This is a genomic window from Rhodothermus bifroesti, assembly GCF_017908595.1.
Taxonomy (GTDB): Bacteria; Bacteroidota; Rhodothermia; order Rhodothermales; family Rhodothermaceae; genus Rhodothermus; species Rhodothermus bifroesti.
Genome location: NZ_JAGKTL010000001.1, coordinates 777567 through 868945 on the forward strand (window position 1 = coordinate 777567; position 91379 = coordinate 868945).

The following is a 91379-nucleotide window of genomic DNA, read 5'->3' on the forward strand; positions in this document are numbered from 1 at the left end:
TTGCAAAAAAGAAGGCGTCCGAAGCCCAGACGCCTTCAACCAAAAGAAGCAAAAACCATCAAGTCACTCTTCTGGCATAGCTGGTCGAATGTCCCACATCAACATTTGCTCGATGGTAGCATAGTCTTCTTCCCCATCTGGGCTGATAAAAACATAATCGCCCAGTTCTTGCTGGGATGGAGGCAGGCGACGCCAACGCGTGCCTTCCTGATCGACGAATTCGTCGGGATAAGGGTTTTCGACCCGGTAAGAAGGATGGTAAGAGCGATAGGTGAGCGCTGCCCGGTATAAGGCAACGCGGCGCGCCCCCGCTTTGGTGCGGCTTTCCCCCTCCACTTTGAAAGGGGTGATTTCTATGGTTGCCCGGTAGTAGCCATCTTCGAGCTCCGTGTATTCCGGACGCATGACCTTAAACTCGTCCGGGTGGGGGTAGGCGCTGCTATCGGTGTCGTACATCATGGCATTCGCTTTTGTTTGCAGCGTGTTGAAAGACATATCACGTGTACTCTGCAAGGAGCATAGGGGTTCAGGAAGGCAACAAAAAAGCCCGCGGCATTTTAGAGGGAACTTTTGTGGAATTCGAAGTTGCGTTTTTAGCTCGTGGCAGCCTCAATCTATGAAAATGGATGTTTCAAGACGCAGCCGCCGTCGTGTCTGGGCCGGTTTGACCTTAGTGCTGCTGCTGCCTTGGCTTGCAATGCAGTTCACAGATGCGGTATCCTGGAGCTTAATCGATTTTGGCGCAGCTGCCTTTTTATTGGCAGGACTTGGGCTTACCTATGAGGTAGCAGTCCGATTTGGAAGATCATTGGCTTATCGCATAGCTGTTGGTCTTGCAGGGGCAGCTGCAGTGCTGCTTGTTTGGCTAAGCCTTGGCGTTGGCATTATTGGAAAGGACGGCGATCCGGCTAATCTGATGTACTTTGGGGTGCTCGCGATTGGCGCAATTGGGATTGTGAAGGCACGTTTTCGGTCGCGAGGGATGGCCTGGGCGCTATGGGCTATGGCGCTTGCTCAAGGCCTGGTGACCGCAATTGCATGCATCGCGCGCCTAGGCTATCCATGGAGCGGACCAGCAGAATTGCTGATGCTGAACGGCTTTTTTGTTGGACTTTTTGCCCTTTCTGCATGGCTGTTTCAGCAGGAGGCGCAACATGAGCTTAATTGAAATAAAACACCCGCCACCCTCTGGTGACGGGTGTTTTATGCATGACCAGGCGTGCCCGGGACTGGACTCGAACCAGCACGCCCTTACGGGCACCGCCCCCTCAAGACGGCGCGTCTACCAATTCCGCCACCCGGGCTTGTGCAGTGACCCCGGCAGGACTCGAACCTGCGACCCTCTGATTAAAAGTCAGATGCTCTACCACCTGAGCTACGGGGTCAGGTGGGTAGAGGCGTGTAAAAATACACTAACCCCTACCCTAAGGCAAGAGCGCTAAACGCCCAAGGCTACCTAAAGGATTCGATCCCCTCAAGGCGGAGGAGCAATTAGGCAAAAATGCAAACAGCGTGCGCTTAGGGCTTATCCGGAGTAGCTTGGGCCAGCAATCGGCGTAGGAGCCGAACGTACGCCTGGCGATCTGGCGGTGTTGCGGGTGGGCGTATGCGATACAGCACCAGTCCTGCAAGCCCTAAAATCCGGGCTTTGGTTTGGTCGCGTGCTTGGCGCTCAGGAGCCGCGTGTAGTGGACTGTCCAGTTCAAAACAAAAACAGGGTCGGTAGTCTTGGTCTGGATCGAACACAACACAGTCGACCTGGGCTCGAAAGACATAGCTGCGTTCGGCCTCGGTCAGCGCATCGGCAAGCTGTTCATAGTCCAGCAAACAGCTCAAGGCTACGTTTGGATAAACCAGATAGGTTAGAAACACCTCGCGCACGGCCTGAAAAAACACAGCCTCCTGACGCGAGCGAAACAGTGAAGGCGGCGTAAGGCAGCGTGTCGGTACGTAGCGTTTCACAGCAAAACCGTCCCACGCTTCCCAAACGGGTTCCGTGTGCATTGGGGTCATGTAAGGAGCGCACAGCGGATGTTCGGGAAGCCAACGGGCATAAGCTTGGGCAACTTCGGGGCGGTCTGCGTGGCGCTCGACCAGGGCCACGACCACGTCGGCAAAGAAATCTTCCGGAAGCCTAAAAAGCTGCCCGGTATGCAGCAGAAACAACTTTTCGAGCACTTCCTTGGGCACACTGTTGACGTACGCGCGAAGCGCGTTAAGCAGCACTTGCGTTGCTTGTTGCAGGAGGGGGTCAATAGCCAGCGACATCCGGTTCTGATACAGCACCTCAAGCGCAGGCTCCCAGGCCTGCGCCTGCAGATAGCGGTAGAGCGCTTCAACGTCTGCAGGCGGTGGCATTGGCTTTTCCTTTTACAGGTTGTCAATTATTTTGGCCCCAACCTGTTTGGCATTCAGCCTGCTGTAACCATGAAACGCTTGATTGCTGTAGGGATCCTGCTTGGGGTTTGCGTGGCCCAAAGCTTGGGGCAGCCACGCCTTAGGATCGAGCAAATTATGCAAGACCCCAAGACGTGGATTGGGGCTTGGCCCTCCGACCCCTTTTGGTCAGAAGATGGGCAGTTTCTTTATTTTTGGTGGAATCCCAAAGGACAGTTTCCTTCAGATTCGCTTTTTAAGGTTGCGCGTAGTGGAGGTGTACCGGAAAAAGTCTCGCCAGAGGAGCGGCGCCATCTGCCACCCGCTTTCGACGGTTGGCATCACGGCATGTGGGTGTACGATGCGGACTTTCGGCGGAAAGTCTTTGTCCGTGAGGGCGATCTGTACCTGTACGATCGGCAAACACGTCGGCTTACGCGCTTGACGCGCACCGTTGAGGTTGAAAGTACCCCGCGCTTTACGCCCGATGGCCAAGCCGTTGTGTTTGTCAAAAACAACAACCTATTTCAATTGGACTTGCGCACGGGTGGGCTTGTGCAGCTTACCGACCTGCGACGTGGCAGCGAACCCCGTGAACGCAAACCAGACGGTCAAGATGCCTTTCTCCAAGCGCAGCAGCGGGCGCTCTTTGAGGTGATTCGTAAGCACGCGGAAGCACGCGAAGCTCGGGAAAAAGCCCAAGAGCAGGATCGGAAGGCTGAAAATCTCCCTCCTACGTTTTACTACGGCGAAAAAGAAGTTACCCAGCTCCAGCTTGATCCTACGGGACGTTTCGTCACGTTTGCACTGACAACCAACCCACCCCAGGAAAAGTCTACGGCCGTTATGGACTACGTAACGGAGTCGGGTTATGCGCAGTCCAGGCAAGCTCGGCCTAAGGTAGGGGTGCCGCCTGGAAGCTTTGAGCTCTACGTGCAGGATCTGCTGCGCGACACGACCTACCTGGTCAACCTGCATCAGGTGCCCGGTGCTTACGATGTTCCGGAATATCTTCAACAGCAGGGCATCAAACCCGACACGCAAAAAACCAAGCGCTTTCTCTATGCTTATGGTCCTTATTGGAGCGGGGATGGGCACTACGCGGTGCTAGAGATTCGCGCGCGAGACAACAAAGATCGCTGGATTGCTCGACTGGACCCCCAAACAGGCCAGCTGACTGTACTCGACCGCCAGCATGACGAAGCGTGGATTGCTGGACCAGGCATTTCTTGGTTTGGCGGGCGCAGCACCATGGGCTGGCTTCCCGACAATCGGCACTTCTACTTCCAAAGCGAACGTACCGGCTACAGCCATCTGTACGTGGTCGATGTCGAAACGGGCCAGGTCCGACAGCTGACTGATGGTCCTTTTGAAGTATTCGACCCTTTTATCTCTCGCGACGGCCGCTACTGGTACTTTACAAGTAGCGAAGGCTCGCCTTTTGAACGCCACTTTTACCGCATGCCTATCGACGGTGGGCCGCGAGAGCGCCTAACGACGCTGCCCGGCCGCAACGATGTGGTGCTCAGCCCTGACGAACAGACGATGGGTATACTTTATTCTTACAGTAACCGACCCCCAGAGATTTACCTGCAGCCACTACGGCGCGGGCGGCCTGCTGAGCCGCAGCGGCTTACGCATTCGCCTACTGAGGAATGGCTGGCCTATCCCTGGCGTGATCCGGAAATCCGTTTGATCGAAGCTTCCGACGGGGCACGCGTACCGGCCCGCGTCTATGAACCCGACGTGCTCAACGGGGCGGCTGTCTTTTTTGTGCATGGTGCCGGATACCTGCAAAATGTACATCGCTGGTGGAGCAGCTACTTCCGCGAATACATGTTCCACAATCTACTGGCTGACCTGGGCTACTTAGTACTCGACCTCGACTATCGGGGCTCGGCCGGCTATGGGCGCAACTGGCGGACAGCTATCTACCGGCACATGGGCGGTCGTGATTTGCAAGACTATGTGGATGCTTCGCGCTATGTCCAAGAGCATTATGGCATCCCGCCCGAGCGCGTGTTCATCTACGGCGGCTCTTACGGAGGTTTTTTGACGCTCATGGCGCTGTTTACAGCAAGCGAACATTTTGGTGGTGGGGCTGCACTGCGGGCGGTAACCGACTGGGCCCACTACAATCACCCCTATACGTCAAATATTTTGAATACACCGGAAACCGATTCGCTCGCATATGTGCGTTCCTCACCTATTTACCACGCTGAGGGGTTGCAAGACCCCTTGCTGATGTGCCATGGACTGGTAGACACCAATGTGCAGCCGCAGGATATCTTTCGGCTGGTGCAGCGCCTCATTGAGCTAGGCAAAGAAAACTGGGAGCTCGCTGTCTATCCGGTCGAGGGCCACGGTTTTGAAGAGCCTTCGAGCTGGACGGACCAGTACAAACGCATTTTGAAGCTCATCGAAGTTTCTGTGGGACCCAATCGGCAAAAGCCCTAAAATAAAAAGGCCCTGCCTCTGTGCAGGCAGGGCCTTCGAAGCTGCAGCGAGGGCTATTAAAACACGTAACGCACGCCAAGCTGAAGCTGCCAACGCGAAGCCAGGTTGTCGGTGACGAGTAGGTCGTCCCGGTCACTGATCGGCCTAAAGCGCACAATGGCGCGGCCCTGGGCATCATAGCCCTGGAAGTCGAGCAGCGGAACGGTTTCAAACGAGGCGTAGCGGACGTTGCCCCAGTCGCTGTTGAGAAGGTTCAGCACGTTCAGTAGCGTGGCCGTGATTTCCAGGCGCTGGTTGCGGAGGGTTTGGATTTCCTGCACCACGTTCAGGTCCAGCAGGTTGCGCCAAGGTGTGCGGGCCGAATTGCGCGGCACAATCTGACCGCGATATTTCCGAAGGCTGGGTTCGCTTTCGATGAAGGCATTGAGTTCGTTCCAGCCTCCAGGCGAGTCGGCTGTAAAGACGATCTCGTTGGCGTTGGCGGGTACGTAGATTGGATCGTTGTCGCGGCGCGTGTCGGCGTTTGCGTTGCCGTTATAGATCCAGGTGAAGGGGCTGCCCGAGCGCCCTTCATAGACTAGCATAACCGTTGTGGCAAAGCGGCGCTGGTAGCGCACACGGTAAGACAGGTGGGCTAAAATGCGATGGCGCACTTCAAAGTCGGCTGTGGCCAGCTCAGGGTTATTCACGTCGCGGGCTTCGTTAAACTGCCAGTTCGAAATAGCCCGGCTTGAAGTGGCATTGTTAACATTTTCAGCACGGTTCCAGGTGTAGAAAAGTGCACCTCCTAGCCCCTCGGATTGGGTTTCGCGCTGCACCCCAAGGGTTAGGCTTGTGCTGTAGCCTTTGTCGGTGTTTTTAAGCAGGATGGCGTTTGTAAAGCGCGGGTCTTTGCGCTCGGTTCGGCCGTTGAAGCTCGGCTGTCCGTAGAGCACCCGGCCCCCCTGCGCTGTGCCTGTCCGCACGATGTTCAGGTTCTCAAAGACAACGTCGTTCAAGGTTTTCGAATAGAGGAACTCTACGGTGCCGATTAGTCCATAGGGCAATCGCTGATCGAGGGCCAAATCGGTACGCCAGACCTGTGGAAACTTGAAGTCTGCTTCGATCAGGTTAACCTCGGTGGTGGTGATGGGTGCCAGGCCGCAGGTAGTACCCAAGGCCGTTCCAGGACGCGGCTGAGCGCTTGGATCCGGTGTAGGCACAAAGCATCCCGCAGGCAGATTGCGGGCATCAACGCGTCCAAAATCTACCCCGGTATTGCTGTACTGGTTGGAGATCCACACAAACGGGGTGCGGCCAGAGAAAATGCCTGTGCCCCCACGGAGCTGTGTGGTGCGGTCGCCTTTGGAAAGATCCCAGTTGAAGCCCAGGCGCGGCGACCAGAGCAGGTTACCACTGGCCGTGGTAGAGGTTCGGTAGCCAGGGAAAGCTTCAGGCACAGCGGGGTTGTCCAGTGGTTTATCCGGATACAGGGGTACGTCCACGCGCAGGCCTAAGGTTACACTAAGGTATGGTGTGGCCTGATACTGGTCTTGCACGTAGAAACCGAGCTGGTAGGCGGTAAACTCAGCTCGTGGTTGAGGATTGTTCAGGAGCGAATAGCTAAAGTAGTAGCGCGACGGCCGTCCTGCCTCAAAGTCGGCAATGCTGTTAAATTCATACGCGCCGTAGTAATCCTGGATAAACAGGTTGCTGAAACGGTAGATTTGATTGCTGGTCCCGAGGGTGAAGGTGTGTTTCCCCCGGAAGTAGGTCAGGTTGTTGGTCAACTCCCATAGGTCTTGGTCTAAGGCGTTGGCTTGGGAGAAGCGGTCGATGCCCAGATTGACTGTATAGCGGCCGTTGACCAGGATGCTGACCTGAGGAAACGGCTCGGCTTGGACGGTTCGTTTATCGCGAATGCGCGTGTAGACCAGCCGGGCTTCGTTGAACAAGTTGGTACCAAAGGTGCTTTTGAGCTCCAGCACACTCGAGTGCTGCACGCTCTCAAAAATCCAGCGCCGGTTGGACAGGTCGAAGCTAAAGGCGCCGCGGTTAATGCCTTCGTCTTTATTGGCGTTGACGTAATTATGGCGCAGCGTTAGCCGATGGCCAGCGGCCAGATTCCAGTCGATTTTGGCCAGTAGCTTTAAGTTATCCGTACCGTTCGAAAGCGGATCATAGCTGCCTGGATCATAGCCGTAGCGCGTGCGGGCAAGGTTAATGATGCGGTTTAGAGAATCGGCTGTCACGTTAAAGATGGTTGCGGCCCGGCTGCCCACAATGCCCACGTCGAGGGGTGTTTTTCGGCGCTGATATTCCGCATTGACGAAGAAGAACGCACGGTTGGGTTGGATAGGGCCACCGATGTTGCCGACCAGCGTATACTCCGAGAAGTCGCCGAAGGGGACGGTTTCGCCAGCAGGCGTTTTAAGATCACCCACAAAGTTCTGGTTTCGACCCAGGTAACGTACCGATCCACTTAGGCGGTTGGAGCCGCTTTTGGTGATCGCATTAATCGCGCCGCCAGTAAAGCCGTTGTAGCGGACGTCAAAGGGTGCAATGTCGATATTGAATTCTTGGATTGCATCCAGCGAGATGGGTTGCGCGTCGGCCTGTCCGCCAGGCATACCCGTTCCGGAGAGGCCAAAGACGTCGTTTAACGTAGCCCCATCGATCTGGATGTTGTTGTAGCGATTGTTACGGCCCGCCAGTGAAAAGCCTCCGCTCGCTTGAGGCGTTAGGCGCGTGAAGTCGGCCAGGCTGCGTGTAATGGTAGGTAAGCGCTCGATAGTTTGGGCGTCGATGTTCGTGCTAGCACCGGTGCGGTCGGAATTGAGAACCGAGCTACGAACGCCCACTACCTCGAGGGCCTCGAGCTGGACCGTAGCCTCGGCCAAGGCAAAGTCCAACACGCGCGCTTGACCCAAAGGCAGCATCAGGTCGGTTTCTCGACGCGTTTGGTACCCCACAAAGGACACAGTTACCGTGTAAGGCCCGCCTGGCCTGAGGTTTAAAAGGGCATAACGCCCGTCTGCTTGCGTAATGGTGCCGTACGTGCTACCGGTAGGTTCATGAATAGCCACCACGTTGGCTCCAGGTAGCGGATCGCCCCGCTCGTCGGTAACCGTTCCGGTTAAGGCAGCAGTGGTGACACCTTGGCCGTAGGCCACTACGGAAAGTCCTGCCCAAAGGAGCCAAAAGCTCAGTAAGCGTCGCATAGGAAAACTTTAGGTTAGGTTCACAAGTGGGTTGCGTGGAAAGCACACGGGCTAAAACTACAGTGCCTGTCCCATTAAAGGTGTGAAGTATCGCGGCATTACGGTTTGTTAAAATGCTTTTTGGCGAATGATGCTGTCTGCGGACTTGTATCCTTCGCGGAATCCGTGTAGCTTTTAGCAGTGTTCTTCGCGGCAGTTTTGCAGCTTCAAGCTATGGGTTTGCCGTGTTGTCCTAGGTCTACTTTTTGGAAGCGCTTTTTAATTGGCGTTTTCTGTATAGGCTGTGTAGAAGTGGGGTGGGCCCAGGGATTTGAGGAAGCAGTGGTGAACATTGGCAACGTAGGGCTGACCATTACCAACGCCGGCTTTGTGGGCCGGGCTAACGTCCGCAATAACCCTGCAGGACCACCTTCGTTTGAATACCCCCTGGATTCCGGTGTAGAGCACTTGTTTGAAGCTGGCCTGTGGATTGGGGCAGTGCGTCGCGACGGTCTCATTACGGTGCGTACGGGAGCCATCACCTCTTCGGGCGGCTATCGCCCAGGGGCAGAAGGGTACGAGCTAGCTCCCTTGGAGCCCATCGTTGAGCGCTCTACGCTGCCTACCTCGCCGGTTTTTACCCGCATCGCTACGAGTCATCAGGATTTTCTGACGGCTTATACCGACACTGCACGTTTTCTTCCGGGCACCCGTATTCCGATGCCAGATCCTGCTGGGCAGCTAGGGGTTAAGATCCTGCAAACCAGCTATGCCTGGAATTTCGCTTTTACCGAAAGCTTTGTCATCCTCAACTTTGACCTCATCAACCTTAGCAATCAGCCTTGGGATAGCGTCTACGTAGGCCTCTTCCACGACTTGGTCGTGCGCAATGTTAACACGACCCAAGATCAAGGCAGCGCCTTTTTCAACAAGAATGGTGTAGGATTTATTGACACGCTGCATGCTACCTATGCCTTTAATGCGGGAGGGACAGAAGAATCCATTAATACCTATGGAGCCATTGCCTTTTTAGGGGCGGAGTGGCGTGATCCGCGCAGTGGGCAGTACCGCTTCTTTCACCCGAACGTCGCTGAAGAATACGTGCGCGATGGCTACACGCCACCCGTGGTTAATCCGCGCTGGTGGCTGTTCAGTGGGGGCACCGACGAGCGTTCGCGACCTACCGACGACCGCACACGTTACCAGCGCATGGGCACGCCCTATCCTAACCCGGCAGACTATGGAGGATGTCGAGGGGTGCATGATTTGGCTTGCCAGGATCCAGCCTATCTTGAAGCGCTTAGGGTCTGGCGTGAAGAGCTGCGTACCGCCGGCCAACGGGCCCAAGGTAACTGGATTGGCCTGACCTCGGTTGGCCCCTTTGGGCAGGTACTGCCAGGAGATACGCTCCGGGTGACCTTTGCCTTTGTTGGAGCGCTTAAGCCGGAAGCCTATCAAGGGCTTGCAGCACGTCCTATCGACAACGACGAAAGCCGCCGCTTGCTTTACACCAACCTGTTCTGGGCTCGGCGTACCTATGCGGGAGAAGACCAGAACTATAACGGTCGCTTGGATCCTGGCGAAGACGTAAACGGCAACGGTCGCCTAGATCGGTATTTGATTCCCGAGCCACCACCGGCGCCACGCGTGCGGGCAGAATTTACCACAGAACCTGATCCCCAGACTGGCCAATTGCACACCGGCGTAGTGCTCTACTGGGATCGCAGTGCTGAGGCAGCGATCGATCCGGTCACGGGACGCCGCGACTTTGAAGGCTACCGCATCTATCGCTCCAACCCGGGCGACGACCTGCGTGGCAACTTGCTCGACCGTGCTGTCTTGATTGCGCAATATGACAAACCGGGCAATCGCATAGGCTTTAACACCGGCTTTGAAGCAATCCGGCTGCCGGAGCCCATCACCTTCCCAGGGGATACCACCCAATATTGGTATCGCTTTGAAATGCCCAACCTGCGGGCGGGCTGGCAGTATCTGTTTATTGTAACTGCTTTCGACGAAGGCGACCCAGAAGCTGGCTTAGCCCCACTGGAGTCTTCTCGCGTCGCTAGCGCTTTGCGCCTCTTCCCAGGGACTACCCCCACCCCACGCGGTTCCGTAGGTGTTTATCCTAACCCTTATCGCGCTGGAGCAGCCTGGGACGGCGGGACCAGCCGCACCCGCAAGCTCTATTTCTACAACTTGCCCGCGCGTTGCGAAATCCGCATTTACACACTGGCTGGGGAAATTGTCAAAACCCTCTATCACGATGCGGCCACCTACCAGGGTGATATCCGCTGGTTTAATGACTTCAGTGCTCCCGGCCGGCAGCTTAGTGGGGGCGAGCACGCTTGGGATTTGCTTTCGGAAAACGGCCTTGAACTGGCTGCCGGACTTTATCTCTTCACCGTGAAGGACCTTGAAACCGGCGAGGTCCAACGCGGAAAGTTCGTGATTCTCAAATAACCAAACCTACTACTGCCATGCGACGCATTGCTACCATACTGTGGGTACTGAGCCTCTTGCTGGCTATGCCTACAAAGGCTCAGATTAAAGAGGTGACGGTGCGCGAAATTAACCAGCTTCATCCAGATAGCCTAGCACTGCTCAAACAGCTGGGCACGTCGCTGACCGCCGCCCGCATTAACCAGCTCATCCGATCCCCCTTAACCGGCGATACCGTACGGTTTACAGCAGTTGTGATGAGTGACCCATTAAACTCCGGACTCGCTGGGCTCACTTCAGATGGGGTTCCTGCGCGTCTGCACGTCTTTGTGCGCGACACCGCAGCGGTTTCCCAAGGCCCAGAGGGCATGACCATTCAAGTTGTCGACGGCGCTTACGAGACAACCGGACTAAAAAATCTGGCAAAAGGGGATGTAGCCACGTTTACAGCTGTGGTCACCTATTTCGATAATACAATTCAGATTGTTCCATTAAATATCGAATTTTTGGGATCTTATGCTAATCTAGGTCTGCCTGATTCGCTGCTTGATCCCGTGGTGGTTACGACAGCCGATCTCAACATGAACGTGGCTGAGGGAAAGGTACAAGTGAACTGGGACAATTTCGCCCGGCTCAATAACCAGTACGTCCGGATTGAACAGGCCACAATGCTGCGCAGTACGCTGGCGGATCAGGGACGGCCAAACTGGCTTTTTTCTTCGGATGGAGGACAGACGTTTGTGCAGGCCGACGACATTTCGCTGCGTTTCCGAAACGATCGCGCCAATTATCCTGCTGAATACAACAAACGTCCAACGAACAGTCCCTTCCAGCCCCCGCCCCCTGGTGCGCTCATCAATGTGCAAGGATTTGTTGTTTTCCGGGGGTACTTTGAGGCCTTTGACTTAGGGGCACTGCCCCCGGGCGCCATGTTGCGGCTGGCACCTTTTGAGGATAGTGATCTGGAATTGGTGGAATCACCCCCAGTGATTTCCAGTGTGGGACGGCCTACCTCTGTCCCGGGTAACGAACCAGTAACGGTTACCATTGAAGTGGCTCCCGATCCCAACCGACAGCTTGCGCGCGTAGAGGTGCACTACTACACCAGCTCGAATCCCGATACCCAAGTGGTGCAGGCTACGGCTGCGGGGGGTAAGGCCATGGGCCCAGGTGTGCAGGCCGTCTACCAAGCGCAAATTCCTGCAGCGCCCGATGGTGACTTTGTAATCTACTGGGTCGAAGCCGAAGACAACACCGGTGCGCGCACGCGCTCGCCTAATCAGAACTACCGTGTGCTTTATGGCGGTATTACACAGGTAGCTCATATTCAAGAGACCGCCACAGGTGGACCGGGTGGCAGTCCTTTTGCTGGGATCACGACCAACATGGATTTGCACGTCGTCGTCCAAAGCCAGCCGTCGGTTTCAGGTTTGGTTGCTGTACAGGACGATCCTAACCTGGGACCGTGGTCAGGCATCTTACTCAACCTGCCAAGCGGCGTGCGCGACACGCTCCAACGGGGCGACCGCTTGCATATCACGCGGGCAGAGATCCGCGAAAACTTTGATGTAACCGAACTGCGCAATGTGACCCTTACCCGTGAGGGCAGAGGCGACTTCTACGGCTATAAAACGGTCACCACCAACGCCATGCGGGACTTAGCCATTGCCGAAGCCCATGAAGGCATGCTCGTGCGCTTTGAGAATGTGACAATCATCAGTCCTGATGAAGGCTTTGGAGAATGGTCTTTCTCATCAGATGGCACGGCTGCAAACAAAGTCAAAGCCGATGATCGATCGAATGCGGTGGCTTCAGACTTTGCTGTAAACACGTTCCGCGCAGGTGACCAGGTGAGCTTTATTCAGGGCATCTGGTGGTATTCGTTCGGCGAGTACAAGCTGGTGCCTGAAGATCCAGCTACCGACATCGGCACCATTACCGATGTAGAGCTACGGGAACATCTGCCAGCCACGTTTGGGCTCTTGCCAAACTACCCGAACCCATTTGCTGAGTTGACTACGCTGCGCTATGCGCTGCCCCAAACAGGGCCAGTACGACTTGAGGTGTTTGACCTGCTAGGGCGCCGAGTCGCTGTGCTCGTTGAAGGCGTGCAGCCAGCCGGTATCCATGAAATGAAGCTGGATGGCCGGAATCTCTCCAATGGGCTTTATGTCGTGCGCTTAACTACCGAATCCGGAACAGCCACGCGCACCATTGTGCGCATGAAGTAATCGGCCTATGTTGCGTGGGCGGCAGCCTTCTAGGCTTGCCGCCCACGCAAATGCAAAACCGCATCCCATGCGCACGCTGCTAAAAATAGGCTTCCTAAGCGGATTGATGCTGGGCGGCTGCGATACCGGTTTTATGGGGACGCCCCTACCGAACCAGCCTCCCGAGACGTACCTGAGCGTACGCGACAGCTCGCTGGTCGACAAGCTTCCCGAGCGCCTCGTCAGCACAGTGTATGTAGCTTGGACAGGCGACGACCCGGATGGCTATGTCGTGGCTTATGAGCTGCGTTATTACGCGCTGGGCTTAAGTCCCCCTGGCTGGATTCGGACTACGCGAAACGACACGCTAATCGTACTGCCTATAGAAGCAGGGAGTCAGACCGCCGACGTGGTTTTCGAAGTGCGCGCGATTGACAATGAAGCTCTGGCCGATCCCACACCGGCGCGCACGGTCTTCCCCATTCGCAACTCACCTCCTGAAATCCGTTTGGTGGGTTTTGAGCTGCCTCCAGATACCACGTTCCCGGTCTTTTCTTTTAGCTGGCAGGTTTCCGATCCCGACGGCGCTATAAACCTAGCCCGCATTGAGGTGAGCTTCAACGACTCGAGCCAGTTTGTTGCGTTGCCGCCCGAAGTTGACTTTGTGACGTTTGTGGGCAACGTTGACCGGGACGACCCCCTGCAGCTTGAGACCAGCGCTCGGGTATACACGGGGCGTGCATTCCGCTCTACAACCATCGAAGTGCCTGGGTTGCGTCTTGATGCGGAGAACACGTTGTATGTGCGGGCAGTGGATCAGGCCGAGGCCCGCAGTCGTCTTGTCCACTACACCTGGCATGTTAAAAAGCCTAAAAGCCGGGTGTTGCTTGTAAACGACTATCGCAAGGCCACCGGTGGGGTGGTTATGGCCTATCATCGGGCGATTTTGCGCGACTATCTGCCTGCGGGAATGCCTATCGATGAATGGGACCTCTCCCAACCCTATGTGACTGGTTCGGCAGGCAATACGCCGCGCTCTGATGCACTGCCTCCAGTAGCCGACCCAACATTGCGGCAAACCCTAGCGCTTTGGGACTATATCTACTGGGTTTCAACTGCAACCGTCAACAGCATTGTGGGCAACAACTTGCCCTATGCTGCTGGGGTTATGGATCTGTTCTTCGAGCAAGGCGGGCGCATCTTGGTGCATAGTCCGGTTACCCAGCCGCGTGACCCAGAGGCCAACTTAGGCAATCCTGCTATTTTGATGCTTCCGCTAAGTGATTTGCTTGTGCTGCCCGATTCGGTGCGGCGGCTCGAGTTGGCTAGTGGTGCAGCCATTACACCTGTAAATGTGCTGCCCCGCACCGGAGAGTCGCTGCCACCGCTTAAAGCCCATCGGTTCTTTATTAACGAGCTGCCGTACTTTGCCGAGGGCGGAGCAGTTGTGCCTTTGTACGAAGCAGACTATCAGTATTTAAACCGAGCTGGGCAGCGACGTCCATGGCCGCGTCCACGTACCATAGCTTCGATAAGCGCAGATGCGCGTGTAGCGCTCTTTGGGTTGCCATTGGTGAATGAGCTCACCGGCGGACCTGAGCTGGTTGGTGCTGATGGCGATCCAGAAGCCGGCCGCCAGGCTGTCATGCGGTTGCTGCAAAGTCTTGGATTCCCCCAACGATGAGTGCCCCTATTGCTACATACAGACTACAAAAACTAGGACTGCTGGTTTTCTTGTTGTTGTGGACCTTGCCGGCGCAAGCCCAGGGGAGCTTGGCAGGCAGGGTACGCGACGAACGCGGGGAGCCGTTACCTGGTGTGAACGTGATCGTTGTAGGCACAGCCTACGGTGCAGCAACCGATCTGGAGGGACGTTTTCGCATTGATGGATTGCGCCCGGGGGAGTATTCGGTGCGCGTGTCATTTGTAGGGTTTGAAACGGTGCTTTTTACAGGGGTGCGCGTGCGCGAGGGTGAAGTAACTGCGCTGGAGGTCACGCTACGCGAGCAGGTTGTGGTGGGGGAAGAAGTGGTGGTAGTCGGTGCGCGCCCGCTGATCGATGTAGAACAGTCCTCTAGTGCCTATGTGGTTTCCCGTGAGCAGATCGAAGCGGCACCGTTGCGCTCGGTGCAGGAAGTCGTTGGTCAGCAGGCAGGGGTGCTGCGTGACCCGACGGGCCTGTACATTCGGGGTGGGCGTGCCTATGAAACTGGCTACTATGTCGACGGCGTTTCAGCCCGCGACCCACTGGCAGGTACAGGCTTTGGACTCGATTTAGGCACCAACGCTTTTCAGGAAGTCGAAGTCATCACAGGCGGCCTTGATGCCCGCTATGGCGACGTCACCTCAGGTGTGGTGAGCATCCAAACCCGCGAAGGCGGCGAGCGCTTTTCGGGCACCTTTACGCACAAGCGGGATAACTTCGGCAGCCTGAACGAAAGCTGGGGCAGCAACTTTCACGAAGACCTCTACGAGCTAACCTTTGGTGGGCCGCTCGGCACCCAGAAGCTTCGCTTCTTTGCCGCTGGTCAGGTCCAGCTCTCTGATGGATTTACACGGCACGTCTCCGATCCCGACTCGGTGCGCTCCTCCCTGGTGCGCTGGAATTTTCTGCTGCCACGGGCCAACAATCGCTGGAATGGCTTTTTAAAGCTTACCTATGCCCCCTGGCCTGGGTTAAAGCTGCAAGGCGCTTATCAGCGCTCCTTGACTGTCAACCAAAACACCCGCATGTTGCAGGTAACGGGCAACGAGGCGGTGGTTGCACCGGGCTTCCAGTACGCTTTCATCCTTCAACCTGAAAATGCCAATACTTTTGCGCACGACAACGTGCTGGCTTATTTGAAAGCTTCGCATGTGATCAATGAGCGCTCATTTTATGAAGTGCAGCTTAGCCGCCTATTCACCCGGCTGCGTGCCGATGCCAACGGGCGGCGCTGGCGGCCCCGGGCTGTGACCAGCGAGCTGGACCCAAGTAGCATCGTCACCTATCCTGCAGCCCTTTTCGTGGATGAAAATGGCCAACCCTTCGATCCAAACGCGCTTTTTGTGCTTCCTGGGCCTGGACTATTCAACAACGGAGGTATTGCTACACGCTTTCACGATCACTTCGCCGAAGAATGGACGTTGCTGGGCAGCTATACGCTCTTCTCGGTAGACCGAAACCATCGCTTGAATGCAGGCCTGGAGGTCAAGTTGAACGACTACCAATGGATCGATGTGATTCGACCCTGGGTAGGCGCACCGATTGGTTCAGAAACCGCTGAAGCTACCGGTCGATTGGGTGAAAGTGCGGACATTTGGCGTGTTAAGCCGCGCCGAGGGGCGTTGTTCGCAACCGGACAAGTACGCTACCGGGGGCTCATTCTCAATACCGGGCTCCGACTAGAATGGTGGTCGCCCGGACGCTACGTCGATCGACTGGTAGAGGACCCCAGGGCGCCTATTCTGGAAACGGTCCGCCAAGCCTATAAAGACGGCACCGTGCCTTTTTTAGGGCTGCGTACCAAGTTCTTCCTACTACCCCGGCTGCGCGTGTCGTTTCCTATTCGGGAAAATCAGGTGCTCTTTTTCAATTACGGCCGCTCCACGCGCCTGCCCCACCCAACGTTCGTCTATGCAGGACTCGACCCGTTTTACCAAGACCGATCGTTTTTTGCCGACTTGGGTAATCCTAACCTAAACCCGGAAGTGGACATCTCCTACGAGCTGGGCCTGCGCTACCAGCTTAGCAGCAACGATGTGCTCAGCCTAACGGCTTTCTGGCGAGATAAGTATGATTTTATCACCGTTGAAAACGTCGTTATTCGTGATCCCACCGGCCGCGAGACCGTCCGTGCCTTCCGCATTAATGGGGACTTTGCGCGCGTGCGCGGGCTAGAAGCCAGTTACCTCAAACGCATTGGCGACTGGTTTCTTGGGCAAATAGCCGGTACCTTCTCTCGGGCTACCGGACTAAGCTCAACCAACAATGACGCTTTGGTGCAATTTTTGGCCCGAGGCGACATTGAAAACACATTCGAGACACCACTGGCTTGGGACCGGCCGCTCGACGCAAAGGCCAGCGTGACATTTACGTATGATCGACCCCAGCCTTTACTGGGGCTCCCTGGCTTGAACCGATTGCAAGTGTTCCTGTCCTCAACGTTTCGAAGTGGACAGCGCTATACCCCGGCCGAGTTCAAGGGCTATCAAACGAATCCCTTTACGGGCGAACCTAACTGGAGGCCGATTTATGAGCTTGTCTCTGCGCCAACAGCGCGCTATAGCCGTCTAGGTGAGCCCTGGTGGTGGTTCGACCTGGCGCTACGCCGACGCATTCGTTTGGGACGAACCGATTTGGAGCTTTCCTTGGAAGTCACCAACCTGTTCAACCAGAAAAACAGTGTGATCATCAACCCGGTCACAGGTAAAGCCTATCCAGACGTAGACCCACAGAAAACGAATTTCGCTGCCTTGCGCGGTAACCGTAACTTTGATGTGCCTATCGATGTGCGTGACCCGCGCTATGAAGACCCGCGTACGGCCGGACTGCCCCCACTTAACCCTGCGCGCTTTCTGCCTCCGCGTCATGTGTTGTTGGGTATTTCCTATGCGTTTTAAGCTGCTAAAACGGGTGCTTGTATGCCTTTTACTGGGCGTGGTAGCGCTCGGCCGGACAGCCTATGCGCAACTTTTGCCTTCTTATGGGCGAGACCGGGCGGGTACATCAGGGTTTCAGTTCTTGAAGATTCCGCTTGATGCGCGTTCGGCTGCTTTAGGCGAAACGGTAGTTGCCCATGCCTTCGATGCTTCGGCGCTGTTTTGGAATCCCGCCTTAGCAGCGCAGGTCGAGAAGTTTCAGATTGGCCTAGGTCATACGGCTTATTTTGTCGATGTGCGGCTCGATTATTGGGCGCTGCTTGTACCGCTTTCTCGAAGTGGCGTCCGCTTAGGGCTGAGCCTGCAAATGCTGGACTCGGGCGAAATGCCGGTTACTACCGAGTTTCAGCCTTATGGCACCGGAGAAATGTTTCAGTTCCGAGATGTAGCTTTAGGGGTTTCGTTTGCTCAGCCGTTGACCGATCTGTTTAGCTATGGCCTCACGGCACGCTACGTGCGGGAAAGCGTGGCTGGATTGGTTGCGCAGACAGTGCTCTTAGACCTGGGCATTTTCTATCGTGTAGGGGATACTGGCGTGCAAATGGGCATGGCTATCCGACATTTTGGGTTTGACGGCCGTCCCAAAGGCCGTTTAGAACGTCCCATGATTGGCGGAGAAGGCCGCGTGCAGGAGACCCATTTTGATGTTATCACACCCCCAACTACGTTTTTGCTCGGCTTTAGTTATGCCCTTTGGCAGCATCACCCGCAGCATCGGCTCGCGTTGTTAGGACAACTCACCAAGCCTAACGATAATGCGGAAAGCTTTAACATAGGCACGGAGTACACTTGGAATCGAACCTTATTCGTGCGCATAGGCTATCGCTTGGGTGTGGAAGAAATGCGCATGCCAACGCTGGGTGTGGGTTTGCAGCTTCCAGAAGTGTTCTCGGGCTTAGGCGCTCGTTTTGATTACGGCTTCCAAAACCTGGAACGGCTAGGTACGGTGCATCGCGTCGGGCTTAATCTGGAATGGTAACCATGAGAACCAGTAAGGGCAACCAGAAACGATCTTTCGGCCCGATGCTACTGGCTATGGCGTTGGGCTTGCTGCTAGCTGGATGCGATGCGCTGCTGGGCAGTAAGCAAGACCCCACCACGGAAGAAATTTTCCGCGTAGGACGTAGCGAGCCAGGTCTGTTTCGCGAAGTAGAGTATGTTCCCCTTTTTCCTTTTTACACGCTAGGAGGTGATGGCGCTCCGCTCCAAGCGCCCCAAGATGTATACGTAGGCTTCGATACGTTTATCTATGTGGTGGATGCTCGCGGGCTGCACGTGCTGGATCAAGCTGGACGGCCCGCCCTTTTTATTCCCATACCTGGAGGAGCAACTTCGGTTATTCAAGATCGGCGGCTGCATGTGTACGTAACAGCACGTCGGGATACCCTGATCGGCAACCGCACGTGGAACTTGCCGGTTGTGCTGCGCTACGCAGGGATTCCTACCGGCAACCCACAATTGGTAGACATCATCTGGCATCCGTTTGACGATCGCTCACGCCGACTTAACCGGCCTGATCCTATCCCAACGGATGAGGAGGTTGCCTTTACAGGTGTAGCTGTGCTGGCCAACAACGCGATCTACGTCGCTCGGCGAGGCCCGGTCAATGACCCGACTTCTGCGATTTTGCCTCATAACACCATCTTGGAGTTTACGCCTGAAGGCCTCAATACCCAAGCGCTGGTAACGCTTGATCCGAGGCAACCCACGCTACGCAGCGCGGTCAATCCAGCCGATGTGTTGACGTTTGTGCATCCGCCGCAGCGTACTACGTTCCCGTTTTCACGTGACTTCTACATTGCCCAAACGCCTCCTGAGGGCGAACGGCTGCGCTATGCCGTACTGTCGATCCGGGCTGTGGAGACGCCCGATGGCATTGAGTACCGCCCAGATGCCGAAAAAATCCAAATCGTAGGGGATACCACGCGAGGTGAAGGGTTCCTGTACGAAGAGTTTAAGTTTGCCTGCCCCTCGGACTTGGCCTTTGCGGCCGATGGCACCAACTATCTGTTTGTGCTGGACGCCTGCAAAGACAGTTTGTTTGTCTTTACCGCAGCAGGTGTCGAGGGTGTGGCCCCGCCGCCTGGCTCATCCAGCACCCGACCCGTCGTGGTGTCCTTTGGCGGTCGTGGTGATGGCGCGCGCCAGTTTAACCGTCCCCAAGGCGTCGCTTATGGGCGTCGCATTGTCTACGTGGCCGATACAGGCAACCATCGCATTTCACGTTTTCGGCTCAACACCGATTTCGAATGAAGGCGCGGTTGATTGGCGTTTTTTGGTGGGTTGCTGTTTCGGCCTGGGCACAGATTCCTCAGGTAGGAACCCCGATTACCCTAGAAGTAGCCACGTGGAACGTAACGTGGTTTGGCGATCCTTCCTACGGACCTTCGGATGAAGCGCGGCAGCAGGCAAACGTGCGCCAGGTCCTCGAACAAAGCGCCATAGATCTTTGGGCGTTGCAAGAAGTCGCTAATCCGGCAGCCTTTTGGGCATTGCTCGATAGTCTGGGTAGCGACTACGAAGGGATCCTTGGCCAGAACGCTTCGCCTGCCGTAACGCAGCGATTGGCTTTTGTCTACCGACGCAGCGTGGTGCAGCGCCGTCGCACCGAGCAGCTCCTAAGTGAATTTGCTGAAGCGTTCGCCTACCGGCCCCCCTTGCTGCTGGAAGCAACCATCCGACTGCCCGATACAACGCTAACCGTGATCTTTATCACCTTGCACCTTAAGTCGGGCAGTAACCTAGACGACTACAGACGTCGCCAAGAAGCTGCGCAACGCCTCAAAAATCGATTGGATCTACTCTATCCCAATCGACCCGTAGTCGTGCTCGGAGACTGGAACGACGAGCTGCACGGCTCCATCATCTCTGGGCTACCCTCTCCTTTTGAAGACTTTCGTACCGACACCGCGCACTACCGCTTTCTTACCGAAACGCTCGACGCTGCCAACCTGCCAACCTGGTGTGGTAGCAGCAGCACTTGTCGGACCGGATCAACGCTGGATCATATGCTCATCACCGACGAATTGTTTGGCGCCTATGAGGAAAGCTCAACCGATCGCTTTACGGCACTGCTTGAGGCCATCCCAGGTTACGTGTTTTCTACCTCCGATCATCTGCCTGTCTACGCCCGCTTTCAATTTAGCCGCACTGCTGCTGTGGGCGAAGCGCTGACCCGTGAGCCCTGGACCCTACACCTTTATCCTAATCCGGCGCGCACGCAGGTTACGCTGCGTTGGGAGCGCCGCGGGCATGCGGCGCAGGTGCGGCTTTGGGACATGCTGGGTCGGGAGGTGGCCCGTCATCTGCTGCCGGTTCAGGCAGGTATGCAAGCCCTTACGCTTTCCCTAGAAGGATTTCCTGCAGGAGTCTACTTGGTTGAAGTATGCGAAGGGGGGAGGCGGCTCACTCAGCCGCTGGTACGCCTTCCCTAGCGCGCAATGCGGCAGCTGCATGTTCGACCTGGGACAGCACGCGAAGTAAATTGCCACCGAGAAGTTTTTGAATGTCAGTTGCGCTATAGCCTCGCTGGTAAAGGCCATAGGTGATCCAAGGCAGGCGCGTTACGTCTTCGAGCCCCGAGGGCAATGCAAAGAGCCCGTCAAAATCTGAGCCTAATCCCACGTGGTCAATGCCCGCGACCTGCACGGCATGGTCGATGTGGTTGAGCACGTCTTCCAAGGTGGCACCAGGCAGACGCCGCTCCCGGGCAATGGCATAAACGGCATCCCAGAGCTGGCGCAGGTTGCCGCCTGTGCGCTGTTCGGCTTCGGTATAAACCTCGGCTGTAAAGTTGGGATTGACCAGCGCATCAAAAAAGTTGATCAGTACAACACCTCCATTTTGGGCCAAGGCACGAAGCATTTCGTCGCTTGCGTTGCGCACGGTAGGTACCAGTGCGCGCATGGATGAGTGTGAAAGGATAACCGGGGCTTGGGTAACGGCCAGCACGTCAAAAAACGTAGCATCGGAAGCATGAGACAGGTCGATCAGCATGCCTAGCCGGTTCATTTCGCGGATGAGCGCGCGACCTTTTTCGTTTAAACCGTTCCAGCGCGGCCGATCCTGAGAAGCATCGGCCCAGCTATGGGAACTCACGTGCGTCAGCGTAACGTAGCGGATGCCGGCTTCGTAGAGTGCCCGAAGCGTGTCAGGCGAGCCGGCAAGGGCATGACCCCCTTCAAGCCCAAGCAAGATCGCTTTGCGCCCGCTGCGCGTAATGCGTAGCACATCGGCTGCTGAATAGGCCAGTGCAACGCTGTCGGCATGGGCAGCTACCTGACGTTGCACTTCCGCTATCATGCGGCGGGCGTAGCGGACGGCTGCTGCGCTTTCTCCATAGGCAGCAGGTACGTAAATCGCGAAAAACGCGGCATCTAAGCCCCCTTCAAACATGCGCGGCAGGTCTACATGTCCATTGGCGCGCGCGTGACGCCGGCCAAAGTCGAAGCTTTGGAGCATACGGGAAGGCGTGTCGAGGTGGCCGTCGAAGACCAGCGTCCGATAGTGCAGCGCAAGCACTGTTGCCCAGCTTGTGTCTTGCTGCAAGAGCGCATAACGTCGCGCAGCCGGTAGCGCAATCTGGCCACCATCTTCGGCGTGCAACTTATCGGCCTTGGGGCTAAAGGTGGGCGTCTGTGCTCTGCAGGCCCAAACCAGCAGGAGCACAATAGAGCAGAGCAGCCGCTGCATAGGACGCTCCCCAAAAATTACAATTTGGGCTAATGCGCCTGTTCCGGACAGGCAACGGCCCAGTACGGCGCCAAACGTGGTCTTATAACATAACGCCGTACGGTGCTGAGCCTAGGTGCGTTTTGGTTAGGCCCAGAATGCTGTCTGCATTTTTAGGCCCATGTCGATCCTGCCGTAGAAGGCTCAGGCCATTTTAGCAGGCATGTCGAAATTACGCTGGACAAACATGTCCTGGGTAGCGATGAGCACCCCGTTGGTCCAGAAAGACCAAAAATCAGCGCTGCACGCCGCTATATGGGGTGACTTAGGCTAGCGTATTCGCGCCAATCCATTACTTCCGCCTTTGTTCATGCCTGCTGCTGGGCCATTGGGGGCTCAGCTTCAATGATCCAGGTGTCGCCACTGCGCAGTAGGGCCTCCAGATCGCCTTTGCCTTTCCGGGCTGTGACTTCCGCAATCTGCTGATGCAGCAAGTCTTCGTAGGTAGGGCGCGTTTCGCGATAAAAGACCCCAAAGGGCTGCGGCAAATCGGGCCGGAAGAACATCCGAGCTATCAGGTGCGCCAGTTCCCGGTTGGTTTCGTCATACACCAGGCAGTCATGGACAGACCAAGAGCTGTTGGTCAGATCGATAGCTTCCAGGCGAAAGCCGTCGAGCCGGATACCTTTGCGTCCTTCGTCGTACAGGAGCGGCTTGCCGTGCTCGAGAAACAGGGTCCGGAGCGGCTTGGTGTCGCGCTCGGTAAACTGGAAAAAGGCCCCGTCGTTGAAAATATTGCAGTTTTGGTAAATTTCCACAAAGGCAGCGCCTTTATGCTCATGCGCTCGGCGAAGGATATCTTGTAAATGTTTAGGATCGCGATCCATGGAGCGGGCGACGAACGAAGCGTCGGCGCCCAGGGCCAGTGCTACGGGATTAAAGGGATGGTCAATGGTGCCATAGGGTGAGCTTTTGGTGATCTTCCCTTCCTCAGAGGTAGGGCTATACTGGCCCTTGGTGAGGCCGTAAATCTGATTGTTGAAAAGCAAGATCTGGACGTTCAGGTTGCGGCGCAAAATGTGTATCAGGTGGTTTCCGCCAATCGAGAGGGCATCCCCATCGCCCGTGATGATCCACACGTCGAGTTCAGGGCGACTGGCTTTTAAGCCGGTGGCGATAGCTGGAGCGCGACCATGGATGGTATGCATGCCGTAGGTGTTCATGTAGTAGGGGAAACGGCTGGAGCATCCGATGCCGCTGATGAACACCAGGTTTTCGCGAGGGATGCCTAGCTCTGGCAATAGGCGCTGCACGGCTGCCAGGATAGCATAGTCGCCGCAGCCTGGGCACCAGCGCACGTCCTGGTCTGAGGCAAAGTCTTTGCGCGACAGGCGGGCTTTGCCGTCGCCGTCGGGCTGGGCTGCTGGAGGTGCCGTTGGCTTAGCAGGGCGTGCCACAGGCGGCGTAGCCGTTGGAGGCAAGGCCGGGCGTACGGCCCGGGGGGTAGATTCGTCAAGGCGTTTGGGGTCCGACATCGCAACAACAACCGGTTGGCTTTTTAGACCTGAAGCAACGATACGACAAACGCTTCAATTTCACGGGCCTGGAAGGGCAAGCCCTGGATTTTATTTAGCGGCACAAAAGGCCGCAGGTACGCATCGCGCAGCACGCGCACCAGCTGTCCGTTATTCAGCTCAGGCACGATAAGATGCTGGTAGCGATCAAACAGCAAGGGCAAATCGGGTGGCAATGGATTCAAGTAGCGCAGGTGCACGCTACCAACGCGTAGCCCGCGGGCTTGGAGGCGCTCAACGGCAGCTTCGATAGCACCGCGCGTTGAGCCCCAGCCGATAAGCAGCACATCGCCTTCTGGGTCGCCAAACACTTGGCTGGGCGGAATCTCGCGGGCAATGCGGGCGACTTTCTCTGCCCGTAGTTTGACCATGCGCTGGTGGTTAGCCGGATCGTAGGATACGTTACCGGTTTCGTCTTCCTTTTCCAGGCCTCCGATCCGGTGTTCCAAGCCAGGTGTTCCTGGGCGTGCCCAAGGCCGGGCCAAAGTTTCGGGGTCGCGCCGATAGGGCAAAAATGCGGCTTCGCCGTTTTTGTGGAAATTGGGCTCCGTGGCAAAGCGTACCTCAAAGGAGGGTAGGTCCTCTAGGTCGGGCACGCGCCAGGGTTCAGCCCCATTGCCTAGGTAACCATCTGCCAGCAGAATCACTGGCGTCATGTAGCGTACGGCAATGCGGCAGGCTTCGTAGGCAGCCTCAAAGCAGTCGCCAGGAGAGCTGGCCGCCAGCACGGGTACGGGCGCCTCGCCATGGCGACCGTAGAGGGCAAAAAGCAAGTCGCTCTGTTCGGTTTTGGTAGGTAAGCCCGTAGAGGGACCGCCGCGTTGCAGGTCGATGATCACCAGCGGCAGTTCGGTCATAACGGCCAATCCAATCGTTTCTGCTTTGAGCGTCATGCCCGGACCGCTGGTAGCCGTTACGCCCAAGGCGCCCCCAAAGCTGGCTCCAAGCGCAGCACCGATAGCCGCAATTTCGTCTTCGGCTTGAAAAGTCATCACACCGAAGTTTTTATGGCGGCTCAGCTCGTGGAGCAGTTCCGAAGCCGGGGTAATCGGATAGGATCCGTAAAACAGCGGCAAGCCGCTTTTGACGCTGGCAGCGATCAGTCCCAGGGCCAGTGCCTCGATGCCTTGAATAGCCCGGTAAAGGCCGGGTTTGAGTTGAGCAGGTCGTACCTCGTAGCGAACGGCAAAAAGTTCGGTCGTCTCGCCGTAGTGATACCCCTTATGCAAGGCTTGTAGGTTGGCGTCTCGAATGGCCGGTTTATGCGCGAACTTTTGCCGCAGCCAGGTTTCAACGGGTTCTAGGGGACGCGAGTAGAGCCACAGCACTAGCCCTAGGGCAAACATGTTCTTGCAGCGGTCGATCTCCTTCTTATCGAGACCACTGTCGGCTAGTGCTTCGTGCGTCAGACGCGTAAGTTCAACCGGAATAACTTGGTAGCCCGCTAGCGAGCCGTCTTCAAGCGGATTGGTGGCGTAGCGGGCGAGCTCTAGGCCGCGACGATCGAAGGCGTTGATGTTGAGCAGCAACGTGCCGCCTCGGCGCACGCGGGGCAAGTGCACTTTGAGCGCTGCTGGGTTCATCGCCACCAGCATATCGACCGCATCGCCAGGCGTGCGCACGGGAACTGAGCCAAAATGCAGTTGGTAGCCGCTGACGCCATAGGTGGTACCAGCCGGGGCCCGAATTTCGGCAGGATAGTCAGGAAGTGTAGCCAAATCGTTCCGGGCTAAGGCCGTTGCTCGTGCAAACTGCAGGCCCGTAAGCTGCATGCCATCACCCGAGTCTCCCGCAAAAAGCACCGTCGCCTCAGGGAGAACCTCTACGGGTTTTTCTAGAAAGTCCATAATGCAAGAATCTTCTAACAACAAAAGCGCTTTAACTGCTTAGAGTGCAACGCAAAAAAATAAGGCGAGTTCAACGCTGGTGGCGCATGCAGCGCTTTCCTATTTTTGAAACTTCCAATAAGCGAATTTCATGGTTCCTTATGCAGCCACAACACGCGGCGTGACGGTCACCGTACGTCCGATATATCTCGATGATCCATCGGATTTTTTTGAGCGCCGGTTTGTCTTTGCGTATTTCATTAGCATCGAAAATCATACCGAAGAGCCGTTGCAACTGCTTCGTCGCTACTGGCGCATTGAAGAGGCTGATGGCTCCGTGCGCGAAGTGGAAGGTCTTGGTGTGGTGGGGCAACAACCCCTGATCGAGCCAGGTCATGCCCATCTTTATAGCAGCTACTGCATTTTGGCTTCTTTGAGTGGGACGATGGAAGGGTACTACCTTATGCAGCGTCCTGATGGGCGACGCTTTCGGGTGAAAATCCCTCGCTTCGATCTTCGGGTGGCCGCTAATTAAGGGCTTAAAACATCTCCACCTCAATCGTAAGCTCAGGTGTCAGCAGTTCGATCGTGCGGTTTTCGTTCGTCAGGCGGTAGTCGAGAATCTCGGCAGGCAAAAGCTCTCGGGGTGTATGCATTCGGAAGAGTGTGTCGGCCACCACGAACCAATCTTCTTGCGTTAGATGCACCTGGGCTCGGCCGTTTTCGGCCACCAGGGGAGCATAGGCCAGCACGCGCTGAAGGTGGTTGATGCCTTGCTTTTGATGCAGCGTCGGATCCATAGGCTTTTCGGCTGCCAAAGTTGTTTTGTAGATTCCAGTTGTCTTCCAAACCGAAGACACAACCCCTGCGTTCCGGAACATGCAGCAATACCACGATTTCCTCCGCCACATTCTCGAATGCGGGACGCGCCGCGTAGACCGCACAGGCGTTGGCACCCTCAGTGTATTTGGCTACCAGATGCGGTTTGACTTGCAAGCAGGATTCCCGCTTTTAACCACCAAGAAGATCCACGTCAAAAGCGTTGTGGCCGAACTGCTCTGGTTTTTGCGGGGAGATACGAACCTAAAGTATTTGCACGATCGCGGAGTGACCATCTGGGACGAGTGGGCCACCGAAACAGGAGAGCTAGGGCCTATCTACGGCAAGCAGTGGCGGCGATGGCTTGCACCAGACGGGCGCGAAATTGATCAAATCGCAGCGGTGGTGCGCTCGATCCGAGAGCGACCTTGGTCGCGGCGGCATGTGGTGAGTGCTTGGAATGTCGCAGACCTGCCCGATGAGCAATGCTCTCCACAGGAAAACGTCCGCCAAGGACGCATGGCGCTGGCACCCTGCCATGTGCTGTTTCAGTTTTATGTGGCTGACGGTCGCCTTTCTTGCCAGCTTTACCAACGTTCAGCTGATGCCTTTTTAGGCGTGCCTTTCAACATTGCTTCCTACAGCCTCCTTACCCATATGGTAGCGCAGCAGACAGACCTCGACGTAGGTACGTTTATCTGGACCGGCGGTGACTGCCATATTTATCTCAACCATCTTGAACAGGTAAAAGAGCTGCTTTCCCGAGAGCCTTACCCACCACCTCGGCTGGTGATTAAGCGCAAACCGCCCTCGATTTTTGCCTATGAGCTAGAAGATTTTGAATTTGTCGACTACCAATATCACCCGCCCATCAAAGCGCCTATTGCGGTGTAATGGCAGCTGCAGCGCGTCCCGAAATCGTTTTAATTGCCGCACTGGCCCAAAAAAACCGGGTCATTGGGCGTGAAGGCCGTCTGCCCTGGCATTTGCCCGAAGACCTGCGGCGGTTCAAACGGCTGACTATGGGGCACCCGCTGCTCATGGGACGCAAGACGTTTGTCTCGCTGCTGGAACAATTCGGCGGTCCCTTACCTGGACGACGTCACCTGGTACTTTCGCGCACGTGGGGCAATCTGGAAATGGCGGGTGTAGAAGTGTATCCGGATGTCGAAGCAGCCTTGGCTGCGGTACAGGACGTGCCCGTGCTCTTCATTGCTGGGGGTGCCGATATTTATGCGCAGTTTTTGCCGCACGCTGACCGGCTAGAACTGACACTGGTAGAGGGCGACTACGAAGGCGATGCGTTTTTTCCCCCTTACGAACATCTCATCGGACCGGTTTTCGAAGCGGTGGCGGTCGAAACGCACCCCGGCTTTCGCTTCATCACCTATCGCCGCCGCGCTGGAGCTTAAAGCAACCCGCACAAGCCAAATCTATTGGGCCCTTAAAGCGTTGTATGTTTTAAACTTTATAACAATGAGGAGTAGGGAATCATGAAAGTAACGCTTGGGCCAGAACTGGCGCCGCATTTTCACGAACCGGTTTCTTGGCAAATTTGGGATGCCAAGTATCGCTATCGTGAAGGTACGCAACTGCGCGATCAGACCATTGAGGATACCTGGCGCCGGGTTGCCCAAGCAGTGGCAGCTGCCGAACCGGAAACAGAACGGGCGCGCTGGGCTGAACGCTTCTACCAAGTGCTCTACGGCTTTAAATTTTTGCCCGGCGGTCGCATTTTAGCTGGGGCCGGGACGCGCCACCGCGTGACGCTTTTCAACTGCTTTGTGATGGGCATCATCGAAGATTCGCTGGAAGGCATTCTCGACAGCCTCAAGGAAGGCGCTCTGACCATGCAGCAGGGGGGAGGGGTAGGGTACGATTTTTCTACGTTGCGACCTGCTGGCACGCGAGCACGCACTACAGGCACGATCGCTTCAGGGCCGGTCTCGTTTATGCACATCTGGGATGCTACTTGCGCTACACTGCTTTCGACGGGCGTCCGGCGCGGCGCGATGATGGCCACGCTACGCTGCGACCACCCCGACATCGAAGCATTCATTACGGCCAAGCACCAAGCCGGCGTACTCACCCATTTCAACCTATCGGTACAGGTCTTCGATGCGTTTATGGAAGCCGTACGCCGCGACCTCGATTGGCCGCTGGTTTTCCCAGCCGCTTCCTTAGAAAGCGAGCCCCTGGGCGATAGGCCCATCGTATATCGACGCTGGACAGGCACCGATCGCCCGGTCCCCTGCCGCATACTCCGCGTGGTCAAGGCTCGAGCGCTTTGGGATGCGATCCTGCGCTCGACCTACGACTACGCTGAACCTGGCGTGCTCTTCATAGACACGATCAATCGCGTCAATAACCTCGCCTATCGGGAGTATATCACTGCTACAAACCCCTGCGGCGAGCAACCGCTGCCCCCTTACGGCGCCTGCAACCTGGGATCGCTCAACCTGACGCGCTTTGTGCGCCATCCTTTTACACCGGAAGCCGCGCTGGACTGGGAAGGACTCCGCGAAACCGTGGCAGTAGCCGTACGCTTACTCGACAATGTGATCGATGTATCGGGTTTTCCGTTGCCAGCCCAAGCCGAACAAGCCCGTGCTACACGGCGCATTGGGTTAGGCATTACTGGACTGGCTGATGCGCTCATTATGCTGGGGCTGCACTATGCCTCGGAAGAAGCGCGCCGGCTGGCTGCACAACTGATGCGAACCATCTGCTACACGGCTTACCGGACTTCGATCGCTCTTGCCCGAGAAAAAGGCCCTTTCCCCTTTTTTGAACGTGAGCGCTACCTCGAAAGTCCCTTTATTCAGGCATTGCCTGAAGATATTCGGCAAGGTATTGCTACCTACGGGATCCGGAATAGCCACCTGCTCTCCATTGCTCCTACAGGCACCACCAGTCTTCTGGCCAATAATATTTCCAGTGGCATTGAACCTGTCTTTGCCTACCGTTATACCCGACATGTGCTAAACGCTAACGGCGAGCGGCAAAGCTATACGCTTACGGACTACGCCCTGCGTTTGTGGCACCAGCTTCATGGGGAAACAGCCGCGCTGCCTGAAGCCTTTGTAGATGCGCAGCACCTAGACCCCTTTGAACATCTGAAAATGCAAGCAGCCCTGCAGCCGTATGTGGACGGGGCGATTTCCAAAACGATCAACGTGCCTCCCGACACGCCGTTTAGCACGTTTCGGCAGCTGTACGACTGGGCCTACGATCACGGCCTTAAGGGATGCACAACCTACCGGCCCAGTGCTGTGCGGGGTGCCGTACTAGAAGTGGTGAGCGGTAGCATGGGTGAAAGCACCCACTGCTGCAGCATCGAACGCGAAGCCGACTAAAACGAAAAGCCCCTACCTTAGGGACTAAGGCAGGGGCTTCGGGCCGCCGGTAGCGGAGTCTCAGGTTACCGGCTCAGCCTCGACCTGGGCGATCTTCTCAAAGACCAACCCAGAACCATCGGGTGCCACATCGATCCGGATCAGATCGCCTTCGGTAAACAGACCAGAGAGAATCTCTTCAGCCAGTTTGTTGGTGATTTCCCGCTGAATTACCCGCTTGAGCGGCCGTGCACCAAAGACCGGATCAAAACCGTGCTGGGCCAACCAATCTTTGGCTGCATCGCTCAGTTCTAGTTTAAGCTTATGGCTCCGCGCTGCCAGTTGCTGGATCCGCGCAAACTGGATCTCGACGATTTGACGGATCTCTTCGTGGCCCAGAGGCCGGAAGACAATGATTTCATCGATCCGGTTCAAAAACTCAGGCCGCAGCCGCTGCCGCAAAAGCTGGAGGATTTCCTCGCGCATCCGCTCGTAGGCCTGCGGAGGTACCTTTCCGTCAAAGGCATCGATGCGCTCGCGGATCAGCTCCGAGCCCAGGTTACTGGTCATGATGATGAGGGTATTTCGGAAGTCGGCTGTGCGGCCTTTATTATCCGTTAGCCGACCATCGTCGAGTACTTGAAGCAAAATGTTAAAGACTTCTGGATGTGCCTTTTCGATCTCATCGAGCAAAATGACCGCATAAGGACGGCGCCGCACAGCTTCGGTAAGCTGGCCACCTTCTTCGTAGCCAACGTACCCCGGCGGCGCACCGATCAAACGGCTGACCGAGTGGCGCTCCTGATATTCGCTCATATCGATGCGGATCATCGCATTCTCATCGTTGAAAAGCGCCTCGGCCAGCGCTTTGGCAAGCTCAGTTTTGCCGACTCCCGTTGAGCCTAGAAAGATAAACGATCCAATAGGCCGGTTCGGCTCCTGGAGCCCGGCGCGGCCGCGCCGCACGGCGTTCGCCACGGCCGAGATGGCCTCGGGCTGTCCGACCACCCGCTTGGACAGCTCCTCTTCGAGCCGCAGCAGCTTTTCGCGCTCGCTTTCGAGCAGCCTGGCCACCGGAATGCCTGTCCAGCGCGCCACGATCTCAGCAACGTCTTCTGCGGTCACCTCTTCTTTTAGTAAAGCGCCATTTTTTTGAACTGCTGCTAGCTCTTCTTGGGCTTGCTTAAGCTGTTTTTCTAGCTCAGGAATGCGGCCGTAGCGGATCTCGGCCACGCGGCCGTACTCACCCTGCCGCTCCAGTTGCTCCGATTCGATCCGGAGCTGTTCGATTTCTTCCTTGATGCTCCGAATGCGCTGGATCAGCTCTTTTTCCTGCTGCCAGCGCGCCCGGAGCGCCCGCCGCTGCTCTTCGAGGTTGGCGAGCTGCTCGTTGATCGCCTTGAGCTTCTCCTGATCGTTGTCGCGCTTGACGGCCTCCCGTTCGATTTCGAGCTGGCGGATCTGCCGCTCGAGCTGGTCCAGCTCTTCGGGCATCGAGTCGATCTCGATCCGCAGCCGGGCGGCCGCCTCGTCGATCAGGTCGATGGCCTTGTCCGGCAGATGCCGGTCGGTGATGTAGCGGTGCGAGAGTTCGGCGGCGGCGATCAGCGCGCCGTCGGTGATGCGCACGCCGTGGTGCACCTCGTAGCGATCCTTGATGCCGCGCAGGATCGAGATCGTGTCTTCCACCGACGGTTCCTCGACGAGCACGGGCTGGAAGCGCCGCTCCAGCGCCTTGTCCTTTTCGATGTATTTCCGGTACTCGTCGAGCGTCGTGGCGCCGATCACGCGGATCTCACCCCGCGCCAGCGCCGGCTTCAGGATGTTGGCGGCATCGACGGCCCCCTCGGCGGCACCGGCACCCACCACCGTGTGCAGCTCGTCGATGAACAGGATCACCTGGCCTTCGGAGGCCGCCGCCTCGCGGACGACCGCCTTCAGCCGCTCCTCGAATTCACCCCGATACTTGGCACCGGCCAGCAGGGCACCCATGTCGAGCGCCACGATGCGCCGGTCCTTGAGGCTTTCGGGCACGTCGCCCTGCACGATGCGCAGCGCCAGCCCTTCGACGATGGCCGTCTTACCGACGCCGGCCTCACCGACCAGCACTGGGTTGTTCTTCATCCGGCGCGAGAGGATCTGGAGCACGCGCCGGATCTCTTCGTCGCGACCGATGACGGGATCCAGTTTGCCCTTGCGGGCCAGCTCCGTCAGGTCGCGACCGTAGCGCTTGAGTGCCTCGTAGCGCTCCTCGGCATGGGGATCCGTTACGCGCTGGCTACCCCGAACGTCTTTCAGCACGTTCAGAATTTTTTCCTTCGTGACCCCTTGGTCCCGAAGGGCCTGCCCAACCTCTGTAGGACTTTCAGCCAGGGCAATGAGCAAATGCTCGGTCGAAACGTACTCGTCCTTAAGCAAATCAGCTTCGGCTAGGGCCCGGTCGAACACTTTTTTGAGATCACTACCCAGGTACTGACCCGAGACCGAAGCCCCATGCACGACAGGCAACTTGGCCAGCGCCTGATCTGCCTTGGTGTTTAAATACGCTAAGCTGGCTCCAAGGCGCTGCAAGATGGAAACGACCGTGCCTTGAGGATCGCTCAGCAACGCCTTGAGCAGGTGCGGGGGCTCCAACGCTTGATGGTTTTTTTGAGCAGCAAGCTCTAAGGCCTGCTGCACGGCTTCTTGAGCCTTTACGGTAAACTTTTGCAGGTTCATCGGTTAAATCCCAAGGTTTTGCGCTACCTGACACGTTGTCTGGCTTGTGCATGGCCGATGGTTTCACGAAAAATGTACCGATTGACAGGATGGCAGAATCGCTCAGCTGGTGTGCAAGCGAGCGCGTAGCAACCGGGCGGAATTGCCCAGAATGCCCAGATCTGGCAGCGACTGGGCGGCCGCCGCCAGCACGGGTGGCAGATAGCCCAGCGCGGCGAGCGTGACTCCGACCAGGTTGTAGAGTGCCGTAAAACCGAGGTTGACGGCAATGGTGCGGCGTGTGCGTCGGGCCAGCCGGAACAGGGCGGGCAGCTGGCGCCAGTCGTCGCGGAGCAGCACGAGGGCGGCCGTGTCGAGCGCCACGTCGGTGCCCGAGCCCATGGCGATGCCCACGTCGGCCTGCATGAGGGCCGGGGCGTCGTTGACGCCGTCGCCGATCATCACGACCGTGTGGCCCCGGGCCTGGTATTCCCGGACGATGCGGATCTTGTCGTCGGGCAGCAGGCCGGCCCGGCAGCGCAGGCCCAGCCGGCGGGCCAGCGGTTCGGCCGCGCGGGGATGATCGCCGGTGAGCAGTTCCAGATGGTGCACGCCCAGCGCTCGGAGTGCCTCCAGCGCCTCGCGGAGGCCCGGCCGCTCGGTGTCGGCAGCGGCCAGCAGCGCAGCCGGTCGGCCGTCCACTTCCATGAGAATGAGCGTTTTGCCCTCGGCCGCCAGCCGGGCAGCTTCCGGGAAGGCGTCGGGTTCGGACAGCCGCCGCAGGCGCACCCGGTGGCCGTCGATGCGGGCTTCGATGCCGATGCCCGGCAACGGACGGGCTTCGTCGGGGCGACGTAACGGCAGGCCGCGTGTGCGCGCCGCTTCGCGAATGGCTTCGGCCAGCGGATGCTCCGAGGCGTACTCGGCCGTGGCGGCCAGCGCCAGCAGCGCGTCCGGCGCCTGACCGTCGAGCGGCACCAGGTCGGTGAGCCGGGGACGGCCAAGCGTGAGCGTGCCGGTTTTGTCGATCAGGACCACGTCGGCGCGGGCCAGCGCTTCCAGGTAACGGCCGCCTTTGATCACAACCCCCTGGCGGGCGGCCGCCCCAATAGCAGCCAGCACAGCCACAGGCGTAGCCAGGGCAAACGCACAGCTGCAGGCCACGACGAGGACCGCTACGGTGGCCATCACATCGCCGCGCAGCAGGTAGGTACCCAGTGCCAAGGCCGCCACCACCGGCAGATAGTAGGCCGAAAAGCGATCGGCCAGGCGCTCGGTGGCGCTTCGGTTTGCCTCGGCGGTTTCGACCAGGTGCAGGATGCGGCCGAACGTGGTAGCAGCGCCCGTGCGGGTGGCCTTCAGGCGCAGGTAGCCCTGGCGAACGAGCGAGGCGGCCAGCACGGCATCGCCCGGACCCACCTCGGCGGGCATCGACTCGCCTGTGAGCGCCGCGGTGTCGAGCGTGGCCGTTCCTTCCAGCACTTCGCCGTCGACCGGCACGCGCTCGCCCGGACGCACCAGCACCACGTCGCCCGGCTGCACGGCTTCGGCGGGCACTTCGAGCAGCTCGCCGTCGCGCTCCACGCGGGCCGTACGCGGCATCAGTCGGTTCAGCCCCCGCAATGCGCTTCGGGCCTGCTCCGTCGTGAAGCGCTCTACGTAGTCGCCGACCCGCATGAAGAAGACTACGACGGCAGCTGTGGGCCATTCGCCAATAAGTAGCGCAGCCAGTGCCCCTACGCTCATGAGCGTGTAGGCCAGAATGCGCCCCTGAAGCAACGCCTGCACCACCTGACGGAACACCGGATAGCCCATCAAGACAACCAGCGCAATCCCGACAGGCAAGGGTACGCGGGCGGTGAGCTCCTCAAAGAGTCCCAGCCATTCGCCCAGCACCACGACCGTCAGCACGGCGCCAAACAGAAAGGCCAGCAGGCCGGCCACGCGACGCGCCGGGGGCGCAGTCGGTGCAGGCGTTTCGGTGCGGGGTACCCGATAGCCGGCGGCCTCGACGGCCCGGCGGAGGGCGTCCGGCTCCGGCGGGTGGGCCGGATCCAGCTCCAGCACCGCCTTTTGCGCCGCCAGCAGCACCTCGACGCGGCAGACGCCCGGCACCTGCTCGAGCGCCCGGGCCACGTGGCGCGCGCATTCGGCGCAGTCCATGCCTTCGACGGGTAGCTCGATCGTCTTCATGGCACGTTGTAGTTTCATGGCACGTTGTAGTTTCATGGCACGTTGTAGCGTGTGCAGTGATAAACGCCTCGGGCTACGTCGGCCAGCACCTGTTCGGCCAGCTGCAGCAGCTCGGCGATGCGCTCGTCGCTGAGCCGGTAGACCACGAAGCGCCCCCGACGGCTGCGCCGCACCAGCCCGCAGTCGAGCAGGCAGCGCAGGTGGTTAGAAACATTAGGTTGCGTGAGTCCCGTGGCCTCTACCAAGGCCGTGACCGTTTGCGGCCCCTGGCGTAGCACCTCGAGAAGAACCAGCCGCGACGGATCGGCAAAACCCCGGAAAAGTTTGGCTTTGAGGGCAACAGCCGTTGATGCTTTTTCTAAAAGCATTGCAGGATTTTTAAATTTACATATCAAAATTTAATGATATAAAAATAATAACGCAAGTAGTAAATGCAGGCTTAATGACAATGCATGTTACCCTTCTGGGAAAGTCCAACCGTTGTGGTAGGTGGGGCGCACGTAAGCTTGGGCTTCAGGGTCGTCGAGGATCTGTTTTCGTGCAGCGTCCCAGCGCAGCATGCGTCCGGTGCGATACGCAATGTTGCCCAAATGCGCGTTCACGGCAGCAACGGCGCCGGCGTGCACGTCGCAGGCTAAGCGAGTGGGGTCGTTGGCCTTGATCGCTTCGATAAAGTTTTGCACATGAAAAGCCAGGTAGTCCCCCTGGCGGGTTTGGCGTGGCATGGCTTCCATGCGGTAGACACGCCGACCATCTTTCAGGTCAGTTTCTGGGAGGAGTTCCCAGCCATCGCGGTTGACGACGAGCGTTCCGTTGTTGCCGATGAAAGCGATGCCTTCGCTACGGCCGTAGTTGCCGCCGTCGATACCGGTAGCGTGTTCCCACAGGAGCGTAAACGTGTCGTAGGCAAAGAGGGCCTGTAGTGTGTCGGGGGTTTCGGAGGCGTCGTCGGGGTAGCCGAGCTTGCCACCGCTGGCCTGAACGGTTCGAGGCGCCTCGGCGTGCATAGCCCATAGGGCAATGTCCAGCTCGTGCACCCCCCAGTCTGTCATCAGACCTCCAGCATAGTCCCAGAACCAGCGGAAGTTGAAGTGAAAGCGGTTGGGGTTAAAGGGGCGAAGGGGGGCAGGTCCTAGCCACAGGCGATAGTCTACGCCAGGAGGAGGGTCTCCGTCGGGTTGCACGGGGATGGGTTTCATCCAGCCTTGATAGGCCCAGGCTTTGACCAGGCGGATGCGCCCTAAGGCACCGGACCGAACCAGCGCGACGGCTTGTGCATAATGCGGTCCGCTGCGTTGCCACTGGCCCACCTGAACAATGCGTCCGGTCCGGCGAACGGCAGCTTCCATCGCCTGACATTCTGCAATCGAGTTGGCCAGGGGTTTTTCGACGTAGACATGCTTACCGGCCTCGACGGCATCGACGAGCATGCGGCAGTGCCAGTGATCGGGCGTAGCAATGATTACCAGATCGAGGTCTGGATCTTCAAGCAGGCGGCGGTAGTCGGAAAATACGCGCGGGGCGCGTCCGCGAAGTTGTTCCAGTTCGTTTGCGCGGCGTTGAAGCACGCGGGCATCTACGTCACACAAGGCTAAAGCTTCAACTTCCGGCACGCCCAGGTGGGCGCGGAGGTTGGTCCAGCCCATGCCGTTACACCCAATAACGCCTACATTCAGGCGCTCGCTCGGCGGTGCCCAGGGTTTGCGGGCGAGGGCTTCTAAAGAAGGCCAACCCAATAGGCCAGAGCCGACCAGCAGTGTTTGCTGCAAGAACGTGCGGCGGGAGGTAGACATAAGGCGTCTGCGTTTGGTTTACCAAAACATACAACGTAAGCCCACTGCTTACAAGTCGGGATCCTTAGCCAGATAATCGCTGTAAGCCCCAAAAGGCGAAGCTAGGGGTGCCCGGCTTTAAAGCAAGCTGGGCTGAGAGCATACCCTTTGAACCTGATCCGGGTCATACCGGCGTAGGGAAGGCTTCGGTTTGCGGCCAGGCTTTTCCTGCATTCGCCTCTCCTTTCCTAAACTCTCTAAGGTGCTATGGCAAAGACAGAAACTATCGAACGAGTTTTCACCGTGCCTCCCTTTGCACAGGCATGTTTGGAAGCTGCTGCCGAGGCTTGGGGTGCTTCATTTCGGCATCCGTTCGTACGGGCTCTGGCCGAGGGTACGCTTGACGCAGAGCGATTTCGCTTCTATCAGATGCAAGATGCGCGCTACTTAGAGGCTTTCGCCGACGCCTGTAGCCTGATCGCCACGCGGTGCGTGCGTCCGGAAGACAAGCTTTGGTTCATTGAAGCGGCCCGGTTGGCATTGGTCGTTGAACGCGAATTGCATGCAGGCTATGGACAAAAGCTAGGGTACACGCTCGAAGAGGTAGCCCGTATCGAGCTTACGCCCAATAACCGGGCTTATCAAGATCACATGATCGCCACGGCCATGCGTGGCACGCTGGTTGAAGCGGTGGCGGCTGTTACACCTTGCCCGTGGTTGTATATTGAATTAGGGCAGCATTTGGCGCGTGAACTGGGCACGATTCCTGATACGCATCCCTATGCCGACTGGCTGCGGATGTACAGCAACCCAGCGTTTAACACGTACATGGAAAATCTACTCGAACGGCTTGAACGCTTTGCCCGTGCAGCCGACGAAGCAGCGCGGGAACGTGCGAAAACAGCCTTTCTCGTGAGTGTACGCTACGAGTGGATGTTTTGGCAGCAAGCCTGGGAATGCCAACATTGGCCCATTTAATATGGCAGATCGTGTAACGACCGATGCCGCAACGCTTCGCTTAGGGTTGCGGGCCAACTGGCTGCAGTTTAGCCTGCTGGTGGTAGTGAATGCCTTCGTGGGTGCCATGGTGGGGATGGAGCGGGCTATTTTGCCTCTATTAGCCGAGCAGGAATTTGGCATTGCTTCCCGGACGGCAACGCTCTCGTTTGTGGCCAGTTTTGGCTTGGTGAAGGCGCTAGCGAACCTATTGGCCGGACGACTTGGCGACCAAATTGGTCGAAGACGTGTGCTGATGGTGGGTTGGCTGGCAGGATTGCCTGTTCCTTGGATCCTGATGTGGGCGCCTTCTTGGGGTTGGGTCGTAGCAGCAAACGTGCTCCTAGGACTCAATCAAGGTCTGGCTTGGTCGATGACGGTGATCATGAAGATCGACCTGGTGGGTCCGCGGCAGCGCGGACTGGCCATGGGGCTCAACGAAGCCGCCGGCTATCTGGCGGTATCGCTAGCAGCGTTGGCCACCGGCTATGTCGCGGCCGCTTATGCCCTGCGGCCCCACCCGTTTTACCTAGGTGTGGGATTGACCCTAGCCGGTTTGCTGCTTTCGGTGCTGTTTGTACGCGAGACGCAGCACCACGCTGCCTTAGAAGCGCAAGAGCGCTTTGCAGCCTGGGAGGCCTTACCTTCATTCAAGGAAGTATGGATACGCACTTCGTGGCGTGACCGGCGACTGTTTGCCGTGTGTCAAGCCGGATTGGTAAACAACCTAAATGATGGGATGGCCTGGGGGTTGTTCCCGTTGTTTTTTATGGCCTTGGGCTACAGCTTGACCCAAATCGGATGGCTAGCGGCGCTCTATCCAGCTGTTTGGGGACTAGGCCAGCTTGTAACCGGTGCCCTCTCCGACCGCATTGGTCGGCGGCCGCTCATCACAGGTGGGATGCTATTGCAAGGGCTAAGCATTGGGGCCATGCTGCTCTCTAGCAGCTTCGTGTGGCAGGCAATGGCTATGGTGGGCCTAGGGATCGGAACAGCCATGGTGTATCCAACCCTGCTGGCCGTGATTGGCGACGTAGCCCACCCCGCTTGGCGTTCGACAGCAGTCGGTGTCTATCGGCTTTGGCGCGATAGTGGCTATGTATTTGGGGCCTTGCTGGCTGGAATGCTTGCCGATGCCTTCAGCATTCCTTGGGCTATTGCCGCTGTTGCTGCGCTTACGGTGCTTTCGGGCCTGGTGGCTGTGGCGACGTTAGATGAAACGCGCCCCCTAGCTTCTTCGCTTAACGCTTAACCACCAGGGTGCCCTTCGTCATCCCCATGCCACAAGTAAACTGAAACGCTCCAGCTTTGGGTACGGTGACCTCGATGACTACGGGTTGGTTTAAAGGAAGCGTTACTGGGCCAATCCCTAGATCCGGAATTTGCACCTGTTCTAGGCAGACGCTGTCGATTGTGCGGGTGAAGACGAGTCGGACGGCCCTTCCAGCTGGAATCTCGATTGTCGAGGGACGAAAGCCCACCATGCCAGCCTCAATTTGAATCTCGGTTGGCATCGTGGCCGTGCCTACATTGCAAGCTATGCCGGCTAAGAGAAGTAGGCTGAGGGTGATGCAGTAAAATCCGTGTGGCATCAAAGGCTCGGCTTTGCAGCAGGCCAAGTCAGTTGCAAGCGAAAAAATCCCCCGTCGAATCGGGCGGGCTTGTCGCGCCATTGGCTAGGAATGCCCCAGCCGCTGTAGAGATCCCCATCGTGATCGTAGGACACGCCTACGACGAGTTCCAGCGTAGGACGTCGATATCCCAAAAGCAGCGTAATGCGTCGGTTAAAGGGGACCACTTGGTCTGGGAAGTTCCGCCGGAAAGGCAAGTTAATGGTGCCGCTCTGTCGTGGACCGCGCACCTTGCGGTCTTCCACGTTGAGCTCTACTGCGCTCCAAAATCCGGTGGGCGTAAGGTAGCTGATGCGTGCTTTACCGGTCAGACGGCGTTCGCGAAAGTCGTGTGGATTGCGATACGCTGCAGGCAAAGCAGCGCCTTCGATTTGGTCTTTGTTGATAGCGCGGATCCATTCGGTGCGCAGTTCCAGTCGCCACCACTGCAAGGCCCCATGCAGGCCTAGGGCACTGGTGTATTCGCGGGTGCGGAAGTCGTAGGGATAGGGAACCTGGCAGCGGTCTAGGCCCCTGGCCGCGTTCCAACAGCCCGTGCTGTCGGCGCTCGGGGTGCGTACCAGGCGGCCATAGCGTCCACGATAGGTAGCGCCCAGGGTGAAAAACGGCCCCGGATATTCCACCAGCGCACCTATGTAGCGAATGGCCTCCGTGTTGTAGAACGTGGCCAGGTGTTCCGTTAGAAAGCCGCCATAGCCAGGAATGCGGGCTACGGTTGCGTCAACGCGGGCCCTTGAGCGACGCTGCGTGCCAGCGGTTAGCTCCGCACGTAGCGGCCAGCTCAAAGGCGTAGTGGCTTCTAGAGCAACGAAAAACGGCTGTTCAAGGTAGCGTTGACGCGTGTCAAAACCACGGTTGCTATTTGCAATGAGGTGATAAACGAAGTTGCTGGTCCAGTCGAGCAAACCCAATTCAACGTGCACTCCCCCTTGCGCTAGAGAGCGCCACGTGTAATGAAGCGACAGGTCCAGGTCTTCTTTGTCCATGCCCAATGTATGCTGCAGGCCTAGGTGGTGTTGGGGTGCCAACCCATAGGAATAGCCTACCTCGACAAAAAAACGGCGAGCACGCAGGTTTTCTTCCTGAAGGCCAAAAACGCGAAACGTGCTGCGTTGGCCTAGGGTTACTGTATGACGAAGCTGGCTTTCGGTAACAAATTCGCCGTAGTCAATGCTGCCGGTGTAGACCCGGTAGCCACCACTGGCTCGCGTCCATAAGAGATCCTCAAACAGGCTGAACCGATAGGTGAGCAGGTCCAGCTCATACTCGTGATCCATGGCCCGCGTGAACGTGCGGAAAAGCTCGCCTTCGTAGTAGCGGCCGCCGTAGCCGTGTGTGCGGTCCAGGACCAGGCGGCGCATTTCAGCGCTCCATTCTAGCAGGGTGGCCCGAGGAGGCGTCGACTGGGCCTGCGCAAGGTGCACGGCCATGCACAGGCCCAGCCACAGCGTAAGGCGTCTGTGCATTTCCAATGGCCGAAACAGTTTGAGATCAGGCTGGGGGAAATTAGCATACAGACGCCCTACAAAAAACACGCCTATCGTTAGTTGTCTGTGGAAGTAGCCAGCAGCATTTCAGAGGGCTCTTGAGTCCTGCGCTGCCACCGATAGCGCTCCACGAGCAAATACAAGGCTGGTAGTACGACCAAGGTTAAAGCGGCCGCAGTGAATAGTCCACCAACCATTGGCGCTGCGATGCGCTTCATTACTTCGGCGCCGGTTTCAGTGCCGAACATGATGGGCAGCAGGCCAATGAGCGTGGTCGATACGGTCATCAGCAGAGGCCGCAAGCGCAGCAATGCGCCTTCTTCGATCGCTGCGCGAAGTTGTTCAATGGTGCTAAGCTGTCCTGCCTGACGATAGCGACGTACGGCTTCGTCCAGAAACGTGAGCATCACCACGCCGGTCTCCACGGCCAAGCCTACCACACCGATGTATCCTACCGCCACCGCGACGCTCATGTCGAAGGCCAGCGCCACCATCAGCCATACCGCACCAATGGCTGCCAAGGGCAGCGTAGAAAGCAACATCAGGGGTTCCCGGAGGTTACGAAAGTGTAGCATCAAAATTAGAAAGACTAAACCAAGGGTCAATGGCCCTAAGATTTGCAGGCGGCGATTGGCCCGCTCCATGTACTCAAATTGGCCGCTCCAAACCAAAGCATAGCCTGGAGGGAGCGAAAGTTCACGTGCCAGGAGCTGTTGGGCCTGTTGCACGTAGGTGCCAATGTCTACGCCTGGGGCCAGGTCGATATACACCCATACGGTTGGGCGGGCATTTTCGCTGCGGATCATCGATGGGCCTTCGGTGAGCTCAAAGTGCGCGAGCTGGCCCAAGGGTACCTGAGCCCCGGAAGGGGTTGGCACCAGCACCTGGCGTAAAGCCGGTAAGTTGTCGCGCAGGTCTTGGGGATAGCGCACGAGCACGGGATAGCGTTCCAGCCCTTCAATGGTGGTGGTTACGTGGAGCCCACCAATAGCAGCTTGGGCAACATCGAGCACCTCACCTATGGTCAGCCCATAGCGAGCAGCTTCGGCGCGGTTGACTACAATGTCCAAATAACTGCCGCCAGTAGCACGCTCGGCATAGACCGATCGCGTGCCGGGCATGTTGCGCAGCAGGCTTTCCAGCGTAGTGCCTAATCGATCTAGCGTAGCTAGCTCGGGCCCCATCAGCTTGATCCCCAGGGGTGTGCGCATGCCGGTAGCCAGCATGTCGGTGCGGTTCTTGATCGGCATGGTCCAGGCGTTCGTAACGCCAGGAATCTGCAGTGCTCGGTTCATTTCTTCGATCAAGCGGTCAAGCGTCATGCCTGGCCGCCATTCCCGAGGATCCTTAAGCTGAATAATGGTCTCAAACATCGAGAGGGGTGCCGGATCGGTGGCGGTTTCGGCGCGGCCCGCTTTGCCTGTTACAGAAGCTACCTCAGGAAAGCTTTTGATAATACGGTTGCTCAACTGCAGCAGTTCTTTGGCTTTTTGGGGCGAAAGGCCTGGGAGCGTAGTGGGCATGTAAAGCAGGTCACCTTCGTTGAGCGGAGGCATGAATTCCGACCCAATCTGAGGAAACGGAATCGCTACCCGGCCCCAAAGCAAGCGTTGAACTGGCAGTAGTGTTAGCCCAAGCAGTAGCAGGCTACCTACGATAACCTGCCAGGGATGGCGAAGTGCGTAGCGGATGACCGGTTGGTACATTTGCATCAGCAGGCGAGCTAGGGGATTTTGCGCTGCAGGGCGGATTTTCCCTCGCACAAAAACCACCATCAGGGCAGGCACCAGGGTCACTGCGAGCAGCGAGGCTGCTGCCATGGCAAACGTTTTGGTTAGGGCCAAGGGTCGGAACAGGCGACCTTCGATATTTTGCAAGGCAAAAACGGGCAAGAAGCTCAGGGTCACCACCAGCAGTGAAAAAAACAAGCTGGGGCCAGCTTCTCGGGCGGCCTCTAGCACAGCCTGCATATGCTCGCTGTGACGCAGCGGGCGATTGTGCTGCGCGCGCAATCGCTCCAGGTGGCGGTGCGCATTTTCTACCATCACCACCGAGGCATCGACCATGACCCCGATAGCCACGGCAATACCACCCAGGCTCATAATGTTTGCGTTAATGTCGAGGAGATACATAATCAGCAGTGAGATCAGCACCCCCACAGGCACCGCGACTAAGGCCACAAAAGCGCTGCGCACATGCAGCAGAAAGACCAGTACAATAAGCGCTACGACAGCCAGCTCTTGCCAGAGCTTGATGGTAGCGGTGTGCACGGCCTCGCGAATAAGCCGTGAGCGGTCGTAGTCTACAACCACCTTCACCCCTTCCGGTAGGCTGGCCTGAAGCTCGGCCAAGCGGGCTTTTACGCGTTCGATAACACGCAATGCATTTTCTCCATAGCGCATAACCACAATGCCGCTTACCACCTCGCCTTCGCCATCACGCTCGGAGATGCCCTGGCGTAACTCTGGACCTACTTGCAGACGGGCCACATCACCTAGGGTAATGACAGTGCCGTTTTGCGCTTTAAGCGGGGTTTGCCGTAGATCGTCGATCCCTTGCAGATAGCCTGGAATGCGCACCAGGAATTCTCGCTCACCTAATTCTAAAAGTCGGGCACCGACTTCCTGGTTAGCGTGCGCAATGGCCTGGCGCACCTGATCGATGGAGATGCCATAGGCCAGTAGCTTTTGTGGATCGACAACGACCTGATACTGTTTGAGAAAGCCTCCTACGGTGGCTACTTCTGAGACGCCTTCAATGGACTGGAGTTCGTATTTGAGAAAGAAATCCTGCAGGGCTCGTAGGTCAGCCAAGTCATGCCGGCCCGTGGTATCAATTAGGCTGTACTGAAAAACCCAACCGACGCCAGTGGCATCCGGGCCCAAGCTGACTTGAGCCCCTTCAGGTAAGGTTACTTGATTTAAGTATTCCAGTACACGGCTTCGCGCCCAGTACAGGTCGGTGCCATCTTCGAAAATCACATAAACAAACGAAGTCCCAAACATCGAATAGCCCCGGACTGTACGGGCCCCGGGTACCGCCAGCATGGCGGTAGCCAAGGGATAAGTGATCTGCGCCTCGACAATTTGGGGCGCTTGACCCGGGTACTCCGTACGGATGATCACTTGGGCATCCGATAGATCTGGGATAGCGTCGATCGGCGTGTTCAGTGTAGCCCACAGCCCCAAAGCGCTGATAAGGAGCGTAAGCGTTAAAATGAGCAAGCGATTGTGGGCGCTCCAGGTAATAAGGCGTTCGATCATGGCCGTGCCTGTTGATTAGTTAGCATGTACCAGCAACGTCCCTTTGAGCATGTTCATCCCGCAGGTGAACAGGTAGGCCCCCGCGCGTGCTGGTGTGAAGGTGAGCGTTACGGGTTGGTGTAGGGGCAAATCTACCGGACCAATGCCCAGCTCGGGAAACTGAATGGCCGTGGCACAGGTCTGGTCTGTGGTGCGCGTAACGGTTAGGCGAACCGGCCGTCCAGACGGAACTTCGATGCGTGAAGGCACAAAGCCGTTGGCATCAATCCGTAAGGAAACAACCGTTGTATCCTGATTGGCGCTGTGCCCCTGGTGTTCAGGCATGCGCGGCAAAGGTTGGGGTTGTGTTTTAGGTGCTGGGCTCGTGCCGTGCTCTTGGTGTTCGGGCGCGCGAGGCGAAGGCTGGAGCTGCGTCTCAGGAGCTGGGGTCGCGCCATGTTGATGGCCGCCCATGAACGCAGCTAAGGCTTGCTTTAGCCGTGCTTCGGAGTCAATCAAAAATTGCGCGCGTGCCACAATTTGTTCGCCACCCTGCAAGCCTTCTAAGATTTGCACATAGCCTTGAGCCTCTAAGCCAGGCTGCACGCGCACGGGTCGAAAGCGCCCTTCTCCCAGCGCCAAAATCACCCAGGCCTCTGCGCCATAACGCACGAGCGCCTCGGTGGGAATGCGGGGACGCGGCGGCGTAGGCTGCCCCTGGAGGGTTGCGAGGGCATACATGCCCGGTTTTAGGCGCAGGCCAGGATTGGGAACGACAATGCGTGCACGGGCCGTGCGTGTCTCCGGATTAAGCGTGTCGTAGATGTAATCCACCCGGCCTTGGAGCCGAACGGTGGGGTCATAGGGCAGCGTAATTTCGGCGGTAATGCCTGGCTTGATCCAACTCAGATCGTGTTCGTAGACGTCCACCTGCAGCCAGAGCGTTGAGAGATCGGCCAGTACGAAGAGCGTTTGTCCCGGCTGCACTTGTTGGCCTTCAACCACCTCTTTGCGTAGTACGGTACCTGAGGCAGGGGCGTAAAGGGTGAGCGTTTTACGTGCTTGGCCAGAGGTTTCAAGCTGGCGGATTTGCTCTGCAGTGATGTCCCAAAACAGCAACCGCCGACGCGCTGCTTCAAGCAAGCGTTGGGCATCGGTTTGGGCCGGTGTACCCGCCAGCTGCTGCACATTGCGCAGCGCCAGTAGATATTCCTCTTGGGTAGAGACCAGTGCTGGACTGTAGAGCTCCAGCAATGGGTCGCCTTTTCGGACGCGGGCGCCTTCATAGTCGACGTAGAGGCGTTCCACCCAGCCCTCGATTTTAGGCGATACAGCCACAAGCTGCTGCTCGTTGACCTCCAGGCGTGCTGTGGTCCGAACCGTAGGAGCCAAGGGAGCTACTTCAACCGTCGTCAACCGCACGCCAAAATTCTGCAACATCGCAGGATCAATGCGGACAGTGCCTTCTGCCTCCTGATTGAGGGCTTCGTGAACAGAGACAGGCACGAGGTCCATGCCACAGTCGGGGGCTTTCCCTGGGGCATCTTGGACAATCCAGGGATGCATGGGGTCTTGATAGACGATGCCGTCGCCATCAAGGTCGAAAGCAGCCAGCCCTTGGGGCGACGGGGCCTGGGCAGTGGTAGAGGTATCTGGGGTTGTAGAAGTAGCAGGAGTGCGCAAGAGCGCATATGTGGCATAGGCAATAAGCAGCAGGCCTAGCACGCCTGCGATAATCCATAAGGGCAAGCGCATGGCAGTTTCCTCCGTTTTGATTTAGGGTTGAGGCAGCAGGCCCAGCACCATGTCGGCCTCCGCGGCCATGACCAGGAGTCGGGTGAAGGTTTCTAAGCGCTGGAGCTCCAGCTCAAAAAGCGCACGTTCGGCATCGAGTAACTCGAGATACGAAGCCTGTCCTGTCGTGTAGGCACTGAGCAGGGATTCGCGGGTAGTGCGGCCTGCGGGCAGGAGCGTCTGCTCCAGCAACGTCAGGCTTGCCTGGGCAGCAGCAAACTGGCTTTGCAGTGCTGCAAAACGGCTTGTGAGCTGATTGCGCAGGTCAGTATACTGCGCTGCCCAGCGTTGTGCGTTTAGCTGCGTTTCCTCGATATAGGCAGCGCGACGCGGTCGCTGCACCGGCAGCACCACGCCCAAGCGGATGCCCAGGCGTGGACCCAAGTCTTGCAAGGGAGTGACTGGCGTATTCATCATGTCCATCAGGCCCACACCCAAGACCAGGTCGGGCCAGTATTCTCGACGGGCCCGCCGGAGCTCCGTTCGGGCTTGCTGCTCGCGGAATGCCAGCGCCAAGGCTTCTGGATGGCGGCGCAACGCTTCCTCGATGGCTGCCGTAGGCAAGGCGGTAGGCAGTGCCGGCGCTTCCAGCGCTACGGTGTCGGGCCAGTCGATGCGTCCAGTAAGCTGGCGCAGGTTAGCAAACTGCGCTTGCCAGGCTTCCTTTAGCGCCAACAGTTGTTGCGTGAGGCTGTGCCGCTCGAGTTGCAGGCGCAACACAGCGGCTTGCGACTCTTGGCCGACTTCGTAGCGCACCGTTGCTGCTTCAGCAAAAGCAGCAAGGCGCTCCCAAAAGGCCTCAATCAAGCGCCGCGTTTCTGCCAAACGATAGAGCTCGTAATACGTGGTGCGTAAGGCGTAGACGAGTTTGAGTGCTTGCGAAGCGGCTTCATAAGTCATAGCCTCAGCTTCCAAGCGAGCTGCTTCGCTTTCTAGTGCCTTTTTTCCTGGGAAAGGCACCTCTTGCATAAGCATGAACGACGCAGGCACTGCCCCGTCTAAACCGCCTAGCGCTAGTGGACGATAGCCTATCTCCAGGGCAGGATCTGGCCACGCTCGGGCTTGCACCGAACGGGTACGTTGGGCTTGGGCAGCCAAGCGGGAAGCCTGCAGGGCCGGATTGGCCTCGAGCGCTTCCTGAATCAGTGCCTGTAGCGATATTGTATCGGGCCTGAGTTGAGCCGTAGCCGACGGCACAAGGAGTAACCAAAGGCACAGGTAACGTGCAACCATATACATCTCCTGATTTGATGGTAAAGAAGGCAAAACAAGCCCTAAACCGGTTTGGCGCACTACGGCGCCGCACACCAGCCCATCAAATCAGGAGCACCGAAAGCACCAAGTGTCGACGTGCTCGACCCGATCTTCGGCTTGGGAAAGCCGTCCGTTGTAGAAGAGGTGGAGTGAAGAAAACAAGAGGCCCCCACTCCAAACCAAACCCTACCAGCGCTAAGCTAAGGCCAAAGGGTCGCAGTTCGGGAGCTGAGCTAGGAGGCGTGGCCGGACGCACCTGGCAGCAGGCCATCCAGGCTACGCACGAAGCCGAGGGTGCGGCCTCGGGCTCTGGCATGGGGTGTTCTGCACAGGCCGAAGTTGGAGTGGCCTGTGCCGCAGGTCCGGGAAAGCTCAGGCAGGCTTGCAGCAACGAACCTACCTGGCCCACAGCCATCCAGCTTAAAAAGCCGATGGCCAGTAGGCGTATGATCCTAGGTTGTTGCTGCAGACGCATGTCCGTACACCGTTATTCGACAACCCCATAGCCTTCCGCTTCAATGGCCGCCTTGATGCGTTTCCGGTCAATTTGGGCTGGATCATAGGCGACCACTGCGCGGCCAATTTCGACTACATGCACCTCAACCTCAGGAAGCTGCTTTAAGGCACGTTCGACCGCCTGCACGCAGTGCTGGCAGCTCATGCCTTCAATGCGAAGCGTCTCCTGCGTTTTCATGTTTCTTTACGGTTGGTTTAGCAGAAAGTTCATAGAGCCAAAAGTACCACACGACCCAAACCATGGCCAACAGGCCTAAAAGCGTTACAATCCAAGCTGTGGTGTCCATGGCTTAAGGTAATTGTTCCACTTGAAAGCGCCGCAGGCGCAAACTGTTGGTGACGACCGAGACGCTTGAAAGCGCCATGGCTGCCGAAGCGATCACCGGACTGAGCAGTAGGCCGGTGAAGGGGTAAAGCACACCTGCAGCAATGGGAATTCCCAGCACGTTGTAGATGAACGCAAAAAACAGGTTTTGCTTGATGGTGCGAAGCGTTCGGGCTGAGAGCCGAAAAACATCAACCACCACCTTCAAGTCTGGGCGCATGAGGGCTACGTCGCCTGCTTCGATAGCCACATCCGTGCCTGAGCCCATAGCAATCCCAACGTCGGCCTGGGCCAAGGCGGGTGCATCGTTGATGCCGTCGCCTACCATGGCTACCACATGTCCTGCTGCTTGAAAGGCTGCAATGGCGGCGGCTTTGTCTTGTGGCAACACGTTGGCGTGCACTTCATCGATGCCCAATTGCCGGGCTATCGCTGCGGCAGCCGTTTCGCTGTCGCCGGTAAGCATGGCCACGCGCAACCCCATGCGATGCAGGAGGCGAATAGCCGGCTCGGCCGAAGGGCGCAGCGTATCCGATAAGGCCAGCAAGCCTGCAGGCCTTCCTTCGAGCGCCATGGCTACTACGGTGTAGCCTTCGGCGGCTAGGGCAGCTGCAACCTCTTGGGGTACCGGCTGGCCGCGTTCGGCCAAAAAAGCTGGGCGACCGATTTCGACCCGCTGGCCATCAACGCGGGCTTCAACGCCTAAGCCAGCGGTAGCCCGAAAGTCGGCAACCGGTGGAAGCGTGAAGCCGCGCGTTTCGGCTGCTTGCACAATAGCGCGAGCTAGCGGATGCTCTGAGCGCTGCTCGGCAGCCGCGGCCAATATGAGGAGCCGATCCGGATCGTGGCCGTTAAGCGGCACAACGCGCTCCAGGCGCGGTCGGCCTTCAGTGAGCGTGCCAGTTTTGTCGAAGACTACCAGGTCGACTTGGCGCAGCCGCTCTAAGGCATCACCGCCTTTTACAAGCACACCAAGCTGAGCTGCGCGACCAGTGGCGACCAAGATGGCTGTAGGCGTGGCTAAGCCCAGCGCACAGGGGCAGGCGATGATGAGTACCGAAACAAACGTGAGCAGCGCGTGCGTTAGGCGCGGCTCAGGCCCGAAGTCGAACCAGAGCACAAACGTGGCGATGGCGACCAAAAGTACCACTGGGACAAAGATCCCGGCTACACGGTCGGCTAAGCGCTGAATCGGAGCCTTGCGGGCCTGAGCTTCTTCAACAAGCCGGACAATCTGTTGGAGCACCGTGTCGCGTCCGATGCGGGTTACCCGTACCACTAGCGCGCCACTTTGGCTTACCGTGCCCCCAATAACAAAATCCCCAGGTTTTTTATCGACCGGAACCGATTCCCCCGTGATCATGCTTTCGTCGACGGCGGCGATGCCTTCTTCGACGATGCCGTCTACCGGAATTTTTTCCCCTGGGCGTACCACGACGCGATCGCCCACGCGTACGGCTTCGATAGGAACCTCTTCTATGCGGCCGTTTCGCTCAAGGCGTGCGCGGGGCGGCTGCAGGTCAAGCAGTTTCTCAATGGCTGCACTGGTTTGAGCGCGCGCCCGGGCTTCCAGCGTGCGCCCAAGTAGAATAAGCGTCACAATAACCGCTGCGGCCTCGAAGTAAACGTCTGGTGCGCGGCCAGCAGCTTCAAAAAAGCCTGGAAAAACGGTGGCTACTGTACTGTACAAATAGGCAGCACCCACACCTAGGGCCACCAGTGTGTTCATATCTGCCGCGTGGTGGCGAAAAGCCCGCCAAGCACCGGTAAAGAATGGACGGCCAGCCCAGAAAACAACGGGTGTTGTGAGTAAAAGCTGGACCCACAGAGAGCCCGGGAACTCCAGTGTGTCGTGCCCCATGGCAAGCACAACGACAGGAAGACTCAGGAGCGCAGCTGTCCAAAAGCGTCGGCGTACGTCTCGGTACAGCCGCTCTCGCTCGCGTCGGAGTGCCTCACGGTTGCTTGAACTGGTTAGGTGTTCAGGCGCGGCAAGCAGGCCGGCCGCCATAAGCTGCTGTTGCAGCAGGGTCGGGTCAGCGATCACGGGCACGTAGCGCAGCCGAACGGCAGGCGCACTGTCTTCGGTTACCACTTCCCAGGTGAGTACGCCATTGATGCGGCCAAAGAGCGCTGCCAGTTCGTCGGCTGAAGGCCTGCGCGTAAGCTTACACGTGAGCGTTTCGGTACGGACGCCGTAGCCTGCAGCTTCTACGGCTGTGATAAGCTGTTCCAGGTGCACGGCCTGGGGGTCGATCTGCACGGCGGCTTCGCCTGTAGCGTAGTTCACACTGGCTTCGCGCACGCCCGGCAGGCGCCGCAGGTGCCGTTCAATGCGCACCGCACAGGCGGCACACTCCATGCCCTCCACAGGCAGACGGAGCGCAAGCTCCGTTTCAGGAGTGGTGGTTTCCAATGTGGTCGGGCGCTCCATGATCGTCGTGCAGAGCGTGCAAAATAGGACAGTGCTCGATCGGCGCCTGGCCATCGCAGCTGGCTACCAGGCGGCAGAGCGTATCGCGCATGCGCGCTAGGTCGCGAATTTTTGCTTCGATTTCAGCGATTTTGGCCAACGCGCGCTCACGTACCAAGCCGCTATGGGCACCTGGCATTACTTCGAGCGCCAAAAGCTCTTCGATTTCGCGAAGCGAAAAACCCAGCTCCTGTGCCCGTTTAATAAAGCGCAAGCGGGCTATGTCGGTGGTGTTGTAAGTTCGATAGCCTGAGGCGTTGCGCTGCGGTGGAGGCAATAGCCCCCGCTGCTCATAGTAGCGAATCGTTTCAGCATGGACGCCGGCCGCTTCGGCCAACGCGCTGCGCGTCAGGAGCATGGTGTTCCCTGTTAGGTTGTGGTAGCATATAAAACGCCTTGTAGTAAGCTACAAGGTTTCAGGCATAAAAATCTTTATGCAAGCTTCACGTTGTGTTGGGCTTAGTAGACGGTGCCTGTAGTGCGGCGCGTGGTATTGGGTTCGCCGTTGGTTTTAAGGAGTACGTGGGGTGCTGGTGCCAGGTGGACATACATGGGTAGCGTAGCCAGTCCTAAGGCAGCAGCGTCAATGCCGGCGGTGCTAGGGAGGAGGCGTGCGGGGGGTTTTTCTTCGATACGCATTTCGGCTAGGCGTTTTTCGAGCCATTCAATGCTGTAAGTAATTAGCGATTGGGGTAAGCGGCCGCCAAAAAAGATGGCCTCGGGGTCGATCAGGTATTCAATAGCCAGGATCACCGGTGCCAGGTGTTCCAGACCGAGCTGTAGCCATTCGAGCAAGACGGGATTTTGATCGCGAAAGAGTTGGTCGAGGTCTTCCAGGGAACGCGCCATGTAGCCGGCCTCGCGCAGGCGCCGGTAGAGGCGGGGTACGTTGAACAGAATACCTAAGTGCGGTTTTTGAAAAATGGCCAGGTCTTCCGCAGAGGTGTAGGCTGGGGGTAGGTAACAGTAGCCCAGTTCGCCTGCATTGCCGGTATGGCCGTCGTAGGGTTGGCCGTTGATGATCAGGCCACCGCCAAGGCCTTCGCTGAAAAAGACATAAAAAAACGTGGCGATGTGCTGGCCAGCGCCGTACCAGCGTTCACCGATAGCGGCAGCAGTGGCGTTGTTTTCCAAAAAGACCGGTAGTTGCAGCCGTTTTTCCAGGATGGCTACGACGGGTACGCGATGCCAACCTGGAAAGGCTTTAGGGTTGGCAACGTTTGTAACGTGTCCATCTGGGGAGACATCTAAGGGTCCCGGAATGCCTACGCCGATGCCCCAGATTTTCTCTGGGGGAAGCTGGGCTGCCTGAAGCAATTCGTAGACCGTGTGTGCAAGCAAGTCCATGGCTTTTTCAGGGGGTAGCACCTCGTCGAGCGTATGGTGAATGCGCTGACGGACCTGCCCAGCAAAGTCTACCAGTAAAGCAGTCAAATGGTCTCGGTCGAGGTCTAAGCCAATCGAATAAGCCCCATCCGGATTGATGGTAAGTAGAATGGACGGGGCTCCTCGGCCATCGCGCTGTCGCTCGGCTTCATAGATCAAGCCCAAGTCTAGCAATTCACGGGTGATGTTCGAGATGGTCTGCGCGGTCAGTTCAGTACGACGGGCAACCTCGGCCCGTGAGATGGGGCCAAAGCGACGAATGGTTTCTAGAACAATCCGAAAATTGTAGGCTTTTGCATGTTTTAGGTTGGTGCCGAGCAGCATAGGGCGGTTTGGTTTATTCGCGGAAGCCAACGCTTTCCATACTCTGGGTAGGGCGATAAAGATTCGAAAATAAACTTAAGTAAAAACAAAATATAGGTTTGCATTTCTTGCTTTGGATCGCCAAAAATGTTGTGATTTTGTGAATATGGAAGCCCTACCAGTGGAAATGCCTTGCAGGAATCTGGCATTTTACGTATATATCGACATTAGTAAAACAAATTGATTAAAATATTTTATGGTCTGGCATCCGAAGGGCCAGGCTATGGTCAAGCGGGAAGGCATGCTATGAAAAAAATCTTTTGGAATCGCTTTCGGTTTGGATGGTGGGTATTGCTGCTTGGTCTAGGCGGGCTTGTGGCAACGGAGGCATATGCGCAGGCAACGCTGCGGGGAAAGGTGACTGACCGGGATACAGGAGAGCCGCTTCCCGGAGCAAATGTGGTGATCCAAGGCACGCTGCGTGGGGCAGCTACGGATGTGGATGGGAATTTTCTCATTCCCAGTGTAGCTCCAGGTCAGTACACCTTGGTGATTTCGTATGTGGGCTATGAGCGGGCCGAGGTGCCCGTAACGGTGGCTGAAGGCGCGCGTACCGTTGAAGTGAATGTGCAGTTGGTGTGGGTAGGCATCATGGGGCAGGAGGTGGTGATTACGGCGCAGGTTGCGGGTCAGCTTGCGGCCATTAATGAGCAGTTCTCTTCGTCTGTGGTCAAAAATGTAGTTTCGCGTGACCGCATCCTAGAGTTGCCCGACAACAATGCTGCCGAGTCGATCGGTCGCCTTCCAGGCATTGTGATTTTGCGTTCCGGGGGTGAAGCGACCAACGTGGCCATTCGGGGTCTTTTGCCCAAGTATAACACGGTCACGGTCAACGGCGTGCGTTTGCCCGACACCGACCCCAGCAACCGGGTGGTGGACCTTTCGCTAATTTCTTCCAACATCCTCGACGGCATTGAAGTACGCAAGGCGATTACGCCCGACATGGATGCCGATGCGGTGGGGGGAAATATCGACTTGCGGTTGCGCAGCGCTCCTTCGGGCTGGATGGTTGATCTATTGGCAACTGGAGGGTATGCGGGGCTTCAAAATTATTGGGGCAATTACAAGTTTGTGGGCACAGCCAGCAATCGCTTTTTTGGCGACCGCCTAGGAGTGATTGCTACGTTTAACGCTGACCACTACAATCGCAGCGCCGATAAGCTGGGCATCAACTGGACCGCCGACGACATCAATCCCCAAACCAACGAGCGTGAACCCCGATTCGACAGCTTTAATCTGCGCGAAGAAACGGTCTTCCGAGGACGGACTGGTGGCAGTGTCCTGTTGGACTATACCATTGCGGGTGGCCGGCTTTTAGGCAACCTGTTCTACAATGCGCTGAAAGATGATGCTTTTATTCGGCGTTATGGCCCTTCGGTAGACAACCTGCAGGGCAGCGTAGAAGACTACAACACGCGCACGTCCATCTTGACCAGTGGACTAGGTATCGAACAAAACTTAGGGGCATTCCGCTACGATGCCCAAGCTTTTTATACCCGCTCGCGCCGTAGGGCACCAGAAAACTACGTTTGGGAGTTCTGGCGGGATGGCACAGCGCTCGGTGTAGGGCGGGCAGAGCTATTTGGCCTATCGCCAGACAGCGTTTGGCATTTGGTGCGGCATGACTCTACGATGCAGCTCACTTCGATTTGGGTAGATCAAGAGCGTTTGGACGAAGACCAATGGGGCCTTCAGGCAAACCTGCAGAAGCCATTCCATTGGGGGTGGGTATCGGGGTATGTCAAAGTAGGAGGTAAGCTGCGCTGGCTGGAGCGTGCCTTTGACCGCGAGCGAAACGGCCGTCAGGGATTGCGCTATCCTAGCGACAATGTCGAACGGTGTTTGCTGCAGACGTTAGGGCCAACGTGGGAGGAGCGCTATGCCCTTGCCGATTCGGTCTATGGCGTGCCGGGCCTTCCTATAGCTGTCATTCAGCGTAGTTATGGGCGTCAGGGGCAGTTTTTAGAAGGACGCTACGGCCTAGGGCCCGTAGCTGACGAGCACCTGCTGAAGGAGCTTACGCGAGCGCTGCAGGCCTCGCCTTGCCAGGCTGAGTATCAGAACAACACGATTGAGTCGCTGGGGCGCGATTACGATGGCATCGAGCGCTACCAAGCAGCTTATGTGATGGCCGAGTTAAAACTGGGGCGCTACATCACCCTTATTCCAGGCATTCGCTACGAACGGGACTTTTCACGCTACAACGGCCAGCGTTTCCGCGAAGTCACTTCGGGCTACAACTATGCTCCTCCAGCCGATCTAGAGCCTCTGCGGGTGGAGCGTGAAAACATCTTCTGGCTGCCCATGATTCACCTAGACGTGCGTCCGGTCAGCTGGATGGCTGTGCGGCTAGCCCGCACGGAGACTATCTCTAGACCCAGCTACTACCAATATGCGCCTATCACGTCGATTAATACCTGGCGCTCGTTCATCTGGGCTGCAAACGCTAAACTGCGGCCTTCCCACGCTACGAACTACGATGCCTCGTTGCAATTTGCCACATCACGCTTTGGCTTGTTTGGAATTTCAGTCTTTTATAAGCGGATAGATGACCTGCTCATTGAGGTCGAATATCCCGCACAGCTCTTCCGGAATGTCAATGGCGACACCACGGTCATTGGCGTCCCTGAAGGTACCAACGTGCCGCTGGCATGGCTCATTGGCGCTAGTCCCCAACTGCAAACGACCATCAACAACGAAGAGCCCGCCAAGTACTGGGGTTATGAACTGGAGTGGCAAACGAACTTTTCCTACCTACCTGGGGCGCTTAAAGGGCTGGTGCTAAGCTTTAACTATACCCGAGGTTTTTCAGAGACAACCTACCATTACTATCGTAAGTTGCGCGAGTATGTCCCAGGTTCTCGCCCGCCGCGCTACATCTATTCGCTGATCGACACCACGCGCACGGGCCGCATGCCAGGGCAAGCAGCACACGTGCTCAACGTCACCTTAGGATACGATTATAAAGGGTTTTCAGCGCGTCTTTCCTACCTCTATCAAAGTGATATTGCCGACTACGTCAACCCCCGCGAGCGCCTGAACGACGTTTTTGTAGGGCCTTATTCCCGCTTCGACCTTTCGATTCGGCAAAAAATCCGTGCCAACCTTGAACTCTACGCCAACCTGAACAACGTCAATAACCGTCCAGACGAACGCTACACTGGCCAAGATACCCTAAACCCAGACTATCACTTTAGCCGGCAGTATCTCTCTTACCGAGAACTCTACGGCTACACCGTTGATGTGGGCTTTCGCTATCGATTTTGAAGTAACGGGCTAAACTTACCAACCAAACCACGAGGGTACTATGCGAGGTCTCTACTACTTGGGGGCCGTGGTTTTGCTGGCGCTTTGGGTCGGAGCACGTCCGGCCACGGCGCAAAGCTACACGGTTTGTCCCCCCAATCAGAACGAATGCGTCGTGGAATGGGCCAGCGAGACCGGCGAGCCCATCATGAACGCACTTACGCTAACGGTTGCCAACGATGCCAACCGCCCCGCAGGCCGCGTCTATAAGCTTAAACGTGGTGGCTTTTACTACATCACCGAGCACCTGTCCAACAGCGGCTTTAACCTGCGCCTTATCGGGCAGACGGCTGAAGAAGGCGCAGCCGCAGGCGAAAATATTTGCGGTCAATCAGGCAATGAGGACTGCGGTCCCGCAATCATCCAACGCTTTCGTCGGGATGACGGCACTGTAGACCCGCGTATGATTGAAAGCAGTGGGGACGGGAATGGCGGACTTGAACTACGTCACCTGTGGCTCATGGGCCAGGACAACACAGGCGTAACGGCCAACTACGAACCCATTACGATCAACTCCAAAAATTCCCGCTTTATCTTTGACTACGTCATCTTCGACCGCAACGACTGGCATCACTTGGGCTTCAAGGCCGAAGGAAATGACATTATCATTACCAACTGCCTGTTCAGAAACTTGGTAGGGCCCTCGCAAATCTGGGAAGGGCGTGCTATCCGTCTAGAGGCAGGGGCCGACACAGTTATTTTTGAAAACAATTCTTTCTTCAATTTGACTTCTTTCCCCTTCCAGTCTGAGGCTGCACCGGTAGAGTACTTCCTGTTTAACCATAACACGCTGGTGAACTTTGGCCGGAACTTCAACGCAGGCGGTCTCTGGAAGCGGGCCTATGTGACCAACAACCTGATGATTAACCCCTTCTGGCAAGGTGAAAGCCAACAACAGTACACGGACCGCTATAACAGCTGGGTAGGCGCTGGTAACGATCCGGGTTATTTCACCCAGTGCTGTGAGCATATCGGCATTTTTGGCATTCAGCCGCTGCCGGCACGCTACGGGTTGGAATCAGACCGGCGTATTGTGCTGGCCAACAACAACTGGTGGCTAGATCCTGCCGTGGCGCAAATTCATCAGGAGCTTGGCGTGCGCTCGCAGCCATTGGTGAGCGACACAACGGCGCGCTGGTTTGCGCTTCGTGACGGCATGGTGATGCAAAACAACACCAATTTGCCTGTTCAGCTAGCCAATGCGCCTACGGTGGCCTCGGTGTATCAACAAATGCGGACGTTTATCAGTCAGTGGATTAATAACCAACCCACGCCTTGGGCACTGGTGGTGTGGGACCCCGGTCGCGACCCAGACCCCACGTTCAACATCTGGCCTGTACCTGAGGACTTCTCCTACACCCATAGCCAGTTGCAGACGGCTGGCACCGACGGTCTGCCGCTGGGCGACTTGAACTGGTTCCCTGAGGCCAAGCAGAATTACTTGGCGAATCGTAATGCCTATATCCAGGCCATTGAAGACATTGCTGGTGGTGCACCTGAGCAGCCGGTAGGCCAGCAAGTGGTTGAAGGCGAGAAAGGTGTCATTGAAAACGGCGAAATCTACCGGCCTCAAGGCTTTACCAGCTTTTTCTTCGAGGGCAGCGGCCGCGTCCGCTGGGTGTTTAATGCGCCTCAGGATGGCCAATACATCTTGCGCGTGCAGACCAACCTAGGGAACGAAACGGAGCGTGGCCAACACATCCGGATTGACGGTGTTGGCCTGCGCAACTCGAATACCTATGGAGAATTTTTCTTCTGCTCCACGGCCAGCAGCAATGCGGAATGCAAGTTCAAGCTCCAGCCCAATACGTGGGCATGGGTAGAAATCCGGCAAAGTGATCTGGTGGCCGGTTCGTTGGAGCTAACAGCCGGCGAGCATACCTTGGAGATCGCGCCTTCGTGGGGCTGGCAGTGGTTCTCCTCGGTTGAGATTAAGCTGGCAGCAACGGGTGAAACCGTGGCGATGCTCACCCCAGCCGACGCCGTTGAGCTGGTTGCGGCCCGGCTGCAGTGTGAAGATGCTGAAGCCTTCTGCCCCTCAGGCTTTCAGGCAGCGCTGCTGCAGGCTGGCGGCAGCGTGACCTGGACCATCGAAGTGCCAGAGGGCGTGCGGAGCGGTCTGGCCCGGATCTTTTACCAGGCAGAAACAGGGGCTTCAGGCACGTTGATCGTCGATGGACAGGAGGTGGCCACGCTGTCATTCCCACCAGCCACAGGTACGTCGGCTTCTGAGGCGCAATCACCGCGCTTTAGCATCCAAAGCGGCGCCAAAACGGTCGAACTGGGTTCGGGTACACACACCATCGGCATCGCCAGCGCTAGCGGTGGACTGATTGTAGACTACGTCATTGTGCTCTACTACTATGGCGTGGTCGCCACCGAACGCAACACGCTACCAGAAGGCTATGCGTTGGAGCAGAACTATCCTAACCCCTTCCAGCGGGCCACAACGATTCGCTATACTTTGCCGCAACCAGGCAAGGTGCGCTTGGTTGTCTATGACTTGCTAGGCCGCGAAGTTGCCCGTTTGGTTGATCGCGAAGTACCTGCGGGTGCCCATGCCGTACGGTTTGAACCTACCGGCCTAGCCAGTGGGCTGTACTTCTACCGACTGGAGACGCCCGAAGGCGCATTGGTGCGCACGATGACGCTGATGAAGTAACTGCGAAAAAAAAACCTTCTGTCCTAATCCGGGAGCAGGGCACAACCGCCTTGCTCCCGGATCCTTTGTAAAACTACAAGACCTGAAAATAGCTGCTCAGGAGCCTTGGGGTAGGGAACACACCCATGACACTTCACCTTTCGACGCTCGATCTGCTCATTATCTTGGCCTATGGCCTGGTTACGATCGGTGTGGGCATCTGGATTTCTAAACATGCTGCAGCCAGCATCCGCAACTACTTCTTAGGAGGCAACCGCATCCCTTGGTACATGCTTAGCCTGTCGAACGCTTCCGGCATGTTCGACATCAGTGGGACCATGTGGATGGTGTATCTGCTGTTCGTCTATGGCCTCAAAAGTATTTGGATTCCCTGGCTCTGGCCCGTCTTTAATCAAATCTTTCTAATGGTTTACCTTTCGATTTGGCTGCGGCGCTCAGGGGTGATGACCGGTGCAGAATGGATCACATTTCGCTTTGGAACCGGGCGCGGAGCACAGCTGGCCCACCTCATCGTTGTGTTGTTTGCCATTTTCAACGTCATAGGCTTTTTGGCCTATGGCTTTATCGGGATTGGGAAGTTTGCTGCCACGTTTTTGCCTTGGAAACTCTCTGAAGATCCAGTAACCAACATCCATCTCTATGGACTACTCATCACGGCCCTGACCACGATTTATGTCGTTAAAGGAGGGATGTTTAGCGTGGTGGCTACCGAGGTGCTGCAGTTTTTTATCATGACCCTTGGCTGTGTTGTTTTGGGGATCATCGCCATGCAACGCATTTCTCCAGAAATGGTGGCTGCTGTGGTACCGGAAGGTTGGTTTAGCCCATTTTTTGGCTGGCACCTGGATCTGGACTGGTCGCGCCTGATGCCAGCAGCACAAGAGAAGATCGCTGCTGACGGATGGGAGCTGTTCTCGGCCTTTTTCATGATGATGCTCTTCAAAGGGGCCCTTCAGGCTATGGCGGGACCGGCCCCAAACTACGACATGCAGCGGGTGCTTTCGGCCCGTACGCCCCGCGAAGCGGCTAAAATGAGCGGCCTGGTTAACGTTGTGCTGCTGGTTCCGCGCTACATGCTCGTAACGGGTCTGACCGTCCTGGCTCTGGTGTTTTTCTCTGACGAACTCAACGCCATGGGGTCAGCGGTTGACTTTGAGCTTGTGCTGCCGTTTGCCCTGCGGGAGTTTGTACCGGCGGGTTTGGCAGGACTGCTCATTGCAGCACTGATTGCTGCATTTATGTCCACGTACGCAGCTACCGTGAATGCTGCTCCAGCCTACATTGTCAACGACATCTATAAGCGCTACATCAACCCCAATGCTAGCGAGAAGACCTACGTATGGATGAGCTACCTCACGTCGTTCGTTGTGGTGGTCATCGGTACCGCCGTAGGCTTGTTTGTCTACTCGCTCAACGACATCATCCAATGGATTGTAGCTGCGCTCTACGGAGGCTATACAGCCTCGAATCTGCTCAAATGGCACTGGTGGCGCTTTAATAGCTACGGCTACTTTTGGGGCATGGTGGCCGGTATGATAGCTGCACTGATTGTGCCTGCGCTGATGCCCTCTGTGGCTACGATCTACACGTTCCCAATCATCCTGGGGACTTCGCTCATTGGTTGCATTGCCGGAAGCCTGTTTACCGAGCCCGACGACGAGGAGGTGCTCAAGAACTTTTACCTTAGGGTGCGCCCCTGGGGCTTTTGGAAGCCGATTCATGATAAGCTAGCGGCAGAATTCCCTGCATTGGAAGCTAACCGCAACTTCCGGCGCGACCTGCTCAACGTCGCCGTAGGTATTGTCTGGCAAACAGCGCTGACGGCAGCAGGCATCTACCTGGTGCTCGAACGCACCACCGAGTTGCTCGTCTGCGCCGGTCTGATCGTCGCCTGCTCCCTCTTTTTAAAGTACAACTGGTACGATCGCATGGAAGACTGGCCGCGCGACCTTGCTTATTACCCCCAGGTGGCTACTTCCGAGCGCATTGCTTCGTAAAAAAACACCATCAACACAGCAAAATGGAAGTCCAACCGGTACGGCTGACAACCCACTTTGAACTGCGCCTGCGACGGTTACAGGCGGCTTACGAAGCGCTAATTACACGGCCCAACGAGCCTTTACCCGAAGACAACGGGATTGTAACCCGTTACCGCTACCCCGTGCTTACGGCTGCCCATACGCCACTTTTCTGGCGCTATGACTTCAATCCGGAGACAAACCCATACTTGATGGAGCGTATGGGAATTAACGCAGTGTTCAATCCAGGAGCGATCAAATTGGGCAGTCGCTACCTGCTGGTGGCTCGGGTGGAAGGTGTAGACCGCAAGTCCTTCTTCGCTGTGGCCGAAAGCCCTAATGGCATCGACAACTTTCGCTTCTGGGATGAGCCGATCGCGCTTCCCGAAACGGAAAATCCTGACGTGAACGTCTACGACATGCGGCTGACAGCGCATGAAGACGGCTGGATCTATGGGGTTTTTTGCACGGAACGCAAAGACCCCTCGGCGCCTCCAACAAATACCACAGCGGCCGTAGCACAATGCGGCATTGCCCGAACCAAAGACTTAAAAACTTGGGAACGGTTACCTGATTTAAAGACCCCCTCGCCGCAGCAGCGCAACTGCGTGCTTCATCCGGAATTTGTCCAAGGCAAGTATGCTTTCTATACACGGCCGCAAGATGATTTTATCGAGGCAGGCTCGGGAGGAGGTATCGGCTGGGGACTTTGTGAGGACATCACGCATCCGGTCATCCACGAAGAGCGCATTATTGATCCACGCCGTTACCACACCATTAAGGAAGCCAAAAATGGTCTAGGTCCACCCCCGATCAAAACCCCTTACGGCTGGCTGCACCTGGCACATGGCGTTCGGCATACGGCGGCTGGCCTACGCTACGTTTTGTATCTATTTATGACCGCTTTAGACGAACCCTGGCGCGTCATTTATGCTCCTGGAGGATATTTCATGGCGCCTGAAGGCGAAGAGCGCGTTGGCGACGTGTCGAACGTGCTGTTTTGTAATGGTTGGATTCTGGACGACGACGGGCGTGTGCTGATCTACTACGCTTCATCAGACACCCGCTGCCATGTGGCGACCTCGACGCTCGACCGGCTGCTGGATTATGTCATGCACACTCCGCCCGATGGCGAGCGCTCAGCTGCCTGCCTCCAGCAACGTCTCAACCTGATCCGCCGAAACCTGCAGTGGATGTCCCAAAAGTGAATCGAACACCTACGATTGATCGTGCTCAGGTAGCATGGCTCTACCAAGAAGTGCAGCAGGAGCTTACGGGCAACATTCTGCCGTTTTGGACAGCGCGCACGCCCGATCCAAAATACGGGGGATTTGTTGGGCGCGTAGGACCGGACGGCAGTCCCGATCCCGAAGCGCCGCGAGGTGCGATCTTGAACGCCCGTATTTTGTGGACTTTTGCCGCAGCCTACCGGCAACTGCACCAGCCCTGCTATCGGGCATTGGCTGAGCGAGCCTATGCCTATATCCGGGAATATTTTATGGATCCTGTACAGGGAGGCGTCTACTGGCTCGTTGCTGCCAATGGGCAGCCTTTAGATACGCGCAAGCACGTCTACGCACAGGCATTTGCGATTTACGGCCTGAGTGAATGGTGCCGAGCAAGTGGCGAGGCGGAAGCCTGCCTGCTGGCACAAACGCTCTACCAACTTTTGGAGAGGTATTGTGCTGATGGCACCCCTGGGAGCTATATCGAGGCCTGTGACCAAAGTTGGCAACCGCTGAGCGATGTGCGCCTAAGCGATAAAGACGCTCCTGAGCCTCGCAGCATGAATACCCATTTGCATGTACTTGAAGCCTATACCAACCTCTACCGCGTGTGGCCAGACGCCCACCTAGCCCAGCAGCTTCGGGCCTTAGTGGAACGTTTTCTACAGTCCATGTATCATCCTGCTACAGGCCACCTGGGACTGTTTTTTGACGAACGCTGGCAGCCTCGCTCACGCGCCATTTCCTTTGGACACGACATCGAAGCCAGCTGGCTACTGCTGGAGGCAGCCGACGTGCTGGGCGATGCCGCATTGCGTGCACGGGTGCGGAACGTTGCGCTACATCTGGCCCGAGCGACGCTGGCCGAAGGTGTAGCAGCTGACGGCAGCCTCTATTACGAAATCAATGAAGCAGGAGAGCTCAATACCGACCGCCACTGGTGGCCGCAAGCAGAAGCCTTCGTAGGCTTTTTAAATGCCTTTCAGGAAAGCTGCGACCCCACTTTTTTTGAGGCTGCTGTGCGCCTCTGGCGCTACATCCGCCAAGTCCAATGCGATCGCCAAGGCGGCGAATGGTTTGCCCGCGTGCGCGCCGACGGCACGCCTTATGCCGACGACAAGGTGGATTTTTGGAAATGCCCTTACCACAACGCCCGGGCCTGCTTGGAAGGCCTGCGCCGATTGAAAACCCTCCTGCATATCGAAACAGCCGTGTGAACGAAACCCTCCAAAACGGCGTACTCTTTGCTATGCAATGCAGAGAGCAGTTTTAAAGGACTTGACGTGCATAGCAAAATGGGAAGTTTATCTCAAAACGCCTGGTGGGATCGATTTCAAGCATTGCTGGATGATCAAAACGACTGGCCCGCGGAATATCTTTTCAAGTTCATTGCCCCTTCAACGGAGCGCGAAGCCTTACGTGCCGTGTTCGGCCACTACCCGGTTACCATCCGAGAGTCGCGTAAAGGAAACTACGTGAGCCTGACCGCGCGCATGGAGGTCCAGTCGAGCGACGAGATTATCGCTATCTACAAAGCAGCCGCCCGTGTGCCTGGAATCATTGCCTTGTAGGACCTCTTGCGGTTAGGCCAGGTCAAGTGCAGCAGCCAACGATTCAAAAAGCGTCCCCAGCGTAAACGGTTTACACAGGTAGCCCGAAAAGCCTAGTTCCAGAATTTGTGCGCGCTCGGCCTGGCTTCCTACGGAGGTCATGGCAACAATAAGAGGAGGGTCTGAGGTTGCCTCGCGTACTAACTGACGCGTCAGCACTGCATTCTCCAGAAGGGGCAAAGTAGGGTGTCCTACCGATTCCAAGGAAATAAGCGCAAGCTGATAGCGATACTGGGACAGAAGCTGTTGGGCTTCTTGAACAGAGGTGGTGGCATGGCATTCCAGTTGGCGCAGCGCTGCGTAGGGTGCCCGTCGTAAAGCAGCCTGGATAAACGGATGCAAGGCCGCGTCGGCATCCAGTAGAAGCATAAGCCAACGCTGGCCATTGGCAACTTGGGGGACAGACATAAAGGCCTACAAAAACAACCGCACGCTAGAGGGTGAGGTAGTCGATGAAACCGTACTTTCTAAGTATAAAGATGCCTGTTGGCTCAATGAATCAGAGGGTAGTTTTGACGCATAGAATTGTTTATCCGTGGTAGAAATGGCGCAATGTCCAAGGGTTACAATTTTTTTGAGTAGCTTTGGGATCCGATGGCGCCGATTGCCGTCGAAGACTATAGCACATGGTTTAGATTCTTGGCGCCATGGCAGATCCCTTCCAAGAGCGGACATTGCAGTGGGCTTCGACGGTGTCGGATGGCGCAGCGGACAGAGAAGCCCTGCGCATGCTAGAACGACTGGCCCAGGAACTTACCGCGCTGGCGCGAGAGTTGGAACGGGCGTATGCAGATGGATGGCAGTTGCTGCAGCACGTGCAGGCAGGAGGGCGACCCGATCTACTGCGTAACGCGGCCCATCTTCAAGTTCGGCTGGAAGGATTACAGGATCAAATTCACGAAGTGCAGGAGTTGGTCGAGCGGTTATGGCGGGCAGGAATGGCTGGTATGGCCGAGCGTTTGCCCATGGGCCGCATCGAGCGGCCTTCGGTGCTAACGGCTACCCCTATGCAGACCGAGCCAGCGTAAAAGCTTGGGCCAATGCGCAAAAGCAAAGACGCCTGCAGCTGCAGCAGCAGTGGGTTCCGACGGGTGGTACCAGGCCACCTGCCAACCAGCGTGGTATGCACCTTGCACGTCGCTGTGCCAGGAGTCGCCCACGTAGAGCAGTGCCTCAGGAGGAAGGCCTGCAGCAGCTGCGGCATGGTTAAATAGTTCGGGATGGGGCTTGGCCACCCCCACTTCTTCACTAATAATCACACAGCGGGCATGGCGGCTCAGCTCGGGGAAGTGAGCTAACTTGGCCCGCTGAATGGGGGCAAAACCGTTGGTCAGCAGGCCTACCGGAAAGTGCTGCGCTATGGTAAGAAACGCCTTTTGAGCTCCCTGAGTCCAGCGCCAGTGTCGAGGGTAATGCGCCAAGTAAATGGTGTTCAATTGTTCAGGTGTTACGTCGACAAGCTGTAGGGCTTCGATGAGCTGAGCAAAGCGGCTATGCAGGAGTGTAGCGCGATCGATTGCGCCTTGCTGGTACTGTTGCCATAGGGCTGTGTTGATCGCATGGTAGGTGGCCTGCAGCTCGTCTATAGCGACGTGCGCAAAGACGTGGGGCAGGAGGGTTTTGAGATCTGCCAAGGCAGCCCGTTCGGCTGCGCGGTGATCGAGCAGCGTATCGTCTAGGTCAAAATAAATGAAGCGAATAGGCTTAGAGGGGCCTTTCGTAGAGCGCATAGGCTTTGTCGACCACAGCACCCAGATGCTCTAAGGCGTTAAGCAGGACTTTATTGGTATCAAGCACCCAGCTCATTTCACAGGCTTCATAGCCGCGTAGCTTGCCGCGTTGGATGGTTTCTAAAACCAGAAGCGCATCTAAACCTCGGCCGTGATAGGCCTTGCGAATACCCATCAGCGGCATGCGGGTTTCGTAAACCACACCCAGCTGCATGGCCAGCAGCAGTTTGATTAGACCAAATGGGAACAGTCTGCCATTGCGCACGTGGCGAAGCGCCTGGTTGAGGTTAGGGATGATGAGTGAGAAAGCGATGGGACGACCGGCATCTTCCAAGATAAACACAAGCTCTGGATCGATTACTTGCCGCATGGCTCGGGCCAGGTGCCGAAATTCATTTTCTGTCATAGGCACGTGACCCCAATTATCCGACCAAGCTTCATTGTAAATGTCCAGCACAATACGGGCCTCTTCCTCGTAGCGGCTCAGGTCCAACGTGCGTAGCGTAATGGTCGGGTTGCGGCGGCGAACCAACGCGACTCCCCGTTCCAACTTTTCGGTTTTTAGGTATTTTTTGTGGACGTAGTAGGCCCACATGGTCATGACGCGCCTAAAGCCTGCCTGTTCGAGAAAGGTAGCGTAGTAGGGTGGGTTGTAGGGCATGAGAATCGAAGGGGCGCGGTCAAACCCATCGACGAGGAGGCCGGCAACGTCGTTAAGCGAAGGATTGGTGGGGCCGCGCATGTACCTAAGGCCTTGGTGGCGTAGCCATTCGGCTGCTGCATCGAAGAGGGCCTGTGCGACGGTAAAGTCCGGCACACACTCAAAAAAACCAAAAAATCCAACGCCATCGTTGTACTTTTTTAAGTGCATGCCGTTGACGATAGCCGCAATGCGGCCTAGCACGCGGCCTTGCGCATCCAGCGCCAGAAAAGGCTGCATCGTGCCATGCTCAAAAAACGGATTTTTTTTCGGATTGAGCGTTTCCGCTACGTCCCGCCGTAGCGGCGGGACCCAGTAGGGGTGGTTACGATACAGCCGATAGGGAAAGCCAATAAAGCGCCGCAGTTGCCAAAAGTGTGCGACTGGGACGACGCGTACCGTCTTTGCAGCCGGCGTATGTACCGAAACGGTGGCAGCTTCCATAAACTCAAATGACGCCGTGGCGCTTACCTACCCGATAGAAGGCTTCTAGAATATAATCGAGTTCCTCGTCGGTATGGGTAGCCATGAACGAAGTGCGCATCAGCGCTTGGCCTTGCGGTACAGCCGGGGGTACCACGGCGTTGACAAAAACGCCTTCTTCGAGCAGGTCGCGCCAGAACCGGAAACAGGTCATCATGTCGCCGATCACAACCGGGATAATAGGCGTTTGGCTGTTCCAGACGTTGAAACCTGCGCTGCGGAATCCTTCGCGCATGTAGTCGGAGATTTTCCAGAGGCGTTCTAAGCGCTCAGGCTCGCTTTCAAGAATGTCTAGGCACTTGAGTACCGTAGCTACGTTAGCTGGCGGCATGGAGGCCGAGAAGATATGCGCTGAGCTGGTATGGCGAATGTATTCGATCACGTCGCGGTCGCCTACGCAAAAACCTCCTAGAGAGGCAAAGCTTTTGGAAAAAGTCCCGACCGTTAGGTGCGCTTTGTGCTCCAGGCCAAAGTAAGCCGCTGATCCGCGCCCGCCAGGACCAATCACGCCTACGGCGTGTGCGTCGTCGAGCATTAGGGCGGCACCGAATTCTTCGGCAAGTTCTACGAGTTCGGGCACGCGGGCAATGACCCCGCTCATCGAAAACACCCCGTCGGTTACGATGAGCTTCCCAGCCTCTGGGTGCTCAAGTTGTGCCCGTTCCAGCAGACGGCGCAGGTGGTTAAGGTCGTTATGCCGGTAACGTACCGTGGTAGCCAGGCTGACTTGCGTGCCGGCCACAATGCTTGCATGGTTGTCTTTATCTGAAAAGATGATATCGTTTTTGGACGTGAGGGCTTGGATGACGCCCATGTTCGTCATGTAGCCCGTGGAAAACAAAATGCAGGCCTCGCGTCCCATAAAGCGGGCCAAGCGGGCTTCAAGCTCCAGATGCAGATCGAGTGTGCCATTGAGAAAGCGGCTACCGGTGCAGCCAGTCCCATACTTGCGAATGGCTTCGATGGCTGCCTCCTTGACCCGAGGGTCTGAAGTGAGGCCTAAGTAATTGTTCGACCCGGCCATGATGACCTCACGGCCGTTAATGATTGCCCGTGTACCTTCGTTGCGCTCAATAGGTCGAAAGTAGGGATATAACCCTGCAGCACGGACACGCGCATAATCTCCCGTTGGATCAAAAAACCGATGGCATTTGACAAACAGGCTGGGCTCTGCGGTAGACACCTGCGGGACGGCCAGCCGGTCCTGTGGATTGTGAACGGTGTCAGACATGGGAATCTCCCAGCGTTGATTCATGGAAAAACAGGTGATGCCGCTTGCCAAAAGCGCATCTTGTAAAATCGACGCTACAACGCAGCGTGTTTAAGAAGGATCTATGGCGTAGAGGTTGCATTTTGCTCAAACCGAAAATCGTAGGATATTTTCATGTAGGGTTTGCACACGCTTGCCCCGGTAAGCACGCCTTTCCAGACGCAGCAGCAGCTGCTCGATGCATGCTAGCGCAGCTTCGTTCCCTGGTCGCTTGGGGTAAGCCCATAACCGGGAGCGGTAATAAGGAAGGTTCTCTAAAAAGCGACGGACGTCTTCAGGGCGCAGCAAGCGGTCGTAGACAGCCATGCCCATTCCGTCACGCTCAAGAAACAAAGCATTCAAGGTTTGTTCAAAGATACCCCGATTCGGCATGACCAAAAGTGGCTTGCCCAGATAAAGTGCTTCACTGATGAGCGTAAACCCGGCGGTGCACACTACCGCTTGAGCGCAGGCTAGGTCGTGAAGAAATTCATCAAGCGAGGGTTTTTTAAAGATTAGGTTCGGATAGCGTGCGGCATCTTCTGGGGGTGGCAGGTTATAAAGGATAAACGGTACAGCTAGTTGTGCGAGCACCTGCGGTAGATGACCAACGCCTTCGGGCTGATTGACGTAAACTAGAATGGCTTCTCCAGAGACGGGCCTAAGCTGTTGTATTTCAGAGCGGATGATGGGAGGGATCAATGTGGTGCGTTCGGGCCGGCGCAGTGGAGGAAAGAAAAAGGAGGTCAGCAGCACATGTAGCGGTCGTTTAGGTGCAATCAGGCGGATAGCTAGGCAAGCTAGCGCCGCATCTAGCCAGTAGCGTAAAGGAAGCGGGTAACGCGTTTCTGTAACAATCTGTTGATGATTGAAGGAAAGCACAGGCACCCCAAGACGCTCAGCTGCTCGGGGCGTGAGAGCTTCAAAATCGGTAATAAGCAAATGCGGTCGAAAGGCGGACAGCTTTTCGGTCAGCTCATCTAGCAGGGTCCGTAGCTTACGTAGAGTAGTAGCATTGGCACGCAGTGTGGCTAGGAGTTGCATGCGGTTGCCATGCAATACCTGGCGTAAGGAAGGAACAGGCAGGACCGTTTCGCCGCTGGCTTGCAGCACGTCGCATGCTGTACCACCGCCGCAGAAGAGCAATTCATGGCCGCGTTGCCGAAGCTCTCGCGCGATGGCCAGTACACGCGAAGCATGGCCACGTCCTTGTCCACTTAGCGCATAAACGATCCGTGCCATAAATGCGGACTTGGTGGTAGGGCAAACTGCGCTAAAGATCGTAAAAATTAGCCAGAAAAGGAAACGCCTTGCTAAAATTGCAAGCGCAGGCGTGCCTGTGCGCCCCCAAAAGGCAAGGGGTGGAGCGTAAGGCTCAGGCGGTCGCTTACATCAAACGTGTACAAGTGAGCGTGGACATAGGCATCCAAGACGCTTAGGCCATACCATAAGCCAATGGCAATGTACGAAAGATCCCGGTTTCGGCGATAGCGGTCACGGTAGTGCCGCAACAAGTCGGCGCGACCGGCTTCGATGACAAAGCGGAAACGCTCGGCTTCTTCTCGGTACTGGGGATACTGCTGCGGTGCAATGGCATACAAGTAGGCATGGCGGTAGAGCAGATAGCGCTCGTTGAGCAAATGGGCTAATGTTGCAAACCCGGCCAGCCCAGCGTAGACAAAAGGGACTTTCCAGTACTGCCGGTTATAGACTTGTCCCCATCCAGGCAATACAAGTGCCCGCCACAGGGCCGCCTGTGGGGTGTGCACCGAATCCGGCGGTGAGGGCTGCCTGCCTGCAGGGAGGGTGAGCAATACCAGCATGAGCACCTTCATTCGCCCAGTAGAAGCGCCAGTAGACGCTCGAGCTCTTCGTCAGAAAAATACACAATTTCGATGCGACCGCTTCGGCTACTGGTACGGTGGCGGATATGTACGCGCGTGCCCAAGCGCCGTCGCAACTGGTCTTCGTAAGCGCGCAGCTGGAGGGTTTCTGCATCACCGGGTTCAGCGCTTGAGGCGCCTTTCGTTGCTTCCCGTTTCTCTTGTGCACGGTGCCAGGCACGCACGCGGTCTTCAACCTCACGGACAGACAGCTGCTTGGCTTCGATTTCCTGGAGTAGGCGCAGTTGGACCGTTTCGGGCAGTCCAATTAGAGCACGGGCATGCCCAGCCGTGATCGTGCCGTCGCGTAAACTGGCCTGAATGCGGGGGGGCAGCTTGAGTAAACGTAAAAAGTTAGCAACCGTAGCGCGGTTTTTACCTACTTTCTCGGCCACTTGCTCTTGCGTCAGCCCGCATTCTTCCATAAGGCGCTGGTAGCCCAAAGCTACTTCAATGGGGTTGAGCTCTTCGCGCTGGACGTTTTCAACCAGCGCCATTTCCAACATTTCTTCACTACCGGCCTCACGAATGTAGGCCGGGATGCGCTTTAGACCCGCGCGGCGCGCTGCCCGCAAACGCCGTTCCCCTGAAATCACTTCGAACTGATTATTGCCCAAAGCGCGAACAGTAATCGGCTGAATAATGCCCAACTGAGCAATCGACTGCGCTAGTTCCTCTAGGGCTTGCTCGTCGAAATCTTTGCGGGGCTGGTATGGATTGGGGCGAATGTGGTCGATGTCAATCTCAGCTACGCGACCTAAAAGCCGTAGCCGTTCCTCAAAGTGATAAAGTCGGCTTTTAGGCGTTTCTACACCCGCAAGTTCATCGGTTGCCGTTTCCTCTCGCGCCGGAGGCGGAAGCAGCGCATTTAACCCACGCCCTAAGGCTGCCTTACGTGTTGCCATTGATTGTTGGAGCTTTGGCTAATGCCCTAAAGGTTAAGAAGCGGGTGAAGCCCGGTGCATGGCCGAAGGCAAGATGCCGTTGGTTGCTGGGGCTTCTTCCGAGGTCGTGTCGTTTTGCAAAAAGCGCTGATTGTTTTGCAAAATTTCTCGCGCCAAGGCCATGTAGTTGCGGGCGCCAATACTTGTAATGTCGTACAGCAGTACGGGCCGCCCAAAACTGGGGGCTTCTGAAAGCCGCACGTTCCGCTGCACAATCGTCCGAAATACTTTGTCGCCAAAGTATCGTTGCACTTCCTCGGCTACTTGATTGGATAGCCGCAGCCGCGTGTCGAACATGGTCAGCAGCACACCCTCGATTTCTAAATTAGGGTTTAGGTGCTGGCGGACAATCTTAATGGTGTTGAGCAATTGGCCCAGGCCTTCCAAGGCAAAATACTCGGCTTGCACAGGGATAAGCACCGAGTTGGCAGCAGTGAGCGCGTTGAGCGTGAGTAAACCCAGCGAAGGCGGGCAATCGATAATCACAAAATCGTACTTGCGGCGGGCCCGTCGGAGCGCATGGGCCAAAATGCGCTCGCGTTCCGCCACGTCGATCATTTCAATTTCAGCCCCAACCAGATTGATATGGCTCGGTACGATTTCTAAAAAAGGCAGATCAGTGGGCAGAACGGCTTCCTCTAAAGCGATGTTACCAATGAGCACCTCATAGGTGGATTTCTGCACGGTACGCGGATTAACGCCTACCCCCGAAGAGCAATTCGCCTGAGGGTCGATGTCAATCAGCAGCGTTGGGCGCTCGGTAGCTGCTAGGGAAGCCGCCAGGTTAATCGCGGTGGTCGTTTTGCCGACCCCGCCTTTTTGATTGGCTATGGCAATGACTTTACCCATGAGTACCCACCGTCTTGCAGCCGCGAAAGCCTTTCATAGATAGCGCGAAAACGGATAAGGCCCGCCTTTGTTGCGCCTTCCTAACCAAACGCGCTTCACGCTGTCGGTTAATCTATAAAGAAACCAACGATTAAGCCAGACTTTTTTCGCACAAAAAGCGAAGATTGGATCACGCTTAGCCGCCTTGCGTTTTGTCGGGTGCATACAAGGCGCGCATTCCTGGTCCCCATGGCCCGACGCTTTGTCTTAAAGGCTGACCCCACAACGCCGAAAGCCACGCTTACTGTCGATTATGCTGGGCAGCTCAATGCGCAACAATATGCAGTGGCCACAGCAGGAGGCGGTCCGGTGCTCGTTGTGGCCGGTGCCGGTACGGGCAAGACGCGGGCACTGGTTTACCGCGTGGCCTACTTGGTCGAAACCGGTACGCCACCCGAGGAAATCGTGCTGCTTACCTTTACCCGACGGGCTGCGCGGGAGATGTTGGCTCGTGCAGCAGCTTTGCTCGATGGCCGCTGCGAGCGCGTCCAAGGTGGCACGTTCCACGCCTTTTGCCTGGGAATTCTCCGTCGCTACGCAGCACGCCTAGGCTATCCGAGTACATTTACCGTATTGGACGCTTCGGACGCGGCCGATGTGATTGATCTGTTGCGCACGGCGCGTGGATTAGGCCGCAGCGCCCGCCGATTCCCACGAAAACAAACGCTACAAGACCTCTTTTCGGCAGCTGCTAACCATCCTGACTTGTCGCTGCAGGCCTTACTTGAAGCCCGCTATCCCCAGTTTCTGGAGCATCTAGAAGCCATAGCAAGCCTGCAGCAAGACTACGCGCGCTATAAGCGTCAGCATGGCCTGATGGACTATGATGACCTGCTGGCCTGCACGCTAGAACTTTTTGCGCTTCACCCCGACGTGCACCGCCAGGTGGCTTCCCGATGCCGCTACGTACTGGTTGACGAATACCAAGATACCAACCGCCTTCAAGCTGAGCTGGTGCAGCAGCTTGCGGCCGTGCACGGCAATGTGATGGCCGTTGGCGACGATGCCCAATCGATTTATCGGTTTCGAGGGGCCGACTGGCGGAACATCTTCGAATTTCCACAACGCTTCCCGGGCACCCGCATCCTTAAACTGGAGCAAAACTATCGTTCAAGGCAGCCTATCTTAGATCTAGCAAACCAAATCCTGCAACGGGCCCACCACCGCTACGACAAGGTGCTTTTCAGCCATCGCCAAGACGGGGAAAAACCAGCCATTATCCCTGCCCCCGATGAACGCACCGAAAGCCGGTTCGTATGCCAAATGATCCTAACGCTGCGCGAGCAAGGCGTGCCTTTGCACCAAATGGCTGTGCTGTTTCGCAGTAGCCACAATGCTTTCGCCTTGGAATTGGAGCTCAACCGGCACGGCATCCCTTACGTAAAGTATGGTGGACTCAAGCTGAGTGAGGCCGCTCATGTGAAAGATCTTTTGGCCTACGTGCGCCTTTTGGAAAATCCGAAAGATGCAGCCGCCTGGAACCGCGTGCTGCAGCTCATCGAGGGCATTGGCCCGCGCACGGCGCAACAGCTGATCGCTTGGCTTGTAGCTGCGCAAAGCGAACCCTTTCGGCTCGCCGAACGGCCTTTTTCCCCGCGCTACGCCGAGGCCTTGATGCAACTTTTTACGCTGCTACGCCAGCTTCGGGAAACGGACTGGCCACTGGAGGCACAGCTCGATGCGCTGCTGCGGTACTACACGCCGCTTTGCGAGCGTCGCTACTATGAAGACTTCCCTCGCCGGCTGCAAGACTTGGAACACGTGGTTAGCCTCAGTGCACGCTTTCAAAGCCGAGCGGCATTTCTGGAGGCAATGGTCCTAGAGCCGCTGGAGCTTACCGCGCTTGAGGTAGATCCCGTGCTCGAAGACGAGCCCCCGTTGGTGCTGTCTACCATTCATTCGGCCAAAGGCCTGGAATTTCACACCGTGTTTATCATTCATGCGCTCGAGGGTGTGTTGCCCTCGGCTTACGCCCTCAGCGATCCGGAAGCCCTCGATGAAGAGCTCCGGTTGTTGTACGTAGCTATTACGCGCGCCCGTGAGCACCTGTTTATCTCGTATCCCGTCGTGCGCTATCAGGCTAGCATGGGAACGTACCTGGCCCATCCAAGCCGTTTTATACGAGAGCTTCCTGAATCGATCCTAGAGCCCTGGATGCTGGTAGAAGAACCTGGGCCACCTGGGCTTCCGGCCCCCTCCAATGTAGCCAACGGCCATCCATGACCGAAGTATATCGCACAACCGTGCCTACCGATGCTGTACTAAGCATTGAAGAAGTCGGGCTGGATCAACTGGAATTGATCCGCGAGCTTAACCTGCGCATTTTCGAGGAAGAGCGCGTTATCAACACCTTTGATCGCGAAGATTTATTGATTTTGCTGGCGCGCGTTAATGGCGTGCCGGCAGGGTTCAAGATCGGCTATCGTGAAAACGGCCGCACGTTTTACAGTGCCAAAGGCGGCGTGTTGCCAGAATACCGTCGCCAGGGTATTGCCCGTCAGCTGCTTTATGTGATGATGGACTGGGCACGCCAGAAAGGCTATAAGCGGTTTGCTTACGATACGTTTCCCAACCGGCATCCTGGCATGACCGTCCTGGGGCTTATCGAAGGCTTTCGCGTAACACGGGCCGATTATAACACCTACTATCGCGACTACCGGCTGCGACTGGAAAAAGACCTGTAACCTCCTATGGCAAACGAACCCTGGCTGGAGGCTGACCAAACTGAAGGCGCACAAGCACGCCGCGCAGATCTCCTCAAAGGGTTACGCCAAGTGCAGTACTGGATCGATGAAGCGCTCGCCCAGGTGCCCGACGAAACTGCGCTCTGGTGGGAACCCGCAGCAGGTGTTCCTTCAATTGGAGCGCGCCTGCAGCATATTCTGGGTGCCAGTCGGCGACTGGCCGCCTATGCCTTAGCTGCCGATCCCGATCCCGAAAGCCTGGCCGCAGCCGCCCGATCGGATTGGACCCCTCAGATGCTGCCCAAAGCGAGCTTGGCGCAGGAAGTTCGCGACTTTTTTGCTGAATTGATCCACCGTCTTGAAGCACTGCCCGAGGAGGCAATGGACGAGCTGCGCCCGCTTGGCCGAAAACGACTGCCCGTACGGCGCTGGACGATCTTGCATCACCTTGTCGAGCATGCGGCCTATCATAGCGGCCAGCTTATCTTGCTCGTGCGCCTCTACACGCACCACGTTGGCTAAAAAAGGCCTTCTTGCTTGCAACTCTGCGGCTTAAAGTGCCGTAGGCTAGGCATCAAAGAACAGGCTTAGGGCCAAGCATGTCGCTACTGCTGTTCGAAATCGGAGAAGGATTTCGGAGCGCTCTGCATGCGATCATGGCGCACAAGCTGCGCGCCGTTTTGACTACGCTAGGCATCATTATCGGCATTGTGGCCGTAACGCTAATGGTGACCGTGATCAATGGTGTCGAGCGTGGACTGAATGCAACGCTTTCGGTTCTAGGTGCCGATGTGCTTTATGTTGAGAAATTCCCCTGGGCCTTTAACCCTTCGCGCTGGTGGGAGTACATCAACCGTCCTGAGCTGAAACCTGAGCTGGCGGCCCTCATTGCGCAACGTGCACGCTACGTCAGTGCTGCAGCTCCGGTTTATTGGCATCAAGGCTATGCACGCTATGAACGCGTGACCGTATCGCAACTCTCAATTGTAGGCACGACGGCCGATTACGTGCGCGTGCACACCTTTGATGTGGCGCTAGGCCGCTTTTTTACCGAAGTAGAAGACCGCAGCGGCCGTCCCGTATGCGTGCTAGGAGCTGAAGTGGCCGCGCGTTTGTTTCCTGTAGCCCAGCCTTTGGGAAAGTTTATCCGCTTAAACAACCACCGCTGTCAAGTCATTGGCGTGATGGATCGCCAGGGTACCGGACCGGACAGTCCTGCGGGGCTTGATTTGCAGGTACTGATTCCGCTGAGCACGTTTAGTCGTTTCTTTGGCCTGCAGGGCCGAAGGGTTTCTATCCAGGTTAAAGCAGTGCACCCCGATCTTTTAGCATTGGCCCAAGATGAGGTGACAGGCATTTTGCGGGTGGCACGTAAGTTGGACGCTTTGGAGAAAAATAACTTTGAAATCAACACCCTGCAGGCTTTTCAAAGGCAGATGGCACCGGTCAAGGGAGCTATCTATGGGGTGGGTATTTTTCTAACGGCCCTTTCGCTGTTTGTAGGTGGCATTGGGGTGATGAACATCATGTTTGTTTCGGTTAAAGAGCGCACCCGGGAAATTGGCATCCGAAAAGCTGTTGGTGCTACGCCGCGGGCAGTTCTGACGCAGTTTCTGATGGAAGCCGTGATGGTTTGTTTGGTAGGCGGGGTGATTGGGGTGCTGCTGTCTATAGGACTGACGGCGATCGTGGATTTAATGCTGCCTACGTATTTACCAGCCACTACGGTGATGTTGGCGTTTCTAATTTGCATTTTGACTGGTGTAACGTTTGGGTTGGCGCCGGCCTGGACGGCTGCACGTGCCCAGCCCATTGAAGCACTCCGCTACGAATGACGGCTGCCTATGGAATGGCGTGAAGCTTTTCGTATGGCCTGGATGGCGCTTCAGGCAAACAAGCTGCGCTCGAGCCTGACGCTGCTAGGAATGGTAGTAGGCATTTTTGCCATCATTAGCTCGGTAACAGCGGTGCAAGTCATCGACGTGTACTTTCGCGAGTCGATGACGTTTTTGGGGGTTTCTACCTTCACGATTACCCGCTATCCGGCTATAGAAATTAACGGCGGCCAACAGGAGTACCGGCGCCCTATTACGTATGCCCAGGTGGAACAGCTCCGGCGTACCCTGACGCTGCCTGTGTACCTTAGCGTGCTGGAAGGGTTTGCGATGGGATCACTGCAATATGAGTCCCAGAAGACCGAGCCTGGGGTGATCCTGATTGGGACCGACGAGCACTTTTTGGAGAACTATGGCTATGAACTGGACATAGGTCGCTTTTTTACTGCCCAGGAAGTGCACTATGGGCGCATGGTTACGGTTTTAGGTTCGGTAGTCGCCGAAGAGTTGTTTCCCAACATATCCCCTGTAGGGAAGGTGGTGCGTTTTCAAGGGCAGCCTTACGAAGTGATTGGCGTGCTCAAGGAAAAAGGGAGTTTCCTGGGCTTTAGCCAAGATCGCCGCATCTTTATCCCCATTACGACGGCTTTTGCACAGTATGGCCGGCCGGATCGTGACCTGGGATCGGTAAGCGTGCGTGTGGCCCGGCCCGAGCTCCTGGGTGCAGCGATGGAAGAAACCATCAGCCGGCTCCGGATCATTCGGAAAGTGCCTCCGCATAAGCCAAACGACTTTGAAGTTAGCACGAACGACTCCATGCGGGGGGTTTTTGATCGGTTTACGCGTTTGCTGTCGATGGCAGGTGCTGGTATTGGTTTCATTGCGCTACTGACGGCGGGTATTGGCATTATGAATATCATGCTGGTATCGGTCGCAGAGCGCACCCGAGAGATTGGCATTCGGAAAGCTGTTGGGGCCCGGCGGCGAGATATTCTGGGGCAGTTCTTGCTTGAAGCATTTTTCTTGTGCCAGTTAGGTGGGCTTGTAGGTATTTTGCTGGGCGTTTTGACAGGTAACCTGGTTGCCCTGCGGTTCGATATTTCGGCGGTGTTTCCGTGGGAGTGGGCACTGATGGGTGTTTTGCTGGTAACGCTCGTTGCGGTCGTGTTTGGCAGCTATCCGGCCTATAGGGCGGCCCGGTTACATCCCATAGAAGCTTTGCGTTACGAATAAGTCTATGGAAGAGACGCTTACACCTGCCGAACGCGCCAAGCGTATAGCTGGCCAGCATGTGGCGGCTATGGTGGAAAACGGCATGCGGCTAGGGCTGGGTACAGGATCAACGGCTGCTTGGGCCATTCGTGCACTTGGGCACCGGGTACGCGAAGAAGGACTGCACGTGGTGGGCGTGCCCACCTCGTATGCTGCCGAACGTTTGGCCCGGGCCGAAGGCATTCCGCTGGTCACGCTCGATGATGTTGACGTGTTAGATCTGGCCTTCGACGGTGCCGACGAGGTAAGCCCCACGCTGGATGTAATTAAGGGCCGAGGGGCTGCACATACCAGGGAAAAAGTCGTAGCGGCTCAGGCACGCCGCTTTGTCATTTTGGTCGATGAATCCAAGCTGGTTGAACGCTTGGGCACGCGCTGGCCGGTTCCTGTTGAAGTGCTTCCTATGGCCGCTACCCCTGTTATGCGAACCTTAGAGCGGCTGGGAGCCGTGCCCGTCTTGCGTATGGGCCAAGGCAAAGACGGTCCTGTAGTGACCGATCAGGGTTTTTGGATCATTGATGCCCGATTCCCCAACGGCATTGACGATCCACAGGCCTTGGCGATCAAGCTTTCTACGTTACCTGGTGTGCTAGACCACGGCCTATTTTTAGATATGGTTACCGACGTTTTGGTAGGTCAGGCTGATGGTCATGTTCGTCATCTGAAAAAATCCGCGGGAGCACGCCAATAAAAAAGCCCTCTAAAAAAGAGGGCTTTTTTGATCATTCAGCCGATCAAACACTTACTGCAGGCGGAAGATCACAGGCAGCGACATACGCACCCGAACAGGCCGTCCGCGCTGCTTGCCTGGCTTGAACTTAAGCTGACCAATGCACCGAAGGGCTTCTTCATCTAACCCAGCGCCTACACCACGCAGCACCTGTGCATCGGAAACGTTGCCTTGCTCATTGACGATAAACTGGACAATGACCCGACCTTCTACGCCCGCCTTTCGGGCAATCTCCGGATACTTAATGCAATTGTAGATGGCCTGCTGGCCGCCAATCAACTCGGGCATTTCCTCGACCACTACGAAAACCTCGGGCTCCGGCTCTTCCTCTTGTTTTTGAGGAGGGGGCGGGGGTGGCGGGGGTACGCTAGCCACTGCCTCTCCGATATCTAAGGCTGCGTCCAGATTCAGCTCTGCCTCTTCCAATGTCGTTTCATCCGGCACTTCGACAGGCACTGGGGGGCGCGGCGGAGGTGGAGGAGCGACTTCCTGGCGGGTCTGGACAATTTCCTCCATTTGCACCACTTCCTGCTCTTCAACTACAAACTGCACGCCTTGCTCTGGGCGCCAGTCGATGCGAAACGCCACAATGAGCAGGATCAACGTGAGGATCAGGCCGATCTCAATATACAAGGGATACCGCTTCCGCAGATCGGCCTCTTCTGTTTTGCGAATAAATCCCATGGCACCAATTCGGTTAAGAATTTGGAAAGCAAAGATACATTAAGCCTATCACGTATGCGATGTGAAAAATCTGTAAGGCATATGCCTAGTACGGTCCAGGGTTCCACACTTAGCTTTTCTCTGGGAAAAAAGTAAACCCTCGATCAAAAGCTACGCCTGCTAGCAGTCCCAGCAGATCAGCCCCTAGGTCCCACCCTTCGGCGGAGCGGCCTATGGGAAGCACGCCCTGGCCAATTTCTGTTAGCGCAGCTAGTAAAACTCCGGCAATCAGTACCTGCCTGAGGTGGTGCGGTTTTGTCAAAAGCCAGAATCCCGAAAAACCGGCAAACAATACAAAATGGGCAATTTTGTCTAACCATAACGTAACTGCCGGTTCTACGAGCTTGCCAGGTAGAAAACAAGCAACCAAAAGGGTCGCTGTCCAAATCCAAGGAAGTAGTCGCAGCATTAGGCCTTTTGCAGAAAGCGTTCGCGCAGTACTTGGGGAAGGTGTGTTAGCAGATCCATGGCCATCATGCTTTGGAGGGCCGCTTGCGCTGCGTAATGGTCGGCTACGGCGCCGCCCACGTGGAGCGCGCAAAGCGCGGCGCGATCAGGGGACAGGCCTTGGGCGAGCAAACCTACGCATAGTCCTGCCAGGATGTCGCCTGTCCCGGCTGTTGCTAAGGCTGGGTTACCGGTAGCATTGATCCAGACTGTGCCATCTGGGCAGCCTACGAGGCTAGGCATTCCTTTAAGCAGCAGCACACAGTTCCACGCGCGGGCGTACTGTTGCACGACCCGGACGCGATCGGTTAGGTCTACGTCGTTGCCAACCAGTCGCCGAAACTCTCCGGCATGTGGCGTTAGAATCCACCGTCCCTGGGCATGGTGGCGTATTAAATCGGTAAACCCTACGAGGGCATTTAGGCCGTCGGCATCAACGACAACAGGCTGTGTGGCTCGCTCGAGCAGGCTGCGCACAAAGCGTTGCGTGTCGGGATGACGTCCTAAGCCTGGACCAATCAATAACGCCTGTGCCCGTTCTAACCCGTTGGCCAGCACGTCGAAAGCGTCCTCCTGATCAATGCCCCCCCGTTCTGTTTCGGGTAGGCCGAGTAAAGCCACTTCGGTCAACTTAGTAGCTAAGATAGGACGTACGCCAGAAGGGCAGGCACACAGCACGTAGCCAGCGCCAATGCGAGCGGCGGCCGTAGCCGCCATAACCGGGGCTCCGGTAAACTCACGCGATCCCGCTACAACAATGGCCAAGCCGGCACTGTACTTGTGCGCATCGTGAGCGCGGCGTGGAAGCCAATGCCTTATGGTGGTGTCGGTAGCGCGCCAGGCGCACCCAGCTTGCTGGGCAGCCTCGACGAGCACGTGGCGTGGAATGCCAATTTCAGCAACTTCGATCTTCCCGCAGTACTTGGGCCCCTCGCCGATGAGTAGGCCTACCTTGAGTGCGCCCATAGTGACCGTTCGCGTAGCCCGAACAGCTCTGCCCAGCACCTGCCCTGTATCGCTATGCAGTCCGGTTGGAATATCAATGGCCAAAACAGGGGCGGTGCGCGCGTTTAGCCATTCCACGATTTCCGCCAGCGGCGTGCGTAGTGGGCTAGATAGGCCGGTCCCCAGTAGGGCATCGACGTACACATCAGCAGGCGGCAACTGATCCAATGCGGCTGCTGATTCGATGCGATGCAGACGCAGTCGGTTTTCGGCGTCGGCTTCGGCAAGGTGCACGAGCAGCTGGTAGTTGGCGGCTGCATCGTCGCTCATGCTCGAAACGTCGCTTAGCGTCACGACATGGACTCGGGCACCCTGGGCGTGCAACACGCGGGCCAGCACGAACCCGTCGCCCCCGTTGTTGCCGCGGCCGCACAGGCAAATGACAGTGCGGCCATCAACGGTTCCTAACATCTGCGCCGCCACCGCGGCTGCCGCGCGACCAGCAGTTTCCATCAGTACCCGTCCAGGCAGGCCTAGCACCTCGATGGTATGCTGGTCGGCTGCCCGCATAGCTTGGGCTGTTAAGACCGGCTCGGCAAATACGTCGGGCATGGCTTCAGCACCCTTGCATGTGGGGTAACGCTGCCGGCTTTGAAAGAAGCGACGTGGGTAAAGATCCCACGCTAGGGCAAAGGGGGAAAACGGAGCGTATCGGCAGGCGCAACCTCCCATCGGGGACGGGTTTGCAGTGGCTCGGCAAGCCAGACGAGCGGCTCAGGGGGCGCGTAGGGTATCAGTTGACCGCCATCCCATCGCTGGTTAGCATTACGATCCAAGAAAGCCCGGAGCCGATAGCGGCCTTCAGGTACGTGTTCAAACCGAAACAGGCTGTCTCCCGGTGTTAGTTGTACTTGTCGTACAGGCAGCCCTGCTGTCTGTGGAAGCAGCTCTACAACGATCGGGGCGGTTGTATCGGGCGAAATCACCAGGCCGCTTACGCTGCCTAGATCCGATTCGGAAAGGCCTACGAGCACAGCTTGCCAGAGCGTGTCGGCAATGCCTAGAACGCGACCGTCCAGCACCAGCGTAAGGCGCTCGCCTAACTGTAGCGGAGGATCCAACACCAGCCAAAACGTCGTGCCGTTTGCAGTTTGCAGATGGAAGCGTCGGGCTTGCCCTGCCTCGTCTGTGAGGTGAATGGCTGCTGCTAAGGAGGATGGAGGGGCATTAAAGCGAAGTCCAAAGGGCTGATCTGACAGCAATCGGGCTTCAGGGCTGGGCACAAAGCCTAAAAAACGTAGCCGTAAGGTATCGGGACGATCGACGGCCAGGAGGCGCAGCGTATCGTTGGGTGCCAGGTTACCGACCGTATCGGCCACGCTACCAATGCGCAGCAGGTGCGTTCCGGGCGTGAGGGGTTCGGTTTCAAGGTATACCTCTGGTGAAGACTCGGCCGTCTGGTAGACGTGCTGCAACGCGATGCGTGTGGTATTCTGGAAAAGGTACCAATTTTGGGGATCAGGGCTAAGAAGGCGCACCGGCTCGGAAAAACGCACGCGCAGGCGACGGTTGGAAAGTGCCTCTGCACGCTGGGGCGTTGGGGGCAGCGTGTCGCGCGCGGTGAGTAGCCAAGGGCGTGCAAAGGGCGTAGCTGCTGTGTCGGCTTGTAGTGCTGGGAAAGGTGGGGCAGCAAAAGCTTCATCCGGATCGGGTCGGCGATTGCGGTTGCGGTCTACCAAGGCAATCACGAAATAGGGCTGCTCGCTCAGGTAGGCAAAGCGAAAGCGCCCCTCGGGGTCTGTTTGCGTGCGATAGTCCGGCTGCGCAGGCAGCGTGGTCGGCGGTAGTGTGTCGCCTAAAGCATAGGCATAGACGTCCACATTGGCCACAGGCATTCCCGTGGCTGCGTTAATTACGCGGCCTTCGATGCGGCCTTGATTGATGGTCGGTCCCGTTGAAAATGCTAAGGTAATCGGTTCCTTCAGGCTGACACCACGTAGGTCGCGTAAGTTGGTATCCAAGGTTAGGACGTAGGTGGTATTGGGGCGAAGGGGCGACGGTAGGCGTAGCGTAACGATGCGGCCGCGCACGCGGATATCAGGGCGCTGCGGTAAGGCCGGCGTGATGGTCAAGGCACGTGTCACCGAAGCGGGTTCGACTGCTTCAGAAAAAACAAGCCGCACTTCTGGATCTTGCACATGCGTAGCCCCACGGGAGGGCGTGCTTTCAACAAGGGCCGGAGGTGTGCGGTCAGGGGGACCGCCTGTAGGTGCTACAGGATTGGCGCAGGCAGCAAGGCAGGCAAGTGCAAGCCAGGCTTTATGGCGTTGTAGCAGCATCTGTTGTGGCACGACTACGAAGGGTAAAAAGCAAATAAACACTTAAAGCTGTGGCTGTCAGCGCAAGGGTTGGCACCAAGTAACGCGTTAGTAAGCCAGGCGGCTTGGTAGGCAAGGGCGCTTGCGTTTCCGGAAAGGCTGGATGTTCTAGGCGGAAAATAAGATGCTGGGCTACGGTGTCGGTTACTATGGGTTGGCAAGAAGCGGCAAAAAGCACGCGACCATCGGGGGCTTGGAGCGCATACTGCATGGCCAGCGTTATGCGTCGCAATACCTGCTTTCGTGGCAGTAGCTGGTAGGTAACTTGTGCAGCAGTAATCTGGTAGCGGACCGTTGGCAGCGGCGTTGTTGCTGTGGTGTAGAGCTTTCGGCCTTCCTGAAGCCAGCTAGCCTCTAAGGCTGTTTGTACGTAAGGCAGCGTGTCTGGTGCTTCTAGCCGAAACGCTTGTAGCGAGTCTGGCAGCGTTAGGCAGGCATGGGCCAAACGCTGGAACTGCTCCAGGTTGGTCAGCGGCAGCACTTGCGCTTGGAGCACTGAGGTGCTGCCTATAAACAGACAGCCGATGCAATACAAAATTCGCATAACACCATGAGCTTTTGCTGGAAAGATCTGAAATCCCGGAGCCAAAGTCATCACAGTACGGTTTGAAGGACGGCAGCTACCCCCAATGTGTATGCTAAGCCACCGGCAACGCAAAACGTTAACGCGTCTTTTGCAGCGCAAGTACCGGGAGCAGCTGGGGCAGTATCTGATTGAGGGTGTGCGTGCCTTGGAAGCTGCGCTGGCTGCGGGAGCCCCATTGCTGGAGGTACTAGTGACTGCACCAGCAAGGCAGCGTCCGGCTGTTGCTGCCTTGCTGGAACGCGTTACCGTGCCGGTAACGCTGCTTACCGAGGAAGAGCTCGCGCGCTTCTCAACGGTTGAAAACAGCCAAGGCGTTTTGGCTATTGCTCGCCTGGTATGGCATCCAGAAGAGGTACTGTTTACTTGCCAGCATGTGGTAGTGCTTGACCGGTTGCAAGATCCAGGAAATGCAGGAACGATCCTTCGGGCAGCGGCTTGGTTTGGCGTAGACGCTGTAGTCGCTGGTTCCGGTACGGTTGATTTATATCAGCCCAAAGTGGTGCGGGCAGCTATGGGAGGGCACTGGGATTTGCGTTTGGTGCGTGCTACCCAACTGCCTCTGCTGCTCGATCGGCTGCGTGCTGCCGGTTTTGCTTGCTATGGTGCTGACCTCGAGGGCACGCCAGCGCCGGCTTGGCAGCCGCGCCGACCCGCTGTGCTGGTGCTGGGCAGTGAAGCCCACGGACTTGATCCAGAGCTTAAAAGGCGACTCGATGCGAGTGTAACAGTGCCTGGTACGGTCCAGCGCCGCGCTACCGAGTCCCTCAACGTCGCTATGGCTGCAGCCGTTTTGCTGTATGAATGGCTGGGCCGCCGGTAAGGTCTACAGCTTTGCCAGCAAAAGGAAGCAGAATCGGCGTATATTTAGAGTTTGTAGGCCCTGTTCAGATATTGTAACGCATGGAGATTCCTGCGCTTCAGGGGATGGCCATCGGCCAAACCTTGCTGCCGATGGAGAAACCTTTACGTTTGCGCGAGCGCCATCGCTCGTTCCGCATAGGTATCCCTCGTGAGGTAGCCAACGAAGAACGCCGGGTAGCCTTAGCTCCCAGCGGTGTTGCCACGCTGGTGGCTAATGGCCATGAAGTGTTTGTAGAACAGGGGGCTGGCGTGCTGGCACACTTTGCCGACGCAGAGTATATGGAGGCTGGGGCGCAAATTGTGGCTACTCCGGAAGACCTCTACAGTCGGTGCGAACTGATCGTTAAGGTAGGTCGGCCTACCGAAGATGAGCTGCGGCTTTTGCAAGAAAACCAAGTGTTGATTTCTGCGCTGCATTTGGGTTCTACAACGCCGCAGTTTTTGCACCGGCTGATGGAGCTGGGCATTACTGGCATCGGCTTTGAGTTTATTCGCGACTCGGACGGCACGCTGCCTATTGTGCGCATGATGCATGAAATCATGGGCTCAATGGCCGTGCAAATTGCTGCCCGCTACCTTGAAAGCAATGAGGGGGGCAAAGGAGTGATGCTCGGAGGAATTTCTGGTGTACCTCCGGCCACAGTAGTTATTATCGGGGCTGGGGTAGTAGGGGAGTGGGCAGCCCGTACGGCGCTGGGTTTTGGTGCCCATGTAGTCGTGCTGGATACCGACCTTGGTGCACTTCGGGCTATTGAACACTATCTAGACCGGCGGGTTACCACGGCCATGGCTTCCGTGGAGTATATCCGCAAAGCCGTGCGCTCGGCCGATGTAGTCATTGGTGCTAAAATGAGCGATGGGCAGCGCGCTCCTATTTTGGTCACCGAAGATATGGTCGCCGAAATGCAACCGGGCTCGGTTATTGTCGATACCATGATCGATCAAGGCGGATGCATCGAAACGAGCCGCCCTACAACGCACTCCAACCCTATCTTTCGGAAATACGAGGTCATTCACTACTGCGTGCCCAATATGCCTTCGAACGCAGCACGTACGGCCACCTATGCTCTGAACAACGTGCTGGTCCCCTACCTCATCGATATTGGCGAAAGCGGCTCTATTCACGAAGCCCTTTGGCGCAACGTTGGTCTGCGCAACGGCACCTACGTCTACCGGCGCCATCTTACCAAGAAAAGCTTGGCAGCAATGTTTGGCTTGCCTTATCGGGATATTGAACTGCTCATCGCTTCTGGGCTTTAATCCACGCTGGTTTCTTGGAGGGCTCGTGTGGTTGCGCCTACAACAAGCTCAAATTCCAGATGTACCTTTTCGATAGGGACTGGCTTGCCCGCTTCTATGTGCTTAATGAGAATTTCTGCAGCCTTTTCGCCCATCTTTTCCTTAGGGACGCGTACGGTTGAAAGCGACCAAGGCGTGTAATGCAAGAAGGCTAAATCGTCAAACCCCATCACCGACACCTCGCCAGGCACGCGAAAGCCAAGCTCTTCCAGCGCACGCAACACGCCTAAGGCGACCAGATCGTTGTAGCAAGCCACAGCTGTGGGCATAGGGGAGGGATGCTGCGCAAAGTAAGCCCGCGCGGCTTCATAGCCGTCCCGCGTGTGCGCTCCGGCATAAATGACCTGCTCATCGCGTAAGGCGCGGTGCGAAGTGCTAAAAGCGCGACGTACACCTTCCAGGCGCTCTTCGGTGTGGAGGGAGTAGCGCGGCCCGGCAAAATAGACAATGTGCGTGTGCCCTTGCGCCATGAGGTACTGAATGGCCGCTTGTGCCGCACGTACGTTATCGATGTCGACCAGATTGGCTTGCAATCCCCGAATGCCTTCCAAAAGTACAAATGGAATGTTGCGACGCTTAAGCTCAAAAATGTGGGACAAATCCGCTTCGTCGTCAATCACGGGCGTAATGATAAAACCGTTGACGTCTTTAGCAGTCATGAGCTGAATGATGCGCTGTTCAGCCTGATAAGAGCCTTCAGAGCTGGCCACCAGGATGGTGTAGCCTTTGGGCTCGGCAACGCGACGCGCACCAGCAATCAGTTCTGCATAGTACGGATTGTCGTCTTCCTTGATGATAAAGCCAATGCTGCGCTCGCTGTCTGAGCGAAACCGATGCCGCGCAAACTCGCGCGGTCGGTAATTCAGCTCGCGCATAACAGCCAGCACTTTTTCGCGCGTGGCTGCACTGACGGTGTCGCGGTCGTTCAAAACAGCCGAAACCGTAGCCTTGGAAACTCCTGCCAAACGTGCTACATCGGCAATGGTCGGATTGGAACGTTTGCTCATAAAAGTTCGCTGCGCAACGCGGACTAAACTAGACCTTTAAATCGGTTCAAACTGTTTTTGAAATAGAAGTGGCAGTCTGCAAGTTCCCAAAGAGACCAGAGGGGCTAGGGTTTCGTTTTCAGCGAGTACAAATTGGGCAGTTCATTTTCAAAGTAAATGAGCGGGTGGGCATAAAAACGTCGAAAGTCCTCAGCACTGGGGTGACCGGGGTAAGGAGCATAGAAGTGCCCTGGGATTGTGTAGGCATTGCGCCAGGTAAGGACGTAGACGATCTGCCGCGTGTCTGCGTCGTGATCTAAGGCCTTGAGCAATTTCCCCGTCCACCAGGTGCTGTCCGGAATACCTTCCAGGCCGGTTTCCGTGAGGGCTGCCAACTTCCCACGGGCTTGGGCAAGCTTGACCACGTCGTGCAATTCTCGAATCAAAAAAGGTAGCGTCTCTTCGCGCTGGTGGGAATAGTAATCGTCAAAGCCCAGGAGGTCGACATACGCATCCCCAGGGTAGCGTTCTAAGTAGTCCTCTGGAGAGGTAAAGCGATCGGACGAATAGGCCCAGAGCAGGTGATGCAGCCCTTTCTCTTGGCGGAGGTAGTCGACCGTAAAGCGCCAAAGCTGTATGAATTCCTCCGGCGTGCAATGCCGACGTCCCCACCAAAACCAGCTTCCGGTCCACTCATGAAAAGGCCTAAAAATAATCGGAATGGCGACAGTGTCGCGGCCCTCAGGCGGCAGACCGCGGAGCCGTCGTGCAAAGTCGGCAAAGCGATCGAGCCAGGTGCGAAACTGTTCATGATGGGAGCCGCCAGGCAGGATTGCGTAAACTGCCCGCGTAGTATCCCAGGCACTGCCACCACTGACCGGATTGTCCATGTGCCAACTTATTGTAATGACACCCCCCCGCTGAAATCCTTCGATGATCCATCGGCGCATATCCTCGAAGCGAACGCTGTCGAGGTTGCGCTCCGCACCATGCTCCAGCTTCCCTAATTCCCAGCCATAGACCGCGGGGTAGGAACCCGTGACTTCTTTGACGTCTGAGCGTCCAGGCTCAGCCCACCACGAGACGCCGTAGGCCAGATCGTCTTGGTGGCCATAAAGAATCGCCTGGGGAGCTAGGCGGTGCAGGTTAGCAAACAGGGCGCGGGTTTCCGCGGTGGCGTTTGGATCCGAAGGCGCTATCGCTGGTGGGTTGTGCTCAGCATACGGCATGCATCCGGCAAGCCATGCGCTCAGCAGCGCAGCGCCTCCTAGGGTAGGCCATTTCATAGCTGTTTGGCTTCTCGGTGCGTCAGGGCTTAACCATAATTATCAATACTTTTTATGAAATCAAGTTGAAGTGCTCTCGCTCAAGGGTTTTCACGACTTTTTTGCGTTTGCCCCTGCGATCAAAAAAACCAGGAAGGGACTTGCCTATAAAGTGCCTATGTTCTATTATTGAAGCGATTCGCACTTTAAAAAAACGATCTTTAAAAATGTTTTGAAAGGAGATGCCATATGGTCACTTTAGGTGTGCTTATTGGTAACCGGGGGTTTTTTCCAGCGCATCTTTGCACTGAGGGTCGAAGGCAGATTTTACAGGTATTGGAAGCTGAAGGTATTCGGCCATTGTTGCTACCTGAAGAGGCTACGCGTAACGGAGCTGTTGAAAGCCTGAATGAGGCCCGCCAGTACGCTGATTTTTTTAAAGCGCATCGCGATGAGCTCGATGGCATCCTAGTGAGCTTGCCGAACTTTGGTGACGAGCGCGCCATAGCCAACGCATTGCGCTGGGCTGAATTGGAAGTGCCTGTCTTGGTGCATGCTTTCCCGGACCGATCTGACCGCATGTCGATCAACTTTAGGCGTGACAGTTTTTGCGGCAAAATTTCCGTATGCAACAACCTCTACCAATATGGCATCCGCTACTCGCTGACGAGGCTGCATACGGTTGATCCCGAGAGTGAAGCCTTTCGGATTGACCTGCGGCGCTTTGCAGCGGTCTGCCGTGTCGTGCGTGCATTGCGGGGTGCGCGTATTGGGCAGATTGGAGCTCGGCCTGCAGCGTTTAACACGGTCCGCTACAGCGAGAAGCTGCTTGAGCGCACTGGCATCACTGTGGAGCCCTTGGATCTTTCGGAGCTTTTAGGTTGGATTCGGCGCATGGACGACCGCGATGCTTTGGTTCAGCAAAAACTCGAAGCCATTCGGGCCTATACAGAGGTGCAGAGCATTCCTCAAGAAAGCCTGCTCAAGCTGGCCAAGCTAGGGGTTGCTATTGACCGCTTTTTGCAGGAAAAGGAGTTGAAGGCAGTTGCTATTCAGTGTTGGACCGCGCTGGAAGAATTCTATGGCGTAGTGCCGTGCACGCCGATGAGCATGCTGAGCAATCAGCTCATTCCCAGCGCCTGCGAGGCCGACATTCCAGGTGTGGTTAGCATGTACCTGTTGCAGCAGGCTTCGCAAAAACCCGCGGCGCTGTTAGACTGGAACAACAACTACCGTGATGAGCTGGACAAAGGCGTTGTTTTTCATTGCAGCAACCTGCCAGCTGCTTTTTTTGAATCCCAGCGCATGGACTATCAAGAGATCATTGCTGGGACGGTTGGCAAGGAAAATACCTATGGTACAATCGTGGGGCGCATTGCCCCAGGGCCCTTTACGTTTTGTGGGCTGACCACCGACGAGTTCCGTGGGCGCGTGCGCGTCTACGTAGGCGAAGGGCGTTTTACCGACGATCCGCTCGAGACGTTTGGGGGCTATGGGGTGTTTGAGGTCCCGGGGTTGCAGCAGCTTCTGCGCTACATCTGCGCGAACGGGTTTCCCCACCACGTGGCCGCTACGCTGACGCATGTGGCCGATGCTGTAGCCGAAGCCCTAGCAACCTATATGGACTGGGAGGTCTACCGACACGTAGCCTGAAACCAACCAACGTTTGGGATTATGGCACCAACGTTTGCCATCGGTCTAGACTATGGTACCAATTCGGTTCGGGCGTTGATTGTCAACGTGCAAACCGGTGAGGAAGTCGGTACATGCGTCTTCCCGTACCCTTCGGGTGAGCAAGGGATCTTACTTGATGAGGCCGATCCTGATCTGGCCCGTCAGCATCCGGGCGATTACCTCGTGGGCGCTGAAGCCAGCATTCGTGGTGCACTGCAGCAAGCGCAACGCCATCCTGATTTTGATCCGGAGCGCGTCATTGGGATTGGGATCGATACGACAGGCTCTACCCCCTTGCCGGTTGATGCCCAAGGTCAGCCCCTGGCCTTTCACGAACGTTTTCGACATAACCTAAACGCTCAGGCCTGGCTATGGAAAGATCACACGAGCCATGCTGAAGCAGCAGAAATCACTGAAAAAGCCCGAGCACTGCGGCCGCACTACATTGCAAAGTATGGGGGCAGCTACAGCGCCGAGTGGTTTTGGGCGAAGATGCTGCACTGTCGCCGCGTAGATCCTGAGGTTTTTGAGGCGGCTTATACCTGGGTGGAAATTGCCGATTGGATTCCAGCCGTGCTGACAGGTACCGAGCATCCAGCGCGGTTGCGACGCTCGGTGTGTGCAGCAGGTCACAAAGCATTTTTTAGCCCAGAATGGGGAGGCTACCCAGACGAGGCGTTCCTGGAAGCCCTCGATCCAGCATTGGTGCGTGTGCGGCGTACGCTCCCCAATCGGGCTTACGACGTCTCGCAACCGGCGGGTCAGCTCACCCCTGCTTGGGCGGAACGGCTAGGGTTACCTGCAGGGATTCCCGTAGCTGTTGGGGCCTTCGACGCGCACTTAGGTGCCATTGGCGCGGGTATTGAACCCGGCGTGCTTGTTAAGATTATCGGGACCTCAACGTGCGATATCATGGTGGCACCAGCCGATACCCCCTTGGCCGACATTCCTGGTCTGTGCGGTATTGTGCGCGACTCGGTGTTGCCGGGATACTACGGCCTAGAAGCCGGACAATCAGCCGTTGGCGATATTTTTAACTGGTTTGTCCAAACCCTGCGCCCGCAGGGGCACGATCATGCTTCGCTTACCGAGGCCGCTGCCCGCCTGCGTCCGGGAGAAAGTGGCCTGTTGGCGCTGGATTGGCACAATGGCAACCGAACAGTACTGGTCGACCAGCGGCTTACGGGCCTCCTTGTAGGGCTAACGCTTCGCTCCTCGCCGGCCGAGATCTATCGGGCACTCATGGAGGCTACAGCCTTTGGTGCACGCGTGATTATGGAGCGCTTCGAGGCTTACGGGGTGCCCGTGAAGCGCGTTTTGGCCTGTGGCGGCATTCCGCCTAAAAACCCACTCCTCATGCAAATTTATGCCGATGTTATGGGGCGCCGCATTGAGCTGGCCCGCAGCGAGCTTACCTGTGCCTTAGGCGCAGCCATCAGCGGAGCGGTTGTCGCTGGAAGTCAAAAAGGCGGCTATGACCGGTTCGATGAAGCCATCCGGGCGATGACAGGTGTGCGCCCCGAAGCCTATGAACCTATCCCCGCGCATCGGCAGCTTTATGACGAGCTTTTTGCACTTTACAAGAATTTGCACGATGCCTTTGGGGTATCGGGCACGCAAATGGATCTTTATCCTGTGATGAAACGCTTGTTGGAGATTCGTGACAACGTATGGCATTCGAGAAGCTGAAGGCAGCGGTCTGGAAAGCCAACCAAGATATTGTGCGTCGAGGTTTGGTACAGCTTACCTGGGGCAATGCCAGTGGTGTAGACCGAGCAGCTGGCGTTATGGCGATCAAACCTAGTGGCATAGACTACGACCAGCTGCGACCGGAAGACATCGTGGTGCTAGAGTTGGAAAACGGGCGTGTCATCGAAGGCTCGCTGCGCCCATCGACGGATATGCCTACGCATCGGTACCTCTATCTCCACTTTCCCGAAATTGGGGGCATTGTGCATACGCACTCTCGGTATGCTGTTGCGTGGGCACAAGCCCGGCGGCCTATCCCCTGCTTGGGCACCACACACGCCGACTATTTTCGGGGGCCAATCCCGGTGACCCGGCCACTCTGGCCTGACGAGGTTGCCGAGGCCTATGAGCATCATACAGGAAGGGTCATCGTCGAGTGTTTTAAAACGCAGCAGCTTCACCCCTTAGAAATCCCTGGCGTGCTGGTGGCAGGACATGGCCCCTTTAGCTGGGGGGAAACTCCAGAAAAAGCCGTTGAGAATGCCCTCGTGCTTGAACTGGTGGCGGAAATGGCCCTTCACACCTACCTGTTACATCCTGAAGCCTCTGCGTTAGAAGCCTACGTGCTTGAAAAACATTTTAGCCGCAAACATGGCGCCCAGGCCTACTATGGACAGCGATAATCTGCTTTTCTTATAACCTAGGTGATATATGCCATGACGGTTTTAGACTGGTTGATTGTGGCGGCCTATTTTGGGATTTTGGCCGCGATAGTTTGGTGGTCTTCGCGACGGATCAAGACGTCGGCGGATTACTTTTTGGCGGGTCGGGAGGTTGGTTTTTTTGTGGTGGGGGCGTCGATTTTTGCTTCGAACATTGGTTCGGAGCACATTGTAGGTTTGGCGGGCAGTGGGGCGGCCAATGGTTTGGCGCAGGCGCACTGGGAGCTGCACGCTTGGGTGTTGGTGTTGTTGGCGTGGGTGTTTGTGCCGTTTTACTATCGCAGTGGGGTTTTTACGATGCCGGAGTTTTTGGAGCGGCGTTTTGATGCTCGGGCGCGGTGGATTTTGTCGATTGTGTCGTTGGTGGCTTATGTGTTTACGAAGGTGTCGGTGACGGTTTACGCTGGGGCGTTGGTGTTTCGGACGTTGTTGGCGGACGTATTTGGTTCTCCGGATGAGGCTTTTTGGGTTGGGGCGATTGTGACGGTTTTAGCCACGGGGGTTTACACGATTTTGGGGGGTCTTCGGGCGGTGGTTTACACGGAGGTGTTGCAGACGGGGTTGTTGATTTTGGGGAGTGTGTTGATTACGGTTTTTGGGCTTTCGGCTTTGGGGGGTTGGGAGGAGGTTCGGGAGGTAGCGCGTTTGCAGGGGGAGCGGTGGGCGCTTTGGCGTTCGAATGCGGATCCGGTGTTTCCGTGGCTTGGGGTGATGATTTCTTCGGTGGTGACGGGGATTTGGTACTGGTGCACGGATCAGTACATAGTGCAGCGGACGTTGGCGGCGCGTTCGCTGCAGGATGCGCGTCGTGGGGCGCTTTGGGGGGGATTTTTGAAGGTGTGGCCGGTGTTTATTTTTTTGGTGCCGGGGATGATTGGTTATGCGTTGCATCTTAAGGGGGTGATTCGCATTCCGGAGGATGCTT

The 91379-nt window shown here is 56.8% G+C and carries 70 protein-coding genes, 2 tRNA genes and 1 riboswitch; of the genes, 34 read left to right on the plus strand and 38 right to left on the minus strand.

Annotated features, from left to right (window positions below; genetic code table 11):
• Positions 1 to 63: 63 nt before the first annotated feature.
• Positions 64 to 459: a hypothetical protein gene (locus J8E65_RS03355; protein WP_237181577.1), complete on the minus strand. Its 396-nt coding sequence runs from the start codon at positions 457 to 459 to the stop codon at positions 64 to 66.
• A 157-nt stretch (positions 460 to 616) separates the two neighbouring features.
• On the opposite strand from J8E65_RS03355, the gene J8E65_RS03360 reads away from it, so the two are divergent.
• Positions 617 to 1168, plus strand: a complete 552-nt coding sequence (locus tag J8E65_RS03360; RefSeq protein WP_210373942.1) for a hypothetical protein — start codon at positions 617 to 619, stop codon at positions 1166 to 1168.
• Positions 1169 to 1220: 52 nt separating this feature from the next.
• Here J8E65_RS03360 and J8E65_RS03365 read toward each other — a convergent pair.
• The 3 genes from J8E65_RS03365 to J8E65_RS03375 all read right to left on the minus strand — a co-directional run bounded on the left by J8E65_RS03365 (position 1221) and on the right by J8E65_RS03375 (position 2358).
• Positions 1221 to 1304 (minus strand) — tRNA-Leu (locus tag J8E65_RS03365).
• 8 nt (positions 1305 to 1312) lie between these two features.
• Positions 1313 to 1385, minus strand: a tRNA-Lys gene (locus J8E65_RS03370).
• 133 nt (positions 1386 to 1518) lie between these two features.
• A complete protein-coding gene (locus J8E65_RS03375; protein WP_210373943.1) occupies positions 1519 to 2358 on the minus strand; it encodes a DUF2726 domain-containing protein in 840 nt (279 codons plus the stop codon).
• 69 nt (positions 2359 to 2427) lie between these two features.
• Between J8E65_RS03375 and J8E65_RS03380 the strand changes: the two genes are divergently transcribed.
• A complete protein-coding gene (locus J8E65_RS03380; RefSeq protein ID WP_210373944.1) occupies positions 2428 to 4833 on the plus strand; it encodes a prolyl oligopeptidase family serine peptidase in 2406 nt (801 codons plus the stop codon).
• A gap of 56 nt (positions 4834 to 4889) precedes the next feature.
• Here the strand turns inward: J8E65_RS03380 and J8E65_RS03385 are convergent, their stop codons facing one another.
• The gene (locus tag J8E65_RS03385; protein ID WP_210373945.1) at positions 4890 to 8033 is read right to left on the minus strand and encodes a TonB-dependent receptor; all 3144 of its coding nucleotides are present in this window, start codon (positions 8031 to 8033) and stop codon (positions 4890 to 4892) included.
• A gap of 291 nt (positions 8034 to 8324) precedes the next feature.
• Here J8E65_RS03385 and J8E65_RS03390 point away from each other — a divergent pair, with 291 nt between their 5' ends.
• From J8E65_RS03390 to J8E65_RS03420, 7 genes are all read left to right on the plus strand, one after another.
• The gene (locus J8E65_RS03390; RefSeq protein WP_210373946.1) at positions 8325 to 10475 is read left to right on the plus strand and encodes a hypothetical protein; all 2151 of its coding nucleotides are present in this window, start codon (positions 8325 to 8327) and stop codon (positions 10473 to 10475) included.
• A 17-nt stretch (positions 10476 to 10492) separates the two neighbouring features.
• Positions 10493 to 12685, plus strand: a complete 2193-nt coding sequence (locus J8E65_RS03395) for a T9SS type A sorting domain-containing protein (protein ID WP_210373947.1) — start codon at positions 10493 to 10495, stop codon at positions 12683 to 12685.
• 67 nt (positions 12686 to 12752) lie between these two features.
• Complete coding sequence (locus J8E65_RS03400) at positions 12753 to 14348, plus strand: hypothetical protein (protein ID WP_210373948.1); 1596 nt, start codon at positions 12753 to 12755, stop codon at positions 14346 to 14348.
• Entirely contained in the window at positions 14345 to 17266 is a 2922-nt protein-coding gene (locus J8E65_RS03405; RefSeq protein WP_210373949.1) for a TonB-dependent receptor, read from the plus strand. The genes J8E65_RS03400 and J8E65_RS03405 overlap by 4 nt, the downstream gene beginning before the upstream one ends.
• A complete protein-coding gene (locus J8E65_RS03410) occupies positions 17256 to 18284 on the plus strand; it encodes a PorV/PorQ family protein (RefSeq protein WP_210373950.1) in 1029 nt (342 codons plus the stop codon). The genes J8E65_RS03405 and J8E65_RS03410 overlap by 11 nt, the downstream gene beginning before the upstream one ends.
• 44 nt (positions 18285 to 18328) lie before the next feature.
• Positions 18329 to 19558 (plus strand): NHL repeat-containing protein, encoded by a 1230-nt coding sequence (locus tag J8E65_RS03415; RefSeq protein ID WP_210373951.1) that lies wholly within the window; start codon positions 18329 to 18331, stop codon positions 19556 to 19558.
• Entirely contained in the window at positions 19555 to 20739 is a 1185-nt protein-coding gene (locus tag J8E65_RS03420; RefSeq protein WP_210373952.1) for an endonuclease/exonuclease/phosphatase family protein, read from the plus strand. Before J8E65_RS03415 ends, J8E65_RS03420 begins: the two co-directional genes overlap by 4 nt.
• Here J8E65_RS03420 and J8E65_RS03425 read toward each other — a convergent pair.
• From J8E65_RS03425 to J8E65_RS03435, 3 genes are all read right to left on the minus strand, one after another.
• Positions 20711 to 21997 carry a dipeptidase gene (locus tag J8E65_RS03425; protein ID WP_210373953.1) on the minus strand — a complete coding sequence of 429 codons (1287 nt, stop codon included), beginning with the start codon at positions 21995 to 21997 and terminating at the stop codon, positions 20711 to 20713. The genes J8E65_RS03420 and J8E65_RS03425 overlap by 29 nt on opposite strands.
• 347 nt (positions 21998 to 22344) lie before the next feature.
• Positions 22345 to 23511, minus strand: coding sequence for a 2-oxoacid:ferredoxin oxidoreductase subunit beta (locus J8E65_RS03430; protein ID WP_210373954.1), 1167 nt, complete (start codon positions 23509 to 23511; stop codon positions 22345 to 22347).
• A 23-nt stretch (positions 23512 to 23534) separates the two neighbouring features.
• Positions 23535 to 25397 (minus strand): 2-oxoacid:acceptor oxidoreductase subunit alpha, encoded by a 1863-nt coding sequence (locus tag J8E65_RS03435; protein ID WP_210373955.1) that lies wholly within the window; start codon positions 25395 to 25397, stop codon positions 23535 to 23537.
• Positions 25398 to 25527: 130 nt separating this feature from the next.
• On the opposite strand from J8E65_RS03435, the gene apaG reads away from it, so the two are divergent.
• A complete protein-coding gene (gene apaG, locus J8E65_RS03440) occupies positions 25528 to 25911 on the plus strand; it encodes a Co2+/Mg2+ efflux protein ApaG (RefSeq protein WP_210373956.1) in 384 nt (127 codons plus the stop codon).
• Between the two features lie 4 nt (positions 25912 to 25915).
• On the opposite strand, the gene J8E65_RS03445 is transcribed toward apaG, so the two are convergent.
• Positions 25916 to 26176 carry a hypothetical protein gene (locus J8E65_RS03445; protein ID WP_210373957.1) on the minus strand — a complete coding sequence of 87 codons (261 nt, stop codon included), beginning with the start codon at positions 26174 to 26176 and terminating at the stop codon, positions 25916 to 25918.
• Between the two features lie 79 nt (positions 26177 to 26255).
• Between J8E65_RS03445 and J8E65_RS03450 the strand changes: the two genes are divergently transcribed.
• From J8E65_RS03450 to J8E65_RS03460, 3 genes are all read left to right on the plus strand, one after another.
• Positions 26256 to 27089: a thymidylate synthase gene (locus J8E65_RS03450; RefSeq protein ID WP_210373958.1), complete on the plus strand. Its 834-nt coding sequence runs from the start codon at positions 26256 to 26258 to the stop codon at positions 27087 to 27089.
• Complete coding sequence (locus tag J8E65_RS03455) at positions 27089 to 27607, plus strand: dihydrofolate reductase (RefSeq protein ID WP_210373959.1); 519 nt, start codon at positions 27089 to 27091, stop codon at positions 27605 to 27607. Before J8E65_RS03450 ends, J8E65_RS03455 begins: the two co-directional genes overlap by 1 nt.
• An 81-nt stretch (positions 27608 to 27688) precedes the next feature.
• Positions 27689 to 29551, plus strand: a complete 1863-nt coding sequence (locus tag J8E65_RS03460; RefSeq protein WP_210373960.1) for an adenosylcobalamin-dependent ribonucleoside-diphosphate reductase — start codon at positions 27689 to 27691, stop codon at positions 29549 to 29551.
• 60 nt (positions 29552 to 29611) lie between these two features.
• Here the strand turns inward: J8E65_RS03460 and clpB are convergent, their stop codons facing one another.
• The 4 genes from clpB to J8E65_RS03480 form a co-directional block, all read right to left on the minus strand.
• On the minus strand, positions 29612 to 32248 hold the full coding sequence (gene clpB / locus J8E65_RS03465) for an ATP-dependent chaperone ClpB (protein WP_210373961.1): 2637 nt from the start codon (positions 32246 to 32248) through the stop codon (positions 29612 to 29614).
• Between the two features lie 102 nt (positions 32249 to 32350).
• Positions 32351 to 34420: a heavy metal translocating P-type ATPase gene (locus tag J8E65_RS03470; RefSeq protein WP_210374071.1), complete on the minus strand. Its 2070-nt coding sequence runs from the start codon at positions 34418 to 34420 to the stop codon at positions 32351 to 32353.
• Positions 34421 to 34452: 32 nt separating this feature from the next.
• On the minus strand, positions 34453 to 34788 hold the full coding sequence (locus J8E65_RS03475) for an ArsR/SmtB family transcription factor (protein WP_210373962.1): 336 nt from the start codon (positions 34786 to 34788) through the stop codon (positions 34453 to 34455).
• A gap of 87 nt (positions 34789 to 34875) precedes the next feature.
• The gene (locus tag J8E65_RS03480; RefSeq protein ID WP_210373963.1) at positions 34876 to 36213 is read right to left on the minus strand and encodes a Gfo/Idh/MocA family protein; all 1338 of its coding nucleotides are present in this window, start codon (positions 36211 to 36213) and stop codon (positions 34876 to 34878) included.
• 93 nt (positions 36214 to 36306) lie between these two features.
• A riboswitch (TPP riboswitch) is annotated at positions 36307 to 36411 on the plus strand.
• A gap of 48 nt (positions 36412 to 36459) precedes the next feature.
• Here J8E65_RS03480 and tenA point away from each other — a divergent pair.
• Positions 36460 to 37170, plus strand: coding sequence for a thiaminase II (gene tenA, locus J8E65_RS03485; protein WP_210373964.1), 711 nt, complete (start codon positions 36460 to 36462; stop codon positions 37168 to 37170).
• Position 37171: 1 nt separating this feature from the next.
• On the plus strand, positions 37172 to 38440 hold the full coding sequence (locus tag J8E65_RS03490) for an MFS transporter (protein ID WP_210373965.1): 1269 nt from the start codon (positions 37172 to 37174) through the stop codon (positions 38438 to 38440).
• Here J8E65_RS03490 and J8E65_RS03495 read toward each other — a convergent pair.
• The 10 genes from J8E65_RS03495 to J8E65_RS03540 all read right to left on the minus strand — a co-directional run bounded on the left by J8E65_RS03495 (position 38430) and on the right by J8E65_RS03540 (position 51620).
• Positions 38430 to 38780 carry a cupredoxin domain-containing protein gene (locus J8E65_RS03495; protein WP_210373966.1) on the minus strand — a complete coding sequence of 117 codons (351 nt, stop codon included), beginning with the start codon at positions 38778 to 38780 and terminating at the stop codon, positions 38430 to 38432. The genes J8E65_RS03490 and J8E65_RS03495 overlap by 11 nt on opposite strands.
• Positions 38780 to 40249 (minus strand): hypothetical protein, encoded by a 1470-nt coding sequence (locus J8E65_RS03500; protein WP_237181579.1) that lies wholly within the window; start codon positions 40247 to 40249, stop codon positions 38780 to 38782. Before J8E65_RS03500 ends, J8E65_RS03495 begins: the two co-directional genes overlap by 1 nt.
• A 113-nt stretch (positions 40250 to 40362) precedes the next feature.
• Complete coding sequence (locus J8E65_RS03505) at positions 40363 to 43569, minus strand: efflux RND transporter permease subunit (protein WP_210373967.1); 3207 nt, start codon at positions 43567 to 43569, stop codon at positions 40363 to 40365.
• 15 nt (positions 43570 to 43584) lie between these two features.
• Complete coding sequence (locus J8E65_RS03510) at positions 43585 to 45303, minus strand: efflux RND transporter periplasmic adaptor subunit (RefSeq protein ID WP_210373968.1); 1719 nt, start codon at positions 45301 to 45303, stop codon at positions 43585 to 43587.
• A gap of 21 nt (positions 45304 to 45324) precedes the next feature.
• On the minus strand, positions 45325 to 46575 hold the full coding sequence (locus J8E65_RS03515) for a TolC family protein (protein WP_210373969.1): 1251 nt from the start codon (positions 46573 to 46575) through the stop codon (positions 45325 to 45327).
• Between the two features lie 82 nt (positions 46576 to 46657).
• On the minus strand, positions 46658 to 47071 hold the full coding sequence (locus J8E65_RS03520; protein WP_210373970.1) for a hypothetical protein: 414 nt from the start codon (positions 47069 to 47071) through the stop codon (positions 46658 to 46660).
• Positions 47072 to 47083: 12 nt separating this feature from the next.
• On the minus strand, positions 47084 to 47290 hold the full coding sequence (locus tag J8E65_RS03525) for a cation transporter (RefSeq protein WP_237181580.1): 207 nt from the start codon (positions 47288 to 47290) through the stop codon (positions 47084 to 47086).
• A gap of 112 nt (positions 47291 to 47402) precedes the next feature.
• Positions 47403 to 49871 carry a heavy metal translocating P-type ATPase gene (locus J8E65_RS03530; RefSeq protein WP_210373971.1) on the minus strand — a complete coding sequence of 823 codons (2469 nt, stop codon included), beginning with the start codon at positions 49869 to 49871 and terminating at the stop codon, positions 47403 to 47405.
• Complete coding sequence (locus J8E65_RS03535) at positions 49834 to 50268, minus strand: MerR family transcriptional regulator (RefSeq protein WP_210373972.1); 435 nt, start codon at positions 50266 to 50268, stop codon at positions 49834 to 49836. Before J8E65_RS03535 ends, J8E65_RS03530 begins: the two co-directional genes overlap by 38 nt.
• Positions 50269 to 50369: 101 nt before the next feature.
• Positions 50370 to 51620 (minus strand): ROK family transcriptional regulator, encoded by a 1251-nt coding sequence (locus J8E65_RS03540; protein WP_210373973.1) that lies wholly within the window; start codon positions 51618 to 51620, stop codon positions 50370 to 50372.
• 285 nt (positions 51621 to 51905) lie between these two features.
• Between J8E65_RS03540 and J8E65_RS03545 the strand changes: the two genes are divergently transcribed.
• From J8E65_RS03545 to J8E65_RS03570, 6 genes are all read left to right on the plus strand, one after another.
• Positions 51906 to 54926 carry a TonB-dependent receptor gene (locus J8E65_RS03545; RefSeq protein ID WP_210373974.1) on the plus strand — a complete coding sequence of 1007 codons (3021 nt, stop codon included), beginning with the start codon at positions 51906 to 51908 and terminating at the stop codon, positions 54924 to 54926.
• A 40-nt stretch (positions 54927 to 54966) separates the two neighbouring features.
• Positions 54967 to 57627 carry a T9SS type A sorting domain-containing protein gene (locus J8E65_RS03550; RefSeq protein ID WP_210373975.1) on the plus strand — a complete coding sequence of 887 codons (2661 nt, stop codon included), beginning with the start codon at positions 54967 to 54969 and terminating at the stop codon, positions 57625 to 57627.
• Between the two features lie 125 nt (positions 57628 to 57752).
• Positions 57753 to 59624 carry a sodium:solute symporter family protein gene (locus J8E65_RS03555; protein WP_210373976.1) on the plus strand — a complete coding sequence of 624 codons (1872 nt, stop codon included), beginning with the start codon at positions 57753 to 57755 and terminating at the stop codon, positions 59622 to 59624.
• Between the two features lie 23 nt (positions 59625 to 59647).
• Positions 59648 to 60853, plus strand: coding sequence for a glycoside hydrolase family 130 protein (locus J8E65_RS03560; protein WP_210373977.1), 1206 nt, complete (start codon positions 59648 to 59650; stop codon positions 60851 to 60853).
• The gene (locus tag J8E65_RS03565) at positions 60835 to 62088 is read left to right on the plus strand and encodes an AGE family epimerase/isomerase (protein ID WP_341481737.1); all 1254 of its coding nucleotides are present in this window, start codon (positions 60835 to 60837) and stop codon (positions 62086 to 62088) included. Before J8E65_RS03560 ends, J8E65_RS03565 begins: the two co-directional genes overlap by 19 nt.
• Positions 62089 to 62166: 78 nt before the next feature.
• Positions 62167 to 62442 carry a DUF493 domain-containing protein gene (locus J8E65_RS03570; RefSeq protein ID WP_210373978.1) on the plus strand — a complete coding sequence of 92 codons (276 nt, stop codon included), beginning with the start codon at positions 62167 to 62169 and terminating at the stop codon, positions 62440 to 62442.
• A 12-nt stretch (positions 62443 to 62454) separates the two neighbouring features.
• On the opposite strand, the gene J8E65_RS03575 is transcribed toward J8E65_RS03570, so the two are convergent.
• The gene (locus J8E65_RS03575) at positions 62455 to 62889 is read right to left on the minus strand and encodes a response regulator transcription factor (RefSeq protein WP_210373979.1); all 435 of its coding nucleotides are present in this window, start codon (positions 62887 to 62889) and stop codon (positions 62455 to 62457) included.
• Positions 62890 to 63128: 239 nt separating this feature from the next.
• Here J8E65_RS03575 and J8E65_RS03580 point away from each other — a divergent pair, with 239 nt between their 5' ends.
• On the plus strand, positions 63129 to 63509 hold the full coding sequence (locus tag J8E65_RS03580; protein WP_210373980.1) for a hypothetical protein: 381 nt from the start codon (positions 63129 to 63131) through the stop codon (positions 63507 to 63509).
• On the opposite strand, the gene J8E65_RS03585 is transcribed toward J8E65_RS03580, so the two are convergent.
• The 7 genes from J8E65_RS03585 to J8E65_RS03615 form a co-directional block, all read right to left on the minus strand.
• Positions 63474 to 64211, minus strand: coding sequence for an HAD family hydrolase (locus tag J8E65_RS03585; RefSeq protein WP_210373981.1), 738 nt, complete (start codon positions 64209 to 64211; stop codon positions 63474 to 63476). The two genes, J8E65_RS03580 and J8E65_RS03585, sit on opposite strands and share 36 nt — an antisense overlap.
• Positions 64186 to 65355: a hypothetical protein gene (locus tag J8E65_RS03590; RefSeq protein ID WP_210373982.1), complete on the minus strand. Its 1170-nt coding sequence runs from the start codon at positions 65353 to 65355 to the stop codon at positions 64186 to 64188. The genes J8E65_RS03585 and J8E65_RS03590 overlap by 26 nt, the downstream gene beginning before the upstream one ends.
• A gap of 4 nt (positions 65356 to 65359) precedes the next feature.
• Positions 65360 to 66631, minus strand: coding sequence for an aminotransferase class I/II-fold pyridoxal phosphate-dependent enzyme (locus tag J8E65_RS03595; protein WP_210374073.1), 1272 nt, complete (start codon positions 66629 to 66631; stop codon positions 65360 to 65362).
• A gap of 120 nt (positions 66632 to 66751) precedes the next feature.
• On the minus strand, positions 66752 to 67885 hold the full coding sequence (locus tag J8E65_RS03600; RefSeq protein WP_210373983.1) for a glycosyltransferase family protein: 1134 nt from the start codon (positions 67883 to 67885) through the stop codon (positions 66752 to 66754).
• Positions 67886 to 67956: 71 nt separating this feature from the next.
• On the minus strand, positions 67957 to 68478 hold the full coding sequence (locus J8E65_RS03605) for a DUF5683 domain-containing protein (RefSeq protein ID WP_210373984.1): 522 nt from the start codon (positions 68476 to 68478) through the stop codon (positions 67957 to 67959).
• Entirely contained in the window at positions 68475 to 69431 is a 957-nt protein-coding gene (locus J8E65_RS03610; RefSeq protein ID WP_210373985.1) for a ParB/RepB/Spo0J family partition protein, read from the minus strand. Before J8E65_RS03610 ends, J8E65_RS03605 begins: the two co-directional genes overlap by 4 nt.
• Before the next feature lie 33 nt (positions 69432 to 69464).
• Positions 69465 to 70319, minus strand: coding sequence for a ParA family protein (locus tag J8E65_RS03615; RefSeq protein WP_210373986.1), 855 nt, complete (start codon positions 70317 to 70319; stop codon positions 69465 to 69467).
• A gap of 228 nt (positions 70320 to 70547) precedes the next feature.
• Between J8E65_RS03615 and J8E65_RS03620 the strand changes: the two genes are divergently transcribed.
• The 6 genes from J8E65_RS03620 to rpiA all read left to right on the plus strand — a co-directional run bounded on the left by J8E65_RS03620 (position 70548) and on the right by rpiA (position 76840).
• Positions 70548 to 72581 carry an ATP-dependent helicase gene (locus tag J8E65_RS03620; protein ID WP_210373987.1) on the plus strand — a complete coding sequence of 678 codons (2034 nt, stop codon included), beginning with the start codon at positions 70548 to 70550 and terminating at the stop codon, positions 72579 to 72581.
• Positions 72578 to 73042, plus strand: a complete 465-nt coding sequence (locus J8E65_RS03625; RefSeq protein WP_210373988.1) for a GNAT family N-acetyltransferase — start codon at positions 72578 to 72580, stop codon at positions 73040 to 73042. Before J8E65_RS03620 ends, J8E65_RS03625 begins: the two co-directional genes overlap by 4 nt.
• A 6-nt stretch (positions 73043 to 73048) precedes the next feature.
• Positions 73049 to 73564, plus strand: coding sequence for a DinB family protein (locus tag J8E65_RS03630; protein WP_210373989.1), 516 nt, complete (start codon positions 73049 to 73051; stop codon positions 73562 to 73564).
• A gap of 77 nt (positions 73565 to 73641) precedes the next feature.
• Positions 73642 to 74877, plus strand: a complete 1236-nt coding sequence (locus J8E65_RS03635; protein ID WP_210373990.1) for an ABC transporter permease — start codon at positions 73642 to 73644, stop codon at positions 74875 to 74877.
• A 9-nt stretch (positions 74878 to 74886) separates the two neighbouring features.
• A complete protein-coding gene (locus J8E65_RS03640; protein ID WP_210373991.1) occupies positions 74887 to 76110 on the plus strand; it encodes an ABC transporter permease in 1224 nt (407 codons plus the stop codon).
• Positions 76111 to 76114: 4 nt separating this feature from the next.
• The gene (rpiA, locus tag J8E65_RS03645; protein ID WP_210373992.1) at positions 76115 to 76840 is read left to right on the plus strand and encodes a ribose 5-phosphate isomerase A; all 726 of its coding nucleotides are present in this window, start codon (positions 76115 to 76117) and stop codon (positions 76838 to 76840) included.
• Between the two features lie 51 nt (positions 76841 to 76891).
• Here the strand turns inward: rpiA and J8E65_RS03650 are convergent, their stop codons facing one another.
• From J8E65_RS03650 to J8E65_RS03670, 5 genes are all read right to left on the minus strand, one after another.
• Positions 76892 to 77563, minus strand: a complete 672-nt coding sequence (locus J8E65_RS03650) for an energy transducer TonB (protein WP_210373993.1) — start codon at positions 77561 to 77563, stop codon at positions 76892 to 76894.
• A gap of 109 nt (positions 77564 to 77672) precedes the next feature.
• A complete protein-coding gene (locus tag J8E65_RS03655) occupies positions 77673 to 78011 on the minus strand; it encodes a VanZ family protein (RefSeq protein ID WP_210373994.1) in 339 nt (112 codons plus the stop codon).
• Positions 78011 to 79606: an NAD(P)H-hydrate dehydratase gene (locus J8E65_RS03660; protein WP_210373995.1), complete on the minus strand. Its 1596-nt coding sequence runs from the start codon at positions 79604 to 79606 to the stop codon at positions 78011 to 78013. Before J8E65_RS03660 ends, J8E65_RS03655 begins: the two co-directional genes overlap by 1 nt.
• A gap of 71 nt (positions 79607 to 79677) precedes the next feature.
• Positions 79678 to 81333, minus strand: coding sequence for an Ig-like domain-containing protein (locus J8E65_RS03665; protein ID WP_210373996.1), 1656 nt, complete (start codon positions 81331 to 81333; stop codon positions 79678 to 79680).
• Positions 81314 to 81916 carry a hypothetical protein gene (locus tag J8E65_RS03670; RefSeq protein WP_210373997.1) on the minus strand — a complete coding sequence of 201 codons (603 nt, stop codon included), beginning with the start codon at positions 81914 to 81916 and terminating at the stop codon, positions 81314 to 81316. The genes J8E65_RS03665 and J8E65_RS03670 overlap by 20 nt, the downstream gene beginning before the upstream one ends.
• An 85-nt stretch (positions 81917 to 82001) precedes the next feature.
• Here J8E65_RS03670 and J8E65_RS03675 point away from each other — a divergent pair, with 85 nt between their 5' ends.
• Together J8E65_RS03675 and J8E65_RS03680 are read left to right on the plus strand one after the other, a co-directional pair.
• Positions 82002 to 82778 carry a TrmH family RNA methyltransferase gene (locus tag J8E65_RS03675; protein ID WP_237181584.1) on the plus strand — a complete coding sequence of 259 codons (777 nt, stop codon included), beginning with the start codon at positions 82002 to 82004 and terminating at the stop codon, positions 82776 to 82778.
• Between the two features lie 80 nt (positions 82779 to 82858).
• Entirely contained in the window at positions 82859 to 84079 is a 1221-nt protein-coding gene (locus tag J8E65_RS03680; RefSeq protein ID WP_210373998.1) for an alanine dehydrogenase, read from the plus strand.
• On the opposite strand, the gene J8E65_RS03685 is transcribed toward J8E65_RS03680, so the two are convergent.
• Complete coding sequence (locus tag J8E65_RS03685; protein WP_210373999.1) at positions 84076 to 85125, minus strand: LacI family DNA-binding transcriptional regulator; 1050 nt, start codon at positions 85123 to 85125, stop codon at positions 84076 to 84078. The genes J8E65_RS03680 and J8E65_RS03685 overlap by 4 nt on opposite strands.
• Positions 85126 to 85229: 104 nt before the next feature.
• Positions 85230 to 86390 (minus strand): glycoside hydrolase family 26 protein, encoded by a 1161-nt coding sequence (locus J8E65_RS03690; RefSeq protein ID WP_237181586.1) that lies wholly within the window; start codon positions 86388 to 86390, stop codon positions 85230 to 85232.
• A gap of 228 nt (positions 86391 to 86618) precedes the next feature.
• Here J8E65_RS03690 and J8E65_RS03695 point away from each other — a divergent pair, with 228 nt between their 5' ends.
• The 4 genes from J8E65_RS03695 to J8E65_RS03710 form a co-directional block, all read left to right on the plus strand.
• A complete protein-coding gene (locus J8E65_RS03695) occupies positions 86619 to 88022 on the plus strand; it encodes an L-fucose/L-arabinose isomerase family protein (RefSeq protein WP_210374000.1) in 1404 nt (467 codons plus the stop codon).
• A gap of 21 nt (positions 88023 to 88043) precedes the next feature.
• Positions 88044 to 89732, plus strand: coding sequence for a ribulokinase (locus J8E65_RS03700; RefSeq protein WP_210374001.1), 1689 nt, complete (start codon positions 88044 to 88046; stop codon positions 89730 to 89732).
• On the plus strand, positions 89714 to 90415 hold the full coding sequence (locus tag J8E65_RS03705) for an L-ribulose-5-phosphate 4-epimerase (protein ID WP_210374002.1): 702 nt from the start codon (positions 89714 to 89716) through the stop codon (positions 90413 to 90415). Before J8E65_RS03700 ends, J8E65_RS03705 begins: the two co-directional genes overlap by 19 nt.
• Positions 90416 to 90448: 33 nt before the next feature.
• Positions 90449 to 91379: sodium:solute symporter family transporter (locus J8E65_RS03710; protein ID WP_210374003.1), on the plus strand; the 931-nt coding region annotated here is incomplete at its 3' end.

Excerpts from the sequence above, each read along its gene's own strand:
- J8E65_RS03355 (WP_237181577.1), bottom strand. The coding sequence starts at position 459 with ATGATGTACGACACCGATAGCAGCGCCTACCCCCACCCGGACGAGTTT.
- J8E65_RS03360 (WP_210373942.1), top strand. The coding sequence starts at position 617 with ATGAAAATGGATGTTTCAAGACGCAGCCGCCGTCGTGTCTGGGCCGGT.
- J8E65_RS03375 (WP_210373943.1), bottom strand. The coding sequence starts at position 2,358 with ATGCCACCGCCTGCAGACGTTGAAGCGCTCTACCGCTATCTGCAGGCG.
- J8E65_RS03380 (WP_210373944.1), top strand. The coding sequence starts at position 2,428 with ATGAAACGCTTGATTGCTGTAGGGATCCTGCTTGGGGTTTGCGTGGCC.
- J8E65_RS03385 (WP_210373945.1), bottom strand. The coding sequence starts at position 8,033 with ATGCGACGCTTACTGAGCTTTTGGCTCCTTTGGGCAGGACTTTCCGTA.
- J8E65_RS03395 (WP_210373947.1), top strand. The coding sequence starts at position 10,493 with ATGCGACGCATTGCTACCATACTGTGGGTACTGAGCCTCTTGCTGGCT.
- J8E65_RS03400 (WP_210373948.1), top strand. The coding sequence starts at position 12,753 with ATGCGCACGCTGCTAAAAATAGGCTTCCTAAGCGGATTGATGCTGGGC.
- J8E65_RS03405 (WP_210373949.1), top strand. The coding sequence starts at position 14,345 with ATGAGTGCCCCTATTGCTACATACAGACTACAAAAACTAGGACTGCTG.
- J8E65_RS03410 (WP_210373950.1), top strand. The coding sequence starts at position 17,256 with ATGCGTTTTAAGCTGCTAAAACGGGTGCTTGTATGCCTTTTACTGGGC.
- J8E65_RS03415 (WP_210373951.1), top strand. The coding sequence starts at position 18,329 with ATGCTACTGGCTATGGCGTTGGGCTTGCTGCTAGCTGGATGCGATGCG.
- J8E65_RS03420 (WP_210373952.1), top strand. The coding sequence starts at position 19,555 with ATGAAGGCGCGGTTGATTGGCGTTTTTTGGTGGGTTGCTGTTTCGGCC.
- J8E65_RS03425 (WP_210373953.1), bottom strand. The coding sequence starts at position 21,997 with ATGCAGCGGCTGCTCTGCTCTATTGTGCTCCTGCTGGTTTGGGCCTGC.
- J8E65_RS03430 (WP_210373954.1), bottom strand. The coding sequence starts at position 23,511 with ATGTCGGACCCCAAACGCCTTGACGAATCTACCCCCCGGGCCGTACGC.
- J8E65_RS03435 (WP_210373955.1), bottom strand. The coding sequence starts at position 25,397 with ATGGACTTTCTAGAAAAACCCGTAGAGGTTCTCCCTGAGGCGACGGTG.
- apaG (WP_210373956.1), top strand. The coding sequence starts at position 25,528 with ATGGTTCCTTATGCAGCCACAACACGCGGCGTGACGGTCACCGTACGT.
- J8E65_RS03445 (WP_210373957.1), bottom strand. The coding sequence starts at position 26,176 with ATGGATCCGACGCTGCATCAAAAGCAAGGCATCAACCACCTTCAGCGC.
- J8E65_RS03450 (WP_210373958.1), top strand. The coding sequence starts at position 26,256 with ATGCAGCAATACCACGATTTCCTCCGCCACATTCTCGAATGCGGGACG.
- J8E65_RS03455 (WP_210373959.1), top strand. The coding sequence starts at position 27,089 with ATGGCAGCTGCAGCGCGTCCCGAAATCGTTTTAATTGCCGCACTGGCC.
- J8E65_RS03460 (WP_210373960.1), top strand. The coding sequence starts at position 27,689 with ATGAAAGTAACGCTTGGGCCAGAACTGGCGCCGCATTTTCACGAACCG.
- clpB (WP_210373961.1), bottom strand. The coding sequence starts at position 32,248 with ATGAACCTGCAAAAGTTTACCGTAAAGGCTCAAGAAGCCGTGCAGCAG.
- J8E65_RS03470 (WP_210374071.1), bottom strand. The coding sequence starts at position 34,420 with ATGAAGACGATCGAGCTACCCGTCGAAGGCATGGACTGCGCCGAATGC.
- J8E65_RS03475 (WP_210373962.1), bottom strand. The coding sequence starts at position 34,788 with ATGCTTTTAGAAAAAGCATCAACGGCTGTTGCCCTCAAAGCCAAACTT.
- J8E65_RS03480 (WP_210373963.1), bottom strand. The coding sequence starts at position 36,213 with ATGTCTACCTCCCGCCGCACGTTCTTGCAGCAAACACTGCTGGTCGGC.
- tenA (WP_210373964.1), top strand. The coding sequence starts at position 36,460 with ATGGCAAAGACAGAAACTATCGAACGAGTTTTCACCGTGCCTCCCTTT.
- J8E65_RS03490 (WP_210373965.1), top strand. The coding sequence starts at position 37,172 with ATGGCAGATCGTGTAACGACCGATGCCGCAACGCTTCGCTTAGGGTTG.
- J8E65_RS03495 (WP_210373966.1), bottom strand. The coding sequence starts at position 38,780 with ATGCCACACGGATTTTACTGCATCACCCTCAGCCTACTTCTCTTAGCC.
- J8E65_RS03500 (WP_237181579.1), bottom strand. The coding sequence starts at position 40,249 with ATGGCCGTGCACCTTGCGCAGGCCCAGTCGACGCCTCCTCGGGCCACC.
- J8E65_RS03505 (WP_210373967.1), bottom strand. The coding sequence starts at position 43,569 with ATGATCGAACGCCTTATTACCTGGAGCGCCCACAATCGCTTGCTCATT.
- J8E65_RS03510 (WP_210373968.1), bottom strand. The coding sequence starts at position 45,303 with ATGCGCTTGCCCTTATGGATTATCGCAGGCGTGCTAGGCCTGCTGCTT.
- J8E65_RS03515 (WP_210373969.1), bottom strand. The coding sequence starts at position 46,575 with ATGGTTGCACGTTACCTGTGCCTTTGGTTACTCCTTGTGCCGTCGGCT.
- J8E65_RS03520 (WP_210373970.1), bottom strand. The coding sequence starts at position 47,071 with ATGCGTCTGCAGCAACAACCTAGGATCATACGCCTACTGGCCATCGGC.
- J8E65_RS03525 (WP_237181580.1), bottom strand. The coding sequence starts at position 47,290 with ATGAAAACGCAGGAGACGCTTCGCATTGAAGGCATGAGCTGCCAGCAC.
- J8E65_RS03530 (WP_210373971.1), bottom strand. The coding sequence starts at position 49,871 with ATGGAGCGCCCGACCACATTGGAAACCACCACTCCTGAAACGGAGCTT.
- J8E65_RS03535 (WP_210373972.1), bottom strand. The coding sequence starts at position 50,268 with ATGCTCCTGACGCGCAGCGCGTTGGCCGAAGCGGCCGGCGTCCATGCT.
- J8E65_RS03540 (WP_210373973.1), bottom strand. The coding sequence starts at position 51,620 with ATGCTGCTCGGCACCAACCTAAAACATGCAAAAGCCTACAATTTTCGG.
- J8E65_RS03545 (WP_210373974.1), top strand. The coding sequence starts at position 51,906 with ATGAAAAAAATCTTTTGGAATCGCTTTCGGTTTGGATGGTGGGTATTG.
- J8E65_RS03550 (WP_210373975.1), top strand. The coding sequence starts at position 54,967 with ATGCGAGGTCTCTACTACTTGGGGGCCGTGGTTTTGCTGGCGCTTTGG.
- J8E65_RS03555 (WP_210373976.1), top strand. The coding sequence starts at position 57,753 with ATGACACTTCACCTTTCGACGCTCGATCTGCTCATTATCTTGGCCTAT.
- J8E65_RS03560 (WP_210373977.1), top strand. The coding sequence starts at position 59,648 with ATGGAAGTCCAACCGGTACGGCTGACAACCCACTTTGAACTGCGCCTG.
- J8E65_RS03570 (WP_210373978.1), top strand. The coding sequence starts at position 62,167 with ATGGGAAGTTTATCTCAAAACGCCTGGTGGGATCGATTTCAAGCATTG.
- J8E65_RS03575 (WP_210373979.1), bottom strand. The coding sequence starts at position 62,889 with ATGTCTGTCCCCCAAGTTGCCAATGGCCAGCGTTGGCTTATGCTTCTA.
- J8E65_RS03580 (WP_210373980.1), top strand. The coding sequence starts at position 63,129 with ATGGCAGATCCCTTCCAAGAGCGGACATTGCAGTGGGCTTCGACGGTG.
- J8E65_RS03585 (WP_210373981.1), bottom strand. The coding sequence starts at position 64,211 with ATGCGCTCTACGAAAGGCCCCTCTAAGCCTATTCGCTTCATTTATTTT.
- J8E65_RS03590 (WP_210373982.1), bottom strand. The coding sequence starts at position 65,355 with ATGGAAGCTGCCACCGTTTCGGTACATACGCCGGCTGCAAAGACGGTA.
- J8E65_RS03600 (WP_210373983.1), bottom strand. The coding sequence starts at position 67,885 with ATGGCACGGATCGTTTATGCGCTAAGTGGACAAGGACGTGGCCATGCT.
- J8E65_RS03605 (WP_210373984.1), bottom strand. The coding sequence starts at position 68,478 with ATGAAGGTGCTCATGCTGGTATTGCTCACCCTCCCTGCAGGCAGGCAG.
- J8E65_RS03610 (WP_210373985.1), bottom strand. The coding sequence starts at position 69,431 with ATGGCAACACGTAAGGCAGCCTTAGGGCGTGGGTTAAATGCGCTGCTT.
- J8E65_RS03615 (WP_210373986.1), bottom strand. The coding sequence starts at position 70,319 with ATGGGTAAAGTCATTGCCATAGCCAATCAAAAAGGCGGGGTCGGCAAA.
- J8E65_RS03620 (WP_210373987.1), top strand. The coding sequence starts at position 70,548 with ATGGCCCGACGCTTTGTCTTAAAGGCTGACCCCACAACGCCGAAAGCC.
- J8E65_RS03625 (WP_210373988.1), top strand. The coding sequence starts at position 72,578 with ATGACCGAAGTATATCGCACAACCGTGCCTACCGATGCTGTACTAAGC.
- J8E65_RS03630 (WP_210373989.1), top strand. The coding sequence starts at position 73,049 with ATGGCAAACGAACCCTGGCTGGAGGCTGACCAAACTGAAGGCGCACAA.
- J8E65_RS03635 (WP_210373990.1), top strand. The coding sequence starts at position 73,642 with ATGTCGCTACTGCTGTTCGAAATCGGAGAAGGATTTCGGAGCGCTCTG.
- J8E65_RS03640 (WP_210373991.1), top strand. The coding sequence starts at position 74,887 with ATGGAATGGCGTGAAGCTTTTCGTATGGCCTGGATGGCGCTTCAGGCA.
- rpiA (WP_210373992.1), top strand. The coding sequence starts at position 76,115 with ATGGAAGAGACGCTTACACCTGCCGAACGCGCCAAGCGTATAGCTGGC.
- J8E65_RS03650 (WP_210373993.1), bottom strand. The coding sequence starts at position 77,563 with ATGGGATTTATTCGCAAAACAGAAGAGGCCGATCTGCGGAAGCGGTAT.
- J8E65_RS03655 (WP_210373994.1), bottom strand. The coding sequence starts at position 78,011 with ATGCTGCGACTACTTCCTTGGATTTGGACAGCGACCCTTTTGGTTGCT.
- J8E65_RS03660 (WP_210373995.1), bottom strand. The coding sequence starts at position 79,606 with ATGCCCGACGTATTTGCCGAGCCGGTCTTAACAGCCCAAGCTATGCGG.
- J8E65_RS03665 (WP_210373996.1), bottom strand. The coding sequence starts at position 81,333 with ATGCTGCTACAACGCCATAAAGCCTGGCTTGCACTTGCCTGCCTTGCT.
- J8E65_RS03670 (WP_210373997.1), bottom strand. The coding sequence starts at position 81,916 with ATGCGAATTTTGTATTGCATCGGCTGTCTGTTTATAGGCAGCACCTCA.
- J8E65_RS03675 (WP_237181584.1), top strand. The coding sequence starts at position 82,002 with ATGTGTATGCTAAGCCACCGGCAACGCAAAACGTTAACGCGTCTTTTG.
- J8E65_RS03680 (WP_210373998.1), top strand. The coding sequence starts at position 82,859 with ATGGAGATTCCTGCGCTTCAGGGGATGGCCATCGGCCAAACCTTGCTG.
- J8E65_RS03685 (WP_210373999.1), bottom strand. The coding sequence starts at position 85,125 with ATGAGCAAACGTTCCAATCCGACCATTGCCGATGTAGCACGTTTGGCA.
- J8E65_RS03690 (WP_237181586.1), bottom strand. The coding sequence starts at position 86,390 with ATGAAATGGCCTACCCTAGGAGGCGCTGCGCTGCTGAGCGCATGGCTT.
- J8E65_RS03695 (WP_210374000.1), top strand. The coding sequence starts at position 86,619 with ATGGTCACTTTAGGTGTGCTTATTGGTAACCGGGGGTTTTTTCCAGCG.
- J8E65_RS03700 (WP_210374001.1), top strand. The coding sequence starts at position 88,044 with ATGGCACCAACGTTTGCCATCGGTCTAGACTATGGTACCAATTCGGTT.
- J8E65_RS03705 (WP_210374002.1), top strand. The coding sequence starts at position 89,714 with ATGGCATTCGAGAAGCTGAAGGCAGCGGTCTGGAAAGCCAACCAAGAT.